This is a genomic window from Ottowia sp. (genome assembly GCF_047601385.1).
GTDB lineage: Bacteria > Pseudomonadota > Gammaproteobacteria > Burkholderiales > Burkholderiaceae_C > Ottowia.
The window spans coordinates 953654-1066995 of the sequence record NZ_JASGJP010000001.1; the positions used below are offsets into that span (position 1 = coordinate 953654).

At 68.5% G+C, this 113342-nt stretch carries 104 protein-coding genes and 3 pseudogenes (2 of these 107 running past the window's edge); 53 read left to right on the top strand and 54 right to left on the bottom strand.

The genetic code is table 11. The features are described from left to right. The 16 genes from QM772_RS04625 to QM772_RS04700 all read right to left on the bottom strand — a co-directional run. Nucleotides 1–522: the 5' portion of a hypothetical protein gene (locus tag QM772_RS04625; protein ID WP_415134280.1), read on the bottom strand. Its footprint begins 345 nt before the window's first position; 522 of the gene's 867 nt are visible here — the first part of the coding sequence; it begins with the start codon at nt 520–522; its stop codon lies off the left edge, out of view. A 232-nt stretch (nt 523–754) separates the two neighbouring features. After that, nucleotides 755–1264, bottom strand: a complete 510-nt coding sequence (locus tag QM772_RS04630; protein ID WP_415134281.1) for a hypothetical protein — start codon at nt 1262–1264, stop codon at nt 755–757. Nucleotides 1265–1316: 52 nt separating this feature from the next. Continuing rightward, nucleotides 1317–3968 (bottom strand): AHH domain-containing protein, encoded by a 2652-nt coding sequence (locus QM772_RS04635; RefSeq protein ID WP_415134282.1) that lies wholly within the window; start codon nt 3966–3968, stop codon nt 1317–1319. 371 nt (nt 3969–4339) lie between these two features. Further along, nucleotides 4340–5260, bottom strand: coding sequence for an esterase/lipase family protein (locus QM772_RS04640; protein ID WP_415134283.1), 921 nt, complete (start codon nt 5258–5260; stop codon nt 4340–4342). Nucleotides 5261–5272: 12 nt separating this feature from the next. Further along, nucleotides 5273–5470 carry a hypothetical protein gene (locus QM772_RS04645; protein WP_415134284.1) on the bottom strand — a complete coding sequence of 66 codons (198 nt, stop codon included), beginning with the start codon at nt 5468–5470 and terminating at the stop codon, nt 5273–5275. A gap of 12 nt (nt 5471–5482) precedes the next feature. Next, on the bottom strand, nt 5483–6232 hold the full coding sequence (locus QM772_RS04650; protein ID WP_415139463.1) for a DUF2189 domain-containing protein: 750 nt from the start codon (nt 6230–6232) through the stop codon (nt 5483–5485). A gap of 183 nt (nt 6233–6415) precedes the next feature. Further along, entirely contained in the window at nt 6416–7444 is a 1029-nt protein-coding gene (locus QM772_RS04655; RefSeq protein WP_415134285.1) for a metal-dependent hydrolase, read from the bottom strand. 100 nt (nt 7445–7544) lie between these two features. Continuing rightward, nucleotides 7545–8759: a PLP-dependent transferase gene (locus QM772_RS04660; protein WP_415134286.1), complete on the bottom strand. Its 1215-nt coding sequence runs from the start codon at nt 8757–8759 to the stop codon at nt 7545–7547. Between the two features lie 84 nt (nt 8760–8843). Continuing rightward, nucleotides 8844–9860, bottom strand: coding sequence for a tRNA dihydrouridine(20/20a) synthase DusA (gene dusA, locus QM772_RS04665; protein WP_415134287.1), 1017 nt, complete (start codon nt 9858–9860; stop codon nt 8844–8846). Between the two features lie 70 nt (nt 9861–9930). Next, nucleotides 9931–10668 carry an acetoacetyl-CoA reductase gene (phbB, locus tag QM772_RS04670; RefSeq protein ID WP_415134288.1) on the bottom strand — a complete coding sequence of 246 codons (738 nt, stop codon included), beginning with the start codon at nt 10666–10668 and terminating at the stop codon, nt 9931–9933. Nucleotides 10669–10759: 91 nt separating this feature from the next. After that, nucleotides 10760–11941, bottom strand: coding sequence for an acetyl-CoA C-acetyltransferase (locus QM772_RS04675; protein WP_415134289.1), 1182 nt, complete (start codon nt 11939–11941; stop codon nt 10760–10762). 71 nt (nt 11942–12012) lie between these two features. After that, a complete protein-coding gene (locus tag QM772_RS04680; protein ID WP_415139465.1) occupies nt 12013–13710 on the bottom strand; it encodes a PHA/PHB synthase family protein in 1698 nt (565 codons plus the stop codon). 142 nt (nt 13711–13852) lie between these two features. Then, the gene (gene pgeF, locus QM772_RS04685; protein ID WP_415134290.1) at nt 13853–14668 is read right to left on the bottom strand and encodes a peptidoglycan editing factor PgeF; all 816 of its coding nucleotides are present in this window, start codon (nt 14666–14668) and stop codon (nt 13853–13855) included. Further along, nucleotides 14665–15300, bottom strand: a complete 636-nt coding sequence (maiA, locus tag QM772_RS04690) for a maleylacetoacetate isomerase (protein WP_415134291.1) — start codon at nt 15298–15300, stop codon at nt 14665–14667. Before maiA ends, pgeF begins: the two co-directional genes overlap by 4 nt. A gap of 125 nt (nt 15301–15425) precedes the next feature. Further along, nucleotides 15426–16133 (bottom strand): OmpA family protein, encoded by a 708-nt coding sequence (locus tag QM772_RS04695; protein WP_415134292.1) that lies wholly within the window; start codon nt 16131–16133, stop codon nt 15426–15428. A gap of 72 nt (nt 16134–16205) precedes the next feature. Beyond that, on the bottom strand, nt 16206–16658 hold the full coding sequence (locus QM772_RS04700; protein ID WP_415134293.1) for a MarR family winged helix-turn-helix transcriptional regulator: 453 nt from the start codon (nt 16656–16658) through the stop codon (nt 16206–16208). Between the two features lie 46 nt (nt 16659–16704). On the opposite strand from QM772_RS04700, the gene QM772_RS04705 reads away from it, so the two are divergent. The 4 genes from QM772_RS04705 to QM772_RS04720 are packed head-to-tail and all read left to right on the top strand — an operon-like array spanning nt 16705 to nt 19547. Next, a complete protein-coding gene (locus tag QM772_RS04705; RefSeq protein WP_415134294.1) occupies nt 16705–17250 on the top strand; it encodes an NUDIX hydrolase in 546 nt (181 codons plus the stop codon). Nucleotides 17251–17263: 13 nt separating this feature from the next. Then, nucleotides 17264–18025: a leucyl/phenylalanyl-tRNA--protein transferase gene (gene aat / locus QM772_RS04710; protein ID WP_415134295.1), complete on the top strand. Its 762-nt coding sequence runs from the start codon at nt 17264–17266 to the stop codon at nt 18023–18025. Further along, on the top strand, nt 18022–18756 hold the full coding sequence (locus tag QM772_RS04715) for an arginyltransferase (protein ID WP_415134296.1): 735 nt from the start codon (nt 18022–18024) through the stop codon (nt 18754–18756). The genes aat and QM772_RS04715 overlap by 4 nt, the downstream gene beginning before the upstream one ends. A 5-nt stretch (nt 18757–18761) precedes the next feature. Continuing rightward, nucleotides 18762–19547 carry an IclR family transcriptional regulator gene (locus QM772_RS04720; RefSeq protein WP_415134297.1) on the top strand — a complete coding sequence of 262 codons (786 nt, stop codon included), beginning with the start codon at nt 18762–18764 and terminating at the stop codon, nt 19545–19547. A gap of 65 nt (nt 19548–19612) precedes the next feature. On the opposite strand, the gene QM772_RS04725 is transcribed toward QM772_RS04720, so the two are convergent. From QM772_RS04725 to QM772_RS04760, 8 genes are all read right to left on the bottom strand, one after another. Continuing rightward, nucleotides 19613–20788 (bottom strand): serine hydrolase, encoded by a 1176-nt coding sequence (locus QM772_RS04725; protein ID WP_415134298.1) that lies wholly within the window; start codon nt 20786–20788, stop codon nt 19613–19615. A 120-nt stretch (nt 20789–20908) separates the two neighbouring features. After that, the gene (locus QM772_RS04730; protein WP_415134299.1) at nt 20909–22450 is read right to left on the bottom strand and encodes a 2-isopropylmalate synthase; all 1542 of its coding nucleotides are present in this window, start codon (nt 22448–22450) and stop codon (nt 20909–20911) included. A 49-nt stretch (nt 22451–22499) separates the two neighbouring features. Beyond that, nucleotides 22500–24197, bottom strand: coding sequence for a 2-isopropylmalate synthase (gene leuA / locus QM772_RS04735; protein WP_415134300.1), 1698 nt, complete (start codon nt 24195–24197; stop codon nt 22500–22502). Nucleotides 24198–24433: 236 nt separating this feature from the next. Beyond that, entirely contained in the window at nt 24434–25327 is an 894-nt protein-coding gene (gene pssA, locus QM772_RS04740; RefSeq protein WP_415134301.1) for a CDP-diacylglycerol--serine O-phosphatidyltransferase, read from the bottom strand. Between the two features lie 174 nt (nt 25328–25501). After that, nucleotides 25502–26515 carry a ketol-acid reductoisomerase gene (gene ilvC / locus QM772_RS04745; RefSeq protein ID WP_415134302.1) on the bottom strand — a complete coding sequence of 338 codons (1014 nt, stop codon included), beginning with the start codon at nt 26513–26515 and terminating at the stop codon, nt 25502–25504. A 35-nt stretch (nt 26516–26550) separates the two neighbouring features. After that, nucleotides 26551–26745, bottom strand: coding sequence for a hypothetical protein (locus QM772_RS04750; protein WP_415134303.1), 195 nt, complete (start codon nt 26743–26745; stop codon nt 26551–26553). A 22-nt stretch (nt 26746–26767) separates the two neighbouring features. Further along, complete coding sequence (ilvN, locus tag QM772_RS04755; protein ID WP_415134304.1) at nt 26768–27259, bottom strand: acetolactate synthase small subunit; 492 nt, start codon at nt 27257–27259, stop codon at nt 26768–26770. A gap of 132 nt (nt 27260–27391) precedes the next feature. Next, complete coding sequence (locus QM772_RS04760) at nt 27392–29170, bottom strand: acetolactate synthase 3 catalytic subunit (RefSeq protein WP_415134305.1); 1779 nt, start codon at nt 29168–29170, stop codon at nt 27392–27394. A 261-nt stretch (nt 29171–29431) separates the two neighbouring features. Here QM772_RS04760 and QM772_RS04765 point away from each other — a divergent pair, with 261 nt between their 5' ends. From QM772_RS04765 to QM772_RS04790, 6 genes are read left to right on the top strand one after another with little or no spacing between them, the layout of a single operon-like run. Further along, the gene (locus tag QM772_RS04765; RefSeq protein ID WP_415134306.1) at nt 29432–29998 is read left to right on the top strand and encodes an RNA polymerase sigma factor; all 567 of its coding nucleotides are present in this window, start codon (nt 29432–29434) and stop codon (nt 29996–29998) included. Beyond that, nucleotides 29995–30468: a DUF3619 family protein gene (locus tag QM772_RS04770; protein ID WP_415134307.1), complete on the top strand. Its 474-nt coding sequence runs from the start codon at nt 29995–29997 to the stop codon at nt 30466–30468. Before QM772_RS04765 ends, QM772_RS04770 begins: the two co-directional genes overlap by 4 nt. 35 nt (nt 30469–30503) lie before the next feature. After that, nucleotides 30504–31115: a DUF3106 domain-containing protein gene (locus QM772_RS04775; RefSeq protein ID WP_415134308.1), complete on the top strand. Its 612-nt coding sequence runs from the start codon at nt 30504–30506 to the stop codon at nt 31113–31115. 47 nt (nt 31116–31162) lie between these two features. Continuing rightward, nucleotides 31163–31693 (top strand): RDD family protein, encoded by a 531-nt coding sequence (locus QM772_RS04780; protein ID WP_415134309.1) that lies wholly within the window; start codon nt 31163–31165, stop codon nt 31691–31693. A 12-nt stretch (nt 31694–31705) separates the two neighbouring features. Next, nucleotides 31706–32101, top strand: coding sequence for a diacylglycerol kinase (locus QM772_RS04785; protein WP_415134310.1), 396 nt, complete (start codon nt 31706–31708; stop codon nt 32099–32101). 2 nt (nt 32102–32103) lie between these two features. Beyond that, the gene (locus tag QM772_RS04790) at nt 32104–32703 is read left to right on the top strand and encodes a TIGR00730 family Rossman fold protein (RefSeq protein WP_415134311.1); all 600 of its coding nucleotides are present in this window, start codon (nt 32104–32106) and stop codon (nt 32701–32703) included. A gap of 57 nt (nt 32704–32760) precedes the next feature. Here the strand turns inward: QM772_RS04790 and QM772_RS04795 are convergent, their stop codons facing one another. The 7 genes from QM772_RS04795 to QM772_RS04825 all read right to left on the bottom strand — a co-directional run bounded on the left by QM772_RS04795 (nt 32761) and on the right by QM772_RS04825 (nt 37904). Next, nucleotides 32761–32970: a CsbD family protein gene (locus tag QM772_RS04795; protein ID WP_415134312.1), complete on the bottom strand. Its 210-nt coding sequence runs from the start codon at nt 32968–32970 to the stop codon at nt 32761–32763. A gap of 147 nt (nt 32971–33117) precedes the next feature. Further along, the gene (hemW, locus tag QM772_RS04800) at nt 33118–34326 is read right to left on the bottom strand and encodes a radical SAM family heme chaperone HemW (RefSeq protein WP_415134313.1); all 1209 of its coding nucleotides are present in this window, start codon (nt 34324–34326) and stop codon (nt 33118–33120) included. A gap of 58 nt (nt 34327–34384) precedes the next feature. After that, entirely contained in the window at nt 34385–34984 is a 600-nt protein-coding gene (gene rdgB, locus QM772_RS04805) for an RdgB/HAM1 family non-canonical purine NTP pyrophosphatase (protein ID WP_415134314.1), read from the bottom strand. A gap of 45 nt (nt 34985–35029) precedes the next feature. Then, nucleotides 35030–35767: a ribonuclease PH gene (gene rph, locus QM772_RS04810; protein ID WP_415134315.1), complete on the bottom strand. Its 738-nt coding sequence runs from the start codon at nt 35765–35767 to the stop codon at nt 35030–35032. Between the two features lie 53 nt (nt 35768–35820). Continuing rightward, complete coding sequence (locus QM772_RS04815) at nt 35821–36729, bottom strand: PP2C family protein-serine/threonine phosphatase (protein WP_415134316.1); 909 nt, start codon at nt 36727–36729, stop codon at nt 35821–35823. Next, entirely contained in the window at nt 36730–36900 is a 171-nt protein-coding gene (locus QM772_RS04820) for a hypothetical protein (protein WP_415134317.1), read from the bottom strand. Further along, nucleotides 36897–37904, bottom strand: coding sequence for a serine/threonine protein kinase (locus QM772_RS04825; protein WP_415134318.1), 1008 nt, complete (start codon nt 37902–37904; stop codon nt 36897–36899). Before QM772_RS04825 ends, QM772_RS04820 begins: the two co-directional genes overlap by 4 nt. A gap of 97 nt (nt 37905–38001) precedes the next feature. Here QM772_RS04825 and QM772_RS04830 point away from each other — a divergent pair, with 97 nt between their 5' ends. The 4 genes from QM772_RS04830 (at nt 38002) to QM772_RS04845 (ending at nt 42161) form a co-directional block, all read left to right on the top strand. Continuing rightward, on the top strand, nt 38002–38925 hold the full coding sequence (locus QM772_RS04830; RefSeq protein WP_415134319.1) for a YicC/YloC family endoribonuclease: 924 nt from the start codon (nt 38002–38004) through the stop codon (nt 38923–38925). 210 nt (nt 38926–39135) lie between these two features. Continuing rightward, complete coding sequence (locus tag QM772_RS04835; protein WP_415134320.1) at nt 39136–40500, top strand: tyrosine-type recombinase/integrase; 1365 nt, start codon at nt 39136–39138, stop codon at nt 40498–40500. A gap of 126 nt (nt 40501–40626) precedes the next feature. After that, nucleotides 40627–40938, top strand: coding sequence for a helix-turn-helix domain-containing protein (locus QM772_RS04840; RefSeq protein ID WP_415134321.1), 312 nt, complete (start codon nt 40627–40629; stop codon nt 40936–40938). Beyond that, on the top strand, nt 40935–42161 hold the full coding sequence (locus QM772_RS04845) for a type II toxin-antitoxin system HipA family toxin (protein ID WP_415134322.1): 1227 nt from the start codon (nt 40935–40937) through the stop codon (nt 42159–42161). Before QM772_RS04840 ends, QM772_RS04845 begins: the two co-directional genes overlap by 4 nt. A 33-nt stretch (nt 42162–42194) precedes the next feature. On the opposite strand, the gene QM772_RS04850 is transcribed toward QM772_RS04845, so the two are convergent. The 3 genes from QM772_RS04850 to QM772_RS04860 all read right to left on the bottom strand — a co-directional run bounded on the left by QM772_RS04850 (nt 42195) and on the right by QM772_RS04860 (nt 44510). Next, nucleotides 42195–43424: an integrase domain-containing protein gene (locus tag QM772_RS04850; RefSeq protein WP_415134323.1), complete on the bottom strand. Its 1230-nt coding sequence runs from the start codon at nt 43422–43424 to the stop codon at nt 42195–42197. Nucleotides 43425–43524: 100 nt separating this feature from the next. After that, nucleotides 43525–43704: a hypothetical protein gene (locus tag QM772_RS04855; RefSeq protein WP_415134324.1), complete on the bottom strand. Its 180-nt coding sequence runs from the start codon at nt 43702–43704 to the stop codon at nt 43525–43527. Nucleotides 43705–44237: 533 nt separating this feature from the next. After that, nucleotides 44238–44510, bottom strand: coding sequence for a hypothetical protein (locus tag QM772_RS04860; RefSeq protein ID WP_415134325.1), 273 nt, complete (start codon nt 44508–44510; stop codon nt 44238–44240). Between the two features lie 39 nt (nt 44511–44549). Between QM772_RS04860 and QM772_RS04865 the strand changes: the two genes are divergently transcribed. The 3 genes from QM772_RS04865 (at nt 44550) to QM772_RS04875 (ending at nt 45400) form a co-directional block, all read left to right on the top strand. Then, complete coding sequence (locus QM772_RS04865) at nt 44550–44765, top strand: hypothetical protein (protein WP_415134326.1); 216 nt, start codon at nt 44550–44552, stop codon at nt 44763–44765. A gap of 90 nt (nt 44766–44855) precedes the next feature. Next, entirely contained in the window at nt 44856–45068 is a 213-nt protein-coding gene (locus QM772_RS04870; protein ID WP_415134327.1) for a hypothetical protein, read from the top strand. Between the two features lie 23 nt (nt 45069–45091). Continuing rightward, nucleotides 45092–45400, top strand: coding sequence for a hypothetical protein (locus tag QM772_RS04875; protein ID WP_415134328.1), 309 nt, complete (start codon nt 45092–45094; stop codon nt 45398–45400). 182 nt (nt 45401–45582) lie between these two features. Here QM772_RS04875 and QM772_RS04880 read toward each other — a convergent pair whose 3' ends face one another. Continuing rightward, nucleotides 45583–45783 (bottom strand): hypothetical protein, encoded by a 201-nt coding sequence (locus QM772_RS04880; RefSeq protein ID WP_415134329.1) that lies wholly within the window; start codon nt 45781–45783, stop codon nt 45583–45585. Nucleotides 45784–46161: 378 nt separating this feature from the next. Between QM772_RS04880 and QM772_RS04885 the strand changes: the two genes are divergently transcribed. From QM772_RS04885 to QM772_RS04900, 4 genes are read left to right on the top strand one after another with little or no spacing between them, the layout of a single operon-like run. After that, nucleotides 46162–47568: a hypothetical protein gene (locus tag QM772_RS04885; protein WP_415134330.1), complete on the top strand. Its 1407-nt coding sequence runs from the start codon at nt 46162–46164 to the stop codon at nt 47566–47568. Beyond that, a complete protein-coding gene (locus tag QM772_RS04890) occupies nt 47561–51076 on the top strand; it encodes an ATP-binding protein (RefSeq protein ID WP_415134331.1) in 3516 nt (1171 codons plus the stop codon). The genes QM772_RS04885 and QM772_RS04890 overlap by 8 nt, the downstream gene beginning before the upstream one ends. Nucleotides 51077–51106: 30 nt before the next feature. Further along, nucleotides 51107–60901, top strand: a complete 9795-nt coding sequence (locus QM772_RS04895; protein WP_415134332.1) for an RNaseH domain-containing protein — start codon at nt 51107–51109, stop codon at nt 60899–60901. Continuing rightward, on the top strand, nt 60898–62055 hold the full coding sequence (locus QM772_RS04900; RefSeq protein ID WP_415134333.1) for a hypothetical protein: 1158 nt from the start codon (nt 60898–60900) through the stop codon (nt 62053–62055). The genes QM772_RS04895 and QM772_RS04900 overlap by 4 nt, the downstream gene beginning before the upstream one ends. A gap of 365 nt (nt 62056–62420) precedes the next feature. Here QM772_RS04900 and QM772_RS04905 read toward each other — a convergent pair. Beyond that, nucleotides 62421–63287 (bottom strand): annotated as a pseudogene (locus tag QM772_RS04905) (IS5 family transposase); the annotation flags it as partial. A gap of 258 nt (nt 63288–63545) precedes the next feature. On the opposite strand from QM772_RS04905, the gene QM772_RS04910 reads away from it, so the two are divergent. The 5 genes from QM772_RS04910 (at nt 63546) to QM772_RS04930 (ending at nt 70103) form a co-directional block, all read left to right on the top strand. Beyond that, nucleotides 63546–63824, top strand: coding sequence for a helix-turn-helix transcriptional regulator (locus tag QM772_RS04910; protein ID WP_415134334.1), 279 nt, complete (start codon nt 63546–63548; stop codon nt 63822–63824). Between the two features lie 10 nt (nt 63825–63834). Continuing rightward, nucleotides 63835–65097, top strand: coding sequence for a type II toxin-antitoxin system HipA family toxin (locus tag QM772_RS04915; protein WP_415134335.1), 1263 nt, complete (start codon nt 63835–63837; stop codon nt 65095–65097). A 56-nt stretch (nt 65098–65153) separates the two neighbouring features. Then, on the top strand, nt 65154–65669 hold the full coding sequence (locus tag QM772_RS04920) for a hypothetical protein (RefSeq protein WP_415134336.1): 516 nt from the start codon (nt 65154–65156) through the stop codon (nt 65667–65669). Between the two features lie 143 nt (nt 65670–65812). Then, entirely contained in the window at nt 65813–66943 is a 1131-nt protein-coding gene (locus tag QM772_RS04925) for a Fic family protein (protein WP_415134337.1), read from the top strand. Between the two features lie 49 nt (nt 66944–66992). Then, nucleotides 66993–70103: a DUF3427 domain-containing protein gene (locus QM772_RS04930; protein WP_415134338.1), complete on the top strand. Its 3111-nt coding sequence runs from the start codon at nt 66993–66995 to the stop codon at nt 70101–70103. 314 nt (nt 70104–70417) lie between these two features. On the opposite strand, the gene QM772_RS04935 is transcribed toward QM772_RS04930, so the two are convergent. The 3 genes from QM772_RS04935 to QM772_RS04945 are packed head-to-tail and all read right to left on the bottom strand — an operon-like array spanning nt 70418 to nt 73561. After that, entirely contained in the window at nt 70418–71023 is a 606-nt protein-coding gene (locus QM772_RS04935) for a GDSL-type esterase/lipase family protein (RefSeq protein WP_415134339.1), read from the bottom strand. A 32-nt stretch (nt 71024–71055) separates the two neighbouring features. Beyond that, nucleotides 71056–72597 carry a glutamate--cysteine ligase gene (gene gshA / locus QM772_RS04940; protein ID WP_415134340.1) on the bottom strand — a complete coding sequence of 514 codons (1542 nt, stop codon included), beginning with the start codon at nt 72595–72597 and terminating at the stop codon, nt 71056–71058. Between the two features lie 55 nt (nt 72598–72652). Next, nucleotides 72653–73561 carry an SDR family NAD(P)-dependent oxidoreductase gene (locus QM772_RS04945; protein ID WP_415134341.1) on the bottom strand — a complete coding sequence of 303 codons (909 nt, stop codon included), beginning with the start codon at nt 73559–73561 and terminating at the stop codon, nt 72653–72655. Between the two features lie 63 nt (nt 73562–73624). Here QM772_RS04945 and QM772_RS04950 point away from each other — a divergent pair, with 63 nt between their 5' ends. Further along, a complete protein-coding gene (locus QM772_RS04950) occupies nt 73625–74515 on the top strand; it encodes an NUDIX hydrolase (protein WP_415134342.1) in 891 nt (296 codons plus the stop codon). 116 nt (nt 74516–74631) lie between these two features. On the opposite strand, the gene QM772_RS04955 is transcribed toward QM772_RS04950, so the two are convergent. Further along, a complete protein-coding gene (locus QM772_RS04955; protein ID WP_415139467.1) occupies nt 74632–75630 on the bottom strand; it encodes a tRNA dihydrouridine synthase in 999 nt (332 codons plus the stop codon). A gap of 120 nt (nt 75631–75750) precedes the next feature. Here QM772_RS04955 and QM772_RS04960 point away from each other — a divergent pair, with 120 nt between their 5' ends. The 9 genes from QM772_RS04960 to QM772_RS05000 all read left to right on the top strand — a co-directional run bounded on the left by QM772_RS04960 (nt 75751) and on the right by QM772_RS05000 (nt 83121). Beyond that, complete coding sequence (locus QM772_RS04960; RefSeq protein ID WP_415134343.1) at nt 75751–76221, top strand: FecR domain-containing protein; 471 nt, start codon at nt 75751–75753, stop codon at nt 76219–76221. Beyond that, nucleotides 76218–76802 (top strand): OmpA family protein, encoded by a 585-nt coding sequence (locus QM772_RS04965; RefSeq protein WP_415134344.1) that lies wholly within the window; start codon nt 76218–76220, stop codon nt 76800–76802. Before QM772_RS04960 ends, QM772_RS04965 begins: the two co-directional genes overlap by 4 nt. Next, a complete protein-coding gene (locus tag QM772_RS04970) occupies nt 76802–77512 on the top strand; it encodes a c-type cytochrome (protein ID WP_415134345.1) in 711 nt (236 codons plus the stop codon). Before QM772_RS04965 ends, QM772_RS04970 begins: the two co-directional genes overlap by 1 nt. Continuing rightward, entirely contained in the window at nt 77509–78795 is a 1287-nt protein-coding gene (locus QM772_RS04975) for a c-type cytochrome (RefSeq protein ID WP_415134347.1), read from the top strand. Before QM772_RS04970 ends, QM772_RS04975 begins: the two co-directional genes overlap by 4 nt. Nucleotides 78796–78932: 137 nt before the next feature. Continuing rightward, on the top strand, nt 78933–80099 hold the full coding sequence (locus QM772_RS04980; RefSeq protein ID WP_415134348.1) for a hypothetical protein: 1167 nt from the start codon (nt 78933–78935) through the stop codon (nt 80097–80099). Nucleotides 80100–80329: 230 nt separating this feature from the next. Next, nucleotides 80330–80821, top strand: a complete 492-nt coding sequence (locus QM772_RS04985) for a pyridoxamine 5'-phosphate oxidase family protein (protein ID WP_415134349.1) — start codon at nt 80330–80332, stop codon at nt 80819–80821. An 82-nt stretch (nt 80822–80903) separates the two neighbouring features. Beyond that, nucleotides 80904–81521 carry an RluA family pseudouridine synthase gene (locus QM772_RS04990; RefSeq protein ID WP_415134350.1) on the top strand — a complete coding sequence of 206 codons (618 nt, stop codon included), beginning with the start codon at nt 80904–80906 and terminating at the stop codon, nt 81519–81521. 144 nt (nt 81522–81665) lie between these two features. Beyond that, on the top strand, nt 81666–82262 hold the full coding sequence (locus QM772_RS04995; protein ID WP_415134351.1) for a YSC84-related protein: 597 nt from the start codon (nt 81666–81668) through the stop codon (nt 82260–82262). A gap of 85 nt (nt 82263–82347) precedes the next feature. Continuing rightward, entirely contained in the window at nt 82348–83121 is a 774-nt protein-coding gene (locus tag QM772_RS05000; RefSeq protein WP_415134352.1) for an SDR family NAD(P)-dependent oxidoreductase, read from the top strand. A 60-nt stretch (nt 83122–83181) separates the two neighbouring features. On the opposite strand, the gene ppk2 is transcribed toward QM772_RS05000, so the two are convergent. Further along, nucleotides 83182–84087 carry a polyphosphate kinase 2 gene (gene ppk2 / locus QM772_RS05005; RefSeq protein WP_415134353.1) on the bottom strand — a complete coding sequence of 302 codons (906 nt, stop codon included), beginning with the start codon at nt 84085–84087 and terminating at the stop codon, nt 83182–83184. Between the two features lie 167 nt (nt 84088–84254). Between ppk2 and bktB the strand changes: the two genes are divergently transcribed. The 6 genes from bktB to QM772_RS05035 all read left to right on the top strand — a co-directional run bounded on the left by bktB (nt 84255) and on the right by QM772_RS05035 (nt 88458). Next, nucleotides 84255–85439: a beta-ketothiolase BktB gene (bktB, locus tag QM772_RS05010; RefSeq protein WP_415134354.1), complete on the top strand. Its 1185-nt coding sequence runs from the start codon at nt 84255–84257 to the stop codon at nt 85437–85439. A gap of 161 nt (nt 85440–85600) precedes the next feature. Next, nucleotides 85601–85930: a YqcC family protein gene (locus tag QM772_RS05015; protein ID WP_415134355.1), complete on the top strand. Its 330-nt coding sequence runs from the start codon at nt 85601–85603 to the stop codon at nt 85928–85930. 111 nt (nt 85931–86041) lie between these two features. Continuing rightward, a complete protein-coding gene (locus QM772_RS05020) occupies nt 86042–86560 on the top strand; it encodes an NADAR family protein (protein ID WP_415139469.1) in 519 nt (172 codons plus the stop codon). Between the two features lie 58 nt (nt 86561–86618). Continuing rightward, nucleotides 86619–86921, top strand: coding sequence for a hypothetical protein (locus tag QM772_RS05025; RefSeq protein WP_415134356.1), 303 nt, complete (start codon nt 86619–86621; stop codon nt 86919–86921). Nucleotides 86922–87130: 209 nt separating this feature from the next. After that, on the top strand, nt 87131–87307 hold the full coding sequence (locus QM772_RS05030; protein WP_415134357.1) for a DUF4372 domain-containing protein: 177 nt from the start codon (nt 87131–87133) through the stop codon (nt 87305–87307). A 188-nt stretch (nt 87308–87495) separates the two neighbouring features. After that, nucleotides 87496–88458 (top strand): Bug family tripartite tricarboxylate transporter substrate binding protein, encoded by a 963-nt coding sequence (locus tag QM772_RS05035; protein ID WP_415134358.1) that lies wholly within the window; start codon nt 87496–87498, stop codon nt 88456–88458. Between the two features lie 147 nt (nt 88459–88605). Here QM772_RS05035 and QM772_RS05040 read toward each other — a convergent pair whose 3' ends face one another. Next, entirely contained in the window at nt 88606–89043 is a 438-nt protein-coding gene (locus QM772_RS05040; RefSeq protein ID WP_415134359.1) for a universal stress protein, read from the bottom strand. A 71-nt stretch (nt 89044–89114) separates the two neighbouring features. After that, a complete protein-coding gene (locus tag QM772_RS05045) occupies nt 89115–89852 on the bottom strand; it encodes a 2OG-Fe dioxygenase family protein (RefSeq protein ID WP_415134360.1) in 738 nt (245 codons plus the stop codon). A 90-nt stretch (nt 89853–89942) separates the two neighbouring features. Between QM772_RS05045 and QM772_RS05050 the strand changes: the two genes are divergently transcribed. Next, a complete protein-coding gene (locus QM772_RS05050; protein WP_415134361.1) occupies nt 89943–90575 on the top strand; it encodes a hypothetical protein in 633 nt (210 codons plus the stop codon). A gap of 214 nt (nt 90576–90789) precedes the next feature. Here QM772_RS05050 and QM772_RS05055 read toward each other — a convergent pair whose 3' ends face one another. The 3 genes and pseudogenes from QM772_RS05055 to QM772_RS05065 form a co-directional block, all read right to left on the bottom strand. Then, nucleotides 90790–92478 (bottom strand): long-chain fatty acid--CoA ligase, encoded by a 1689-nt coding sequence (locus QM772_RS05055; RefSeq protein WP_415134362.1) that lies wholly within the window; start codon nt 92476–92478, stop codon nt 90790–90792. Nucleotides 92479–92648: 170 nt separating this feature from the next. Next, nucleotides 92649–92987, bottom strand: a complete 339-nt coding sequence (locus tag QM772_RS05060) for a P-II family nitrogen regulator (RefSeq protein WP_415134363.1) — start codon at nt 92985–92987, stop codon at nt 92649–92651. A 27-nt stretch (nt 92988–93014) separates the two neighbouring features. Then, nucleotides 93015–94692, bottom strand: a pseudogene (locus QM772_RS05065) (NAD+ synthase). 5 nt (nt 94693–94697) lie between these two features. On the opposite strand from QM772_RS05065, the gene QM772_RS05070 reads away from it, so the two are divergent. Then, complete coding sequence (locus tag QM772_RS05070) at nt 94698–95930, top strand: GNAT family N-acetyltransferase (RefSeq protein WP_415134364.1); 1233 nt, start codon at nt 94698–94700, stop codon at nt 95928–95930. Between the two features lie 69 nt (nt 95931–95999). Next, nucleotides 96000–96779 carry an IPTL-CTERM sorting domain-containing protein gene (locus QM772_RS05075; RefSeq protein WP_415134365.1) on the top strand — a complete coding sequence of 260 codons (780 nt, stop codon included), beginning with the start codon at nt 96000–96002 and terminating at the stop codon, nt 96777–96779. A gap of 150 nt (nt 96780–96929) precedes the next feature. Here the strand turns inward: QM772_RS05075 and QM772_RS05080 are convergent, their stop codons facing one another. The 3 genes from QM772_RS05080 to QM772_RS05090 form a co-directional block, all read right to left on the bottom strand. Then, nucleotides 96930–97241, bottom strand: coding sequence for a hypothetical protein (locus QM772_RS05080; protein ID WP_415134366.1), 312 nt, complete (start codon nt 97239–97241; stop codon nt 96930–96932). A gap of 65 nt (nt 97242–97306) precedes the next feature. After that, the gene (locus QM772_RS05085) at nt 97307–98710 is read right to left on the bottom strand and encodes a GTPase/DUF3482 domain-containing protein (protein ID WP_415134367.1); all 1404 of its coding nucleotides are present in this window, start codon (nt 98708–98710) and stop codon (nt 97307–97309) included. Beyond that, complete coding sequence (locus QM772_RS05090; protein WP_415134368.1) at nt 98703–100145, bottom strand: DUF2868 domain-containing protein; 1443 nt, start codon at nt 100143–100145, stop codon at nt 98703–98705. The genes QM772_RS05085 and QM772_RS05090 overlap by 8 nt, the downstream gene beginning before the upstream one ends. A gap of 234 nt (nt 100146–100379) precedes the next feature. On the opposite strand from QM772_RS05090, the gene QM772_RS05095 reads away from it, so the two are divergent. Beyond that, the gene (locus QM772_RS05095) at nt 100380–101330 is read left to right on the top strand and encodes a DMT family transporter (RefSeq protein WP_415134369.1); all 951 of its coding nucleotides are present in this window, start codon (nt 100380–100382) and stop codon (nt 101328–101330) included. 43 nt (nt 101331–101373) lie between these two features. Here the strand turns inward: QM772_RS05095 and ppa are convergent, their stop codons facing one another. Next, nucleotides 101374–101901, bottom strand: coding sequence for an inorganic diphosphatase (gene ppa, locus QM772_RS05100; RefSeq protein ID WP_415134370.1), 528 nt, complete (start codon nt 101899–101901; stop codon nt 101374–101376). A gap of 259 nt (nt 101902–102160) precedes the next feature. Between ppa and QM772_RS05105 the strand changes: the two genes are divergently transcribed. Further along, nucleotides 102161–104611, top strand: coding sequence for a sodium-translocating pyrophosphatase (locus QM772_RS05105; RefSeq protein WP_415134371.1), 2451 nt, complete (start codon nt 102161–102163; stop codon nt 104609–104611). 67 nt (nt 104612–104678) lie between these two features. Here QM772_RS05105 and QM772_RS05110 read toward each other — a convergent pair whose 3' ends face one another. Next, nucleotides 104679–105686 (bottom strand): GlxA family transcriptional regulator, encoded by a 1008-nt coding sequence (locus QM772_RS05110; protein ID WP_415134372.1) that lies wholly within the window; start codon nt 105684–105686, stop codon nt 104679–104681. A 74-nt stretch (nt 105687–105760) separates the two neighbouring features. Between QM772_RS05110 and QM772_RS05115 the strand changes: the two genes are divergently transcribed. From QM772_RS05115 to QM772_RS05135, 5 genes and pseudogenes are all read left to right on the top strand, one after another. After that, nucleotides 105761–106564 carry a thioesterase family protein gene (locus QM772_RS05115; protein WP_415134373.1) on the top strand — a complete coding sequence of 268 codons (804 nt, stop codon included), beginning with the start codon at nt 105761–105763 and terminating at the stop codon, nt 106562–106564. A gap of 28 nt (nt 106565–106592) precedes the next feature. After that, nucleotides 106593–107792: a multidrug effflux MFS transporter gene (locus QM772_RS05120; protein WP_415134374.1), complete on the top strand. Its 1200-nt coding sequence runs from the start codon at nt 106593–106595 to the stop codon at nt 107790–107792. 1 nt (nt 107793) lies between these two features. Beyond that, nucleotides 107794–108255, top strand: a pseudogene (locus QM772_RS05125) (beta-ketoacyl synthase N-terminal-like domain-containing protein); the annotation flags it as partial. Nucleotides 108256–108309: 54 nt separating this feature from the next. Then, nucleotides 108310–109080 carry a class I SAM-dependent methyltransferase gene (locus QM772_RS05130; protein ID WP_415134375.1) on the top strand — a complete coding sequence of 257 codons (771 nt, stop codon included), beginning with the start codon at nt 108310–108312 and terminating at the stop codon, nt 109078–109080. Continuing rightward, complete coding sequence (locus tag QM772_RS05135; protein WP_415134376.1) at nt 109077–109844, top strand: alpha/beta hydrolase-fold protein; 768 nt, start codon at nt 109077–109079, stop codon at nt 109842–109844. The genes QM772_RS05130 and QM772_RS05135 overlap by 4 nt, the downstream gene beginning before the upstream one ends. 81 nt (nt 109845–109925) lie before the next feature. Here the strand turns inward: QM772_RS05135 and QM772_RS05140 are convergent, their stop codons facing one another. Together QM772_RS05140 and QM772_RS05145 are read right to left on the bottom strand one after the other, a co-directional pair. Beyond that, nucleotides 109926–110825 carry a ZIP family metal transporter gene (locus QM772_RS05140; protein ID WP_415134377.1) on the bottom strand — a complete coding sequence of 300 codons (900 nt, stop codon included), beginning with the start codon at nt 110823–110825 and terminating at the stop codon, nt 109926–109928. A gap of 41 nt (nt 110826–110866) precedes the next feature. Then, a complete protein-coding gene (locus QM772_RS05145; protein WP_415134378.1) occupies nt 110867–111499 on the bottom strand; it encodes a superoxide dismutase in 633 nt (210 codons plus the stop codon). Nucleotides 111500–111609: 110 nt separating this feature from the next. On the opposite strand from QM772_RS05145, the gene QM772_RS05150 reads away from it, so the two are divergent. Then, nucleotides 111610–113043, top strand: coding sequence for an aldehyde dehydrogenase family protein (locus QM772_RS05150; protein WP_415134379.1), 1434 nt, complete (start codon nt 111610–111612; stop codon nt 113041–113043). Nucleotides 113044–113152: 109 nt separating this feature from the next. Here QM772_RS05150 and QM772_RS05155 read toward each other — a convergent pair whose 3' ends face one another. Further along, on the bottom strand, nt 113153–113342 hold the end of the coding sequence (locus QM772_RS05155; protein ID WP_415134380.1) for a DUF937 domain-containing protein. Its footprint extends 494 nt past the window's final position; the window shows 190 of its 684 coding nt (coding positions 495–684); its start codon lies beyond the right edge, outside the window — the gene reads right to left on this strand; the stop codon is at nt 113153–113155.

Consider the following 113342-nt stretch of genomic DNA (forward strand, 5'->3'; position numbering starts at 1 on the left):
GGCCACGCCGTCGATGTGCTGGCCCACGCCGGGCAGATTGGCTATGCCGGCGGTCAACCCGCTGGCCAGCGCGGAGGTGAGCACGCTCCTGAAGCTGACGTGGCCGGTGGAGACGTATTGGCCGAGGGCGCTGCCCACGGCCCCGGCGGCGGCGCCCTGGGCGACGACACCGGCGCCGGCGTTGGCCATCGCTCCGCTGACGGCCCCGGCGCCCACGGCGGCGAAGGCCGCGCCCATGATCTGGGGGAAGTAGCGGTCCAGCCAGTTGCCCTTGAGGTTCTTCTTGTCGGTGACGAAGCCGTGCTCGGGGTCGAACCAGACCAGCTCCTGGTCGATCAGCTTGGTGATGCGGGCGGGGTCGAGGTGGTGGTAGGGGCGTGTGATGTCCGAGGGAATCCAGCCGTCGTGGGTCGACAGGGCCTGGAGGCCGTCCTCGAAGTCCGCGCGGCGGCCTTCGCGCACGGTCAGGCCGCAGAGCTCCCAGTGGGCGGGGGCGCCGCTCTCGCTGTCGGGGGCGGGCACGAACCGCAAGGGCTCGCTGCCGTGCAGATGGGCGATGGCGCGCTGCGCGGGGCTGTCACCCTGGGCGTAGGCGCGGGCGAAGGCGCCGGGGTCGAACTGCCAGCTGGGGGCACTCCAGTTGTCGGCATGGCCGCCGCCGGGGTGGTAGGCCCAGCCGGGCTGAAATCATCGTGATCTGACCCTATTTCCCCCCGGGGAAATGTTATCTGACTCCGATTACTCTGGACCCAAGCTACCGCTCAAAAAGCAGATCGAATCGAAAGCCCGTCAGCCCTGTATCTCTTACCTTCGTCACGAACGCCTCGTTGACATAGGTAGTATTGCGTCGAGTCTGCGGAATCTTGAAGATCGGCGGCAGTTCAACCACCGAATCCAGCAGCACATATTTATCAACTGCCATCACGCGGCCGCTGCTGAAGCGCACGATTTCAGAACGCGATTCATCCAGGATGTCGACAATGGTGGTTGGATTGAATCCGAAGTAGAGAATCGGCTCATCCAGCTCGATAGGGGCAAATTCGCCATATTCACTCAGTAGAGGGCCGAGCGTCATGATGGCGCGCTCAGAAAATGTTGGGATTGGGGCCAATCCTATGTGAGTGAAGTCAGGCAAGATGTCGGGACGCAAAGAGTCACCCTCTTTATTTCTAATCCCTTTTGGGATTGGATATGCCTCTCCCAATGGATCTCCATCGAACATCGATCCGCCCCATTTATCATCCTCATCGAGGTCTTTGAACAAGAATGATACAAAGCCATCAAAATATACGTGGAGTTTATATAACTTCATGATCTTACTTCCGGGGTCTAGAGCCTGGATATGTACCATCTAAAAGCTGGCTGCGAATTCTTTGCAAAACCTCCACCGCATCCTGTCTAGAAGAAACATTCCTGAAATCTTCCCTCAGTTGATTGTAATAATCATCATTATTCAATCTAGGATGATATGAGCCGGGCGCTTCACTGCTCGGCTTGTTCGGTAAGAACACCCCGTTATCGGCTGAATTGATGTCAATATCGAAGCGCTCCAGCAATCTGCGTAGTTCAGTTGCCCGCGCGTCACCATATGGAACCATATGGTGTGCATCCGTGTCTGCGGGGCGGACAACACCAATTGCCTCCAAGTTATCAGACAGGATGCCCGAGGCCCGCCTGTCCATCAGGTAATCAGCAATGCTCGCCGTCCCAAGCGCCGGCAGTATGGTGAGCATACTGGCTGGCGGAACCACTACCTGAAACGGCGGGATCCTAATGCCCAACCCGGGATCGGCGGGCCTGTAGCCTGGCGCACCGGTGGGCAGGTCGTATAGAGGATCGTATCCAGGTGGCCCGCCCGCGCCATCCGGTCGCACCACCTGGTAGCCGCCCGCGCCAACGCCTAATCCACCTGTCACCGGATTAAGGGGAGGCGCCAGCCACGCCACAGGTGTATCAACCGCGTTGACTGGTTCCCGGGCTTCTGGGTCCCATACGCCTTCAGGATCGAAGTCGTAGATGGGACGTGGCGCTGGAGAGACCACTTCCACATCGTCATCAGCCCGCGAACCTCCCCAACGCATGCCTTGGCCACCACCAGGCCGCAAGCCCAGCCCATCGTCACCGGTGCCCAATCCATAGTCTGGCGCGGGACCGCCATCCGCCGGAGCGGGCAACGGATCATTCGGTTGGGCGGGCGCTGGCTCCGATGGCTGGATCGAGGCGTCCTCGCCGTTCACGAGCGGGTTGTCGGATCCGCCCCGGGAAAGATCTCCCATGACCCCATTGAGGAAGTCCGCCGCGAACCCCGCCGCCGGGTCGTCGCTGCCCACGATGCGCAGCGCGCTGCCCGTGGCGCGCGTGAGCAGGCGCAGGGCGCTGGCCTGGCCGGCATCGAGCCCTTGCCCTTGCAGCTCGCTGATGCTCATCTCCAGCTGCGCCGTGACCTCGCCGGCCACGCTGCCCATCAGGCTGTTGACGAAGCCGTCCTTGAACTGCCCGCCCATGACCGTCTGGATCGCGCCTTGCACCGTGGCGCGGCCGGTGTATTCCATCAGCCGCTGGCTGAATGTCTCGGCAAGGCCGTCGATGTGCTGGCCCACGCCGGGCAGGTGGCTCAGGCCGGCGGTCACGCCGCCGGCCAGGGCCGATTGCAGCAGTTGCCCGAAGTCGATCCTGCCGTTGGCGGCCAGTTGCAGCGCGGCGCTGCCGACGGCGCCGGTGGCCGCGCCCACGGCGATGGTGCCGGCGGTGCCTCCGCCGGCGGCGGCGGTGATGCCGGCGGCCACAGTGCTGCCGGCGCCGAAGGTCATGGCGGTGATGGCGCCGGCAAAGATGTAGGGGAACGCCCGGTCGATGCCGTCGGGCTTGAGGTTCTTCTTGTCGGTGACGAAGCCGTGCTCGGGGTCGAACCAGACCAGCTCCTGGTCGATCAGCTTGGTGATGCGGGCGGGGTCGAGGTGGTGGTAGGGGCGTGTGATGTCCGAGGGAATCCAGCCGTCGTGGGTCGACAGGGCCTGGAGGCCGTCCTCGAAGTCCGCGCGGCGGCCTTCGCGCACGGTCAGGCCGCAGAGCTCCCAGTGGGCGGGGGCGCCGCCCTCGCTGTCGGGGGCGGGCACGAACCGCAAGGGCTCGCTGCCGTGCAGATGGGCGATGGCGCGCTGCGCGGGGCTGTCACCCTGGGCGTAGGCGCGGGCGAAGGCGCCGGGGTCGAACTGCCAGCTGGGGGCACTCCAGTTGTCGGCATGGCCGCCGCCGGGGTGGTAGGCCCAGCCGGGCTGGTCGGTGGTGGGGGCGGCTTCGCCGCGGCGGGGCGCGAGGGGCGAAGGCGGCGCGGGCGGGTTCTGCCGCGCCTGGTCCAGGGCCTGGAGGAAGGCGCTGTCCACCGCGCGCTGGGCCTGCTGGTATTGGTACAGGCGCGCGGCCAGCTCGGGGCCGTAGCGTGCTTCGATGCCTTGGCCGACGGTGGTCCAGGTGGGCAGGGGCTGGAGGTCGCCGCCGAAGTGCTCAATGAGCTCTTGGGTGGCGGGCTCGGCCAGCAGGAGTTCCAGCGCGGCGATTTCCATCGGGTCGGCGCTGGGGGGGGCGGGGGCCGGGGTTTCGGCCGGGGTTTCGGCGGGGGTGGCGGCTTCGGTGGGGGCGGGGGGCTCGGTGGGCGTGTCGGCCTCGGGCTGGGCCTCGGGCTGGGCGTGTTCTTGCAGGAGGGGCTTGAGCTGGAGGGCGATGGCGGTGTCGGGCGGGTAGTCCAGCAGGGGGCTGGGCAGGGGTTTGTCCTGGCTGGTCTCGAAGCCTTGCCAGGGGCTGCCGTTGCCTGTGGGCAGGGGCTGGCCGGGGTGCATCAGCGCGCCGAGCGTGGTGTTGGCGGGGGCGGCGGGCTGGGGCTGGGGCTGGGCTTGCTCCTGCGGCTGCGGGTCGGCGGGGGGGACGGGGTTGTCCCAGCCCAGGCCGGCGGGGGTGGACGTGACTTGCATCAGATGGGGCCTTGTGTGTCGATCAAGGCGCCTTGCATGGCGCGCCCTGTGCGTGAAGCTTGGCAGGGCGGTGCCCTCGGGGCTAGCTGGGATGGTTACGGATGGGAAGGTTACTTATATGCTTTGGTATTAAATCGGCCGCAAGCGACCCTGCGGCAGGCGCGGGCAGCCATGAAGTCAGGGGCGGTATTTTGGCTGCGGGCTGGAAGGACGATGCGGGAATGGCCTGGCTCGTCAGCTCTCTCTTCGTCATCCCCGCCGGGGCGGGATGACGTTTTGGGGGCGCGCAGACGATGATGGGGTGCGCGGCGAAAAAAGGGCGCGGGGATAACGAGGGCGACCCTGCTCTTTATCGGCGCACCCCGGTTTTCCTATCCGAGGCCGCCCTGTAGACGCTGCCGCAGCGCCAGGCAGAAGCGCCAGACGCGCGCATCGAACGCCAGCTGCACGTGCGCCACGTCCCCCAGCGCCTGCTCGGCGCTGCCGGGCAGCGTGGCCGCGGGCCAGGGGAAGACGATGTTGTCGCAGGCCGTCCACCAGCAGGTGAAGGGCACCTCGGGTGGCGCCGCCGGCAACTGGCGCAGCCACTCGCTGTCCTGGCGCATCTGAAGCCCCGGCAGCCGGCCGGCGAAGCGCGCCAGCCAGGTGCCGCGGTGCGGCGTGCCCAACGTCACCACGTGGGCCACCAGCGCGGCGCGCTCCTCAGGCGGCAGTTGTCGCAGCCACGCGCGCGCCGCCAAGCCGCCCATGCTGTGCGCGACGATCAGCGGCGCGCGGCCGGTGGCCTGCGCCATGCGGCGCGCACAGGCGTCCAGGCTGGGCACCATGGCGTCGATGGACTGGCCCTGGCCGGGCTCCAGCGTGACGGCGGCGCAGGCGATGCCCTGGGCCTTGAGCGCGCGCAGCACCGGCGCCCAGAAGCCGCGGTTGCACAGGTAGCCGTGCACCAGCACCACGCCCACCTGGCCGCCGCCCTGCCCTGCTGCTGGCCAGCCGTCGGGCTCGGCCTGTTCGCCGAAGGGCACGCGCCAGCCGAACACGCGCTGCGCCTGCCCCCATTCGGCCCACCAGGCGGCCAGCGCCACGCGCGCCGGCGGCACGGGCGCGCCGGCCGCGCGGGCGACGCGGCGCATCAGCAGCATCTGCAAGCCCAGTTGCAGGCCCAGACCGCACAGGCCCAGCGCCATGCCCAGCACGGCCACCGTGGGCGAGCGCGGCCACCAGAACGCCAGCCACGCCAGCACCGAGGCCAGCGCGCCCAGCAGCACCCAGCGGAAGATGCGCGCGTTCACGGCAGGCGGTGTTCAATCACCCCCGCCGTCGCCGCCCGCATCGCCGCCGGACGCATCGCCGCCCGGCGCGTCGGCCGCATCGTCCTCGTGCTCGGCCCCGTCGCCCACGCCGGCCTTGCGGGCCGCCTTGGCCTTGGCCTTTTCTTCCTTCTTGCGCTTCTTCTCCAGCTCGCGCTGGCGCTTTTCGTATCCGTAGTTGGGGGTGGCCAAGTTCAGTGCTCCTTATGAATCCGTTTCGGTCGGCGCGGTCCAGCGCACGGCGCCGCGGTAGGCATGCCAGCTGGCGTGGCCCAGCAGCGGGCCGACGACGAGAAAGCCCGCGCCCCAGGTGGCCAGCGCCAGCGCGATCAGCAGCGTGATGAGCAGGCCCCACCACAGCAGGGTGACGGGGTTGGCGGCCACCACGCGGATGCTGGTGATGGCGGCCGAGATGGCGTCGGTGTCGCGGTCCAGGATCATCGGGATCGACACCACGGCGGTGGAATACACCAGCAGCGCGAAGATGCCGCCGACCATCAGGTAGACCAGCACGAACTCGATGTTCTCGGGGTTGAAGATGGCTTGCAGCACCCCGGTGGTGGACGGCATGCCGGTGTTGAAGAACACCGCGAACACCACCAGCGAGGCGCGGCCCCACAGCAGCTCCAGCACGATCAGCACGAGCACCAGCAGGGCCATGCTGCGCAGGTGCCTGTCCCAGCAGGTGAGCGAGGCGGCCAGTTCGGGCCGGTCGCCGCGCTCGCGCCGGCGGCTGACCTCGTACAGCCCCATCGCCAGGAACGGCCCCACCAGCAGGCAGCCGGAGGCGATCGACATCACGTACTCGGGCTTGCTGCGGAACACCAGCGCCAGCACCGCCGCCATGGCCCAGAAGCACAGCCCGTAGAAGAGGCCGATGCCGGGCGCGGCCATGAAGTCGCGCCAGCCCTGCGCCAGCCAGCGCAGCGGGTCACCCAGGCCCAGCGGCACCATCACGGCCTGCGGCGCGGTGGACGGCGGCGGCACGTAGGGCTGGTAGGCCCCGGCGGCGGGCGCAGGCGGTTCGGCGGCGGGCGTGACGGCGGCGGGTTCGGTCATTCTTGCGCTGGAAAAAATACGCGGGAGCCAGGTTGCAGGCCAGCATAGCCGCTGGCGGCAGGCGCGGCAACCGCGGTGCTATCCAGGTTCGCGCAGCACGCGCTGCCAGACCGCGCGCCACAGGGGGCCGAGGCCGCCGGGCGACAGTGTGATGCCCTGCGCGGTGGGCGGCACGAAAGGCGCGACCGGCTGCCAACGCCCCTGTACCTGCCGGGCGACGGCGAAGTTGAAGCTGTAGTGCGGCTCCAGCCCCATGCGCAGGTCGCTCAGCACCAGCACGTCGCCCCACGCCTGCGCGCGCATGAAGCCGTGGTTGAACCAGGCCAGGCGCCGCACGGCGGGCGCGCCGGCCACCTCGGCCAGCGCCGCGGTGTCGGAGGCGTGGCGCGTGAAGCGCATGGGCGCGCGGTCGGCCAGCAGGGAGCGGTCGCCGACGACGTAGCCGCCCGGCGTCATCGCCACCACGCGCCACAGCACGGTGTTGAACGGCATCGGCACCGAAAAGCGCGGTGCGTCGGCCAACCCCAGCGGCGCCAGCGCGGCATCGGCGGCGCGCTCGACCATCGCCTTGGCCGCCAGCGACCACGCCAGGTAGCCGCTGGACAGCAGCAGGCCCGCCAGCAGCGCCCCACGCGCCCACGCGCGCCGGTGCGCGCACCAGGCGGCGACGCAGGCCAGCAGCAGCCAGACGGTGTAGAGCGGGTCGATGATGAACATGCTGGACCACATCGCCGGCCGCGCCGGCAGCGGCCACCAGAGCTGCGTGCCGTACACGGTGAAGGCGTCCAGCAGCGGATGCGTGACCAGCGCCAGCAGCATGGCCCAGAACCACGCGCGCGGCGCCTCGGCCACCCGCCCGCCGCGCCGGCGGAAGAAAGCCCACACCGCCCAGGCCACCCACGGCAGCACCAGCAGCGAATGGCTGGGGCCGCGGTGCCAGGTCATGCGCAGCACCGGGTCGCTGGTGAGCAGCGCGACCGGCAGGCCGTCGAGGTCGGGCAGCGTGCCCAGCGCGGCGCCGGCCAGCAGCGCCGCGCGCCGGTGCGGCGCCGGCACGCAGGCCGCCGCCACGGCACCGCCCAGAACGATTTGCGAGAGTGAATCCATGCAGGCCGGCAGTGCCGCCGTTTATGAACAAAATAGGCCGCCAGCGCTTGTACAGCAAGCGCCAGCAGCTACCAAATAATGAGCAAGCGGCACGCCGCCGTCACGCCGGCAAGGCCCGCGCCACAGCCTGCGCCAGGTCGGCCTGCAAGTCGGCCTCCGCCTCCAGCCCGACCGAGAAGCGCACCAGCGTGCCGCGCGCCAGGTGCGTGGGCCAGCGGGTGCGCATGCCGGCCAGGTCGTAGGGCACCACCAGGCTGACCGGCCCGCCCCAGCTGTAGCCCAGCTTGAACAGTCGCAGCGCGTCGCAGAAGGCATCGACCTGCGCCGGCGTGTGGCGCGCATCGACCAGCACGCTGAACAGGCCGGCCGCCGCGCCCTCGCCGCGCGCGTCGGCCGCGCCGCACACCTGCCGCCAATGGTCGTGCCCCGGCGCGCCGGACAGCGCCGGGTGCAGCACCTGCGCGAACGCCGGCTGCGCCGCGCACCAGCGCGCCAGCGCGCGCGCCGCCTGGTCCTGCGCGCGGTAGCGCAGGGCGATGCCGGGCAGCGCGCGCAGCACGGCCTCGGCGTCGTTGGCGCCCACGCCCAGGCCCAGGCGCATGTGGGTCAGCTTGAGCTGGCGGTGCAGCGCCTCGCCCTGCGTGGTGACGGCGCCCATCAGCACGTCGCCGCCGCCGCTGGGGTACTTGGTGAGCGCGTGCGCCGACACGTCCACGGCCAGGCCCTGGCCGTCCAGATCGAAGGCGTTGAAGGCCAGGCCCGCGCCCCAGGTGTTGTCCAGCGCGCAGGCCACGCCGCGCGCGCGGCAGGCGCGCACCTGGGCGATGAGGTCGGGGAACTCCATGGTCACCGAGCCGGCCGCCTCCAGCCACACCAGCCGGGTGCGCTCGGTGGTGCGCGCGGTGAGGTCGGCCACATCCATCGGGTCGTAGAACTGGTGCGTGATGCCGAAGGCGGCCAGCTCGCCTTCGGCCAGCGCCTTGTTGGGGCCGTAGGCGTTGTCGGGGATCAGCACCTCGTCGCCGCTTTTCAGCAGCGCCAGCGCCACATTGGCGATGGCCGCCAGCCCGCTGGGCACCAGCAGGCTGTGCAAGCCGCCCTCCAGCGCGGCGATGCGCTCCTCCAGCACGAAGGTGGTGGGCGTGCCGTGCAGGCCGTAGGTGTAGCCGTTCTTGTGCTTCCAGTCGCGCGCGCGCATGGCGGCGACGTTGGGGAAGATGACGGTGGACGCCTTGAAGACGCCGGGCTGCGGCGCCGCGAAGCCGGCGGGCGGCTGGTAGGGGTGGTGGATGAGTCGGGTGCGTGCGTCGGGCATGGGGCAATGGTATTGCAGTGCATTAGCTATGCTATTGATAGCTTATGGCGCTTGTCCAGAAAGCGCTGGAGGCCGATTTCCATCTCAAACGCTGGCAGACTCCACCGCCTCCAGGTGCGCCCGGGCGCGCGCCCACACCTGCTCGGGCGGCAGGCTTTTCAGCTTGTGGTCGCTCCACACCTGGCGCCACAGCCGCGCGCCGCGCCGGCCGTGGTGCAGGCCCAGCATGTGGCGCGCGATGGCCGACCAGGGCGTGCCGTCCTCCACCGCCTCGCGCTGCATGTAGGCCACCATCTCGCACTCCACCTCGTCGGGTGTGCGCGCGCACGGCTCGCCGCCCAGGAAGCGCGCGTCCCAGCCGGTCAGCAGCCATGGGTGGTGGTAGGGCTCGCGGCCGAGCATCACGCCATCGACGTGCGCCAGGTGCGCGGCGATCTGCGCGTCGGTCGTCACGCCGCCGTTCAGCACGATGGTGAGGTGGGGAAAATCCTGCTTCAGCCGGTACACCAGCTCGTAGCGCAGCGGCGGGATCTCGCGGTTCTCCTTCGGGCTCAGGCCCTTGAGCCACGCGTTGCGCGCGTGCACGATGAACACCCGGCAGCCGGCGCCCGCCACGGTGCCGACGAAGTCGCGCACGAAGCCGTAGCTCTCCTCGCGGTCGATGCCGATGCGGTGCTTGACGGTGACGGGAACATGAACCACGTCCACCATCGCCTTCACGCAGTCGGCCACCAGCCGCGGCTCGGCCATCAGGCAGGCGCCGAAGGCGCCGCGCTGCACGCGCTCGCTCGGGCAGCCGCAGTTCAGGTTGATCTCGTCGTAGCCCCAGCGTTCGCCGATGGCCGCGCAGCGCGCCAGCTCGGCCGGCTCGCTGCCGCCCAGTTGCAGCGCCAGGGGGTGCTCCACCGGGTCGTGGCGCAGGTGCCGCCGCTCGCCGCCGTGCAGCAGGCCGCCAGTGGTCACCATCTCGGTGTACAGGCGCGTGCGCTTGGTCAGCAGGCGGTGCAGGAAGCGGCCATGCTTGTCCGACCAATCCAGCATCGGGGCCACGGACAGGCGCCAGGGGCCGATGGGCGGCATGTTCTCGCGGGCGGTTGGCATGCCGGGATTATCCCGTGAGGCAAAGAAAAACCCCGCCGAAGCGGGGTTTGCGATGTCCGGCGCGCGCCGATCACCCCATGTGCAGCCCGCCGTTGCACGAGAAGTCGGCCCCGGTGGTGAAGCCCGAGTCCTCGCCCGCCAGCCAGGCGACGATGGAGCCGATCTCCTCGGGCGTGCCCAGGCGCTTGACGGGGATGGTGGCGACGATCTTCTCCAGCACGTCGGGGCGGATGGCCTTGACCATGTCGGTGCCGATGTAGCCGGGGCTGACGGTGTTCACCGTCACGCCCTTGCTGGCCATCTCCTGCGCCAGCGCCATCGTGAAGCCGTGCATGCCGGCCTTGGCGGCGGAGTAGTTGGTCTGGCCGGCCTGGCCCTTCTCGCCGTTGACCGAGCTGATCTGGATCACGCGGCCGAAGCCCCGCTCCACCATGTCGGGGATGACCTGCTTGGTGACGTTGAACATGCTGTTCAGGTTGGTGTCGATCACCGCGTCCCAGTCCTCGCGCGTCATCTTCAGGAACATGCGGTCGCGCGTGATGCCGGCGTTGTTGACCAGCACGTCGATGGGCCCGTGCTCGGCCTTGGCCTTGGCGAAGGCGTCGGCGGTGGACTGCCAGTCGCCCACGTTGCCGACGCTGGCGTGGAAGGTGTAGCCCAGTGCCTTCTGCTCGTCCAGCCACTTCTGGAAGTCGCGCGTGGGGCCGCAGCCGGCGATGACGGTGAAGCCCTCCTTGTGCAGGCGCTGGCAGATGGCGGTGCCGATGCCGCCCATGCCGCCGGTGACGTACGCTACTTTCTTGCTCATGTGCTGTCTCCTCTTGGGAACTATGAAAACAATAGCTGCCGGCGCTGAAAGGGCGGCGGCAGCCGACTAATCTACTTCAAAACCAGGCGCCTCAGGCGCGCTCCACCGCCAGCGCCACGCCCATGCCGCCGCCGATACACAGGCCGGCCAGGCCCTTGCCGGCGCCGCTGCGCTGCATCTCGTGCAGCAGCGTCACCAGGATGCGGCAGCCCGAGGCGCCGATGGGGTGGCCGATGGCGATGGCGCCGCCGTTGACGTTGACCTTGGCCGGGTCGATGCCCAGCAGCTTGTTGACGGCGCAGGCCTGGGCGGCGAAGGCTTCGTTCAGCTCGTACAGGTCCACGTCGCCCGGCTTCCAGCCGGCGCGCTGCAGGGCCTTCTGCGTGGCGCCGACGGGGCCCAGGCCCATGGTGGCCGGGTCGAGCCCGACGGTGGCGTAGCTGGCGATGCGCGCCAGCGGCTTGAGGCCCAGGGCGGCGGCCTTCCTGGCCGTCATCACCACCACGGCGGCGGCGCCGTCGTTGATGCCGCTGGCATTGCCCGCCGTTACCGAGCCGGCCTTGTCGAAGGCGGGCTTGAGGCCGGCCAGGGCCTCGGCGGTGGTCTTCTTGTTGATGAACTCGTCAGAGTCGAACACCACCGGGTCGCCCTTGCGCTGCGGGATGCTGACCGGAACGATCTCGTCCTTGAACTTGCCGGCGGCCTGCGCGGCGGCGGCCTTCTGCTGGCTGCCCAGGGCCAGCGCGTCCTGCTGCTCGCGGGTGATGCCTTCCTGCCTGGCGACGTTCTCGGCGGTGATGCCCATGTGGTACTGGTTGTACACGTCCCACAGGCCGTCGACGATCATGGAGTCGATCATCTTCCAGTCGCCCATGCGCTGGCCGTCGCGGCTGCCCAGCAGCACGTGGGGGCTGGCGCTCATGTTCTCCTGGCCGCCGGCGACGACGATCTCGCTGTCGCCGGTGGCCACGGCCTGGTGGGCCAGCATGACGGCCTTCAGGCCGGAGCCGCACACGGCGTTGATGGTGAGCGCCGGCGTGCTCTTGGCGATGCCGGCCTTGATCAGCGCCTGACGCGCGGGGTTCTGCCCCGCGCCTGCGGCCAGCACCTGGCCCATGATGACCTCGCCCACCTGGTCGAGGCCGACCTTGGCGCGCTCCAGCGCGGCCTTGAGGGCGATGCTGCCCAGCTCAGTGGCGGGCACCTTGGCCAGCGAGCCGCCGAACTTGCCCACGGCGGTGCGGGCGGCTGAAACGATGACGATGTCTTCCATGTGCTTGCTCTCCTATTTATAGCTGCTTGCGCTTGATGGACGGGCGCTGAGGCCCGATTTCATTTGAATACTTAAGCCTTGGCCTTGACGTAGCGGCCCGGAGCGGGCTCGATGGCCTTGTACGTGCCGGCGCGGCCGTAGCCCTTGGGCGCGGGCACCAGTTTGCCGGCGTGGCCCTTGAGCCAGCCGGACCAGTCGTCCCACCAGCTGCCGGGGGTTTCGGTGGCGCCGGCGACCCAGTCGTCGACGCTCTTCGGGAACTTGCCGTCGTCGCGCACCCAGTGGCTGCGCTTCTTGGCGGCGGGCGGGTTGATGACGCCGGCGATGTGGCCCGAGGAGCCCATCGTGAAGCGCTTCTTGCCCGGCAGGTGCTGGGTGCTGGCGTAGGCGCCGCCGATGGGCACGATGTGGTCCTCGCGCGAGCCGTAGATGTAGAACGGCATGTCGAGCTGGCGCAGGTCGATCTTCTCGCCGCACACGGTGGCCTTGCCGGGCTTGACGAGGTTGTTCTCCAGGTAGGTGTTGCGCAGGTACCAGGCGTAATACGGGCCGGGCAGGTTGGTGGCGTCGCTGTTCCAGTACAGCAGGTCGAAGGGCGGCGGGGTCTCGCCCTTCAGGTAGTTGCCCACCACGTAGTTCCACACCAGGTCGTTGGGCCGCAGGAAGCTGAAGGTGCTGGCCATGTCCTGCCCCTTCATCAGGCCGCCCTGGCCCATCTGCGCCTCGCGGAAGCGCACCATGTTCTCGTCGATGAAGACGTCGAGGATGCCGGTGTCGGTGAAGTCCACCAGCGTGGTCAGCAGCGTGGCGGCCGCCACGGGCTTCTGCCCGCGCGCGGCCAGCACCGCCAGCGCGGTGGTCAGCATGGTGCCGCCGACGCAGAAGCCCAGCGCGTTGATCTGCGGGGTGCCGGCGATGTCCCGCACGGTGTGGATGGCCTGGATGACGGCTTTCTCGATGTAGTCGTCCCAGGTGGCCTTTTCCAGCGATTCGTCGGGGTTGCGCCAGCTCACCACGAAGGTGCGCATGCCCTGGCTGACGGCGTAGCGGATGACGGAGTTGGCGGGCTGCAGATCGAGGATGTAGAACTTGTTGATGCAGGGCGGCACCATCAGGAAGGGCTTCTCGTGCACCTTGTCGGTGAGCGGCTTGTATTCGATGAGCTGGAAGAACGCGTTCTCGAACACCACCGCGCCTTCGGTGGTGGCGACGTTCTTGCCGACCTCGAACACGCTCTCGTCGGTCATCGACACGTGGCCCTGACGGGCGTCGTGCAGCATGTTGGCCAGGCCCTTGGCCAGGCTCTCGCCCTGGGTGTCGATGGCCTTCTTCTGCGCGTCGGCGTTGAAGGCGAGGAAGTTGCTGGGCGCGGCGGCGGCGGCCCATTGCTCGACGGCGAAGCGCAGGCGGGCCTTGGTCTTGGCGTCGCCCTCGGCGGCCTCGGCCATGCCCATCAGCGTGCGCGTGTTCAGCAGGTAGACGGCGGCGGCGAACGAAGCCACCGGGTTGTGCGCCCAGGCCTCGGTGCTGAAGCGGCGGTCCTTCAGCGGGGGGGGCGCGTGCAGGCTCTGGTTCCACAGCTCGGCGGCGGACTTGAGGTAGTCCTGTTGCAGCGCGGCCAGCTTCTCGGGCGCGAAGCGCAGCTGCGGCGTCTCCGTGCCGGGGCCTTGCGCGACCAGGCTGCGCAGGTCCATGTTCTGGAACTGCTGGAACGCCTTCTGCCAGACGTCGGCAAAGCCCTGCATGGGCACGGGCAGGCCGCCGGGCATGGCCTGGGCTAAGTCCATCCACAGCGGGGAAGCCTGTTGGGGGGGCATGTTTTGTCTCCTGATTCGCTTGAGTTTTGGGGCCAGTATCGGTGAAGAAGGCAACGCCGGTCTGACACGCCGCAATATACGCGCAGTCTCCGGCTCAATCGAGCCAAATGCACGCGGCCATGCGGCCGCTGCCGCCCAGCGCCGCCTGGTCGCGCCGGTAGGAGAAGAAGCGCGCGCGCTGCGCCACCGTGCACCAGGCCGCGCCGCCGTCGTTGCCGTACACGCGCGTCACGCCGCGCGCGGCCAGGCGGCGCCGCGCCAGCGCCGGCAGGTCGGCCAGGAACTTGCCCGCCGGCAGCGGCTGGAAGCACGCGGCCGCGCCAGGATCGGTGACCGCGAACGCCTCGCGCACTTCGGCACCGACCTCGAACGCCCGCGGGCCGATGCAGGGGCCGAGCCAGGCGAGGATGTCGTCTGCTATTTTTTCAGTAGCTTCCAGCGCTTTACTGGCGGGCGCTGGAGGCCAAAAACACTCTAAAACCCGTTCCAGCACGCCGCCCGCCAGGCCGCGCCAGCCGGCGTGCGCGGCGGCCACCAGCGTGCCGGCCGCATCGGTGAACAGCACGGGCAGGCAGTCGGCCACCATGACGGTGCAGGCCAGCCCCGGCCGGGCGCTGACGGCGGCATCGGCGGGCGCGCCATCGGCCATGCCGGGCGCCAGGCGCGCCACCTGCACGCCGTGCACCTGGTTCATGAACACGGGCCGCGCGCCCATCGCGCCGTGCAGGCGCGCGCGGTTGGCGGCCACGGCGGCGGGCGCGTCGCCCACGTGGTCGCCCAGGTTGAAGAACTCGCGCGGCGCGGCGGAGGCGCCGTCGGCCGCGCTGCCGCCGCGCAGCGTGAACAGGGCGCGCACGCCGGGCGGCGCCGGCCAGTCGGGCACCAGCAGCGGCGGCGCGCCAGCCGTCATTCGGCGTCGGGGCAGGCGGAGGGCTGGGCGCGCTGGAAGGCATCCAGCGCCATGCAGGCGTCGAACGCGGCCAGGGTGCGCGGCAGGCCGCTCAGGTCGCAATCGAAGCGCCGGGCGTTGAAGATCTGCGGCACCAGGCAGCAGTCGGCCAGCGTGGGGGCGTCGCCGTGGCTGAAGGTGCCGGGCCGGGCGGCCAATTGCGCCTCGTAGGCTTGCAGCCCCAGCCGCACCCAGTGCCGATACCAGCCGTTCTTGGCGTCCTCGTCCACCTTCAGCTCATGCGCCAGGTACTTGAGCACGCGCAGGTTGTTGAGCGGGTGGATCTCGCAGGCGACGATCTGCGCCAGCGCGCGCACGCGGGCGCGGCCCGGCGCGTCGGCCGGCAGCAGCGCGGGCTGGGGATGGGTCTCGTCGAGGTACTCGATGATGGCCATCGACTGCGTGAGGCGGCGGCCGTCGTCCAGCTCCAGCACGGGCACCAGTCCCTCGGAGGTGACATTGGCGAACGCCGCCTGCTTCTGCTCGCCTTTGGCCAGGTGCACCGGCAGGTAGTCGTAGGCCAGACCCTTCAGGTTCAGGGCGATGCGGACGCGGAACGACGCCGACGAGCGGAAGTAGTTGTAGAGCTTCATGCGGCTGGAATATAGCGCCCCTATGGCGCTTCGCGCCTTCCCCCTGAGGGGGACGCACCCACGGGCCGGGAAGACCCCGGCCACGGCTGCGCTGGCATATGGCCTGCTCCGCGGCTGTCCGTTCCCTAACGCAACGGCTGGCCGACCGGCGTGCCGTAGGCCGGCGGTGGCGGCGGCGCGGCGGCCACGTCGGCGCGCTCGGCCAGGAAGATCTCCACCCGGCGGTTGGCCGCGCGCCCGGCCTCGCTGGCGTTGCTGGCGATCGGCTCGCGCGAACCCCGCCCTTCGGTGCGGATGCGGCGCGTGTCCACGCCGTGCGAGCCCAGGTAGTCGCGCACGCTGTTGGCGCGCGCCACCGACAGCGGGTTGTTGATGGCGTCGCTGCCGGTCGAGTCGGTGTGGCCGACGATGGCCACCTCCAGGTTGGGCTGCTGGCCCAGGCCCTGCGCGAACTGGTCGAGGATGGGCCGCAGGTTGCCCTTGATGTCGGCGCGGCCGGTGTCGAAGGAGATGTCGCTGGGGATGTTCAGCCGCAGCTGGTTGTCCGGCGTCTGCGTCACCTGCACGCCGGTGCCGGCGGTGGCCTGCTGCATCTGCGCGCGCTTGTTCTCCATGTAGCGCGACCACACGTAGCCGCCCAGCGCGCCCACGCCGGCGCCCACCGCGGCGCCGCGGCCGTCGCCGATGATGCCGCCGGCGGCGGCGCCCACGCCGGCGCCGATGGCGGTGTTGCGCTGCGTCTCGGTCATGTTGGCGCAGCCGGTGGCGGCAACGGCAGCCGCCATGGAGACGGCCAGCAGCCGGCCGCGCGCGGAGGATGAGATGGGATTCATGGCATGTACTCCTTCCTGTTTTGCGCGCCCATTACAGCGCCGCGCGCCCGCGCGCCCTGTAGGACAAGGCGCTCAATCCGCCGCCGCGTGCTCGTGGCTGGTAACCAGTTTCCGCAATAGATCGACAAATTGTTGCCGCTCGGCCGGTGCCAGGGGCTTGAGCAGGCGCCGCTGCACGCGCTCCACGCTGCCCTTCATCGCCAGCATGGCCTGCTCGCCCTCGGGCGTCGGCCACAGCAGCTTGCGGCGCCGGTCGGCGTCGGCGGCCTGGCGGCGCAGCCAGCCCTTCTTTTCGAGCCGGCCGATCACCGAGCCGATCGTCGCGGCGTCGAACGCCACCCGCCCGGCCAGCGTGACCTGGTCGATGCCGGACTGCGCCATCAGCGTATTCAGGATGGCGAACTGCACCGGCGTCATGCCGTGCGCCGCCGTCTCCTCGGCGAACACGGCGACGGAAATCTGGTGCGCGCGCCGGATCAGATGGCCCGGCGCGTGCTCGAACACGAAGCGGCTCTGGCTCTGCATGGGCGCCGAGTGTAGGCCAGGCCCTGCACTACACTGCCGCCGACATATGTACGACCGATCAGTCAAGCACTGCCGCGCCTGCGGCACCGCCGTGGCGCTGCGCGTGCCGGACGACGGTGACACGCGCGTGCGCGCCGTGTGCCCAGCTTGCGGCACCATCCACTACGTGAACCCGCTGATGGTGGTGGGCACCGTGCCCTACCTGGGCGAGCGGGTGCTGCTGTGCAAGCGCGCCATCGAGCCGCGCCGGGGCAAGTGGACGCTGCCGGCCGGCTTCATGGAACTGGACGAGACCATGGCGCAGGGCGCCGCCCGCGAGACCGCCGAGGAAGCCGGCGCCGAGGTGGAGATGGGCGCCTTCTTCAGCGCCATGAGCGTGCCGCGCGTGGGCCAGGTGCACGTGTTCTACCTGGCGCGCCTGCTGCACGACCGCTTCCACCCCGGCACCGAGAGCCTGGAGGCGCGCCTGTTCGGCGAATCGGAGGTGCCCTGGAGCGAAATCGCCTTCACCACCGTGCGCGAAACGCTGCGGCGCTACTTCGACGACCGCCGGCGCGGCGCCTTCGCGGTGCACGACGTGGACATCGCCTGAAAAACCGAGCACCGTGCGATCGCCGCCCACCCTTGCCATCCTGCAGCCGGGCGACCCGTTCCCTCCGGTGCACAAGGCATGGGCCGCGCACTCCCCCGCTCCGGGCCTGCTGGCGGCCGGCGGCGCGCTGGACGTGCCGACGCTGCTGGCGGCCTATTCCGCCACCGTCTTCCCCTGGTTCAGCGAGGGCGAGCCGATCCTGTGGTGGAGCCCCGACCCGCGCATGGTGCTCGACGTGCGGCGCCTGCGCCTGCACCGCTCGCTGCGCCAGGCGATCCGGCGCTTTCGCGCCGACCCGGCGTGCCAGGTGCGCATCGACAGCGCGTTCGGCCAGGTCATCGCCGCCTGCGCCAGCGCCGCGCGCCCGGGGCAGGACGGCACCTGGATCAGCCCCGAAATGCAGGCCGCCTACCGCGCGCTGCACGCCGCCGGCCACGCGCACAGCGTGGAGACGTGGATGGGCGGGCGCCTGGTCGCCGGCCTGTACGTGGTGGCCATCGGCGGCGCGGTGTTCGGCGAATCGATGTTCACCGAGGTCCGCGACGGCTCCAAGATCGCGCTGGCGGCGCTGGCGGCCTTCGCCCGCCGGCATGGCCTGCCGCTGATCGACTGCCAGCAGAACACGCGCCACCTGGCCTTCATGGGCGCGGCCGAGATGCCGCGCACGGAATTCGCCCGCCAGGTGGCCCGGCTGACGGCCCTGCCGGCGCCGCGCTGGCGGTTCGAACCTCTATACTGGAACGCACTCCTGCCCCCGAGCCCAGCCGACCGGTGACGCACCTCAAGGATCTTCCGCTCCAGGCCCTGCAGTTCTATGCCACGGCGCCCTACCCGTGCAGCTACCTGCCGGGGCGGCAGGCACGCTCCCAGGTCGCCACGCCCAGCCACCTGATCAACAGCGACACCTATTCCGGCCTGGTGCGCAATGGCTTCCGCCGCAGTGGCATGTTCACCTACCGGCCCTACTGCGACGGCTGCGGCGCCTGCGTGCCGGTGCGCGTGCTGGCGCAGGACTTCAAGCCCACGCGCAGCCAGCGGCGCGCCCGCGCGCGGCACGCCGGCTTGCAGGTGCGGGTGCTCAAGCTCGGCTACGTGCCCGAGCACTACCGGCTCTACCTGCGCTACCAGACCGGCCGCCACACCGGCGGCGGCATGGACCACGACAGCGTGGACCAGTACACCCAGTTCCTGCTGCAAAGCCACGTCAACTCGCGCCTGGTGGAGTTCCGCGACCCCGACACCGACGGCCGCCCCGGCACGCTGCGCATGGTGTCGGTGGTGGACGTGCTGAACGACGGCCTGTCGGCCGTCTACACCTTCTACGACCCCGACCCGCGCGCCAGCTACGGCACCTACGGCGTGCTGTGGCAGATCGAGCAGGCCGCCGCGCTGGGCCTGCCCTACATCTACCTCGGCTACTGGATCGAGGGCAGCGCCAAGATGGCCTACAAGGCGCGCTTCACGCCGTCCGAGCGCCTGATCGACGGCCGCTGGCAGCCGGCCTGACGTCCATGCGCAAGTCCTCGCCCGACGCCCACCAGACGCCGACGATCCAGGTCATCGAGCGCATGTTCTCGCTCGTCGACGTGCTGGCTTCGCGGGAGGAGGCGATGTCGCTGAAGGACATCAGCGAGCAGACCGGCCTGCACCCCTCCACCGCGCACCGCATCCTGAACGACCTGACGGTCGGCCGCTTCGTCGACCGCCCCGAGGCCGGAACCTACCGCCTGGGCATGCGCCTGCTGGAGCTGGGCAACCTGGTCAAGGGGCGGCTGAACGTGCGCGACGCCGCGCTGGAGCCCATGCGCGAGCTGCACAAGCTGATCCAGCAGCCGGTGAACCTGAGCGTGCGCCAGGGCGACGAGATCGTCTACGTCGAGCGCGCCTACAGCGAGCGCTCCGGCATGCAGGTGGTGCGCGCCATCGGCGGGCGCGCGCCGCTGCACCTGACCTCCACCGGCAAGCTGTTCCTGGCCGCCGACGAGCCGCAGCGCGTGCGTGCCTACGCCACCCGCACCGGCCTGGCCGGCCACACGCGCAACAGCATCACCCAGCTGCCGGCGCTGGAACGCGAACTGGCACGCGCCCGCCAGTCCGGCGTGGCGCGCGACGACGAGGAGCTGGAAACCGGCGTGCGCTGCATGGCTGCCGGCATCCACGACGACCAGGGCCACCTGGTCGCCGGCCTGTCGATCTCGGCCCCCGCCGACCGGCTGGACGAGAGCTGGCTGCCCAAGCTACAGCAGACCGCGCGGCAGATCTCGGCAGCGCTGGGGCATGAGCAGGCCGAGCGCTGACCAGGCACCAAATTGGCCTCCAGCGCCCGCCCAGCAAGCGCCGGCAGCTATCGAATCAGTAGTCTTCAGCCGGCAAGGGCGTTGCCCGCCACCGTGCTGGCGGGGCGCTGCAGCTCGACCCAGCGGCGCACGCGCTCGGCGTCGGCGATGCGGCTGTACTTGCCCGAGGAATCGAGGAACACCATGATCAGCTTGCGGCCCGCCACGCGCGCCTGCATCACCAGGCACTGGCCGGCCTCGGAGATGTAGCCGGTCTTCTGCAGGCCGATGTGCCACTCGGGGTCGTGCACCAGGCGGTTGGTGTTGTTGAACTGCAGAACACGCGGCCCCACCGCCACCTCGTAGCCGGTGGAGGTGGACAGCTGGCGCAGCAGTGCGTCCTGCGACGCGACGGCCACCAGCGCCGCCAGGTCGTGCGCGCTGGAGCGGTTGGCGCTGGACAGGCCGGTGGGCTCGACGTAGCGGGTGTCCTTCATGCCCAGCATCGCGGCGCGCGCGTTCATCGCGCCGACGAAGCGGCCGAGGCCGCCCGGAAAGGTGCGGCCCAGCGCGTGCGCGGCGCGGTTTTCGCTGGACATCAGCGCCAGGTGCATCAGTTCGCCGCGCGTGAGCTGCGTGCCCAGGGCCAGGCGCGAACGGCTGCCCTTCTCGGTGTCCACGTCCTCGGCGGTGATGGTGATGACCTCGTCCAGCGGCAGGCCGGCCTCGGACACCACCAGGCCGGTCATCAGCTTGGTCAGCGAGGCGATCGGCAGCACGGCGTGGTCGTTCTTGCTGAACAGCACTTCGTGCGTGTCCTGGTCCAGCACCAGCGCGACGCTGGACTTCAGGTCCAGCGGATCGTCGGTGGCGTGCAGGCCGGCCATCTGGCCGAAGGACAGGCGCGGCGGGCGCTCGGGCGCCACGTGCGCCACCTTCACCAGGCCGAGGCGCGTCTGGCGCGAGGCCACGCGCTCGGCCCGGCTCCTGGCGGTGACGGTCGCCTTGACGCGGCCGTCGCGCTGCGGCTTGGCAGCCGTCCTGGCGGTGGATGGGGTGGCCTTGGCCTGCTTGACGGGTGCCGCCTTCTTGGCACCGGCCTTGGCCGGAACCGCTTTCGCAGTGGTGGTCTTGGCGGCTTTCTTGGCCGGCGCGGCGCCCGCCTGCGACAGCGGGGCCACGGTCAGCAGGATACCGGCGGTTACAACCGCGGCACGACGCACCCATGTTGAAACATGCCTTGCCAGCACTCCAGACGCCATCGCTTTTCCCCAACTGCAGACCACGAACGAGGCGCCAGTGTACTCAAACCCAAAAACAGACGCAATATCAGTGACTTGCGACTAATTCCTCATTTAAACGAGTAGATCATAGGGATAACCCTAGCCTTGGGCTGCCACCCGTTCAGCTTTGCTATGTAACTTGTTGAGGGCACTCAGATAAGCCTTGGCGGAAGCGACCACGATGTCGGGGTCGGCGCCCACGCCGTTGACGACCCGCCCGGCGTTCTGCAGGCGCACCGTGACCTCGCCCTGGCTCTCGGTGGAGCCGCTGGTGATGGCGTTGACCGAGTACAGCAGCAGCTCGGCGCCGCTGTTGACGTGCGATTCGATGGCCTTCAGCGACGCGTCCACCGGGCCGTTGCCCTCGGACGCGCCCTTGAACTCCTTGCCGTCGATGGTGAACACCACCTCGGCGTGCGGGCGCTCGCCGGTTTCGCTGCGCTGCGCCAGCGAGATGAAGCCGTACTGCTCCTTCTCGGCCGTCACGCTCTCGTCGCTGACCAGGGCCAGGATGTCCTCGTCGAAGATCTCGCTCTTGCGGTCGGCCAGTTCCTTGAACTTGGCGAAGGCGGCCATGATCTCGCCCTCGGACTCCAGCACCACGCCCAGTTCCTGCAAGCGCTGCTTGAAGGCGTTGCGGCCCGAGAGCTTGCCCAGCACGATCTTGTTGGCGCTCCAGCCCACGTCCTCGGCGCGCATGATCTCGTAGGTGTCGCGCGCCTTCAGCACGCCGTCCTGGTGGATGCCGCTGGCGTGCGCGAAGGCATTGGCGCCCACCACCGCCTTGTTGGGCTGCACCACGAAGCCGGTGGTCTGGCTGACCATGCGGCTGGCGGGCACGATGTGCTCGGTGGCGATGCCGAGCTCCAGGCCGAAGTAGTCCTTGCGGGTCTTCATGGCCATCACCACTTCTTCCAGCGAGCAGTTGCCGGCGCGCTCGCCCAGGCCGTTGATGGTGCACTCGATCTGCCGCGCGCCGCCGATCTTCACGCCAGCCAGCGAGTTGGCCACGGCCATGCCCAGGTCGTTGTGGCAGTGCACGGACCAGACGGCCTTGTCGCTGTTGGGCACCTTCTCGCGCAGCGTGCGCAGGAACTCGCCGTACAGCTCGGGGATGGCGTAGCCCACCGTGTCGGGAATGTTGACGGTGGTGGCGCCCTCCCTGATGACCGCCTCGCACACGCGCGCCAGGAAGTCGATGTCGCTGCGGTAGCCGTCCTCGGCGCTGAACTCCACGTCGGCCGCCAGGTTGCGCGCGAAGCGCACCGCCAGCTTCGACTGCTCGAACACCTCGTCCGGCGTCATGCGCAGCTTCTTCTCCATGTGCAGCGGGCTGGTGGCGATGAAGGTGTGGATGCGCGCGCTGTTGGCGCCCTTGAGCGCCTCGGCGGCGCGCGCGATGTCACGGTCGTTGGCGCGCGAGAGCGAGCACACGGTGGAGTCCTTGATGGCGTGCGCGATGGCCTGCACGCACTCGAAGTCGCCGTTGGAGCTGGCGGCGAAGCCGGCCTCGATCACGTCCACTTTCAGGCGTTCGAGCTGGCGCGCGATGCGCAGCTTCTCGTCCTTGGTCATGCTGGCGCCGGGCGACTGCTCGCCGTCGCGCAGGGTGGTGTCGAAAATGATCAGCTTGTCGGTCATCGTGTTGCTCCTTGTCGTTCCGAACCACCCCGCACGGCCGGTGCCGGGCTCAGGCCGCCGCGGTTTCCTCGGCAACCTGTGATTGTGCCGCGCCGGCCTCGGCCCGCTGCACGCCCGAGACGATGGCCCGGAAGGCCGCCGCCGTGGTGTCGGCGTCGATGCCGACGCCGAACAGCGTTTGCGAGTCGCCCACGCGCATCTCCACGTAAGCCACCGAGCGCGCGTCCGCGCCGCCGCCGATGGCGTGCTGGTGGTAGTCGACCACGCGGATGGCCCGGCCGATGGCCTGGCCCAGCGCGCGGCTGAAGGCATCGATGGGGCCGTTGCCACGGCCCTCGATGGCGTGCACCTCGCCGTTCCACGCCAGGTCGCCGCGCAGCGAGACGATGCCGCCGTCGAACGCCTCCACCACGTGGTGGCGCAGCCCATGCCCCGTCTCCATGCGGTACTCGCCACGGAAAATCCGCCAGAGGTCGGCGGCGGTGAGCTCCTTGCCCTCGGTGTCCATCACGCGCTGCACCGCTTGGCTGAACTCGATCTGCAGGCGGCGCGGCAGGGCCAGGCCGTATTCGCTTTCGAGCAAGTAGGTGATGCCGCCCTTGCCCGACTGGCTGTTGACGCGGATCACCGCCTCGTAGCTGCGGCCCACGTCCTTGGGGTCGATGGGCAGGTAGGGCATGTCCCAGAAGTCGCCCTCCTTGCGCGCGGCGAAGGCCTTCTTGATCGCGTCCTGGTGCGACCCCGAGAAGGATGTGTAGACCAGGTCGCCCACGTAGGGATGGCGCGGATGCACGGGCAACTGATTGCAGTGCTCCACCGTGGCGCGGATCTCGTCGATGCTGGAAAAGTCCAGCCCCGGCGCGACGCCCTGCGTGTAGAGGTTGAGCGCGACGTTGACGACGTCGAGGTTGCCGGTGCGCTCGCCGTTGCCGAACAGGCAGCCCTCCAGCCGGTCGGCGCCGGCCATCAGCGCGAACTCGGCGGCGGCGGTGCCGGTGCCGCGGTCGTTGTGCGGGTGAACCGAGAGGACGATCGCATCGCGCCGCGCCAGGTGGCGATGCATCCACTCGATCATGTCGGCGAAGATGTTGGGCGTGGAGTGCTCGACCGTCGAGGGCAGGTTGACGATGCACTTGGCCTGCGGCGTCGGCGCCCACACCTCGGTCACCGCATCGACCACGCGCTTGGAGAAGGCCAGGTCGGTGCCGGAGAACATCTCGGGCGAGTACTGGAAGGTCCACTGCGTGCCCGGCTGCCGCGCGGCCTGGTCCTTGAACATGCGGGCGTGGCGCACGGCCAGTTCCACGATGCCGTCTTCATCGAGCCCCAGCACCACCTTGCGCATCACCGGCGCGACGGCGTTGTAGAGGTGGACGATGGCGCGCGGCGCGCCCCGCAGCGACTCGAAGGTGCGCTCGATGAGGTGGTCGCGTGCCTGCGTGAGCACCTGGATCGTCACGTCGTCGGGGATGCGGTCCTCCTCGATCAGCTTGCGCACGAAGTCGAACTCGGTCTGCGACGCGGAGGGGAAGCCGACCTCGATCTCCTTGAAGCCGATCGCCACCAGCGTCTCGAACATGCGCATCTTGCGCGCCACGTCCATCGGCTCGACCAGCGCCTGGTTGCCGTCGCGCAGGTCGGTGGACAGCCAAATCGGCGCCCGGGTCAGGACGGCGTCGGGCCAGGTGCGGTCTTTCAGGCCGACGGGCGGGAAGGCACGGTACTTGGTGCTGGGTTGCTGGAGCATGGTTCTCTTTCCTTTTGGGAGTTTTGGCGCACCAGCAACGCGAATGAAAACGGCCCGCTGCGGGTGCATGCGGGCCGTTGGGTGTTCGGTGAAGAGGATGAACGCGCCTAGCCCGCCTGCGATAGCAGTAGAGCCAGTAGCGCGCGCGCGGCCTCTGCCGATGCATCGGCTTGGGCATTGAAGGTGCGTGCGCGGTTCATGAGCGAGCGACTCTATCACAAGCCACCGGGCGCCTGTCAATCGTGCAGGCCGCGCTCCTCCGGCTCGTCGGTGGAGGTGCTGACGATGCTGGCGTGCTGCCCCTTGGCGCGGCGCCAGCCGTAGATGACGTAGCCCGACAGCGCGTAGCCGACGAACAGCACGAACAGCAGCGTGGCCGGCTCGATGCTGATCACGGCGATCAGCAGCGCCACCAGCACCAGCACGGCGAACGGCACGCTGCGCCGGCCGCCGAAGTCCTTGAAGCTGTAGTACGGCGCGTTGGTGACCATGGACAGGCCCGCGAACAGCGTGACGCCGAACATGATCCAGCCCAGATCCGCGCGGCCGCCGGGCAAGGCGCCGAACGGCGCCAGCAGCGCGCGGAACAGCGGCACCTCGCGGTGCGCCACCAGCATGGCGCTGGTCAGCCAGATGAAGCCGGCCACCAGCGCCGCGGCGGCGGGCGACGGCAGGCCCTGGAAGTAGCGCTTGTTCACCACGCCGGTGTTGACGTTGAAGCGCGCCAGCCGCAGCGCCGCGCAGGCGCAGTACACGAAGGCGGCGATCCAGCCCCAGCGGCCCAGCGGCTTGAGCGCCCATTCGTAGGCGATGAGCGCCGGCGCGGCGCCGAAGCTCACCATGTCGGACAGCGAATCCATCTGCTCGCCGAAGGCGCTCTGCGTGCCGGTCATGCGCGCCACGCGGCCGTCCAGGCTGTCGAGCACCATGGCGGCGAAGACGCCGGTGGTCGCCAGATCGAAGCGCCCGTTCATCGCCATGACGATGGCGTAGAAGCCGCCGAACAGCGCCGCCAGCGTGACCAGGTTGGGCAACACGTAGATGCCCTTGCGCCGCGCGCGCGCCGCGCGCGCTTCGGGCGGGCCGACGGGGCGTTGGCCGCGTGATGGATCAGGGTTGAAGTTCGACATCAAAAAGCCTTCTGGCGCTTGCTGGTTCTGCGCTAGCAGCTACGAACTCTATAGCGATTTCATGGCGGCGCCCAAACGCCGGCTGCTCTGTTGCCAAGTGTAAAGCTGTAAACGACACACGCCAAAAAACAAGGCCACCGCGCGGGTGGCCTTGCGTGGCATGGGCAGGCGCGATCAGTTGCGGCTCTGGTCCACCAGCTTGTTCTTGGCGATCCAGGGCATCATGGCGCGCAGCTTGGCGCCCACCACCTCGATGCTGCTCTCGGCCATGTTGCGGCGGCGCGCGGTCATGCTGGGGTAGCCGGTGCGGCCCTCCAGGATGAACTGCTTGGCGTAGTCACCGTTCTGGATGGCCTTCAGCGCCTCGCGCATGGCGGCGCGCGAGCTCTCGTTGACCACCTTCGGGCCGGTGACGTACTCGCCGTACTCGGCGTTGTTGGAGATCGAGTAGTTCATGTTGGCGATGCCGCCTTCGTAGATCAGGTCCACGATCAGCTTCAGCTCGTGCAGGCACTCGAAGTAGGCCATCTCGGGCGCGTAGCCGGCCTCGGTCAGCGTCTCGTAGCCCATCTTGATCAGCTCGACCGCGCCGCCGCACAGCACGGCCTGCTCGCCGAACAGGTCGGTCTCGGTCTCTTCCTTGAAGTTGGTCTCGATGATGCCGGCCTTGCCGCCCCCGTTGGCCATGGCGTAGCTCAGCGCCAGGTCGCGCGCCTTGCCGGTCTTGTCCTGATGCACCGCCACCAGGTGCGGCACGCCGCCGCCCTGGGCGTAGGTGCTGCGCACGGTGTGGCCGGGGGCCTTGGGCGCGACCATCCACACGTCCAGGTCGGCGCGCGGCACCACCTGGTTGTAGTGCACGTTGAAGCCGTGCGCGAAGGCGAGCGAGGCGCCATTCTTCAGGTGCGGCTCGATCTCGCGGTAAACGCCGGCGATGTTCTCGTCGGGCAGCAGGATCATCACCACGTCGGCGGCGGCGACGGCTTCGTTGACTTCGGCCACCTTCAGGCCGGCCTTGGCCACCTTGTCCCAGCTGGCGCCGCCCTTGCGCAGGCCGACCACGACCTTCACGCCGCTGTCGTTCAGGTTCTGCGCGTGCGCATGGCCCTGGCTGCCGTAGCCGATGATGGCGACGGTCTTGCCTTTGATCAGGCTCAGGTCGCAGTCTTTGTCGTAGAACACTTTCATGGTTTTCTCCTAGTTCGGTTCGTTGGAAAGGTCATTCAGAAAATCAATTCAAGCAAAAACATGGCGCCAACTGCGAGCAGCAGGAACAGCGGTACGACGATGACCGCGAACGCTGCAAGTTGAAGCATGAAGCGCTTGGCAGGCGAGAGCTGAAGGCCGAAGGATTCCGACACCTTGAATGCGATGGACTCAGCCACGGATTGCAAGAAGCCGAAGAAGCTTTCAAACACGCACCTGCCTCACGATTGCCGATCACACGCGCAGCAGCCGCTCGCCGCGACCGATCCCGCTGGCGCCGGTGCGCACCGTCTCCAGGATGGCGGTCTTGTCGATGGCGTTCAGGAAGGCGTCGTGCTTGCCCTGGTCGCCGGTCAGCTCGATGGTGTAGCTCTTGTCGGTGACGTCGATGACGCGGCCGCGGAAGATGTCGGTGGTGCGCTTGATCTCCTCGCGCTCCTTGCCGACGGCGCGCACCTTGACCATCATGTGCTCGCGCTCGATGTAGCTGCCCTCGGTCAGGTCCACCACCTTGACGACCTCGATCAGGCGGTTCAGGTGCTTGGTGATCTGCTCGATGGTCTCGTCGGAGCCGCGCGTCTGGATGGTCATGCGCGAGAGGCTTTCGTCCTCGGTCGGCGCGACGATGAGCGATTCGATGTTGTAGCCACGGGCCGAGAACAGGCCCACCACGCGGGAGAGCGCTCCCGCTTCGTTTTCGATCAGTACGGCGATGATGTGTTTCATGTTTCAGAGCCCTCTTCTCGCCGCCCTCCCCCGCAGCCGGTAAGCGGCGGGCTAGGCGGGCAATAGATTCGTCTTGCTATTTTAAGGATAGCTGCCGGCGCTTGCCTGGCAAGCGCCGGATGCCTATTTTGCTTATAAGTCTTCCGAGCCGAGCAGCATCTCGGTGATGCCCTTGCCGGCCTGCACCATGGGGAACACGTTCTCCGTCGGGTCGGTGCGGAAGTCCATGAACACGGTGCGGTCCTTGAGCTTGCGCGCCTCGCGCAGCGCAGGCTCCACGTCCTGCGGGCGTTCGATCAGCATGCCGACGTGGCCGTAGGCCTCGGCCAGCTTCACGAAGTTGGGCAGCGCGTCCATGTAGCTGTGGCTGTAGCGGCCGGAGTACTCGATCTCCTGCCACTGGCGCACCATGCCCAGGTAGCGGTTGTTGAGCGACAGCACCTTGATCGGTGTGTTGTATTGCAGGCAGGTGGAGAGTTCCTGGATGCACATCTGCACCGAGCCCTCGCCGGTGACGCAGTACACCTCGCTCTCGGGCCGGGCCAGCTTGATGCCCATGGCGTACGGGATGCCCACGCCCATGGTGCCCAGGCCGCCGGAGTTGATCCAGCGGCGCGGCTCGTCGAACTTGTAGTACTGCGCCGCCCACATCTGGTGCTGGCCGACGTCGGAGGTGACGTAGGCGTCGGCGTCCTTGGTCATGTGCCACAGCGTCTCTATGACGTACTGCGGCTTGATCACGTCCTGGTTGCCGCGGTCGTACTTCAGGCAGTCGCGCGAGCGCCAGCCCTCGATGGCCTTCCACCAGCCGGCCAGGGCCTGCTCGTCGGGCCGCGTGGCGGACTCGCGGACCATGCCGATCATCTCGGCCAACACGTCCTTCACGTCGCCGACGATGGGGATGTCCACCTTCACGCGCTTGGAAATGCTGGAAGGGTCGATGTCGATGTGGATGATCTTGCGCTCGTTCTGCGCGAAGTGCTTGGGGTTGCCGATCACGCGGTCGTCGAAGCGCGCGCCCACCGCCAGCAGCACGTCGCAGTTCTGCATGGCGTTGTTGGCCTCCCAGGTGCCGTGCATGCCGAGCATGCCCAGAAAGCGCCGGTCGGTGGACGGGAAGGCGCCCAGGCCCATCAGCGTGTTGGTCACCGGGTAGTTCAGCAGATCCACCAGGGTGCGCAGCTCGGCCGTGGCGTTGGACAGCAGCACGCCGCCGCCGGTGTAGATGTACGGCCGCTTGGCCGACAGCAGCAGTTGCAGCGCCTTGCGGATCTGCCCGCCGTGGCCCTTCTTCACCGGGTTGTAGGAGCGCATCTCCACCTTGTCCGGGTAGCCGGCGTAGGTGGCCTTGTTGAAAGACACGTCCTTGGGGATATCGACCACCACCGGCCCCGGGCGGCCCGTGCGCGCGATGTGGAAGGCCTTTTTCATCACCTCGGCCATGTCGCGCGCGTCCTTCACCAGGAAGTTGTGCTTGACGACGGGGCGCGTGATGCCCACCGTGTCGCACTCCTGGAAGGCGTCCAGCCCGATGGCGGCCGTCGGCACCTGGCCGGTGATGATGACCATCGGGATCGAGTCCATGTACGCGGTGGCGATGCCGGTGACCGCGTTGGTCACGCCAGGCCCGGAGGTGACCAGCGCCACGCCCACGTCGCCCGTGGCGCGCGCATAGCCGTCGGCCGCGTGCACGGCCGCCTGCTCATGGCGCACCAGCACGTGCTGGATGGTGTCCTGCTTGTAGAACGCGTCGTAGATGTGCAGCACCGCGCCGCCCGGGTAACCCCAGACGTACTTCACGCCCTCGGCCTGCAGGGCCTTGACGAGGATTTCGGCGCCACGGAGTTCTTGCGAATCGCTGCCGGCGGACGCGGCGGCGGCCGACTTGAGTTCGGCTTTGGAAATTTCCATTTTGAGATGAACCTTTCGAGAATTTCTCTGACGAAAAACCTTGGGTGCCCCTTGCCAGCCCTTGTGGGGCCGCTTCAGGACTTGAGACCACGCGCCATGGGGCAGTGCTGCTGACCGCCGGGCGGTGACCCGTTTGCCTTCTTGAATGCAGCGCGCATTATCGCACTGCAACATGGCGCCTGGCAAAGGCGGCCGAAAACGCCCGCCAGCCCGATGCCATAATTCCCGCCGCCACTCCCACGGCCCCTCCCTCAAGACGCCTTGGCCACCGAACAAGAACTCTCCGATTTCCTCAAGAGCGTCGAGAAGCGGGCGTTCAAGCGCACCATCTACCACGTGCGCAACGAGGACGCGGCCCTGGACATCGTGCAGGACAGCATGATGAAGCTGGCCGAGCACTACGGCGACAAGCCGCTGGGCGAGCTGCCCATGCTGTTCCAGCGCATCCTCTCCAACAGCACCCTCGACTGGTTTCGCCGCCAGAAGACGCGCAACGCCGTGTTCTCCAACATGAGCGACTTCGAACCGGCTGACGGCGACGGCGAGTTCGACCTGCTGGAGGCATTCGCCGGCGCCGACGACAGCCAGCAGATCGAAAGCGCCGAAGACTCCACCCGCCGGGCACAGATCCTGCGGGAGATCGAGTTACAAATTCAAGAGCTTCCAACCCGTCAACGCGAGGCTTTTTTGATGCGTTACTGGGAGGAAATGGATGTTGCCGAGACTGCGGCCGCCATGGGATGTTCGGAAGGCAGTGTGAAAACGCACTGTTCGCGTGCAGTCCAGGCGCTGGCCAAGGCTCTGCGCGCCAAGGGGATCACGCCATGAACACAAGCTACAACTCGCACCAGGTTGGTTCGCTCCAGGCCCGCTACGGCCTGCGCGTGGCCGCCCGGCTGTCGGCGGGCCTGGACGACGTGCCGCACGACGTGGCCGAGCGCCTGCGCGTGGCCCGGCAGCAGGCCGTGGTGCGCCGCAGGCAGCCGCAGGCCGCGGCCCGGCTGCGCGCGGCGCCGGCCGTGTCACGCAACGGCCACACGGCCATCCTGAGCCTCGGCGACGACGGCATGGGCGATCGCATGGGCCTGTGGGGCTGGCTGACGTCCGGTGCGCTGGTGCTCGCCCTCGCCGCCGGCCTGGTGGCCATCAATATCGTGCAGGACGACGACCGCGTCATGGAACTGGCCGACCTGGACGCCGCCCTGCTGACCGACGACCTCCCGCCCGAGGCCTACGCCGACCCCGGGTTCCTGCAGTACCTCAAGACGGGGGTGGGGTCCTCGGCGACCACCCGCTAAAGTCGGGGCCTTGCCGCCCCCACGCCCGCCCATCGATGCGCTCACTGCTGCCCGCCATGATCCTCGCCTGCGCCGCGTCGCTGACGTGGCCGGCTCATGCCCAGCCGGTGGGCGAGGCGGCGGGCGAGCCGGCGTCGCCGCTGGCCGGCGGCATCGGCTGGAAGGCACTGGATGCCGAGCAGCGCAACGCGCTGCAGCCGCTGGCCAAGCTGTGGCCCAAGCTGCACCCCGCGCACCAGCGCAAATGGATCGCGCTGGTGCACAACTTCAACCGCATGAGCCCCGACGAGCAGTCCATCCTGCAGGACCGCATGGCCGAATGGGCCCGGCTGACGCCCGCGCAGCGCACCCAGGCGCGGCTCAACTTCGGCGAGGTGCGCCGCGTGCCGGCGGATGAAAAGCGCGCCAAATGGGAGGAATACCAGGCCCTGCCCGCCGAGGAACGCGAGCGCCTGGCCAATGACCGGCCCAAGCCGCCGGTCAGCGCGGCGCCGGCGCTGCGCCCGACGCCCCCCAGTCGCATCGTGCGGCCGCCGGCCATCGCGGTCACCAGGCCAGCCCCCAACGACGCGAGCCCGGTGGTGCCGGTGAATCGCAATACACTGCTGCCTCAGCCAGCGGCGTCCGCGCCCCGGCCCAGCCGATAGGCATCCCGCAGCGCCCGCGCGGATCGCCGGCCCCGGCGCCCGCTCCCATGAGTTCCTTGCCCATCAGCCACTCTGCCGCGGTTCTGCTCGCGCCCGCCTTGCGGCGGCGCATGGCCGCCTGGCTGTACGAGGGCGTGCTGATGTTCGGCGTGGTGGTGCTGCCGGGCCTGCTGTTCGGCATCCTCACCAACACCCGCCACGCCCTGGACAACCGACATGCGCTGCAAGTGTTCCTGTTCGCGGTGCTGGGCCTGTACTTCACGTACTTCTGGGCCAAGGGCCAGACGCTGGCCATGAAGACCTGGCACATCCGCGTGGTCGATCGCCACGGCCGCCCACTCACGCGCTGGCGCGCGCTGGCGCGCTACCTGCTGTGCTGGATCTGGTTCCTGCCGCCGCTGGCGCTGATGGCACCGTTCCGCCTGTCGGGCGGCGAGGTGACGGTGCTGATGCTCGGCTGGGTGGCGGTGTGGGCCCTGCTCAGCCGGTTCCAGCCGCAGCGTCAGTTCTGGCACGACGTGTGGGCCGGCACGCGCCTGATCGACGTTCAACCCGACCTGGCCAAGCGCCGTACCTAGCAAACAATGAAAGTGAACGAACCCGCCGCGCCGGTCAATCCGCAGAAATCACGCACGGGCCTGGCCCGGCTCTGGCACGCCGCGGGCTATTCGCTGGCCGGCCTGCGGGCCGGCTGGGGCGAGCCGGCGTTCCGCCAGGAGGCCCTGGCCGCCATCGTGCTGCTGCCGGCATCGTTCTGGCTCGGCCGCCACTGGGCCGAGATGGCCCTGCTGGCCGGCACCGTGCTGCTGGTGATGGTGGTGGAACTGCTCAACACCGCGATCGAGTCCGTGGTCGATCGCGTCGGCCCCGAATGGCACCCGCTCTCCAAGCGCGCCAAGGACATGGGTTCGGCGGCGGTGCTGCTGAGCCTGCTGCTGGCAGCCGGCGTGTGGCTGGCCGCGCTGCATACCCGCTTTTTGACCTGAAGATGCCCATGACCCCGCCCTCGCCCGCCTTCTCGGTCTGCATCTACTGCGGCTCACGGCCTGGCAACAACGCCGCCTTTGCCGCCACCGCCGCGCAGGTCGGCAAATGGATCGGCCGCCACGGTGGGCAACTGGTGTACGGCGGCGGCCGCAGCGGGCTGATGGGCGTGGTGGCCGATGCCACGCTGGCCGCGGGCGGGCGCGTGGTGGGCGTGATTCCGCGCTCGCTGGTCGAGCGCGAGCATGCGCACACAGGCTGCACCGAATTGATCGTGGTCGAGACCATGCACGAGCGCAAACGCATCATGGCCGAGCGCGCCGACACCTTCGTCGCGCTGCCGGGTGGCATCGGCACCTTCGAGGAACTGTTCGAGACCTGGACCTGGCGCCAGCTCGGCTACCACGACAAGCCGCTGGGCCTGCTCAACCAGGACGGCTACTACGACGCGCTGCTGGCCCTCGTGCGGCACAGCGTGGCCAATGGTTTCATGGACGGCAGCCAGTTGCGGCTGATCGAGGTCGGCGCCGAATGGCAGCCCCTGCTCGAACGCCTGATCGGCGCCGCCGGATTCACCACGACGGTCCAGTTGGACACCCTCTGATTCCGGATATGGAAACGCCGCGTGAATGTCTCCACGCGGCGCTTGGAGGGTCAACACTTACCAGCGGTAGTTGTTGCGCGCTTCCCAGTCCTTGACCTGCTTCTCGGCCTCGTCCTTGGCGACGCCGTAGCGTTCCTGCATCTTGCCGACCATCTGCTCGCGGCGGCCGTTGATGACATCCAGATCGTCCTCGGTCAACTTGCCCCAGGCTTCCTTGACCTTGCCCTTGAACTGCTTCCAGTTGCCGCTGATGGTGTCCTGGTTCATGGTGATCTCCATTGAAGTTTTCGCAAGCGCCCTTCGCGGATATCGCGAAGTGGAAAGCGTTTGGCGATGAAGTCATCGTAGGCACCGAGGCGCGCGGGCGCAGTAGGCCGTGAGCACCATGCGCCGTCGGCGAAGGACTACGCGATGTCAGTCTTCGGGCAGGAACAGCGCTTGTAGGTCACTGAGGAAGTCGAAGCCGCGCGCCGTCGGCCGGATCCATGCGCCGTCCTGCTCCAGCCAGCCCGAATGCTCTGCTTTTTGCAGCGGTGCGTGAATGCTGCTGGGCGGCAGGCCAGTCTTCTCCAGGTAGTCCTGCAAGGTGAAGCCCTCCTTCAATCGCAGGACATTCAGCATGTACTCGAACGGCAGGTCGCGACGCGCCACCTCGTGCGCCTGCGCCACGGCATCGCCGGCCAGGGCCTTGTCCATGTACAGCTCGGGCTGGCGATGCCGCTGCTGGCGCACGATGCGGTGCGCGAAGCTGAGCTTGCCGTGCGCGCCGGCGCCGATGCCCAGATAGTCGCCGAACTGCCAGTAGTTGAGGTTGTGCTGGCAGCGGTGGCCGGCACGCGCGTAGGCGGAGACTTCGTAGCGCGCCAGGCCCGCGCCGGCGGTCAACGCGGTGACGCGGTCCAGCATGTCCCAGGCCACGTCCTCCTCCGGCACGCGCGGCGGGAACTTGGCGAACACGGTGTTCGGCTCGATCGTCAGGTGGTAGATCGACAGGTGCGGCGGCTCGAACGCCAGCGCGGTGCGCACGTCCTGCTCCAACTCGGCCAGCGTCTGGCCGGGCAGCGCGTACATCAGGTCGAGGTTGAAGGTGTCGAAGCTGCGCGCGGCCTCCTCCACCGCCGCGCGCGCCTGCGCGCCGTCGTGCACGCGGCCGATGGCCTTCAAGTGCGCGTCGTCGAAGCTCTGCACGCCGATGGACAGGCGCGTGACGCCGGCGGCGCGGAAGGCCGCGAAGCGCTCGCGCTCGAAGGTGCCGGGGTTGGCCTCCAGCGTGACCTCGCAGGCCGGCGCCAGCGGCAGGCGCGCGCGCACGCCGGCGATGAGCCGGTCGATCATCTCGGGCTCGAACAAGCTGGGCGTGCCGCCGCCGATGAACACGCTGTGCACCTGCCGGCCCCAGACCAGCGGCAGGCTGGCCTCCAGGTCGGCCAGCAGCGCCTCGACGTAGCGCGCCTGCTGCGCTGCCGCGTCGGTGCCGGCGCGCCGCTCGTGCGAGTTGAAGTCGCAGTACGGGCACTTCTTCAGGCACCAGGGCAGGTGCACGTAGAGCGCAAGCGGCGGCAGCGCCGGCAGTTGCAGCGTGCCGGGGCGCATGTAGTGCGCGAGGTCGTTGGCTGTGCTCATCGGACGCCCCTCCGCGCTGCGCGCTGCGGGGTGAGCGCTTGGGAGCGGCCCGGCGCGCTCACAGCCAGCGCGCGCGCATCAACTCAACCATCTGCGCGGCGGCGCGGCCGCGGTGGCTGTGCGCGTTCTTCACGGCGGTCGGCAGCTCGGCGAAGGTCTGGCCGAACTCGGGGATGAACATCACCGGGTCGAAGCCGAAGCCGCCGCCGCCGCGCGGCGCTTGAGCGATCTCGCCTGCCACGCGACCGGTGGCGATCAGCGGCTCGGGGTCGTCGGCACGGCGCAGCGCCACCAGCGTGCTGACCAGGGCGGCGCGGCGGTTCTGGATGCCAGCCATCTGCTCCAGCAGGGCGCGCACGTTGTTGGCGTCGCTTTTGGCGTAACCGAACCGGGTGGCGTAGAAGGCGGTGTCCACGCCGGGCAGGCCGCCGAAAGCATCGACGCACAGGCCGGCGTCGTCGGCCAGCGCCGGCAGGCCGCTTTCCCGCGCGGCATGGCGCGCCTTGGCCAGCGCGTTCTCGACGAAGGTGCGGAAGGGCTCCTCGGCCTCGCCGATGCCCAGGTCGGACTGCCGCACCAGCTCGAAGCCCAGCGGCGCCAGCATGGCCTGCAACTCGGCCAGCTTGCCGGCGTTGTGGGAGGCGAGCACGATTTTCATGGTGTTTTAGGGCTCCAGCGCTTGTCCAGAAAGCGCCAGCAGCTATCAATCAGATAGCGATTGGCGTTGCAGGCTGATCAGCTCGCCGATGCCTTTTTCGGCCAGGCGCAGCAGCTGGTCCATCTCGGCGCGCGAGAAGGCCGCGCCCTCGGCCGTGCCCTGCACCTCGACGTAGTGGCCGGCGCCGGTCATGACGACGTTCATGTCGGTGTCGCAGGCCGAGTCCTCGGCGTAGTCCAGGTCCAGCATCGGCACGCCGCCGACGATGCCGACGGAGATGGCGGCCACGGCGCCGGCGATGGGCGACTCGGCGATCTGCCCGCGCGCCAGCAGCCAGCCGACCGCGTCCTGCGCGGCCACGAAGGCGCCGGTGATGCTGGCGGTGCGCGTGCCGCCGTCGGCCTGCAGCACGTCGCAGTCGAGGTGGATGGTGCGCTCGCCCAGCTTGCGCAGGTCGAACACGGCGCGCAGGCTGCGGCCGATCAGGCGCTGGATCTCCTGCGTGCGGCCGCTCTGCTTGCCGCGCGCGGCCTCGCGGTCGCCGCGCGTGTGGGTGGCGCGCGGCAGCATGCCGTATTCGGCCGTCACCCAGCCTTCGCCGCTGCCGCGCTTGTGCGGCGGCACTTTCTCTTCCACCGAGGCGGTGCACAGCACCCTGGTCTGGCCGAACTCGATCAGCACCGAGCCTTCGGCGTGCACGGTGTAGCGGCGCGTGATGCGCACGGGCCGGAGCTGGTCGGGCGCGCGGCCGCTGCGCGCGGCGGGGGCGGAGGTCTGGGTCATGGTGTTCCTGCGAATCGGGGCGGCGCGTGCGGGCCGCGCTGCCGGGGGCGCCTTCAGCGCCGCCGGGTGGCGGTGCGGCGGATGGCTTCGTTGATCTCGGCGATGGAGCGCTCGATGGCCTCCTCGTCGAGGTCGTCCAGCATGGGGTCGACCACGCCGGTCTGGATGGTGGAGGCGAACACGCCCTCGCTCATCAACTGCGTCTCGGTGTAGCCGCTGGACTCGAAGGCGCTGTCGGCGGGCGTCTCCCACTCCATCGCCAGCACGGTCACGTTGTCGGAGTGCTCGCCGGCCACCTCCAGCGCGCGCTCGACCAGTGCGGGCACGGCGTCGGACACGGGCAGCGCGCACATCAGGCCAACGATCTCCTCGTCGTCCAGGCTGCCCCAGAGGCCGTCGGAGCACAGCAGCACCTTGTCGCCCTCGTTCAGCTTCAGCGGGCCGGCGACGTCGAACATCGGCCGCACGGTGGAGCCCAGGCAGGTGAACAGCACGTTGCGGTTCATGCCCTCCACCGCCACGCCGGCGTTGGCCTGCGCCTCGATGTAGGAGTGGTCGCGCGTGCGCGACAGCAGCGCGCCGTCGCGCACCACGTACAGGCGCGAGTCGCCGCAATGCACCCAGTGCAGTTCGCCCCCCTGCACCAAGCCGGCCACCAGCGTGGTGCGCGGGGTGTCGAGCAGGGCGCGCTCGCTGGCGTAGCGAATGATCTGGTGGTGCGCCGCCATCAGCCCCGCCGACAGGAAGGTGGGCGGCTGCGGCACGCGCGGCTTGGCGTCGCGCTGGAACACCGCCGACATGGTCTGCAGCGCGATCTGCGCCGCCACCTCGCCGTCCGGGTGGCCGCCCATGCCGTCGGCCAGCACGAACAGGCTGGCCTCGCGGGTGTAGCAGTAACCCATGCGGTCTTCGTTCTTCTCGCGGCCGCCCCGGCGGCTGAGCTGGAATACGGAGAACTTCATTCAGCGCGCTTCATTCCGGTTATCGATGACGCTCGCCACCCACGGCGCGCGAAACAGCAGGCACGCGATGGCTTTTTGCCCCGTCATTCCCGCGCAGGCGGGAACCCAGCGGCGCGGCGCGAGGTGCACTGGATCCCCGTCTTCGCGGGGATGACGAGGACGCAGGCTCATTTGAGGCGCGTGCCGAAGCGCGTGGCCCGCTTGAGGCTTTTCTTGGTGTCGCTCAGCATGTTGTCGAACTGCAGGCGCACCTTCTCGCCCACCGAGAGCTTGGTGTACTGGCGCTCGCCCTCGCGGCTGAGCTCCTTTTGCAGCGCGAACACCGACTGCGGGCGCGACAGCGGGTCGAGCGACATGCACCACTCGACCACCTCGATCAGGTTGTCGGAGTACACGCCGCGCATGCGCGTGAGCGACAGCGCCAGCCGATCCTTCTCCAGCCGCTGCGGCGCGTCGTTGGGCGGGTAGCCCTGCATGCACGAATAGATGCAGGCGCCGATGGCGTAGATGTCCGTCCACGGCCCCATGGTGGAATCGCGCCGGTACATCTCTGGCGCGGCGAAGCCGGGCGTGTACATCGGGCGGGTGAAGTTGCCCTCTTTGTTCAGCACTTCGCGCGCGGCGCCGAAGTCGAGCATCACGGCGCGGTTGTCGTCGGTGATGAAGATGTTGGCCGGCTTCAGGTCCAGGTGCAGCATCTTGTGCTGGTGCACGATGCGCAGGCCGCGCAGGATCTCGTCGAACAGCGAGCGAATGGTGGATTCGCGGAAAATCTTCTGCTTCTTGAGGTCCCGCGCGGTGACGATGAAGTCCTGCAGGGTGGCCCCCTCCAGGTAGTTCATCACCATGTACACCGTCTCGTTCTGGCGGAAGAAGTTGAGCACGCTCACCACCGAAGGGTGGGAAATCTGCGCCAGCGAGCGCCCTTCCTCGAAGAAGCTCTTCAGGCCCAGGCGGTAGAGGGAGAGCTTTTCAGGGGCAACCTGCGGCACCAGTTCGCCCGCGGCGCGCATGGTCAGCGCCGACGGCAGGTACTCCTTGATGGCGACCTGCTGGCCCTCATTGTCGACGGCCAGGTACACCACGCCGAAGCCCCCGGACGACAGCTTGCGCACGACGCGGTACCCACCGATCACCGTCTCGGGCGGCAGAGGCGCGGGCTTGAGCTTTGACATAATTTGCGGTGACCTGTCACCCGGAGACCATCCGCCCGGGCACGGCTCCAAGCAACCTCCCCAGGATCACGTCTTCGTCTTCGCTCCGGAATTTCACATGGCAGTTTACAGTATGACCGGCTACGCCAGCGGCCAGCGCGCGGCGTCCACGCCCCAGACCGAAGGCGGTGCGTGGAAGAATGCGCAGACCCGGCTGGCCGTCGAGTTGCGCTCGGTCAACAGCCGCTTTCTGGACCTGTCGTTCCGGCTGCCCGACGAACTGCGCCAGCACGAGCCCGCCCTGCGCACGCTGCTGGGCGCGCGCCTCAAGCGCGGCAAGGTCGAACTGCGGGCCTATATCGAAGGCCGCGACGCCGCCACGCTGACCGACCCGCCACCGCGCGTGCTGCAACGGCTCGCCGGGTTGCAGGATCAAGTGCGCGTGTGGCTGCCCGACGCCCCCGCGCTGTCCACGGCCGACGCGCTGCGCCTGGCCGCCGGCGCGGACGCGAGCCCCGACGCGGGCCTGACGGACGACCTGCTGCCCCTGGCCAGCGATGTCCTGGACGACTTCATCGCCGCGCGCGAACGCGAAGGCGCCCGGCTGGTGCAATTGCTGCGCGACCGATTGACCCAACTGCGCCAGCTCGCCGCCGAAGCCGAGCCGCTGGTGCCGCTGGCCGTCGAGGCGCAGAAGCAGCGCTTTCTGGCACGCTGGGCCGAGGCCCTGGGCAGCGGCGACGCCGGTGGCGCCACCCCCGAGGCGGCACAGGAGCGCGCCCTGGCCGAAGCCACCGCCTTCGCCATCCGCATCGACGTGGCCGAGGAGCTGGGCCGGCTGGCAGCCCACCTGGACGAAATCGACGCCGTGCTGAAGAAAGGCGGCGAAGCCGGCAAGCGCCTCGACTTCCTGATCCAGGAACTGCACCGCGAGGCCAACACGCTGGGCTCGAAATCCGCCGCGCTGGAGCTGACGCGCATCTCGGTGGACATGAAGGTGCTGATCGAGCAGATGCGCGAGCAGGTGCAGAACATAGAGTGAAGTTTCAGGATGGCGCATGCCACCCGAAAACTCCTTGAAAATCAGTTGGTTAGCGTGGCATTGAGTGTCGTGAGGTAGCAGGCGATTTCAGCGTAGCGCACGATTTCTGTGGGGTAAATCGTGGGGGAAATTTGCTTCCCCATGGTTTCGGGGACAGAGCCCGAATATTTACCCCACAGATTCCTCGTGAATCGCTGTGGAGATCGCGCTATGACTGAAACCGAACGCGTCACCGACAAGACGCTGAGAGCCTGGCTCAAAACCGGCCCTGTGGACCGCAGCATTGGCAACGGCCTGACCATCGTGGCCACCGCCGCCGGAGCACTCAAGGGCCAAGCGTCCTGGATTCTTCGCTACCGCTTCGGCGGCGTTGCCCGAGAGAAAGTGCTCGGCCGCTACCCCGACCTGTCGCTCAAGGACGCCCGCGAAGCGGCTCGACTGAACCGGGCACGCATCCAGCAGGGCATGGACGTGGCCGCCGAGAAGCGCGCCGAACGGCTCAAGGCCCAGGAGCAGACCACTGTGGCCGCCCTCGCCCAGGCCTGGTACGACCGCCACATTGCCAAGACCTACAAGCACCCCGAGGTCGTGCTGCGCGTCCTCCGCCGCCACATCGAGCCGGTGATCGGCAAGCTGGGCGTGGCGGAAGTCCGGCCGCTGCATATCGACAAAGTGCTCACCCGCATCCTCGACGCAGGCGCGCCGACCGTTGCCAACGACGCGCTGCGCTACCTCTTTCGCATGTTCCACTTCGCCGTGAAGCGCCGGTGGATCGATGCCAACCCGGTCTCCGGCTTCGAGATTTCAGACGCAGGCGGCTTCGAGGTCTCAAGACAGCGCTGGCTGAACCGCGATGAGCTCGCCGCGTTCGCCAAGGCCATGCAGGACACACCGAACTTCGGTCGCCAGAACGAATTGGCCGTGTGGCTGCTGCTCGCCCTGTGCGTGCGCAAGATGGAGTTGCTGTCGGCCCGGTGGACCGAGTTCGACCTGAAGCGTGGCGTCTGGTCGCTGCACCCGTCGCGCACGAAGATGAACCAGTCCATCGACATCCCGCTCGCGGCGCCGGTCCTGCGGTGGCTGGAGGAGGTCCAGGTGTTCTCCTGCAACAGCGAATACCTATTCCCGGCGCGCCGGCTGATCCACATGAAAGGCGGCGTGCCGAGGCGGAACCGCTTCGGCCACATCAGCCCGGACACGCTGAACGTCGCGCTGCGCCGCCTACCGCTGGACGACATCGAGCACTTCACCGTGCATGACATGCGCCGCACGGCCCGCACCCACATGGCCGCGCTGGGCGTGGACCGCTTCGTCGCCGAGCGGGCACTGAACCACAAGGTGCGCGATGTCGAGGGTGTCTACAACCAGTACGACTACTTCGAGGAGCGTAAGGTGGCGTTGGAAAGATGGGCGAAGTGGCTGGCTGCGATAGAAGAAGCGCGCAATGGCGGTGCGGCGAGCACGCAAGCCAGCGAAGACGCCATGGCGGCACTGGCGAAGCAGGCCCAGGAACTGGACATGGGCTACGAGCGAAGCGGTCGCCGCTCAAGCGCAGATGACACGAACTCCCCATGAGGTGCCGCTGCTTCAGCCCGCTGCCCTGTGGGCAATCACTGTGAAACATGCCACTTGGTGGCAGAACCATATAAAGACCACTAAAATGACTCTTACAAATGTTTTGTTGAGATAAAAGACATAATAATGTCATTAAATCTAGCACCGTCCAGCGAAATCCTCCAGGTACTGGGCCAACGCGTGCGTGCGCAGCGGTTGGCCCAGGGGTTGCCCCAGCGCGAGCTGGCGCAGATGGCTGGCCTCTCGTTGGGCGCACTGCGCAAGCTGGAAAGCAGCGGCCAGTCTTCGCTGGAAACCCTGGTCCGCGCGGTGCAGGCGCTCGGGCTGGTCAATGAGTTGGAGGATCTGTTCGTGCTCAAGCGCCAGTCCATCGCTCAGATGGAAGAAGCCGAAGCGGCTACCCAACGGCAGCGAGCCCGCCGCCGGAGCAGCACATGAAGCGCCTTGCCGTCCACTACTGCGGCTGGGGCGAGGACTGGCCACTGGGCTTGCTCGCCGACGATGGCACCACGCTGCTGTTCGAATACGCACCCGAAGCACTGGCGCAAGGACTGGAACTGTCGCCGCTGCACCTCAAGCTGCGTGCCACCGCCTATGGCAGCTTTCCACCGCACCTGCTCCGCCTGCCAGGCCTGATCGCCGACAGCCTGCCCGATGGCTGGGGCCTGCTGCTCATGGATCGGGTGTTCCGTCAGCAGGGTTTGCACCATCCCGGGCCACTGGATCGCCTGGCCTTCATCGGGGATCGGGCCATGGGCGCCCTGCGCTTCGTGCCGGCTGCAGAGCCTGATGCCGAGGAGCCGGACTGGAACCTGTTGGCCTTGGCCAAAGAAAGCGAGCGCGCCCTGGCCGGTGAGGCAGGAGCCGCCTTGCGCGAACTGGCGCTGACGGGAGGCTCCCCGCAAGGCGCACGGCCCAAGGCGCTGGTGCAGTACGACGCAGGGTCGGGCCACGTCAGCACGCGCGGCGACGCACCAGGCTCCCCCTGGCTGGTGAAATTCCCCGCCCAGGGCGAGCACAAGGAGGTCTGCGCCATCGAGCAGATGTATGCCGACCTGGCCCGCGATTGCGGACTGGAGGTGCCAGCCAGCGCATGGTTCGATCTGTCGTCCAAGCTGGCAGCCTTCGGCGTGGCGCGTTTCGATCGCGAACAGGGCTCGCGCGTGCCGGTGCACAGCCTGGCGGGCCTGCTGCAGGTGGACTTCCGCCTGCCCGGCAGCGCGGACTACACCGCCCTGCTGCGCGCCACACGCCTGCTGACCCGCGACGAGCGCGAGGTAGAGAAGGCTTTCGCGCGCGCTGTCTTCAACGTGCTGTTCCACAACCGCGACGACCACCCCAAGAACTTCGCCTGGCGCCTCAGGGGGGATCGACGCTGGCGGCTGGCCCCAGCCTTCGACTTGACCTTCAGCGAAGGCCCCATGGGCCATCACCACATGGACGTCTGCGGCGAAGGCAACGCCGTGAAACGCAGCCATCTGCTGCGCCTGGCCTCGGAGGGGGGTGTGGCGACGAAGGCGGCCGAGGCCACCATCGATCGGATGGTGGCGCAGGCGGCGACCTTCTCTCAACGTGCGGCAGATTTTCCGATCCGCCGAACGACGGTGCAGCGGATGAAATCATCGATCCACAACTGCCAAGAGAAACTCATGCGCGGTTGATGAAGGTCGACAGCAGCCCCGGACACAGAGTCGTCAAGCACCTGCAGGTAACGCATCCTGGTCCGGCAACTCTGCTTGCTCGTCATGCTGGCGGCGATGCAGGACGGCCCCAAGGTACGCCCCGGAGGCGCGAGTGCGATGGTGCCCTGCCAGGTGCGCTGTCGATTGCCTTGCCGCGGCATCCAGTTCCGCCCCAGCTTCACCCCCGCGAAGAGGTGGAGCCACCCCGCCGGTCTGCTCGATGTAGTGCTCGATCAAGGCTTGGTGACGCAGGCCATGTGCCGTCACTCCCAGTGCTTTGCTCGTGATGCCGAACCGCGCCATGACGTAGTTGAAGCGCCGCAGGTTCTCCACGAGACCTCGGTCGGGATTGCCCATGTGAGCACCAGGCCCCTGCGCTACGCTCTGCGCGAATTGCAGTGCCTCGATTCGCTGCAGCGAATCCAACGGCACGAAGCGCGGCCGACCACCCTTGGCACCCTGTTGAATCCAGACGTATTCATCGGCCTGCCGCTGCTCGACGGGCAGGCCCGTGGCCGCAAACGCCACGACGCAGTCGTGGGGCCTCAGCATCACAGCTTCTTTTCGCCGTAAGCCCATCGTTCGGATGAGCCGCAGTGATGCGCCAACATAAGGGTCATAGGCACACACGCGCCCTATCACTGCGTCGATGTCGACACCCGCGGCACTCCAGCTTTTGTCGTGCTGGGCATGTTCATGGCGCCGGTACTCGGCAACCGATAGGCCGTAGTAGTCCGGCTTTCTGACAAACCCAGGTTTGCCCAGCCATAACGCCAGCCCACGCAAGAAGCTCAGGTAAGTCTGGATGGTGGCGGGCGCCAGTCGTTCACGCTGCCAGACGGCGACCATGGCTTGGATATGCCGCTGCCCCAAATTGCGCGGATCTGGCAACGTCTTGAAGCCTGCCTTGAGACGCAGGTCTCGAAAGAAGCGCCGCAGGAAATCCGCACGCTCCTGGCGCGTCTTGTGCGAGACGGTCTTTCTCAGGGCGGTATGGTGGGCGTTGAACAGCTCGATCAACACGTCGAGCACCTGCATCGGGTCGGCCTTACCTGGACGGTAGCGATCAAGCACCTGTTGAGGTGGCTCATGTCGGGTGTGGCGCGCTGTGTCGATACCATTCTGGCAGCGGCGATTGGAGTTTGGAGCAGAAAAGTTGATCATGTCCATCTCTTGTGATGGGGCCACGCGCTGTCCCGGCAGGGCGTAGCGGTTGAGAAAGGTGGAATCCATCGAGTCCATGGGCAGCGCGGATCCCGGAGCGCTGTCCGTGCGTGGTCGGGTCGTTTCAGCAAGGCACCCGACGACGGCGGTGCCTTGCCTACCCAGGTATTCGCCGGCATCACGCCACTTGCGCGACGGCCGGCTCGGTCGGTCTTAAAAATGAAATGGAGTGATCCAACCCGGCGGCGCATTTCTGCGTCTGCCGGGTGTTGTGATGCCGTCCGGCCTCGCAGGGCATGGAAGACATCGGCGCGAAGGTCTGGCCTTCGGCGCCCTTGAATGGATCGGTTCTCGACACGCAGCGTCATCCACCTGCATGGGTCCGCCCCTTGACCGAAGGTCCAGGGCGGTGTCAGGTTCACGAGCGGGTGCACACGGGGAGCCCATGAGGGCAAGCACAACCGTGTGCTGCGCGAATGCGCATGCTCGAAAGGATGACGGGATCAGTGGCTCGGCATCGAGTGCCGGCCAGCGAACAGCCAGGCACATGACACGTCCTCAAGGGGACGTCCGGCGGCGAAGCGCCGGTGCAGGTCATGTGCCGCTCTATGATGGAAACAACGCCGGACACGGACTCGGAGGACCGTGCCAAGCCTGGCTCAAGGGCCAGGCAATGGGAAGGCGGGTAACGACCGCAACGCCTTTCGCTCCGCGATGGAGCGGGCCAGGAGGCCCAGGAGACTGCAGTTGACACCGGTGGTGAGCGGGAGTCAACGGCAGGACCGGGCACGCCACCACTTTGTGGCCAGATTGACGGGGATTTCGGGTGGCGCTTGAAACCGAAACGCCGGGGGTGAATATCTTTCGAACGCGCCTGCCATCGCGTCGGCGTCAGGGCTTGACTTCCATTGATGCTGCCTCTGGTTTCCACCGGGAGTGTTTCGCTGCCGAAATGAAGCGGAGACGCAACGAGGCGATGCGACTGCGCTCGCACAGTATTGGCACGACACCGAGACCGCAGCCGGCATCGCAAACGACGAGCACGTCGAAGTCGATGTCCACTGCAATTGCAGTACGACTGTACGCATATTGCGGTGAGACTTCTGTTGCCGCTGAACCCACTGCCGGGACAAACCCGGCTCGTTCGAACAGGAGGAATTTCATGACCAATCACCCCAACCTGAGCCATCACGGCTGATCGACATGCTCAGGACGACCGAAGGCTCATTGCGCTTCACGGCCCAGGAAATCAAAGCGTTCCGCGCACTCGGCATCGACGCGAGACAAGTGCGGACGGACGATGACTTTGCCCGTGTCTTCGGCGAGTGGCTCGACATCCTCGCCGATCGGCAGCCGGATCTGTTCGACAAGATCACCCGGGCCATGTTGGCGGATCGCGAGGCATCCCGAAGGCCATAAGGCGCGATGGCAAGGACTTCGGACAAACTGCCCCACCGCCCTCTGCCAGCATGCTTCCCGGCTGGTATGTTGAAGGCACATACTCTTGCCATGTTCCACGCCAGTCCCTTGTCGCGCGGTTTCTACGCCGAGATGCACCGCATCGAGCGCTGGGATGTGCGCGCGCTGCGTGCGAAAATCAGCGGCATGCTGTACCAGTGCACCGCGCTGTCGAAGAAGCCGGAATCGGTCATCACGGCCGAGACCGGCAAGCTGCGGGGCGGGCAAGCGATCGAGCACGCCAGGGAGCGGGCGGCGCGGTGACTTCCAAACGCGGAGGCCAGCGAATGACAGGCGACGACGCGGCGACCCAGTCGATCGCCGTCCTCGCCCGGGGCGTTCGCGATCTTCAAGACCGCGCTGCCCAGCAGTACCGTCCCGTGGTGGAGGAAATCCTGCGCACCAGCAGCCGCGACGCAGCACATATCGAGCGCACGCTCGATGGCCTGTTGGACTTTTGCGGCCACGAGCTCGTGCTTTCGATGTACAGGCAACTGTGTCGGCACTACTGGGCGATCAATCCAACCGCGACCGCCGACTACGTCCATGCCTATCGCGATCGTTGGGGAGGCGCCGACGATGGAAGCGAGGAGTGATCGGCGAGCCGAAGCCCTATCTGGTATGCACATTCCAGCGACGCTGTCCAGCAATGTGCCCACGCAAAGCGTTCATAGTCACGCCATCCGACGTTCGACTCCTGCGTGCCATCAACAGTCGTCCAGTCCAGGAGAGTCAGCTGTCAGGCTGATCACCACGATTGCAGCCGCCTTTCTACCGCTCAGCGGGACAGCGCCGACACCATTCGCTGGGTCAGCATCCGGCGATCGGCCAGCGTCCTCAGCAGGAAGTCGCCGAAGGCCGCGGCCAAATCGGTGCGCTCGCGGCGCAGCTGATCGAAGGCCTCGCGCGACAGCGTGCCCGGGCCTTTGGTGACGACGTTGGCCGAGCGCGGCACGCGACTGATGAAGCGAAGGGACACGGAAGGGGTGGCACTGCAGCGGCCGGGGGAACGGTGGAGAAGGCGAGCGCGCTTGCGCGGTATCGATCGGACCGGCTGGATAGTGGCGTGACCGTCATCGGGGACTTCGTTGTCGGAGACGCCTGTGGTATTTGGGTGTTCAACGACAGTGAGGATCACCGCTGGGACGAGGCACTGGCCGGCTGGAGGCCTATCAATGGTGCCCTGCTGTAGGCCCTGAGGTCGTAAGAGCCTGCGGGGTGCTGTGACAGGAATGCGGCACAAACAGCTCATCAACGCAGGCGACACTTGAACGCATTGCGTACCATATTGCGCTGAATTCTATATTGATGATACGCTTTGCGTATCTTTATAGTCGTGCCGATCTCGGAAATCTAGATGCCGTCCAAGTCCGCACCGCTGCCTGACGCCAAGTCAGACCAGAAGGCATTCCTGGCTGCAGCAAAGCGCATCCTCAGCGCCGGCAAGACGCGGCTGACCTGGGATGACCTGGCTGCACTTCTTGGCGTCGAGCCGCGGGCAATGAAGACCTACCGAATGCCCGCTGCTTCCAGCGACTACCGGACGATGCCCAAGCTGCTTGTCGAGAAGATCGAGGCCTTGGTAGCAGAGGCACACTCCCCTTCCCCGGCAGGCGCCGCTGCCCCTCCACGAGACCCACACGTGGATTGGAAGCCTCGCAGCGACCCGCTCAAGCTTCTTCCTGCCAGTCTCGCAGCACTCGTCATCCGCCAGGCACGGCAGGTCTTCATGGGCGGCGGCGCGACCATGGTTTCAGGTGTCGACCGGCTCTGGAGCGGCGTGTCGGGCCTCGGGGATGAAGACAGGAAGGCCATGGCCCTTGTCTCCAGGGCACGCCTGACGCTGGGCCTCTCCGACGTCGGGGCGGAGATTCACCAACTCCTTGCCCAGTGCACCAAGCCGTTAGGCGAGTGGCTTCCCCTTACCGCCGTCAAGGAAGCTGGTCTCAACGCGGTGTGCCTCATCGACGCCGAGGATCGCATGCCGACCCTGGAGGCAGAGGAGTTGTCGGCAGGCTTTGGCGGAATGACCGGCCTGCTCGAAGAGCAGGTGTTTGCAGCCTTCCAGGACAGCTTGTCCAAGCACTCAGCGAAGGATGCCAACGACTACTACACGGCGGTGCGCACATTCGTTGTTCGCAACCCTGTGGCCACACGCAAGCAGCTGCTGAAGTTCCTGGCTGCATTGCCGTCTGCCGTATGGGTCTGCATCGAGCAGCAGTTCTACGAGCCGCTTCCCGGCGCCCTAGTCGCTGGTGAGACGGCGACACTGTGCGGGCACTGCAACAACGTGATGACCGCGCAGCCAGGCGGGTTGCGATGTACGACGGCGGCCTGCGCGGCAGAGCACGCCGCCACGCCCGGACGAATGCTGCCGGCAGCGGATCTCCTGCGCCTGAACAGGTCCATGCGCAAGTACTGGCTGGAACCGGGCATCGACGAGGTCCGACTTGCCGATCGTCTCGCCGCACGCGGCCACACCGTGCGCATGTATCCGAACCGCGACATGGTGGACCTGGACCTCGGCGAGGGCAGCCCTGTAGGTATAGACCTCAAGGCCTACAGCAGCCCAGAGCTCCTCGGGGAGCGCCTACGGCGCCGGCCCGGAGGCCTCAAGAACTACAAGACCCAGCTGCTTGTCATCCCTGACTGGATGGCCCGCCGCGTGCCCCACTACGTCGAGCGCGTGAGCGCGTGCCTGGAGGGCTCGTCGATTCGAGCGTTAACGCTGTCGGACACCGTCGAGGTGCTTGGCCATGCGTGAACGCCTGGAGCCCTACCGCGGCGCCAACGCGCTGAACTACCTGTGCTTGCTCGCCACCGAACTGATGGGCCAACGGCACCTGCGGGACCTGCCGGCGCTTATGACCGGCTTCGATTCCGTGCTGGCCACGTTACCGGCCAATGTGGTTACGGCCATCCAGAACCTGCGCATCTCAGGCCACGCACCGTGGAGCCAGCGCGAACTGCGCCTGATGGTCGACCAGTACAACGAAACTCACCGCCGACTTGAGCAGCGCCGACGGGCCACCTCGCGCCCGAAATCTTGGGACGATGACGTCGAGCCGGGTGATGCGCCCGAGCGCGGCGCACCGCCGGCCCCGCTGGCGGAGGACGACGAAGAAGGGCCCAGTAAGCGCTTCGAGGTCGACCCCCAGCTCAACGTCCGGCCAGTCTGGACGTCCATCATGCCGGACGACATCAGTGAGGCGCTTGCGTCGCTGACAGCGCCACTGGCCCTGAGGCAGCGGCCGCCGCGCCGCCGCCACGACTCCACACTGCCTGCACGGATCGTCGACGAGAGGCGGCACTTCGAGACGGCGGTCGGGCCGCTCGGGTTCATGCCACCGGAGCCGCCGTTGATGGACATCACCCGGCACGGCCGCGCCCCTGGGCTGGTCAAATGGTCGGACCTCGTGGCCGTGGCAGATCGCTTCGACGTGTTGGACGAACAGGCCGGACGTCAGAACGCCGGCGAGCGCAGCTGGTATCGACGGCTGCACACGGCGACCGGCGAGCCGACCGCCGTGCTCACCGAGGCCACGGTTGAAGGCCTGGTAGAGCGAGATGCGATAGAGCTCGTCGGCGTTAAGCACCTCATCGGCTTGCCTGGCGCCGGAAAGACGACGCTGCTCTACCTGCTGGCTGCGTGGGCCAGCGAGCGCCACTACCAAGTGTGCCTCCTCTTCCCGTCCATCGAGGTGGCCACAGGCTTTGTCGAGCGGCTGTCGCTCTACGACGTGCCCGCCGGTCTGCTGTTCGGCCAGAGCGACCGTGCCCGATCCAAGCACGTCTCAAGCTTCGCCGCGGCACTGTCGCAGGACAACCGCGGCTACGCCGTGACGCGGGACGCCGCGCCCTACTTTGCCACCAACTGCAGTCTCGCCGCCTTCGCCGCCGACGAGGACGTGACCTTTCCGCATGCCCATCCGCCATGCCAACTGGTCCACCAGACCGTCAGCGGCGCAAAAGCCGGCAAGGGGCCGAAGCCGCACCAGTGCGCGCTCGCCTCGGTGTGCGGCCGGCAACACGGCGAGCGTTCGCTGGTCGATGCGACGGTCTGGGCCGGTCACATTCTGTCGACCGACCGTGAGGTCTCGCCGCTCTTCAGCGATGTCCAACTGCGCCACTTCGAGTACCTCGCGCGAACCTTCGACCTCATCGTCGTCGACGAATGTGATGGCGCGCAGGCCAACATGGACGGCCGCGGCACGCCGCTGATGAAGCTGTCGGGTGACGCCGATTCGGTCTGGAACAGGCTGCTCCTGGATCTGCACGCGCCCGCTGCTCAGGGCCGCAATGCGTTCGTCGGCGGTGCCTCGATCGCCGCCATCATGGCGATGTCCGGTCGGTTCGGGCTCGCTGCAGAACGGCTGACCGCGGCGATCGTGACCGCGCCGCGGGAGTTTCGCGACGAATACGCCCGCAAGCTCTTGACGGGCCTGTCCCTCATCGCCGACATGTTCCCGCTCGCGAAGGGCGGCCATGATGCAGAGGGAGTCGATGAGGAGGAGACAGAAGCTCATCTGCAGGCCCGCCAGGCTCTCGACCGCATCTGGGACTACGCCGCCAAGCGAGTGGCATTCCGTGAGGGTGGCGAGGCGCTGAGGCACCTCAATCATCTGCAGCAGGAGGAAGACCGCGCGCAGGGGGAGAGTGGTCACGCCGACGACGAGGTGGTGCAGACGTCCGCCTACGAGATCAGCGATGCCGAGCTTGCCAAGCTGGCCGAACTCGCGCGGTCGACCCCTGAGGAAATTCGCAAGTACGCCGCCGATGTCCTGCAGGCACTGGATGCCTGGGACCGCGAGGGCACCGACGAGTGGATGAGGGCACTGGCGCGGGTGCTGCTGCGACCACCTGGCCTGACCCTTGCCAAGGAGCCCAAGTTCTTCTTCGAGCACGTCAAGCTGCTTGCCAACGTGACGCTGCTGGTGCTGCAGCACTTCGGACTCGGCCCCCATCTGCGCCTGCTCAACGGCCAAGGCATCCTGGGCGACGAGATTTTCGAGTCACGCCCCTCCAAGGAGATGCTGGGCATCGTCCCCGAGTCACTTGCCGGCAGGCTGAGCGGCGTGCGCTACACCGTCGGCGACGAGGGTGATGTGGACATCACCCATGTCGGCTTTCTCGGCACGCCACGCACACTCGTGCACCGCATGGCACAGCTCGGCTTGGCCACCGGAGGCACAGGCCCCGCCGTTCTGCTCACCAGCGCGACGTCCTTGCTTGAAGCCAGCCCGAGCTACCACGTCGCCGTCGGTCCGCACTACGTGCTTCGCCGTCCCAACGCAGGCGATGGATGGGCATTGTCGCGTTACCAGTTCCTGCCACTGAAGGACCCTCACGACGACCGCAAGCGACTGTTCTTCAGCGGTTCGCGGCTGGCCCGGCGCGAGTTCGTGCTCAAGGCCATGGTGACCGACTTGCTCGAGGGCGGCCGGGTCAGCAAGGTCGAGACTGCGATCGCGCAGAACGACATCGTCGATGGTGTTGGCCGCAAAGCGGCATTCGTCGTCAACAGCTACGAGCAGTGCGAGATGCTCTACGAGCACATCCGACAGCAGTATCCGGCCTGGCGCTCGCGCGTGCGATACCTCGTTCGCGGCGGCGCGCTGGCGGCGGCCACTGCGCACGGCATCACCGCCTCCGAGGTCGAGCGCCTGGGTGAGGACCCGGACTGGGACCTGTTCATCTTCCCGATGAACGCCATCGGGCGCGGCGTCAACATCGTCTACAAGTTCGGTCCGCGCACCGACAAGGCAATGATCGGGTCGCTCTTCTTTCTGACGCGGCCGCACCCGCGCAGCGACAGCCTCGGCTTCCTGCAGGGGGTCGTGGGTGCGGCATCTGAGAGCTTCGACCAGGAGCGGTTTGCGTCCACCGAAGAGGCACTTGGCGCCATGCGCAATCGACGCGGGAAGGTCTCAGGCACGGTCGGGGCCTTGCTGCGGCTGCCCCAGGCGTCGCGGGCGCTCGGGGAGCACGCCAAGCCCTTCGTCGCCGACCAGATGATCATGATCCTGCAGACCATCGGACGGGCGATGCGCGGCGACTGCCCGGCGTTCGTCTACTTCGTCGATGCCGCCTGGGCGCCGGGCTCGGCGGTGGGGCTACCCGACAACTCGCGCACATCGATGTTGTTGATGATGCGCCGCATCCTGGATGACTGCCTGACGCACCCTGACGCCGGGCTGCGCGAGTGCTACGAGAACCTCTACCGCTCCTTCTACATGCCGCTGTCCCGTATCAGCGGACTGAAGGACGCGTAGGACAAGAACACGAACACAGCGAGGATCCACATGAGCGACACAACGACCTCCGAACAGAACCAAGGCGCGGGGGCGCCCGTATGGCGCAAGTCGCCCGAGACCAAGGGCAGTGACCGGCCCGTCCTGCTGGGTGCGCGAATTCGGCCGGACTGGCTCGGGCAGAGCGTGTCGCTGCTTGCGGTTCGATTCGTTGGGCCGCTCGGCACGTCGCTGCAGGCTTTGCTGGAGGCGGCCAAGAGCAACGAGGAGAAGAATCTCCCAATCCTGCGCCTGCGTTCGGCCCTGATGGCAAGGCTCGAAGGCGTTGTGCGTCTGGACAAGCACCTTGGCCTCAAGAACCCGGCCAAGCCGGCGCTGGAGCTGCGGTGGGCGTTCCTGGGTGACTCCAGCGACGAGGAGTGCGATGAGATCAAGCAGGAGGTTGTCGAAGTCCTGATGCGCTGGCATCTGGATGTCGTCGGGCCGTGGACCGCGCACAACGGACTGAGCGACGCCGCGGCGCAGGTGCGTGCGAGCATCGCTGCGGGCAATATCGACTTACAGCACCGCAGTCAGCCGCTTGTCGAGCGCAATTCGGCGGGACAGGTGTCCAAGCCCCAGTTTGACCTCATCGCCAAGCACCTGGCCGAACGACTTGTCGGCGAAGAACTCTTCCCCGGCCTCGGCCCGTGCGAACTGGTCGCAGACGCCACATCGCTGGATGGCTCGGTCGAGCTCATCACGTGGCCGAAACAAGTGCCTGGGCACAAGCCCTTGTTCTCAATGGCAGCACGGCTCTCTGTGGGAACCTGGCCGACGAGCAAGGAAATCCACCTGAAGGTCACGCCGGTCAAGCGGGTGTGGGCCGAGAAGGTCCCTGGCCGCAAGCCCAATGCGCCCAGCAGCGTCACTTGCTACATCTTCAGCCCTGAGATGCCCGTTATGCCGGCCTCGATTCGGCGCGGAAACGACGGCTGGGAGTTTGGCGACGAGTACATCCAGTATCGGCTCGAGAGTGACCGCGCGCTGCCTGAAGCGTTGGCCGACGCTGTGGCCAACCTCCTGCCCGACGAGAGCGGGTGGTGGGTCGGACTGCCTGAGCTCACCACGCTGTTCGACTACGTGCAGCAGCGCACCGTGTTCGAAAGCGACGAGGTCGACCTCTATGACGAGATCGTCGAGTTGCTGCCGGACGTGCTCGACCCCGCCCTGCCTTGCCGCGTCCTGAAGATGCCTCGCGTCATGAACCAGGCCAAGAGTGAGGTGGCGCGACTACTGGTCACCGACGTGATGCCCTCTGATGCCGCCGAGCTCGGATGGGCTGGCGCGGCGCTGTCCGATGAAGTGGCGGCGGCCGGAGCCGGTGACGAGCAGGAAGACGGCGAAGTGGCCGGCAACGATCCGGCCAAGGAGACCAAACGCCGCGAGAGGCTGGCCCGCCACCGCTCGGCCAACGAGGATGCATTGGCGCGCATCCATGGCAGCAAGACGCCTTCGCTCTGGGTGTTCGTCGACGGCACCGACGAGCGCAATCTCATTGAGCGCAGCGCGCGGGCGATCTTCGGCGATCGGCTGCGCCTGGAGTTTTCGCCGCTGCCGCAAGGCGTGCACGGCCTGCGTGCCGACCTGGATGAGTCCGGAGAAAAGGGCGTCCGGCGCTTCGAGGCGAGAGTGAACCGGTGGGCTGGGGTTGCCGACCGAGTGGCACAAGGTGCCAACGGCGCGCGACACGTGCTCATCTGTGCACCCAAGGACGTCAATCGACGGCCCGAAGACCCCGTGAACTACTTTGCCGGGCTGCATGCGATGTGCAGCCGCGCGAAGGCTAACGTGCACCACCTCCTGCCGCTCGAACTCGACAGGAAGTCGCAGCAGCCCGACGTCCAGCACTTCATTCACCGCGTGCAAAGCGCCTTGCTCGACGTCTTCATGGCGCATTCGGGCGTGGTCTTCGGCGTGCAGCAGTTTGTCACCGGCTGCCTGGGCGACGCAGCGCCGAAAGCGATCTACGGCATTCAGGTGGTGCGTTCTCAAGCGCGAGCATTCACCCAGGAGCAGCCTGTCTGCCTGATCCTGTTCACCCGGCTCGACGTGACCTCCGGGGTGACCAGTGTGCGCTTCGTGTGCCGCAACAAGAACCGCACTCAACCCACCGAATGGGAGCCGCTCAACCAAGGTCTTCAGTGGCTGGGCAGTCAGCGCCAGCTGTCGGGGGATGAGCGCTGGGCCCGAGAGAACTTTGCGGACGCTACCCGCAAGATGCTCGGTCACATCGGCGAGGAGGACCCGCGTGCCATCGTGCTGGTGGACTGGTCGACGGTGGCCGGTTTGTGGAAAGATCTCACCGACGAGTCGTTGACCTCGGGCAACGGCCGCGGAGTCGTGCTCGATGACGCCGAATTCGGGACACGCTTTGCGTCGATGACCTTCCTGCGCCTGCGCAGCGATCGCAACGCGACGATGGTGATGCGGTGGGTCAACACGACCGCGTTTGAGGAGTGGCGCACCGAGCCGCAGCTCGAGCCTACCCGACAGACCACTGAGGAGCAATACGCCACAACCTACAAGACGATCGTCGAGCTTGACGAGTCCGCCGGCTCGCGCCGCCACCCGCACTATCTGATGGTGATGGGCTACCGCAGCACGGTGCAGACCAAGCGCGGGATGTCCTGCTATCGCCCGATGTGGCGCATGAGCAGGAATGCCTCCGGCTGGTACGAGCGGCGCACGCTGCCCGTGGCCAAAGACAACGCCGCGCTGCCGAGTGGGCTGGAAGTCACGGTGCTCCAGGCGCCGTCCGACGTCCAGCCGGACAACCTCGCCCGACTCGTGATGGGCCTGCGGCTGGGCTACGCCCACTACGACGACTGGACTGCGTTGCCCGCGCCGCTGTTCTTCGTGTCGAAGGTCCGCGACTACATCATCCGATATCCGGAAGCGCCCGAGGCAGAAGCCGAGGAGCCCTTGCCCGCTGCTCCCGACACCCCGGACCGCGCGCGCGAGGACGCGCCGAGGACCGACGCGAACGCCAGCCGCTCGGCGGAGCTTCGAAGCGAACTGGTGGCCGAGGTACTGGAAGCCCTTCCGGACCTCGAGGCTGCGGCTCGGGGCACTCCTGACCGCCTCGCGCTTGAAATAGAGCAGGCCGAAGCCGCGGTCATCGCCGACGCCGCACTAACCGAAGCGATCAGCGATTCCGCTACACCGGCCATGGAACCGGCCGAGCCTCAACCCGAATCATTGGAAGATCCTGCGCTGGACCGCGCCCTCAAGGCTGCACTCGCCGCGCCGGAGCTGTACTCGCGCAAGTCTGGCGCTGTCGGCAAGAAGCTCTACGAGGACATGCTGCTGTGGAAGGTGCATGTGCGTGTGGAGCCGCCCTGGTTCGTAACGCGCGAGAGCATCCTTCCGTCTGGGGCCTGGCCGACAGACAAGCGTGCCATTGGGCGCTACTGGCGACAGCTCAGGGAGTTCCACATCAAACTGCGGCCGGAGCGGGGTGAAGCACCGAGTGTGGCTACGTTCCCCGAATGGGTGCTCAAGCGCCTGGGGATTCCGCAGTCGCACTACGCGCTGGACATCGCGGGGGTGTTTCCGTCGTCGGAGAAGATCTTCTTCCATCCCATCAACGAGGCCTACGACGAGTTCCTGGACGACACCGACTCGGAGCAAGGTGACCCGGCGCGTGGCAAGTTCTGGCAGGAGATGCCGGAGCTCGTTCGCTGGCTTTGCAAGAACGGCGACGACGAGGTGCTGGGCTGGGTGTTCTGCCTTCTGGCGCACTACCCGTACCGAGACGTCGTGCCCAACACGCTTGCGGCGACAGACCCCATCGCGTTGGGGCCCCATGCGCGAGCAGCGCTCCAGTACATGATCGACTGCTACGAGGTCTGTCGGAAGGCCTTCGACGAGAGGTCGAGCCCCGAACGCAAGGTCGGCGTCCACGTGGTCCATGCTGCATCCCGGCCCTACGCGCAACTGGCGCTGAGTCAGGAGTTCGCGCCGGCCATCGGGGTGAAGGAGACTTCGTCGCCGTTTGTTCTGGCGCCTGTACCCAGCTTTCCGGTCGGACGCTTCTCGGCACCCTCCGAGCTCGAGAAGGCACCGATCGCCCAAGCGGTCGCCGCGATGGCATTGGCCCCGGTTCCGCGCAGTGAGCGGGCGACCCCTGCACCTGCTCCCTCGATTCCACCTACCACCGGCGACCTCCCGTGGCCCGCGCCGGGCAATCCCAACTTCGACGCCCTGTACGACGCTCATACGCAACGACTGGCGCAGTTGAGGCAACTGCATGACGAAATCCTTGCTGTCCGTGCTGCCGATCTGCAGCTGAAGGAAGCTGAGGCGGCGCAACGGGCTGCTGAAGAAGCGGCGCTCGCTGCTCAGCAGGCCGCACTGGCCGCCCGGCTCGACGCACTCGACCAGGAGGCGCGGGCGCTGGCCCGGGCAGTCGTGACGGACCTGGAGGTGGGTGTATGGCACGCGGTCGATGTCCGGCAAGTGCTGGGCTCGCATCCGAGTGACGCGGACCTGGACGCCATCGGTGTGCAGTTGGCGACTTTGCGTCAGGCCCTGGATGAGGCGGCAGCGGCGGACGCCGAGCTCAGCAAGGTCGACTCGGGCCAGTTTGAAGGTGCGCAACTGCTCGCGGCCAAGGAACTGCGCATGCGCAAGGCCACGCTGCTGCAAGTTGCGGCGCAGCGCGCCTCCAACGCCGACGATGCACTCGAGCAAGCACTGGTAGCTTGCCGGCTTTTCACTTCAGGCGAGATGAACGAGACGGCTGGCCTCGCCAGCGAATCGCCTGTAGCCGAGCACGAACCGGCCGTTCATCCGACACCAGTCCCCCTGCCGACGCCTGCCGACCTGACGTCAGCGGATGATGTCGTGCCGGCCCTTCAAGCGCAGCCGTCTCAGCCCGCCGTAACGGCTCCGGCCACGCCAGAACCGCAGGTGGCCACCCCCGTGCCGGCCCCGGCACTTGCGGCTATACCTATCTTGGCGCCCGCGGTGGCGCCTTTGGAGAGTTCCGGCGCCGACGAAGCGCCACCGCGCGCTCCTCCCGGCGACGAGCGGGTACCGCAGGCCGTAGCAGCCGTAACGGCCGAGGTGTTCGAAGAGGTTGAGGAAGAGGACGAACCGCCGGGTCCACCGGCCGTGGGTCCTGTCACACTTCTCGAGCCCGCACAGAGCACGTTGCTGGCGTGTCTGCAGGCAAACCGCCTGGCGCTGGCCCAGGTCGCCGCCAATGCGCTGACCGAGATGATGGCGGGCCCGGCGCCGCGTTTGTGGCATGCCGCCGTGGGCGGTATCCGAGCCACCTACCAGAGGCAGCCCGTCGATCCAGCCACTCTTGCAGCCCTTGACGGGTGGCTGGTCGAGCAGACGGCAGACCACGCGGCAGCAAACACGTTCGCTGACCACCTGGGGGTACTCGGCGCGAGCCTGCTGCCGATGCTGCTGGAAGGCCACGATCGCGGCATCCGATGGGCGGTCATCCAATACCTGCGACCGCGTCTGCAGCAGCATCCGGACCTGCACGACATCGTCGAGCGGATTGCGTCACTCGAGTCCATCCACCTGGTCGTCACACCGGAGATGATGTCGGCAGCACGCGTCGGACTGCACCAGGCGCTCGAGGACGGTGTTCGCCGCATGCGACAGCGCGCTGCCAACTGGGCCAACGATTCGTCCCTGGTCACCAACTGGACGCTCGGGGACTATATCGAGTTGCACTCCGCGATGTGCTCCGAAAAGCGCGGCTTTGCGATGGGTGAGTGCGTCGCCCGCATTGCGCGAGGCCAGGATGCTCGTGCCCGCGAACTCCTGCCTGAGGTCCTGAAGCTGGCAGACAAGGGGTTGGCCACGATATCGGACCTGCGCAAGCGCATTGGCCGCAGGAAGCCCATCGAGGGCGTCGGTCGGGACTACCTCGTCAACAACCTCAGGGCGACGGCGCAGTTCGTGCAGCAGTACTTCGACCAGCTCGATCGACTCGAAAGCAGCAAGCAGGATAGCCTGCCGCCCAAGCACAAGGACTTCCTGCAAGGGCTGTTCCGGGAGCTCCAGGCTGCCCAGGCCTACGTGAAAGCGCTCGAACTGGACGAAGGGGCGCCGGCGGTTCACCGAGCCGTCCTGCTCTGCGCGCTTGACCGGGCACTGGCGTTGATGAGCCAGGCCGAGGACACCGAGGCGGTGTCGGAAGAGGACCAGCTCCTGCTGCTTGAGCATCCGCTGGGCCGGGACCTGCAGCCCACGTTGTCCTGGCGCCCGACCGACGACCCGGCAACCCGTGTATCGGTCGGTGACCTCGCGGCGCTCGTGGCTGCAACGGCTCGCGCTGAGCGCGACCTGCGCCCGCGCATGGGCACGACGAGTACCGGCGAACTTCCTATATTGCTGTTGGGCGCGGCGAAGGCTCACCGCGCCGCCGAGAGGCTCCTGCCTGCGCGTCTCATCGAGGACCGCCTGAGCAAGCTCGCGAAGTCCTTGCTCCCGGGACTGGTTGCGGACAACGAGACCGCCCAGCGCGACGCGCGGTCAAAGCTCAGCGCAGACCTGCAGGAGGCCAAGCAGCGGGTCACCAATGCGATGTCGCTGAACGCATTGCCTCAGGCCGAGGCCAGCCGCATGCTCAAGGTCATCGAGTCGCTCGTGAGGTCGAACTCGACCCAGGAGATCGGGTCACCGGCGAAGACGTCGGCCGTGTATGCTGACTACCCGCAAGCACGGGCGGTCCTCCAGCACCTGGTGCTTACACCGCTTGACACCAAGATCCAGCAAAGCAGGGCCCAGCTCGAGCGCGAAATCGACGAGATCGTGCAAGAGCGCAAGGAGCGCAATCTGGAGCCCCTCGAGATACGGCAGTTCGAGCAGAAGGCCCAGCTGATCCGCGCAAGGCTCTCAACGGGGACGGCCCTCAGCGTGCGCGTGGCTCGAAACGAGTTCCTGCTGCTGCGCGAGGACAAGCTGCCGCTGCTGAAGTTCGAGGAACGGACAGCCAGTCACCGCTTCGACGAGTTCAGGGCTCAGGTCCGCAAGGTCACCCAGGGCCACCGTCCGCTCGAAGGGTTGCACGACATCCTCCGTAAGGGCGCGCCAGTGCCCGCGGGCGCGCCGGAGTGGCTGACGTCGATGGGCGATCCCGAGCGTGCCGAGGCGGCCGAATTCATCGCGAGCTGGGTCAGCGTCTTCAAGGGTCGGCCGCGCGGCGAGTTTGCCGACGCACTGCAAAGTTTCTTCAGTGCCGCAGGCGTGACCCAGGAGCCGACGGTCGTGCAGCGCAACGAGGGCAAGTTCTTCTTCGAGGGCAAACCCTTCGCGGGTCTGGCTGCATCCGGGTTTGGGGTGTTCATCCCGCCTGCGCTGGGGTCCGACGCAACGCACATCGAAGGCGTCGTGGTTCCTCAGCCGGCCAGTATCGGGCAGCTCAGCCAGTCCTTGGCTCAGTTGCCGCCACTGACGCCAAGCTTCATGCTTAGCCGTCAAAGCCTAACGCTGCAGCAGCGCGCGCAACTCGGTCACGATCAGTCAGTGCTGCTGGTCGATGACGACCTGGTGGCCTACATGGCGGTTCATGCCGCCACACGGCTGGCCAAGCTGATGGAGGTGTGCCTGCTGTCGTTCTACACGAACCCTTATGCGGACTATGGCGCCAGGCCCGTGCCGCCCGAGATGTTCTTCGGCCGCAAGGGCGAGCTGCGCATGCTGCGTGAGGTGCCATCGGCGGCGGTCCTGTACGGGGGCCGCCGGCTCGGCAAATCGTCACTGCTCAACCAGATCCTGGAAGAGTCCAAGAGCCATGTCCGCCTAGTGTCGGGCGCGGTGGGCAGCGGCGAGATGGCGATCTACGTACCACTGGACAGCGGCAAGGACCCCGCCGGCTTCAGCCAGAACTACAGGCTGTTCAGCTGGAAGGCCATTCACAAGGCAATGGTGACCGCGGGGTTCCTGAGCCAGTCGCCCGACGAACTGACAACGGACCAGGCGGTGCGCGACCGCATTCACGACGAGATCATGGCCGGTCGCGCGGCGACGAACGCCTGCTACCTGCTCATCGACGAAGCGGACGATGTAATGCGCGAGGACCTGCAGGGCAACGCACCGTTTCTCGCCAATCTGCAGAACTTGAGCGAGACCGTGCTGAGCCGCTGCAGACTGCGCTATGTGATTGCCGGGCTGCACAACCTCACCCGCATGACCACCGGCGGCAACACGGCCCTGGGCAAGGCCACGTCGATTGCCCTACAGCCGTTCTCGTCGGATACCGACATCCTCAACGGCATCGACCTCATCACTAAGCCACTGGCATCCCTCGGCTTTCACTTCGGCAAGGGTGACGAGAACCTGCCGATGCGCATCATGGCCGTGTGCAACTTCTACCCAGCCTTCATCCAGCTGTACTGTCGCAACCTCGTGCGCCGCCTGTACAACAAGCGCGGTGGCAAGGAGCTGCCGACGATGATCGGCGGCGCCGATCTCGATGCAGTGGAGCGCGACCAGGACTTCCTTCGTGAGATTCAAGAGAAGTTCGGCCTGAACCTCAACCTCGACAAACGCTACAAGGCCATTGCGCTCATCCTGGCCGAGTATTCATACGCGGAGGCTGCGGGCGGCGTTTTCACCGGCCTCACGGCCACCGAGATTCGTGACCACTGTGTCGCCTACGCTCCCGAGCATTTCAAGACCACGGCGCCAGGTGCGTACGAGGCGCTGCTCGACGAGATGGAGAAACTCACCGTTCTGGAGCGCAATGGGTCACGTTACCAGCTCCGCACGCCCGACATCGCGACGATGCTGGGCGACAAGGACCAGGTCGCCCACCTCCTCATCGAGCTGGCACGCGAGAAGCCGACCGATGAACGCTCGCGTGGCGAGGCCCGCCTTTTGGTTCGCAACAAGCGCGACACCAAGACCTTCCCCGCGCCGAGCGCGTGGGTGCGCAATTATTTGCAGGGTGATGCCAGCGAACTGGTGGTGTTCGTGGGTAACATCCTCAGCGGCATCGCCACGTTCGATCGGCTGCGCGAGACCTGGGATGTAGGCCAGGAGGAAGCCACCATCGAAGGGAGAACCTTCAACAGCCCTGACGAAGCGCGAACCTGGATCAACAAGGAGCGCAAGAAACCAAGCGCCGCCCGTTCCAGGCTGATTGCAGTGGTGCCCCGAGGCTGGCGCCTCGACCAGCTCGACACCTATGCCGGCGTCGCGCAAACCTTTGGCAAGCAATCCGGGCAGTCAGACCCATCCTTGCGAGTGCGGCAGACCACCATGCGCCAGTTGCTGGTGGCGGGCCCTGAACAGGCTCTTGCGCTCGCCGAGAGAGTGGCAGACGCGAGCAAGCCACTACCGCGCAATGTCGTGGTCGAGCCGATTCCGGCTTGGAGTGACGACGCAGTCTACTTCCGGCTCGACCGGTTGGAGAACCAGGCCGTTCGCGACAACGCCGAGGCACGCCTGGCTCTTCTGCGCGCGAGTTGCGGCTTCGGGGATGAGCTCGAGAGGATTCGTGTTGCCCCGATGACGGTCGAGGAAGCTCTTCGGCAGCCCGAGGAATCGCGCAAGCGACTGGCGTCGGACCTCGACTCGTTCTACGCCAAGGTTGGGCTGCCCTCGAGGATTTCCGAGCCGACCCGTGCCCGGCTGGAAGACCTCTTGCTCCTCATGCACGGCGAGATGCGCGGTGAGTCCAAAGAACTCGGGCAGTTGGAGGGACTAGGCCTGAGTTCTGCACACTTTCTCTTTGCGCAGTGGATGGGGCTGATCCAGCCCGCCGCGGACGGGACGTGGGAAGTTCCCGCGCTGTACCTGGACCTCATCGATGCACGGCCAGGCACCGCTGCATGAGCACTCCCAACCCAACTGCGCTCTCCGTTGCGTTGTACTGGTCGCTGCCCGGCCCGAGCCGCTTCACCTCGGAACTCGCGCACAGCCTGGATTCGACCGCTGTCCTCGTCATCCGCATCGACTCGTCGCACATCACGGGCATTCGCCATGCCTTGCGTGAGGCGCTGACGAGCGCATGCCCTGCGCCCGAACGGGTCGAGTTCGTCGAACTGGATGAAGGCTCGCACCTGGAGTCAGATGTTGGACACCACTTCGGCCGCGCAACGGTGTCCGCACTCGAGCTGGCCACCTGGTCGGCGCCACCTCGGACCACCATCGTCCTTACGCCAAGGACCGCCCGTGCACGCGAGAGCTGCCGAGCGTATCTGGAGGAGTACGCCCGCGAGCTCATTCCCGGCCAGAAGTGCACCACCCGGCTTGTGCTTGTCTGGCACTCCAGCGACGACGCATTGACGCCAAAGGTCGGACAAGGGGTGAGCTTCGACGGGGCGCTGTCGCCCGACGAAATGCATGCCTACGTCTCTCTGCGCATGGTCGGGCAACGCGGGCCAGGCACCACGTCGCTGTCGCGCCACCTGGTGACGGAGTTTGCCGGCACTGATGCATTGCTCGCAGAGGAGCTGATGAGGCTGCGGCACGAAGAGCTGCTTCGGCTTCCCAACAGTCTTTCGCACGTCAGCTCCCGGGTGGGCCCCGATGCAGCCACCGGTGCTCTGCGGGACTGGCAGGTGTCTCGTTCTCCGGGCCCCGAAGCAGCGGCGGCCGGCAATCGAATTAACAGCATGTACTGGCGAGCGTGCGTCCGATCGCTCCTGCCGTGGCTGGAAGAGCGCCGACGGCCGGTCATCGAACGGCTACGGCTGACGCTCGAGGACTACCTCTACCCGACCGGCGGGGTGTGGAAGAAACCCAACCCCTGGCAACAGCACAAGTCAGTCGACATCAGGATCGACGACCTTGAATTCAACGACGTCGTGGCGATGTCTCACCATCAGGCTGACCCCTTGGCGCCCGTTGACGCCGAGGCGCAGCGCCTGGTGACAGCGTGCAAGTTTGCCAAGCGAGTCCGCGACGCGCTGGCGCACTTGCGACCACCAACGGTTGAAGACATCGAGGGGATGGTGCGCACGTTCGACGAGGTCCTGGCCGATTGAAGCGCAAATGGATGCCGGGGGCGATTGTGGCGTTGGTTGCACAGGTGGTTTGGCGGCAGCATCGGGCCCTGCGGCGTGAGCTCGAACGCGCCGGCCACGGCCGGCGCGCTTGCTTCCCCTCTGGCCATTGAGTTGGTTGCAGCGTTCCGATTCACCGATTTCTTCGTTGGCGGCGAGCGCCCTATTGTGTTGCGGGTTGACCATCCCGTGCCTGGCCTGCCGAGGTGGCTGCCTGCGGGCCCAACATCAACCTTCACGTCTCACATTGAATGAGTTTGCCGAGCCGGAGAAACCCACGCTGAGTCGGTCGCCAGTAGCCCACCCGAACGACTGCTTCACTGCGGCCAATATCGCAAGTCGGATGTCTTGTCCTTGGGACGCTGGGTACGGATGCGCTCGGCGCGCTCAAGCCAGTTGTTCAGCGCCGTCACCGTCAGGGCGTTGGGTGCTTGCTGGTCCGAGGGCTGCAGCCGCAAGGCCAGCTTGCGCTGCACCTCGCGCAACACGATGCCTAGGATCGTGCGCTGGCGCTTGAGCACCTTCTTCAGCCGCCTGAACTGCTTGGCGTGGGCGTAGCCCGCTGCGCGGCGGCGCAGGTCCTTGCCCTCCTTGACGAAGGTCTGCTTGAGCACCAGGCCCAGCCGCCTGGCCGCGCTCGCGACCTTGTGCCGGGCGATCTCCAGCAGCCCGCTGTCGGTGGGGTGGGCGATGGCCTTCTCCTGCACCGTGGTGTCCACGATCACCCGCTCTAGCTCTTGCCGCTTGACGGCCCCGCTGTGCACCGCCATCTCGATGGTGGCCTTCAGCAGCAGTTCCATGCCGTCTTCGCCGATGGCGCGACGGAAGCGTCCGATCTGCGTAGCGTCGCAAGGCAGCCGCGGCTCGAAGTACGCCATGCCGCAGAAGTGCTGCCAATACACGTTCTCGGCCCAGCGCAGAACCAGTTCCTCGTCGCTGAGGTTGAAGGTGTTCTTCAGATACAGCAAGCCGGCCATCAGCCGGATCGGCAGCCGCGGGCGGCCGGCGTTGCTCAGCCCGCCGCCGAACTCCACCGTCTCGGTATCGAACAGGCCGGCGACCGCCCCCGTCTTGGGTGGCCTGTCCTGGTGCGCGAACTTCACCGCCAGCGCCGCTTCGATCGCCGGCCACGGCAGCCGCGCGGCCAACGCCGCCAGCGGATGCCGCAGGTCGATCATCGAGTCCAGCCGGGCGCGGAAGAAGTCTTCGGTCATGGCAAGGGCCCAAGAACTCTCAGGAAATGCGCTCCATTGCAATGCTTCCTGGGAGATCGGGGTAGTCCGATTTACACCGTAAGTGGTTGTCGCACAAAGGGTTTTTGAGTTTTGCAGGGCCGACTCAATAGTCCTTCGGCCAATGGCTTACTGCTGCGTTGGCGCCCGTAGTTACCGGGAAGTAACTTTTTCTTGACCTCCCATGGATTACAGCTCAAAATTACCGAAAGGTAACTTCATTGACTGCCCACGTCTTCCATGGTTTCAAGATTCCCCCCCGGTAATTTGAACGGCACAGAAACCCCGATCCGCTCGTCAGTCGAACTGGGCGCCGTCGTCCGCGAACAGCGCAAGCACCTGGCCTTGACGCAGCTCGACCTGGCGGGCCTGGGCAACACGGGCAATCGCTTCATCGTCGACCTAGAGAGCGGCAAGCCCACGGTGCAGTTGCAGAAAGTGCTGGATCTGATCGACTTGCTGGGCCTGGAGTTGGTGTTGCGCACCAAGGCTTCATGGTTGGCGAATCCGTCATCGTGAGGGCCAAGTGATGCAGCCACGGTCGGATCGGCTGAACGTCTACTACGGCAACGATCTCGTCGGTACCGTCCACGACAGCGCGCCCTTGTCGTTCGAGTACGCGCCCGGCTGGCTAGCCGGTTCACAGCGATTCGCGTTGGCCGCCATCCCGTTGCAAGCCGGCTCACAGGCCACGCCTGAAGTCCAGGCCTTCTTCGAGAACCTGCTTCCCGAAGGCGAATTGCGGGACTACTTGGTAGTGCAGCGCAAGGCGTCCACGTTGTTCTCGCTGCTGCTCGAAGTAGCGGGGGACACCGCGGGTGCCTTCGTGCTGCTCAAGCCTGGACAGATGCCTGAGCCGCCGCGCTACGAGGCCACGACCTGGGAGGCTATCGCCAACCTCCTGACCAAGCGGTCGGCCTCGGCGATCGACATTAACGACCAGGGTGCGCGAATCTCCCTGGCCGGCGCCCAGGACAAGACCAGCATTGCCCTGTTTGACGACGGCGTGCCACGGCTGCCCAAAGGCACGTCGCCATCGACCCACATCCTCAAGCCCGACATCCGGCGCCTGGCCAAGGTATGGCATTCGGCCGCGAACGAAGCCATCGTGATGCGCGCCGCCGCGCTCGCCGGCCTGCCGACCGCGGAAGTCTTCTACGAACCGCATAGCCAAGCCTGCATCGTGCGCCGCTTCGACCGCCAGTTGCGCCCCGACGGCACACTGGCGCGGCTGGTGCAGTACGACCTGTGCCAACTGGCCGGCACGCAATCGGACCGCAAGTACGAGAAGGAAGGCGGCCCCGGCCTGGCCGCCTGCGCAGCACTGATTCGCCGCTACAGCGCGCAGCCGGCCGTCGACCTGCGCCACCTGGTGCGCTGGGTGTTCTTCAACCTCTACGTCGGCAACAACGACGGCCACGCCAAGAACCTCTCGATCTACAGCGTGCCTGGTCAGGGCGTGACGCTGACGCCCTTCTACGACCTGATGTGCACCCGGATGTACCCGGGGCTGTCGCCCGAGTTCGCTTTTGCCATCGGCGGAGAAGTGAGGCCCGGCGAGATGGCTGCCGAGAACCTCGCACGGATGGCGGAGGAGCTGAGCATGCAGCGTAGGTTCCTGGCGCAACAGGCGCGAGAGATGGCAGACCGCCTAGCGCCTGCGATGGCGCAGGCGGTGAACGAGATCGCTACGGCCTTGTCGCCATCGGCGCGCACGCTGGCTGAGCGGCTGGAACGATTCATCTCCTCGTCGACGAAGAAGCTCGCATCCCGCTTCACCGCGGCGCGTTGACACCGGAAGCTTCCGCGAGACCCTGTGGGCACCCCTCACTTCCTGGAGATTTGCCCATGCCGGATCTGCATGCCGTCCACGGCCGGATCGTCGATCTGCGCCGCCACGTCAACGTCCACCTCTCGCGTCGGCTGCCCTTCGTGCCGAGCGAGCGCTATGAACTCTGGCTGCACCTGAAGAGTGGCGGCGAGCGGCAGTTCACCATCCAGACCCGGACCATGCCGGCGCGTCGCGGGCACGAGGTCAGCCTGATCGTCACGGGCACGCAGCCGCCGCATGTCCTGGGGCTGGCCAACTGGTCGATCCTCGACGGCGCAAACTACATCCGCACCGATCCGCCGCCGCTGGTCAGGCCGAGGGATGCGTTGATCGTGCCAGGGCTGCTCATGGCGCTGACGGCCGAATGGCACGAGGCCGGGGCCCTGCTGTCGATTCCGGTCATCGTCGCCTACCTACTGGGTGCCATGCTTCTGCGCGCACGAGCCCGAGATCGCCGGGCCGCTCAGGTAGACATCGAAATCGATCGGGAGGCGAGCCGTACTGGCGGGCCACCGCAACAGTGCCTGCACTGACCCGCTTCGCACGGCATGCCGGACGAGGCGGCCCGGGCGTCGAGCAGGCTACCCCTGCCGGGCGAGGCGATTCCATGCATCATTCGACGCACAAACTGCGGCGATAGCTTGTCTGTGCGGCGAATTGCCCGTCTAATGTCCGCATGAATGGCGGAGAAAATCTCTACATCTGGCAGTCCAATGACTGGCCGCATTGGCGCTACGACCTGCCCGCCCTGGCCCAGGCTCTGGCCGACGTCAGCCGGGCCCAGGGCATGCTGCTCGGCCGCCTGGCCGGCGTTGGACTGGCGCTGCGTGACCAGACCAGCCTCACGGCGCTGACCGACGACGTACTCAAGACCAGCGAAATCGAGGGCGAGGTGCTGGACGCAGCCTCGGTCCGCTCGTCCATCGCCCGCCGGCTGGGCCTGGACATCGGCGCGCTGGCGCCGGTGGATCGGCACGTCGAAGGCGTGGTCGAGATGGTGCTGGATGCCACGTCGCGCCACAGCGAGCCCTTGACGGTCGAGCGACTGTTCGGCTGGCACGCGGCGCTGTTTCCGACCGGCTATTCCGGTCTGTCCCGGATCGCCGTCGGCCAATGGCGCAGCGATGCTGCTGGCCCGATGCAGGTCGTTTCCGGCCCGGTGGGCCGACGCAAGGTCCACTTCCAGGCACCGCCCGCCGATGCGCTGCCCGCCGAGATGGCGCGGTTCCTGGCCTGGGCCAACCGGAGTACGGCCGGGCATAGGGCCGAGCCCGCGCTCATCAAGGCGGGCTTGGCCCACCTGTGGTTCGTCACCCTGCACCCGTTCAACGATGGCAACGGCCGCATCGCGCGCGCCGTGAGTGACCTGTTCCTGGCACGCGCCGATGGCAGCGGGCAGCGCTTCTACAGCCTATCGGCGCAGATCCAGCGCGAACGCAAGGACTACTACGACATCCTCGAACGCACGCAGAAGGGCACACTCGACGTCACCGCCTGGCTGGCCTGGTTCCTCGGCACGCTGGGCCGGGCCCTCGCCAGCGCGCAGGCCACGCTCGACGGCGTGCTGGCTAAGGCGCGCTTCTGGCAGCGCTGGGCCGGCACGCCGATGAACGAGCGCCAGATCAAGTTGCTGAACCGATTGCTCGATGGCTTCGAGGGCAAGCTCACCAGCAGCAAGTGGGCGGCCATCGCCAAGTGTTCGGCGGATACGGCGTTGCGGGACATCACGCAGTTGCTGGCGGTGGGGGTACTGCGAAAGACGCCTGGAGGTGGGCGCAGTACGGGCTACGAACTGACAGATTATTGAATCGGTTGAAAGGGCACGAACCGTGGCGCTAACTGAAGGCTTGTATGACTTGCTGCTGACTGATCGCTTGCTGGCCGATTTGGACAGCGGCCGCGCCAACCTGACTGATTTCAGCAGCGATCGCCAGGAGCTTTTGATCGATGCACTGACGCGGCAACTGTCCAACGCGCTGGCGGACAGCGATGAGGCGGACGCGGCCTTGCGTCAGGTCGAGATCATCAATTCGCTGCTCGCCCTGCTGCGCCAAAGGCTTCAGTCCTCCAGGCCTGGCTCGACGGGTACCGTTGACCTCATTGCGATGCCGCCGCAGGTTCTGCAATCCATTCGGCGCGATCGCCAGTTTTTCGATGCGCCGGAGTTGGGCCTGGCTGCACCCTGGTTGTTCACCGCGGGAAAAGGATCGCCATCGCTGTTGCAGGAGATCCGCAAGGAACTGGCATCGGCAGACCAGGTGGACATCCTCGTCAGCTTCATCACGGTGTCTGGAGTTCGCAAGTTGCAGGACGTGCTGCAGCAGATCACCGCACGCGGCGGCGACGGTGGGGCGACCACCCGGCTACGCATCCTGACGACCACCTACACCGGAGCGACCGAGGCACGCGCTCTGGACGAACTGGCCCGGCTGCCCGGATGCGAAGTACGCGTGTCGCTCGATGGTCGGCGCACGCGCCTGCACGCCAAAGCCTGGCTTTTCCATCGGCGCACCGGCTTCGGCTCAGCCTATGTCGGCAGTGCCAACCTGTCTGGCGCTGCACTTACTGGTGGTCTCGAATGGACGGTAAAGCTGACCCAGCGTGCGCAGCAGGCTCTGTTCGATCGAGCAGCCGCTCACTTCGAGACGCTTTGGGCAGACAGCGAGTTCCAGCACTACGACCCCGACGACGCGGACCATCGCCGGGCACTGGCCGAGGCCCTGGGTAGGGAATCGTTTGGTGGCGAAGGGCCGATGGCGTTGTCTTTCTTCGATCTACAGCCGAAGACTTACCAGCAGGACATGCTGGAGCAGTTGGCGGTGGAGCGGACTCATGGACGACGGCGTAATCTGGTCGTTGCCGCCACCGGCACCGGCAAGACCGTTGTCGCGGCTTTCGACTACCGCCGAACCTGCGCTGAAGAAGGCGGACGACCGAGGTTGCTGTTCGTGGCTCACCGCGAGGAAATCCTGCGCCAGGCCCTGCGGACCTACCGCGAAGTCTTGCGCGACCCCGATTTCGGCGAGTTGCTGACGGGGGGCTCGGAGCCGGAACGGCATAACCATCTGTTCGCCACGATCGACAGCATCGCCAGCCGCAATCTACTGGGCCGGTTCGGTTCCAATCACTGGCACACCGTGGTCATCGACGAGTGCCACCGGATGGCTGCGAATCGCTTCGATGCCTTCGCTACTCAGGTGCAGCCGAGCGTCTTGCTGGGCCTGACTGCGACGCCCGAGCGCAGCGATGGCCAACCGATCGCGTCGTATTTCGACATGCGGCCCGATGGCACACCTGCTGTGGAACTGCGGCTGTGGCATGCTCTGGACCTGCAGTTGCTGGCACCGTTCGAGTACTACGCGTGCGACGACGCAACCGATTTCTCCGCCGTCCCGTGGGATCGACCGGGCGAACGCGATGCCATCGATCAACTGGTCACCGGAAACCACATCCGAGCACGGCTGGTGGTCAACGAGTGGCGGCGGCTCGCATCGGATGCTCGCCGCAGCCATGCCTTGGTGTTCTGTGTATCCGTGGCCCATGCCCAGTTCATGGCAGATTGGCTGAATCGCGCGGGGCTGCCGGCCGCTTGCGTCGTTGGCGACACGCCGACAGAAGAGCGACGGCGCGCACCCCAACGACTGGCCAGCGGCGAGCTATGCGCCCTGGTCACGGTCGACCTCTACAACGAAGGCGTTGACCTGCCTGCCGTGGACACCTTGCTGCTGCTTCGGCCCACCCAAAGCCCGGTGCTGTTCCAGCAGCAGATCGGTCGTGGGTTGCGACTGGCGCCGGGCAAGGAGAGCTGCCTTGTGCTGGATTTCGTGGGTCAGCACCGCGCTGACTTCCGCTTCGACCGGCTGCTGTCCAACCTGACCGGTCTTTCACGCCCCGACTTGTTGTCAGGTGTCGAGCACGGTTTCGGGAGCCTCCCGGCGGGTTGCCACATCCACTTGCAGCGCCAAACCCGCGAACAGGTGCTGCAGGGACTGCGGGCACTCACGACCCAAAACTGGAGACGGATGAAGACCGAATTGCAGGCCTACGCGGCCCTGCGAGGTCGCACGGCGGTCAGCCTGGCCGGCTTTCTCCATGACCAGACTCTGGAACTCGATGACGTTTATCGCGCGTCGACCGGATCTGCCAAAAGCGGTTGGACCAACCTGAAACGCGAGGCGGGTTTGCTGGTCGCCGACCTAGGCCCCGAGCAAGAGTATTTCAGCCGGCGCTTTGCCAATCTGCTGCACGTGAATGACGCGGCACGCCTGGATGCCATGGAAGCTGTTGCGCTGAGCCTACCCGCTGCACGGCAGATAGCCACCGAAGCAGGGATCACGGTGCAGATGCTGGCCTACCAAATCGATGGAAGGCATGAGCAGAAAGGCAGTGCCAGTACATTTGTCGAGCGCCTGCATGCCCAGCCCGGCATTGCCGACGAATTGCGGGAACTGACGGCTTTGCTGCAGCTTCGGTTGACCCTGCCCGCGACGCCTTTGCCTGGTCTTGAGGACACGCCGCTCATCCTACACGCAGGGTATGGCATTCGCGAGGTTTTGACAGCGGTGGGTTGGCTGACGGCCGAGCGCCGCACGCCTTTCCAGGCCGGTGTGCTGGCATTGCCTGCTCGAAGAACCGAACTGCTCTTCGTCACGCTGGACAAGAGCGAGGGCTACCACGACCGCATCGCGTACCACGACTACGCGATCAGTGCCGAGCGCTTTCACTGGGAAACCCAAAACAGCGCTGGGCCAGATACCGCTGCAGGCCGGCGTTATCTTCATGGGGCCCAAGAGGGCTGGCAATTTCAACTCTTTGTTCGTGCTCGCAAGGGCGACGTCTACCGAGCGTGCGGGCCCGTCGTGCTAGAGACGGCAGAAGGCGATCGCCCAATGACCATCACTTGGCAACTTGACCGGCCATTGTCCGCTGCACTGTTTCGTGAGTTCAGTGTGCTGCGCGGCGTGTAGTCGCTCAGCGTCGCTGCCTCGACCGTGCCGCGCAGCAAGCGCCCGTTTGATCGAGCAAACCGACTGATAGACTTCCCCCGATCATGCGCACGCCACCTGCCCACCGTGTCATGCCATCCCCCACCAGCCCACGCATCCTGTGGGGTAAATCGTGGGGGAAATTCGGGGCGAGACCTCAAAATCCCATGTAGATCAATCCCTTGCAGCGTATCTCACGCTTCAGGTGCAGAACATCGAGTAGCACCAAAGGCTACATTATCGATAGCTTCCAGCGCTTGCTGCATAAGCGCTGGCGGCCTATTTAACCAATAACTTCAGCGCCCGAGCAGGCCCGCCGCCACGGCCGTGCCTTGCAGGCTGCGGGCGAACTGGGCGTAGCCCCTGGCGTTGGCATGCACGGTATCGGAGCGCAGATCTTCCCGCGCCAGCACCTCGCCCCAGCCTTCGCGTTGCAGCGGAATCTTCAGCTGGCGGGCCACGTCGGCGTACAGCGTGTGGTCGGTCATCTGGCCCAGGGCGGCCAGCACGGTGGCGCGCGGCACTGCGACCAGCAGCACCTGCGCGCCGGCCTGCAACGCCTGCCGGCAGATCGCCTCGACGTTGGCGCGCGTCTCGGCCTCGGGCAACTGGCGCAGGAAGTCGTTGCCGCCGATGCTGGCGATGACGAGCTGCGGCCGGTGCTCGGCCAGCAGCGCGGGCAGCCGGGCCAGCGCCTGGGCGGAGGTGTCGCCGGGCACGCCGGCATTGACGACGTTCCAGCCCGTCAGCTCCGCCAGCACGACGGGGTAGGCCGCCTGCGGCGGAGCGCCGGTGCCGTGGGTGAGCGAGTCGCCCAGCGCCAGCACGGTGGCGCCTGCGGGCACGGGCTGCGCGGCGGTCTTGCGCCGCTCGCAGCCGGCCAATGCCAACGCGACGAGCAAGCCGGCCGCGAATTGGCGGCGCGTCGGCAAATTCACGCAGCGACGGCGCGGCGACCGAGGCGCGCCGGCGAGGTGTATTCGCGCCGGTAGATCTCGAACGGCATGCTGTCGGCCGCCTCGATGCGCTTCTGCTCGGCCACGGACTCGACCGCCATGCGGTCGAAGCGCGCCTTCAGGTCAGCGCCGTAGGGCAGGGCCAGCAGCGCCGCGCGGGTGCTGCGCGAGCGCTCGCGCGCGAAGCCGATGAAGCTGTCGCCATGCTCGCGCTGGAGGGTCTGCAGCACGCGGGCGGAGGGCAGCGTGTCGGGCGCATTCAGCGCGGCCTGGGCGCGGGCCAGCGCCTCGGCGTAGCCGCTGCCGCCGTGCACAGCGTCCAGCGCGGCGGCGATGGGGGCCAGCTCGGCGACCAGCCCGGCGGCCCAGTCGGCCAGCGGCACGCCACGGCCGGCGCGTTGCAGCAGCAGTCCGGGCTCGCGGCCGCGCGCAGCGGTCAGGTGCTGGTTGGCCTTGAGCGCGGCGATCTCGGCCGGCGTGTCGGGCGGGCTGTCGCTCAGCAGGCAGTGCAGCAGGAACAGGTCGAGAAAGCGGGCCGTGTGGGCGTCGATGCCGATGGTCTCGAACGGGTCCAGGTCCATCAGGCGCACTTCGACGTATTCGACGCCGCGCTCGCGCAGCGCGTGCAGCGGGCGCTCGCCGGGGAAGATCACGCGCTTGGGGCGGATGGTGCCGTAGAACTCGTTCTCGATCTGCAGCAGCGTGGTGGCGAGCTGGTTGTAGTCGCCGCCAGGGTTCTGGATGCCGATGGCCTCGTAGGCGGGGTAGGGCCGGGTCAACGCCTCCTCCAGCGAGGCGGCGTAGCCCTCCAGGCCGTTGTAGCTGACGGCGAGCGACGCCTGCGCGTCGCTCTGGTAGCCCAGCCGCCCCATGCGCAGCGAGGTGGCGTGGGGGAGGTACATGGTGCGCTCGCCCAGCGGCTGCAATTCATGGTCGCGCCCGGCGACGAAGCTGGAGCACACGGCCGGCGAGGCGCCGAACAGGTACAGCAGCACCACCGCGTTGCGGCGGAAGTTGCGGATCAGGCCGAAGTACGCGTCGCTGCCCACACCCGGCAGCGACCAGTTGTAGTGGATGCCCGAGATGGTCTGCATGCGCCGCCCATAGCGGTGCCCCAGGCCCATGCGGTAGACGCTCTTGGCGCGGCCGACGTTGCTGCCGCCGTAGCGGCCGAGCGGAATGGTTTCGTCGGTGGGCAGGCCGCAGGGCATGCTGGAGGCCCACAGCATCTCCTCGCCCAGCGCGGCCAGTTCGTGGCAGACGACCTGGTGGACCTCGGTCAGCTCGGCCAGCGCGGCCTCCACGCTGGCGTGCACGCCGGTCACCAGCTCCACCTGCGACTCGCTGAAGTCGGTGGTGATGTGCGGGTGCGTCAGCGGCGAGCCCAGCGCGGCCGGATGCGGCGTCAGGGCGAGCTGGCCGTCGGGCCCGGCGCGCAGGCTTTCCTTCTCGATGCCGCGGCGGATGCCTTGCAGGCGCTCCGGCGTCAGCGCGGCCAGCCGGTCCTTCAGCGTGTGCATGGGTGTCTTCTCAGGTCGGGTGCGCGACCCTATCACAGCCGCGAATTCCCCGCGCTCAGCGGGCCGCCAGCGCCTGCGTTACCTCGTTGTCGGCCTGCGCGGCACCGCTCTGCGGCACGCTCTGGCCGGCGCCGTCGGTCACCTGGGCCAGCGCCGCCAGCAGGCGCTCGGGCGTATCGGGCGCCAGGCCCAGGTGCAGGCCGCGCGTGAGGGTGATGTGGGCGGCCTCGTAGGTGCCGGCGCCGGCGCAGAGGATGGCGCGGGTGGGCGCCTGCTCGCTGGCCAGCACCAGCATGGCGGGCACCACGGCCTCGGGCTTCAGCGCGGCCAGCACCTCGGGCGGCATCACGCCCTCGGTCATGCGCGTGGCGGCGGTGGGCGCCAGCGCGTTGACGTGGATGCCATGCCTGGCGCCTTCGATGGCCAGCGTCTGCATCAGCCCCACCAGGGCCAGCTTGGCGGCGCCGTAGTTGGCCTGGCCGAAGTTGCCGTAGAGGCCGGTGGACGAGGTGGTCACCACCACGCGCCCGTATTTCTGCGCCACCATGTGCGGCCAGGCGGCCTTGGCGAGGTGCACGGCGCCCATCAGGTGCACGTCCAGCACCAGGCGGAAGTCGGCCAGCTCCATCTTGGCGAAGCTCTTGTCGCGCAGGATGCCGGCGTTGTTGACCACCACGTCCACCCGGCCCCATTGGTCCACCGCCTGCTGCACCATGGCCTGCACGGCGGCGAAGTCGGTCACCGAGGCGCCGTTGGCGACGGCCTCGCCGCCCTTCGCCTTGATCTCGTCCACCACCTGCTGCGCCGCGCTGGCCGAGCCGCCGCTGCCGTCCACCGCGCCGCCCAGGTCGTTGACGACCACCTTGGCACCGCGCTCGGCCAGCGCCAGCGCGTGCAGGCGGCCCAGGCCGCCGCCAGCGCCGGTGACGATGGCCACGCGGCCGGTGAAATCGATCCTGTCCATGTGATCCTCTCTCATCTCTGTGGCGATCTTGAAAGCCCTGCACTGTAAGCCACAATGCTCGCCATGGAACTGAACCATCAGGTCGTCGACACCCCGCCGCGCGACGCCGCCAGCGTGGTCATGCTGCGCGACGGCGCGCAGGGGCTGGAGGTGCTGCTGATGCGCCGCCACGCCGATTCGGCCGTGCTGGGCGGCGCCTACGTGTTCCCCGGCGGCAAGGTCGATGCGGCCGACGGCGCGCCCGATCTGCTGGCGCGGCTCGACCGCCCGCCCGCCGAGCTGCACGCGCGCCTGGGCGAGCCGGCGCTGTCGCCCGCGCAGGCGGCGGCGCTGTACGTGGCCGCCGCGCGCGAGGCGGCGGAGGAATCCGGCCTGCTGTTTCTGCAACGCGGCGCGCAGGAAGTCGCCAGCCACAGCGCCGCCACCTGCACCCGTCTGCGCGCCGGCGAGTCGCTGCACGCGCTGCTGGCCGAGCACGGCGCGCTGTTCGACACCGACGCGCTGGCGCCCTGGTCGCGCTGGATCACGCCGCGCCGGCCGGCGGTGATGAACAAGCGCTTCGACACCCGCTTCTTCCTGGCCGCCGCGCCGCCGGCGCAGGAGGCGCGGGTGGACGACTTCGAGGTGACCGACGCCCGCTGGCTCACGCCGCGCGAGGCGCTGCGCCAGTACCGCGCGCACGCCATCGACATGGCGCCGCCGCAGATCGTCAGCCTGCTGCACCTGATGCAGTACGCCGGCGTGGCGCAGGCCATGGCCGACGCGCGCTCGCGCCGCCCGCCGCTGATCCAGCCCGAGCCGGTGGAAACCGCGGAGACGCGCGTGCTGTGCTACCCCGGCGACCCCGCGCACCCGGTGCCGGCGCGCGCCCTGCCCGAGCCCGTGCCCACGCGCGTGGTCTGGCGCGGCAAGCGCTTCGAGCCGCCCCAGGGCTTTGGCGCCTTCCTCGACTGAACATTCAAATTTGATAGCTGCCAGCGCTTGCTGGACGGGCGCTGGCGATCGATTTGGCTTAAAAACCTCAAGCCGCGAGCCGTTTCGGCAGCGCAACGACGGCCGGTCGCGGCGGGCTATGAAGCCGAATCGGCCTCCAGCGCCCGCCCACCGGGCGCTGGCAGCTCCTGAATCCGTAGCACCCAGGCGCCGATGGCGTCGGCGTCGTTCACCGCGCGCAGGGCGTCGAAGGCCCGCTGCGCCTCGGGGTAGGCCAGGCGCAGGTAGTTCAGCCACTGCTTCAGCCGGCCGGCGCGGTGACGGCGCTCGACGCGCGAACACACGTCGGCCCAGAAGTCGGCCAGCAGCGGCACCAGGCGAGCCCAGGGCGCGGCAAGCAGCGCATGGTCCGCGGCGGGATCGCCATCACCAGCGTCCCCGCCTCGCCTGATCGCCAGCGCCAGCCCTGGCCGGCGCACCATGCCCCGGCCCAGCATCAGCGCGTCGCAGCCGGTGACGGCGCGGCAGCGCGCCGCGTCCTCGGCGGTCCAGATGTCGCCGTTGGCGATCACCGGCAGACGCACGTGCCCGCGCACCTCGGCGACGTGCTCCCAGTACGCCGGCGGCCGGTAGCCGTGCGCCTTGGTGCGCGCGTGCACCGCCAGCTCGGCGGCGCCGCCGGCCTCGATGGCCTGCGCGCAGTCCAGCATGCGCGCGTGGTCGTCGTAGCCCAGGCGCATCTTGGCCGACACCGGCACCGCGCGCGGCACGGCGCGGCGCACGGCGGCGACGATGCGGTGAATCAGCTCGGGCTCGTCCAGCAGCACGGCGCCGCCGCGGTGGCGGTTCACCGTCTTGGCCGGGCAGCCGAAGTTCAGGTCGATGCCGGCCGGCGCCAGCTCGGCCAGGCGGGCGGCGTTTTCGGCCAGGCACGCCGGGTCGGAGCCCAGCAATTGCGGGCGCACCGGCACGCCGGCGCGCGTGCGGCTGCCGTGCAGCAGCTCGGGCACCACGCGCGTGAAGCTGCGCGGCGGCAGCAGCTGGTCGGTGACGCGGATGAACTCCGACACGCAGCGGTCCACGCCGCCCACGCGGGTGAGGATGTCGCGCAGGCCGTGGTCGAGCAGCCCCTCCATCGGCGCCAGGATGAGATCAGCGCGCAAGTCGGTCACTTCTCATGATCAAAAAAACAACACTGATGTACCATGCCGCGTTGCGCCTTTCGGGGCAGGCGACAGGCCCCACGGAGTTCAGCGATGACCTTTTCCATTTCCCGCGCCGCGCTGGCGCTGCTGTGCGCTTGGCAACTCGGCGCCACCGCCGCGCTCGCGCAAGGCGCCGATGCCGGCGACCAGCGCGACGGCACCATCAAGACCGTGCAGGGCGACGTGACGGTGGTGCGCGGCGACGCGCGCGCGGCCGCCATTGTCGGTGGTCCGCTGCGCGCCACCGACCGCATCCAGACCGGCGCCGACAGCGCCGTCGCCATCGTGCTGAAGGACGGCAGCGTGCTGTCGGTCGGCCCGGGGAGCGTGGTGGACCTGAGCGACTTCAGCTTCGACACCACCACGCAGGAGGGCGGCATGCTGGTCAACGTGCTGCGCGGCACCGTGCGCCTGGCCACGGGGCTGATCGCCAAGCTCAAGCCCGAGCAGGTCAAGGTCACCACGCCCACCACCGTGATCGGCGTGCGCGGCACCGATTTCATCGTCGAGGAAAACCCGTGAAAGCCGCTGTCCTGCTGGCCGTGGCCGCCGCGCTGGCCGCCGGCTGCGCGCCCGCCACGCGGGTGGTGCTGCTGCCGCAGGAGGGCGGCGGCACCGGCGCGGTCGAGGTCGCGGCCGGGCCCGGCAAGGCCGTGCTGTCCAGGCCCTACGAGTCGGCCGGGGTGTACAACCGCTCGCTGGACGTGGAGCAGCTCGACCCCGAGGCCGTGCGCCAGCGCTACGCCCAGCTGCTGTCCGTGCAGCCGCGCCCGCCCGAGCGCTTCACGCTGTACTTCCTGCCCGGCACCTCCAGCCTGACGCCGGAATCCAGCGCCGAGCTGGCCGACGTGCTCTCGCGCGCCACCCAGCGGCCGGGCGGAGAGATCGTCGTCACCGGCCACACCGACCGCGTCGGCACCCTGGAGTCGAACGACGCGCTGTCGCTGCAACGCGCGCAGGCGGTGCGCGCGCTGATCGTCGGCCAGGGCTTCAATCCGCTGCGCGTCTACGCCGCCGGCCGGGGCGAGCGCGAGCCCGTCGCCCCCACGGCCGACGAAGTGGACGAGCCCAGGAACCGCCGCGTCGAGATCCTGGTGCGCTAGTGTTCCGCCCAGGGACGCTGGCCGGCTTCGTCCTCGCGGCCCTGCTTCCTGCCGCCCCGGCACTCGCGCAGCCGGCCGACGGCATGGCGCGGCGCACCCAGGCCTGCACGTTCTGCCACGGCGAGCAGGGCCGCGCCGGCCCCGACGGCTACTACCCCCGCCTGGCCGGCAAGCCCGCCGGCTACCTCTACAACCAGCTGCGCAACTTCCGCGACGGCCGGCGCCACTACGGCCTGATGACCCGCATGGTGGACCCGCTCTCCGACGCCTACCTGATGGAGATCGCGCAGTACTTCGCCGCGCTCCAGGTGCCCTACCCGCCGCCCGCGCCCCAAGCCAGCCCGCCGCCCGCGGCCGTGCAGGCGCGCGGGCGCGAACTGGCGCTGCACGGCGACGCCGCCGCGCGCCTGCCCGCCTGCGCCCAGTGCCACGGCCCCCGGCTGACCGGCGCCCTGCCCGACGTGCCCGGCCTGCTCGGCCTGCCGCGCGACTACCTGACGGCGCAGCTCGGCGGCTGGCGCACCGGCCAGCGCCGCGCCCACGCGCCCGACTGCATGGCCGGCGTGGCGCGGCGCCTGAACGACCGCGACGCCTATGCCGTGGTCGCCTGGCTGGCCCTGCAGCCCGTGCCGGCCGACCCGCACCCCGCGCCGCAACGCACCGAGCTGCCCGAGCTGCCCTGCGGCGCCGCGCCCGGAGCCCGCCAGTGAGCCGCGCGCGCCGGGTGCTGCGCGGACTGCTGGCCACCGCCGTGCTGGCCGGCCTCGCCGCCGCCGGCCTGGTCTGGCACCTGAACTACAACGACGGCATCGACACCGAACGCGACCACACCGTGGCCGGCGACCCCGCCATGCTGCTGGCGCGCGGCGCCTACCTGGCGCGCGCCGGCAACTGCCTGGGCTGCCACACCGCGCGCGGCGGCGCGCCCGGCGCGGGCGGGCTGCCCATCGCCACGCCCTTCGGCACGCTCTACACCAGCAATCTCACGCCCGACGACGAGACCGGCCTGGGCCGCTGGAGCGCCGGCGCCTTCTGGCGCGCGCTGCACCGCGGCCGCGCCGCCGACGGGCGGCTGCTGATCCCAGCCTTCCCCTACACCCACACCACGCTGATGACGCGCGCCGACGCCGACGCGCTGTTCACCTACTTCCACGGCCTGCCGCCCGTGCGCGCCCGCCCGCCGGCGCACGCGCTGCGCTGGCCCTACGGCACGCAGGCCGCGCTGGCCGTGTGGCGCGCGCTGTACTTCCGCCCCGGCGAATTCCGGCCCGACCCGGCCCGGCCGCCCGAATGGAACCAGGGCGCCTACCTGGTGCGCGCCGTGGCGCACTGCTCGGCCTGCCACGCCCCGCGCGACCGCCTGGGCGGCGCCGACTGGGCCAGCCTGGCCGGCGGCGCAATGGACGCGCAGGGCTGGTACGCGCCCTCGCTGCTGAACCCGCGCGAGGCCGGCGTGGCCGACTGGCCGGCGGCCGAGATCGCCCGCCTGCTGCGCACCGGCCAGGCCGACGCCGGCAGCGCCTCCGGCCCGATGGCCGAGGTGGTGCTGCACGGCACCCAGCACCTGGACGACGCCGACCTGCACGCCATCGCCGCCCACCTGAAGGCGCTGCCCGGCGCCACGGCCGGCGCGGCGCCGGCGCCGGCCGCCACGCCAGCCCGGCGGACGGCCGTCGGCGAGCGGATCTACGACCAGCACTGCGCCGACTGCCACGGCGCCCAGGGCGAGGGCCTGGCCGGCGCCTTCCCGCCGCTGGCGGGCAACCGCGCCGTCACCCTGCCGCGCGCCGAGAACCTGCTGCAAACCGTGCTGTTCGGCGGCTACGGCGCCGCCACCGCCGGCCACCCCCTGCCCCACGGCATGCCGCCGTTCGCGCTGACGCTGACCGACGCCGAGGTCGCCGCCGTGCTCAGCCACATCCGCACCAGCTGGGGCAACCGGGCGCCCGAGGTGTCGCCACTGGACGTGCTCGGCATGCGCACGATGAAATGACCCTCAGGCGCTGGCCCGGAAGATGTAACCAGAGTCGTTACTTCCAGGCACGGCCGACCTATACTTTCCGGTCTCAGCGAAAAAAATCGCGGTGCAGCCCACGGTCCCGCGCGCATTTGACAGGGAAGGAACCCACCATGGCACTGAACTGGTTCTCGCCGCGCCCAGGCACGCGGCGAAACCCCACCTTCCCGGCCGCCGAGCCGGGCAAGCCCAACGGCCACGCCCTGGCCGACCATGGCCTGGCGGCCGATACCTCCAACGTGGCCTGGCCCGACATGGTGCGCCAGCTCGGGCAGGAAGTGGCCATGTCGCTCAACGCCGCCGCCGAGCAGCTGGAGCGCCTGAACCGGCTGGAGCCCAGCCTGGTGCGCAGCCTGATCCCCGTCAGCGAATCGGTCGAGCGCGCGCGCCAGGCCGGCATGGCCGCGCAGCACGTGCTGCGCCTGTGCGAAGACCCGCCGCCGCAGCAGCGCGAGCTGCTGAACCTGGCCGACGTGGCGCGCGCCGCGCTCACCGCGCGCGGCGACTGGTTCACGCGCCGCCAGGTCAGCGTGCGCCGGGGGCTGGCGCAGACCCGCGTGTACGCCGACCCCAGCATGCTCTACATGCTGGTGGACGAGCTGCTGATGTGGGCCGGCGCGCTGTCCTCCGACATCGCCGTCAGCGTGGACAAGTCGGCCCGCACCGGCCGCCCGCGCCTGCGCGTGGCCGCGTGGTGCGTGCCCACCGCCGTGCCCGACACCGTGTGGCGCAGCATGCGCTGGGTGCTGTGGCACCAGCTCGCGCGCACCGTGGGCGCGGTGGCGCAACTGGCCATGCGCGAGGACCACGTGCGCGTCACCCTCAGCCTGCCGCCGGTGACCGAGGAGCAGCTCGCCACCGGCATCGAGGAAAGCGTCGGCCCCTCCAGCGTGTCGGCCGTCATCCAGGGCTGCCGCGTGCTGATCGTCTCGGACAGCGCGCAGCGGCGCGCGCAGTGCCTGCAGGCGCTGGCCGGCTACGGCCTGATCCTGGACAGCGCCGAGGACATGGCCCAGGCCGAGCGCCTGGCCGCGCAGCACCTGCCCGACGCCGTGGTGTACGACCAGGGCGCCAACGCCAGCCAGATCGAACGCCTGCGCGACAGCCTGCTGCAAAAGGCCGGCACCCCGGCGGCCTTCATCGAGATCCACGACGACGCCGGCGCCTCCGAGTTCCAGGCCTCCACCGTCGGCACCATCTCCACCGGCTACGTGGCCGCCAAGTCGCTCAACCAGGCGCTCGGCCCGGCGCTGGTGTTCGAGCTGTGCAAAGTGATGTGACCGCCCCCAGGCTCCACGCGCCGCGCGCTGTTGCGCCACCCCCCTCGAGGGGGCGCAGCCACTGGCCGGGGAAACCCCGGCCACGGCTGCCGCTGGCATGGCTTGCTCCGCAGCCATCGGGCTCCTGGGGCTCGATACGCTGACAGAAAGGGCAATGTGGTGAAAACTATTGTTTTGATAGCTGCCAGCGCTTGCCCCGCCTGCGCCAACGGCACTTTTCGCTTGAAGCCGTGAGCCACTACCTGCCCCGTCTCGGCCTCGCCCTGCGGGCGCTGCTGCGCGCGCGCCGCACCGCCGCGCTGGCCACGCGCGACGCCGCCGGCGGCACGCCCTTCGCGTCGATGGTGCCGTTCGCCATCGACACCGCCGCGCGCCGCATCGTGCTGCACGTCAGCGGCCTGGCGGCGCACACCGGCAACATGGCGGCCGACCCGCACGTGGCGCTGCTGGTGGCCGCGGCCGAGCAGGACGGCGCCCCGGTGCACGACCTGCCCCGCGTCACGCTGGAGGCGCTGGCCACCACGCCCGAGCCCGGCTCCGACGCCTGGACCAGCGCCCGCGCCGCCTACCTGGCGCGCTTTCCCGAGGCCGAGCCGATGACCGCGCTGGCCGACTTCCGCTTCGTCACCCTGGCGCTCACCGGCGCGCGCCAGGTGGCCGGCTTCGGCAGCGCCCGCAGCGTGAGCGCCGACGAGCTGGCGGTGCTGATCGAAGCAGACTGACAATGTGCCTGCCGCTACGCCATCGATAGCTGCCAGCGCTTGCCAGACGGGCGCTGGAAGCCTATTTCATTCAGATTTCCAGGTGGCGTACGAAGACGCCCACCTGCTGGCCCTCGTCAAGCCCGCCGGCCTGCTGGCCGTGCCCGGGCGCGGCGAGGACAAGGCCGACTGCCTCAGCCGCCGCGCCCAGGCGCGCTGGCCCGACGCGCGGGTGGTGCACCGGCTCGACCAGGCCACCAGCGGCCTGATGCTGCTGGCGCGCGGCGCCGAGATGCAGCGCCGCCTGTCCGCCGCCTTCGCCGAGCGCCGCGTGCGCAAGCGCTACGAGGCGCTGGTGCACGGCCGGCCCGATGCGCCCGCCGATGGAGACGGCTGGGCCGAGATCGACCTGCCGCTGCTCATCGACTGGCCCAACCGCCCGCGCAGCAAGGTGGATCTGGCCCTGGGCAAGCCCAGCCGCACGCGCTGGCGGCCGCTGGAGCGTGACGAAGGCACCACGCGCCTGGCGCTGGAGCCCGTCACCGGCCGCTCGCACCAGTTGCGCGTGCACCTGCACGCCATCGGCCACCCCATCGTCGGCGACGCGCTGTACGGCACGCCCGACGGCGCGCCGCGCCTGATGCTGCACGCCACCGCGCTGCGGCTGGCGCACCCGGCCACCGGCGAGGCGCTGGCGCTGCAAAGCGCGGCGCCGTTCTGAACAGCGCGCGCCGGCGGTGCCGGCCCGCGAGGCCGCGAACGTATCCGCCACGCCCACGAGCCCCCGTCCTACGCGGCCGGCCCGGCGGCGCGCCTAAATTGGCGTCAACGTCGATACGACGTATTTCAGACAGAGGATCCCCTTATGAACAAGCTCCAACTCCGCACGCAACTCCGCACCATCGGCCTGGCCGTCGCCGTCGGCCTGGGCGGCATCGCCCTGGTGGGCTGCACCACCACGCCGGCCGGCTCCGAGGCCTCCGGCCCCTCGGCCCGCGCCGCCATGGACCGCAGCGTCGATTCGACGCTGGCGCGCCTGTACACCACGGTGCCCGGCTCGCGCGAGCTGGTGCAGCGCTCGGCCGGCGTGCTGGTGTTCCCGTCGGTGGTGGGCGGCTCCTTCGTGGTCGGCGCCGACTACGGCCGCGGCGCGCTGCGCGAAGGCGGGCGCACCACCGGCTACTACAGCACCACGGCCGGCTCCATCGGCTTCCAGGCCGGCGGGCAGTCGAAGGCGGTGGTCTACGTCTTCAACACCCGCGAGGCGCTGGACAAGTTCAAGGCCAGCAAGGGCTGGACGGCCGGCGCCGACGCGACCGTGGCGGTGGGCACGGTGGGCGCCAACGGCGCCATCGACACCCAGACCGCGCAGCAGCCGGTGGCCAGCTTCATCCTGACCAACGTGGGCCTGGAGGCCGGCGCGGCGGTGGGCGCGGCCAAGGTGTCGCCCATCTCCCTCTGATCCGCCGCGCCCGGGCGGCACAGCGGCGCCGCGCCCGCAGGGGCGCGGCGTTTTCCCGCCCCGAGGCATGCGGTAGATTGCGGGGATGAACACCGCCGCCCCCCGCCACCTCTTCATCCTCACCGGTGCCTCGCGCGGCATGGGCCACGCGATGGCCGAGCAGCTGCTGGCGCCCGGCCACACGCTGATCACCCTCTCGCGCCGCATCCAGGGCGACCTGGCGCCGCGCGCGCTGGCCGCCGGGGCCGAGCTGATCCAGTGGTCGGCCGACCTGGCCGACGCCGAGGCCGCCAGCGCCCACCTGCGCGGCTGGCTGGCCGAAACGCCGGCCGAGCGCTACGCCAGCGCCACGCTGATCAACAACGCCGGGGTGATCCCGCCCATCGTGCCGCTGCGCGACGCCCAGGCGCCCGAGCTGGCCCAGGCGCTGGACGTGGGCCTGGCGGCGCCGATGCTGCTGACCGCCGCCTTCCTGGGCGCCACGCGCGGCTGGGCGGGCGCGCGCAAGGTGCTGAACATCTCCTCGGGCCTGGGCCGGCGCGCCATGGCCTCGCAGGCCGCGTACTGCGCCGCCAAGGCCGGCATGGACCACTTCACGCGCTGCGTGGCGCTGGAAGAAGCGCAGGCGCCCAACGGTGCCCGGGTGTGCTCGCTGGCGCCGGGCGTGATCGACACCGACATGCAGGTGCAATTGCGCGGCGCCGACGCGGCGGCCTTCCCCGACCGGGCGAACTTCGAGGCGCTCAAGGCCAAGGGCCAGCTCACCTCGCCCGACGAGGCCGCGCGCCGCGTGCTGGCCTGGCTGGCGCGGCCCGGCTTCGGCGCCGAGCCGGTGGCGGACGTGCGCGACGCCGGCTGATACTACGCTTTTAATAGCTGCCAGCGCTTGCCAGTCAAGCGCTGGAGGCCGATTTGGCTCTCAATAAACCTTGGGCACGATCATGCTGTCGGGCACCGGGTGGCGCTCGTAGTCCTCGTGCCGCTCACGCGCCGGCAGCATGATGCCGGGGCGGCCGGTCTCCACGTAGGGCAGCTGCGACAGCAGGTGCGCGATGCAGTTCAGCCGCGCGGTCTTCTTGTCGTCGGCCGGCACCACCCACCAGGGCGCCTCGGGGATGTGGGTGCGCTCCAGCATCTCCTCCTTGGCGCGCGTGTAGCCCTCCCAGCGGCGGCGGCTCTCCAGGTCCATGGGGCTGAGCTTCCACTGCTTGAGCGGGTCATGGATGCGGCCCAGGAAGCGCACCTCCTGCTCCTCGTCGGAGATCGAGAACCAGTACTTGATGATCTGGATGCCCGAGCGCACCAGCATCTTCTCGAACTCGGGCACGCTGCGGTAGAACTCCTCCAGCTCGGCCGGCGTGCAGAAGCCCATCACGCGCTCGACGCCGGCGCGGTTGTACCAGCTGCGGTCGAACAGCACCACCTCGCCGCCGGCCGGCAGGTGCGGCACGTAGCGCTGGAAGTACCACTGCGTGCGCTCGCGGTCGTTGGGCGCCGGCAGCGCCACCACGCGGCACACGCGCGGGTTCAGCCGCTGGGTGATGCGCTTGATGACGCCGCCCTTGCCCGCCGCGTCGCGCCCCTCGAAGATGATCACCACCTTGCGCTTGGTCGCCGCCACCCAGTCCTGAAGCTTGACCAGCTCGCCCTGCAGGCGGAACAGCTCGCGGAAGTAGCGCCGGCGCGCGTCGCGGTAGGCGGCGGCCTCGGTCGGCAGGCCGGCCAGCTCGTCCACGCTGCGGTCTTCCAGCTCCATCTCCAGCTCTTCGTCGTAGCCGTCCAGCAGGTCGCCGTGCAGGCGGCGCTTGAGTTCGTCGTCGGTCACGGGGGTTCTCCGCGTTTGCATCGCAGCCGCCAGCCTAGCGGCAGCGCATGACGGTTTCATGACATCGGCATGACGCGGCGGGCCGTCCGGCGCCAGCCAGCCGCCAAACGCGGGGATGCATACTCCATCCTTTCCCCCCACCCCCATCCAAGCAGGAGATCGGAATCATGGCCCGTGAAGTCGTCGTCGTCAGCGGAGTGCGCACCGCCATCGGAACCTTTGGCGGCAGCCTGAAAGACATCCCGCCCGTCGACCTGGGCGCCCTGGTCGTCAAGGAGGCGCTGGCGCGCGGCCAAGTGGAGGGCCGGGACGTCGGCCACGTGGTGTTCGGCCACGTCGTCAACACCGAGCCGCGCGACATGTACCTGTCGCGCGTGGCGGCCATCAACGGCGGCTGCCCCAAGGAGACGCCGGCCATGAACGTCAACCGCCTGTGCGGCTCGGGCCTGCAGGCCATCGTCAGCGCCAGCCAGGGCATCCTGCTGGGCGACTACGACGTGGCCGTCGGCGCCGGCGCCGAGGTGATGAGCCGCGCGCCCTACGCCAGCCTGGCCACCCGCTTCGGCGCCCGCATGGGCGACACCAAGCTGATCGACATGATGGTCGGCGCGCTGCACGACCCCTTCCACACCATCCACATGGGCGTGACGGCCGAGAACGTGGCCCAGGAATTCGGCATCAGCCGCGACGACCAGGACGCGCTGGCGCTGGAAAGCCACCAGCGCGCCGAACGCGCCTGGGCGGAGGACCGCTTCAAGGGCCAGATCGTCCCCGTGGTCAGCAAGGGCCGCAAGGGCGACGTCGTGTTCGACAAGGACGAGCACTTCCGCGCCGGCGCCAGGCTGGAGGACTTCCAGAAGATGAAGCCGGTGTTCGTGAAGGAGAACGGCACCGTCACCGCCGCCAACGCCTCGGGCATCAACGACGCCGCCGCCGCCGTGCTGCTGATGGAAGCCGCCGCCGCCAAGGCGCGCGGGGCCAGGCCGCTGGCGCGCCTGGTGGGCTACGCGCACGCCGGCGTGGAGCCCAAGATCATGGGCATCGGCCCGGTGCCCGCCACCAAGGCGGTGCTGGCCAGGACGGGGCTGAAGCTGGAGCAGATGGACGTGATCGAGGCCAACGAAGCCTTCGCCGCGCAAGCCTGCGCCGTCACCAAGGGCCTGGGCGCCGACCCGGCCAAGGTCAACCCCAACGGCTCGGGCATCTCGCTGGGGCACCCCATCGGCGCCACGGGCGCGGTCATCACCGTCAAGGCGATCCACGAACTGCACCGCACCGGCGGCAGGTACGCGCTGGTGACGATGTGCATCGGCGGCGGGCAGGGGATCGCGGCGATTTTTGAGCGGATGTGAGAAAGCACTCTCGCCTCGCCGAGCCCGCGGACGGCGTCCGCTGATACGTCGGTTGGCCTGAATGGTGAGGCGGAGTGCTTGAAGAGGGGGTGGTGATGGCACCCCTTGTCTATGCGACTGGCGGCGCAAGGCGCGAAGTCGTCCAATTCTTGTTAGGTCCCATGCAAGATTCCTCGCTCACAACACTACTAGATGCCATCGAAGCTGAGTTGCACCGGCTCGGCCATCTCCACGAAGCGAGCGCCCCGTCAATCCGCGTCACTTCAGCTTTCGGATATGGCCAGACCCCATTTGAGCAATGGCTTGGGCAGGTGTTTTTGCCGAATGCTCGGGCCGCCGTGGCTTCCAACGACTTGCCCGCATCGAGCCAAGTGGCTGTAGCGGCGTTTCGCAATTTTGACGGCATGGACGAGGCCAATGCGCTGATCAGCTTACTCGGCTCATTCGACGCCAAGATCAACAAGGCAGGCCGCGTTCGGGGTGGGGCCTAACAATTCATTCAAGCCGACGCCGCTTTGCGGCGCGGCTTAATTCAGGCGTTAGGCCGCAGATCGAGCATGGCTATTCCGACATCAATCCAAGACCTTCGCGCTCGCAAGCTCATGGGCGAGGAGTTTTCATACCTGTACTTCTGGGGGCACCGCCCACGGCCTGATGGGGCACCATCCAGTAGCTGCTTTAGCCAGTGGTACGAAGCTCCATTCCAGCTGGATGGCGTTAGTTACTCAACGGCCGAGCACTACATGATGGCCGAGAAAGCCAGACTGTTTGGCGACTCCGCCGCACTCGGGCGCATTCTCGCAGCCACAAGCCCAGGCGCTGCCAAGACTTCTGGCCGACAGGTCATTGGGTTCAATGATCCAACATGGAATAGCCACAGGTTCGAGATTGTCGTCCAAGGCAACTTCGCAAAATTCAACCAAAATCCTCGCTTGGCTGAGTTCCTACGCAGAACCGGAGACAAGGTGTTGGTCGAGGCCAGCCCCGTAGACTCCATCTGGGGTATCGGCCTGGCCGCTGACGACCCTCAGGCCAGCGACCCAGGCAGTTGGCAAGGACTCAACCTGCTTGGATTTGCCCTGATGATCGTGCGTGAGCGCCTTGCCTCGCGTGCGGCCTAACAATTCATTCAGGCTGACCTTGCTTCGCAAGGCAGCTTGATGCATCAGGATAAATATCGTGGAAACTCGTTTCAAGCTCTACCGAGGCGCTGAGCTTCTGGGACTGATCCAGCTGGTTCCCGAGCTGTGCGACTTCCCTTGGTATGGAGGTCTTCTTGAGCCCGAACCGGCTTTTGCGCCTTATGCCCCGCTCTTCCAGCAGGAACTGCAACTTCTTGCAGACGAAAGAATGGACGAGTGGGGGCAAGTGCTCGGGGAAATTGAAGGTCCTGGCCTGAGCCTGGTTCCTCTGAAGAGTGGTGTTCCCATTTCTGACTTCCTCATCCACATCAATGGCATGGAAGTCACGTGGCGCACCTGATGCCCGCCACGCCAGCCGGCGCCGCTTCGCAACGCGGCTCACTTCAGGCTGCGAGCGGAAATGAGGGTCAGATGCACCACGGTCCGGCAATTCACTTTCGGTCTTTCGACGAGTGACTGACTGCAAAGGGAGTTCCTCGATATTTGCTGCGAAACGATCTGACCGCAGCGCGACGGTGGGCGGCAAACTTGCCCCTTTGAGGGGCAGAGATGCGCGAAGGCAGATTGGTGCTGGCACGGCTTTCGGATCACCTGCCGTGGAGCGAATTTACGCGTTGCGTGCAGCGCTACCGGCCCCGCTATCCGAGCAAGAGCCTCTCGCACTGGCTGCAACTGCTGCCCGATCCACGCTGGCTGAGGCCAATGAAATTCGTGGCTGAGCCATGACCTGCCCTGGATGCGCGCCGGCGACGGCCTGCCCACGTTCCAGGGTTGTTCCCGTCACGGAGCCACCGGCTGACGGCGCGCCTGGCGCTGGCGCAGGTAGCCGGATGCGGCAAAGGCGCAGCGCGCCGGGGCGCTAACATCGGCGCTCGTCTTGACCTGTTTCACAACACTCACGGAGACTCGCCACCATGCCGCGCCCACTCGCCTGCCTGCTCGCCGTCGGCCTGATCGCCACGGCGGCCCAGGCCCAGACCTATCCCGACAAGCCGATCCGCATGATCATCCCGTTCCCGCCCGGGGGCGGCACCGACATCCTGGGCCGGCTGGTGTCGCAGAAGCTCACCGAGGCCAACAAGTGGACGGTGGTGCCCGACAACAGGGCCGGCGCCGGCGGCACGCTGGGCATCACCGAGGCGGCCAAGGGCAAGCCCGACGGCTACGACATGGTGATGGGCCAGAAGGACAACCTGGTCGTCGGCCCCTGGCTGTACAAGGGCCTGCCGTGGAACCCGGTCAAGGACTTCGTGGCCGTGGCGCACGTGGCCTGGTCGCCGGTGATCATCGCCACCAGCGCGGGCAGCAAGTACAAGACGCTGGCCGACGTGGTGGCTGCCGCCAAGGCCGCGCCGGACACCATCACCTACGGTTCGCCGGGCAACGGCACCACCATCCACCTGGCGGGCGACCAGTTCGAGAAGGCCGCGGGCGTGAAGCTGCGCCACGTGCCCTACAAGGGCTCCAACCCGGCCATGCTGGACGCGCTGGCCGGCAACGTCGATCTGCTGGTGTCTTCCGTGCCATCGGCGATGGGCCAGGTCAAGGCCGGCAAGCTGCGCCCGCTGGCGGTGACTTCGGCCAAGCGCAGCAGTTCGCTGCCCGACGTGCCGACGGTGGCCGAAAGCGGCTTCCCGGGCTTCGACATCAGCACCTGGTACGGCGTGTTCATGCCCGCCGGCACGCCCCGGCCGGTGGTGGAGCAGATGAACGCCGCCGTCAACAAGCTGCTGGCCACGCCGGAGATGCAGAAGGCCATCCACGACCAGGGCGCCGAGCCGCAGGCGATGAGCGCGGACGCCTTCGGCAAGCAGCTGGCGGCCGACTACCACCTGTGGGAGAAGATCGTGCGCGACGCTGGCGTCAAGCTGGAGTGACCGGCGCGCCGCGCACCGCGAAGCACGCCCGCGCCCCGCGGGCGTTTTTGCAAGAATATGGCTCCCAGCGCCCGCCGATCAAGCGCCGGCAGCTATTTATTCAGGAGCAATCCACTGCCGCCGAGGCGCACAGGCGCGCCGCGCGGGTCACTCCCGCACGACCAGCGTGGTGATCTTGCTGTGCGCCAGCACGCTGCGCGTGACGCTGCCCATCACCAGCATCTCCAGCCCGCGCCGGCCGTGCGAGCCGATGACGAGCAGGTCCGCGCCGTCCTGCTCGGCCGCGTCCAGGATGCCGCGCCAGATGGCGTGCGACTCGACGACGCGGGTCTCGCCGGCCACGCCGGCCTGGCGCATGCGCTCGCCGGCGGCGCCCAAGGCCGCGCCGGCCTCGGCCTTGGCGGCGCTGAGATACTGGCTCTGCCCCAGCGCGAACTCGGCGCCGACGCCGGTGAACGGATAGGGGTCGATCACGTACAGCGCCGTCAGCTTGCTGCCGAAGGTCTTGGCCAGGCCCGCCGCCTTGTCGACGGCCAGCAGCGACGTGTGCGAACCGTCGATGGGAACCAGAATGTGCTTGAACATGGTGCGCTCCTTGGCTGGGTTGTGGTCAGCCCACAGTGTGACCACCTCGCCGCCGCGCGCATTGACGAGCGTCAAGACGCCGGCGTGGGGAAGCCGCCGGCGCGCAGGGTGACGACCAGCGTGTCGCGGTGGCCCACGCGCCCGGCGTCCCGAGGCTGGAGCGGCGTCGATTCGTGGATCACCCGCGCATCGTCCATCACCAGCGCCGACCATGGCTGCAGCAGGGTGAAGCGCTGGCCGCGCGGGCCGTCCAGCTCGAACACCCGCGTCTCGCCGCCGGTGATGGCGCGGCGGCCGACCAGGAACACCGCCACCAGGTCCACGCCGTCGCGGTGCGCGCCCTCGGGCGTGGGGCGGCCGATGCCATCGGTGGTGTCGATGCGGAACTGGTGCGCCTCGCCCCACCACGCCTGCGTGCCGCGCAGCGCATCGGCCACCCGCGCCAGCCACAGCGGCAGCGCGCGCCACGCGGGCCGCGCCACCGTGGCGGGCAGGACCGGCTCGAACCAGCGCTCGATGCCGCCGTGCAGCGCGTTGTAGTCGCGCGGCTGCCAGTGGGCGCGGTGCGGCACGTCGCGCAGCGCGCCGTGCTCGGCCACGAAGCAGGCGTGGCGCCGCCGGCGGTAGCGGCCGCCGTCCTTCAGGTGGTGGTCGGGCGGCAGGTCGTCCCAGTCGCGCGCGAGGGCGTCCAGCGCGTCGGCCCGCACCCCGGCCAGGGCGCGCACCGTGTCGGCGTCCAGCACGGCGTAGCCTTGGGATCGCAGGTGCGGCAGCAGTTGATCGGCGGAGGTCAGGGGCGGCGGAAACATGGGCGGAGCATAGCCCCGCGCCGCCCGGCGGCCCGCCCCAGGCCGCCAAGGCCCTGCGCCTGATACGCTTGCCGGCCATTCCCGGCACCCATGGACTGGCTTCCCCCCACCCTCGTCGCGCTGGCGCTGGCCGTGGCGCTGGCCTTCAGGCCGTGGCGGCTGCTGGCCAACCCGGGGCTGGTCTCGCCGCTGCTGGCGGCGCTGGTGATCACGCCCTGGCTGTGGGCGCTGCCCTGGCTGCACCGCATGCCGGTGCAGCTTCAGCTCTCGGGCGCCTGCCTGGTCGGGCTGGCGCTGGGCTGGCCGCTGGCGGTGCCGGTGCTGTGCGGGGTGGCGCTGGCGGTGGGCTTCATCGCGTCCGTGAGCTGGGCGCAGCAGGTGGACATGGCGCTGTGGCTGGGCATCGCGCCGGCCACGCTGTCGTTCGGGCTGGGCATGGCGCTGCGGCGCTGGGGCTGGCGCCACCTGTTCGTCTACATCCTGGGGCGCGCCTTCCTGGGCACGGCGCTGTGCATGTTCGCGGCCGGCGTGCTGGCGCAGTGGACGGGCCACACGCTGACCACCGCCGTGGACCTGGAGCCGGCCCTGGCGGCGCGCTGGCTCATGGCCTGGGGCGATGCCTTCCTGACGGGCATGATGGCGGCGATCTGCGTGGCCTTCCGCCCGCACTGGCTGGCGACCTGGTCGGACCAGCTCTACATCCAGCGGCCGCCGCCAAGATAAATGCCAAATAGGCCGCCAGCGCCCGCCAGGCAAGCGCCAGCAGCTATCAAATCAGTTGCACGCGGCGCCCGCGCGACACCCGCAGCGCATGAAACCGCAAGCGCGCGGCGGCCTCTACGCCGTCATTCCCGCGCAGACGGGAATCCAGGGGTGCTGTGCGGAATGCACTGGATCGCCGCCTTCGCGGGGATGGCGAGGGGAAGCGCGGGGTGGGTCATTTCTCCAGTTCGGCTTCCTGCAACACGCGCCACATCACCTTGCCGCTGCCGCTCTTGGGCAGCGCATCGACGAACTGGATCGCGCGCGGCACCTTGTAGACCGCCATGTTCTCGCGGCACCAGGCGATGATTTCCTCGGCCGTGGTGGCCTTGTGCGAGGGCCGCAGCACCACCACCGCCTTGACCGACTCGCCCCGGTAGGCGTCCTTGGTGGCGATGATGCAGGCTTCCTGGATGGCCGGGTGCTTGTACATCAGCAGCTCGACCTCGGCCGGCCACACCTTGAAGCCGCTGGCGTTGATCATGCGCTTGAGGCGGTCGGTCATGAAGAAGTAGCCGTCCTCGTCCATGCGGCCCATGTCGCCGGTGCGCAGGAAGCGCTTGCCCTCGATCTCGACGAAGGTGTCGGCCGTGGCGTCGGGCCGCTTCCAGTAGCCCTGGAACACCTGCGGACCGTGCACGACGATCTCGCCCGGCTCGCCCACGGGCATCTCCTGCAGGGTCTCGGGATCGACCACGCGCGCCTCTGTGGTGATGAAGGGAATGCCCAGGCACTGCTGCTTGGGGTGGTCCATGGGGTTGCTGTGCGAGGGCGCCGCCGTCTCGGTCATGCCGTAGCCCTCGACGTAGCGCAGCCCGTACTGCTCCAGCAGGCGCTGGGCGATGGCCTGCGGCATGGCCGCGCCGCCGCCGCCGATGTAAGACAGGCTGCTCATGTCGAAGCTGGCGAAGTTGGGGCTGGCCAGCAGATCGACCACCATGGTGGGGATGTTGGTCCACGAGGTGACCTTGCGGCGCGAGATCAGGTGGCCCGCCATCTCGCGGTCCCAGCGCGGCATGACGACCATGGTGCCGCCGGCGGCGACCATGCAGTGCAGCACGCTGACGATGCCGGTGATGTGGAACAGCGGCACCACCACCAGCCCCACCACCTCCGAGGTGGCCAGCCCCCAGTACATGCCGCTCAGGGCGTTGTGCATCAGGCTGGAGTGCGGGTGGATGCAGCCCTTGGGCAGGCCGGTGGTGCCGCTGGTGTAGGGCAGCAGGGCCATGTCGGCGGCGCCCACGGTGTGCTCGGGCGCGGGGTGGCCGGCGGCCAGCGCGTCGGTCCAGGGGGTGACCTTGCCGCCCGCCAGCGCGGGCAGTGGATGCTGCGTCAGCAGCCAGTCGCGCCAGCCGGGCACCGGCGCCTCGGGGCCGCTCGCATCGGCATCGAAGGCGTCGGTGTACTGGGTGACGATCAGGTGCGCCAGCCGCTGCTCGGACGGCAGGGCGTCGCTGGCGGCGGCGATCTCGGCCGCCAGGTCGCCGGTGGTGATGGCGACCTTGGCGTCGGAGTCGCTGATGTAGTGCTTGATCTCCTCGGCCCGGTTCATCGGGTTGACCGGCACCACCACCGCGTTGGCGCGCAGGATGGCGTAGTGCGCCACGATCAGCTGCGGCGTGTTCTGCATGTCCAGGATCACGCGGTCGCCGCGCTGCACGCCCATGGCGTGCAGCGTGCCGGCCAGGGCATCGACCTGCGCGGCCAGCGCACGGTAGCTGGTCTCGCGCCCCAGGAAGGCCAGGGCCACCTTGTCCGGGTAGCGCTCGGCGCTGACCTTCAGGTTGTGCCACACCGAGGTGGCGGGCACGGTAAGGGCGTGGGGCAGCCCTTTGGGCCAGAACTTGTAGTGCGGTCGCATGGGTTTGTCTCCTTGTGTGAATGGTTTTGAGCGCGATCGTAAACCGGCTGATTGGACGGACTGCGCAAGCTGTCACTTGGGCGACGACGCCCCTGCCGTCGGGCAGAAAAAAGCCCGCGATGCAGCGCATCGCGGGCCTTGGACCGGGTCGGCGGCCGGTGCGGCGCGAATCAGACCGCCGCGTCGTCCTCCTCGCCGGTGCGGATGCGCACCACGCGGTCGATGGGCGAGACGAAGATCTTGCCGTCGCCGATCTTGCCGGTGCGCGCGGCCTTGATGATGGCCTCCACGCAGCGCTCGACCTCGCCGTCGGGCACCACCACCTCGACCTTGACCTTGGGCAGGAAGTCCACCACGTACTCGGCGCCGCGGTACAGCTCGGTGTGGCCCTTCTGGCGGCCGAAGCCCTTGACCTCGGTCACCGTCAGGCCGGTCACGCCCACTTCAGCCAGGCTCTCGCGCACTTCCTCCAGCTTGAAGGGTTTGATGACGGCGGTGATCTGTTTCATGCGGTGCTCTCCGGAAAAAAAGGGGCGTCAGGCCCTGAACTTGTTGGTAATAGGATAACGCCAGTCCTTGCCGAAGCTGCGGTGCGTCACCCGCGTGCCCACGGCCGACTGGCGGCGCTTGTACTCGTTGAACTTGATCAGGCGCGTGACCTTCTCCACGTCGTCCTGCCTGAAGCCCTCGGCCACCAGCTCGGCCAGCCCCAAGTCGTTCTCCATGTAGCGCTCGATGATGGCGTCCAGCACCTCGTAGGGCGGCAGGCTGTCCTGGTCGGTCTGATCGGGGCGCAGCTCGGCGCTGGGCGGGCGGGTGATGATGCGCTCGGGGATCGGGTCGGCGCCGGTGCCGTACGGGTCGTGCGCGTTGCGCCAGCGCGCCAGCGCGAAGACCTTGGTCTTCACCACGTCCTTGATGGGCGCGAAGCCGCCGCACATGTCGCCGTACAGCGTGCAGTAGCCCACGGCGTATTCGCTCTTGTTGCCGGTGGTCAGGATCAGGTGGCCGTGCTTGTTGGACAGCGCCATCAGCATCACGCCGCGGATGCGCGCCTGGATGTTCTCCTCCGTCGTGTCCTCGGGCTTGCCGGCGAACAGCGGGGCCAGCGACTGCTTGAAGCTCTCGAACTCGGGCAGGATGGAAATCTCGTCGTGGCGCACGCCCAGGCGCCGCGCCATCTCGCGCGCGTCCTCCAGGCTGATGCCTGCCGTGTAGGGGCTGGGCATCATCACGGTGTGCACGTGGTCCTTGCCCAGCGCATCCACCGCCAGCGCCAGCACCAGCGCCGAGTCGATGCCGCCCGACAGGCCCAGCGCCACCGACTTGAAGCCGTTCTTGCCCACGTAGTCGCGCAGGCCCATGACCAGCGCGTCCCACAGGTCGGCGTCGTTGTCGCGCGCGGGCGCGGTGTCGGCGGCCAGGTGCAGGGCGTCGTCGCCACCGCCGCTTTCACGCGCCACGTCCACGTAATAAAGCTGCTCGACGAAGCTGTAGGCGCGCCCGGCCAGCCGCGCGTCGGCCTGCACGGCGAAGGACTGGCCCTCGAACACCACCTCGTCCTGCCCGCCCACCAGGTGGGCGTAGACCAGCGGCAGGCCGCAGTCCTTCACGCGCTCGATCATCATCGCCTCGCGCTCGTAGCCCTTGCCGACGTGGAAGGGCGAGGCGTTGATGACGGCCAGCAGCTCGGCGCCGGCCTCCTTGGCGAGCTGCGCGGGCTCCTCGAACCAGGCGTCCTCGCAGATCAGCAGGCCCACGCTCACGCCGCCGGCCTGGAACACGCAGGTGCCCTGCCCCGGCACGAAGTAGCGCCGCTCGTCGAACACCTGGTAGTTGGGCAGCAGGCGCTTGGCGTAGGTCTCGATCACGCGGCCCTCGCGGATCACGCTGGCGGCGTTGGTGCGCTGCGCCACGCTGATGCTGCGCGAGCGCTGGTCGCGCCCCACCGGGTGGCCGACCACGATCACCATGTCCTGCAACCCCGCCGTCTCGCGGGCGATGGTTTTCACGGCATCATCGCAGGCGGCGATGAACGACGGACGCAGAAACAGAATCCTCCGCGATGTACGCGCACACCGACAGCTCGGGCGTGAGCAGCAGGCGCGCGCCGGCGGCATGCGCGGCGCGGGCGGCGTCGATGATCTTCCGGGCGTTGCCGGTGGTGTCGCCCACCGTGAAGTTCAGTTGCGCGACGGCGATCTTGAGGGTCATGAGCGGTGTCTGAAGGCAGTCCTGGCAACCATGGTAACCCGCTGCGGCTGCAGATCGCCGGCGCGCCGGCCGAGGTTCATGCTGAGGCCTGGAACGCCCTGCTGGCGCGCCAGGCCGCGCCCACGCCCTTCATGCGCCACGAGTACCTGGCCGCGCTGCACGCCAGCGGCAGCGCCGTGCCGGATGCGGGCTGGACGCCGCTGTACATGCTGCTGCGCCAGGGCGACGAACTGGCCGCCGCCTGCCCGCTGTACCTGAAGAGCCATTCCTACGGCGAATACGTGTTCGACTGGGCCTGGGCCAACGCCTACCAGGAGCACGGCCTGGCCTACTACCCCAAGGCGCTGATCGCCGTGCCCTTCACCCCCGTGCCCGGCTCGCGCCTGCTGGCGCGCGATGCGGCGGCGCGGCAGGCGCTGATCGAGGCTGTGCGCGACTGGTGCCGGGACGAAGGACTGTCGTCGCTGCACCTGCTGTTCGGCGATGCTGCCGATCTGGATGCGTGCGATGCGGCGGGCCTGATGCGCCGCGACCAAGTCCAATTCCACTGGCAGAACAAACCTTTCACCAGCTTCGACGACTTCCTCGCCTCCCTCACGCAGGACAAGCGCAAGAAGATCCGCCAGGAGCGCCGCCGCGTGGCCGAGGCCGGCGTGACGTTCCGCGTGCTGCGCGGCGCGGAGATCACGCCCGCCGACTGGCGGTTCTTCTACCGCTGCTACGAGCGCACCTACCTGGAGCACGGCAACCCGCCCTACCTGACGCCCGCCTTCTTCGACGCCATGGCGCGCACCCTGCCCGAGACCTGGGTGCTGTTCATCGCCGAACGCGGCGGTGCGCCGATTGCTTCGAGTCTGATAGCTGCCAGCGCTTTCCAGACGGGCGCTGGAGGCCGATTCGACGCCGAATCCGCCGCCTGGGGCCGCTACTGGGGCGCACTGGAGCGGGTGGACAGCCTGCACTTCGAGGCCTGCTACCACCAGCCCATCGAGTGGTGCATCCGGCACGGGGTGGCGCGCTTCGAGGGCGGCGCGCAGGGCGAACACAAGATGGCGCGCGCGCTGATGCCCGTGGTCACGCACAGCGCCCACTGGCTGGCGCACCCGGCCTTCAGCGATGCGGTGCAGGACTTTTTGCGGCGCGAAGGCGCCGGCATGGCCCGCTACCTCGACCACCTGCGCGAGCGCTCGCCGCTGCGCAAATCAGGCACACCCTCCACCCCCAGAGGAGAAATATAGATATTTGTGAGAAATGGCGATTTCATACAGAATCACACATTTGTCACTACCAATACGTGGAGGGTTTTCATGGTCAAGCAACTCGTTGGCGTCTTCGCGCGCCGGCTCCTTCTGTGCCTGGCCCTCGGCCTGGGCCTGGCCCAGGGCGCTCAGGCCGCCCTGTTCACCACCAGCTACGGCACGGCGCTGACCGGCCCCAGCAATTGCGACGACTGCTTTGAAGGCCCCTTTGCATTTGGCACCGGCCATAGCATGGCTTTCTTCGGCACCACCTACACGGGGCTTTACGTCAGCAGCAATGGCTACGTCACCTTCGGGTCGGGAGCGTCCAATTTCTCGTCGCAGCCCCTCGATACCCAGACCATCGCCCCCATGATCGCGGGGCTGTTCACCGACCTGGATTCACGCTCCGACGCCACGTCGGAGGTGTACGTCAACAACTCGACGCCGGGGCAGATCATCGTCACCTGGGTCGGGATGGGACATTTCGCCCAGATTTACACGGTGCGCAGCACCTTCCAGCTGGTGATCCGCTCCGACCAGTTCACGGTCCCGGCCGGCGAGGGCCAGATCGGCTTCTTCTACGACAGCGTGACCGACACCTCCACCGCCAGCGCCGGCTTCGGCGACGGCCTCGCGGCCGTCAACACCGGCGAAGTGGCCTTCCACAGCGGCACCGCCAGCGCCCTGAGCAACGCTTCGGGGCGCTGGTACAACCTGAACGGCGGTGTACCCCAGACGCCCACCGCGACGCCCCAGAACGTGCCCACGCTGGGCGAATGGACGCTGATCGCCCTGGGTCTGCTGCTGGGCGCCCTGGGCATGCGCCAGGCGCGCCGCCAAGGCTGATCGGCCGCCCCTGAAAAAACCACCGGCGCTTGCCAGGCAAGCGCCGGTGGTTTTTATACTCATGGAGAGTAACCTGCATCCTACGCCCGCCCAATAAGCGCTGGCGGGCAGCATAGACGGGGAGTATCCAAGACTCCCCGTGGAGACCACTCACCCGCGATCGCGCCGCGCCTTGCGCAGGGGCCGCCGGCGCCCGTCGCCATGCACCACCGGGGTGAGCGCGTTGATGTCGTAGTACGCATCCGCCGGCTCGCCGCAGTTGCCGTCGGCGATGCCGAACACCATCGTCGCGCCCGGGCCGTACTTGTAGGGCACGGTCTGGTGCAACTGGTAGGACATGTCCACCGGCGGCGTGGGACTCTCCGACAGCACCTGGCCCTTGGGCCCCAGCACGGTGTAGCAGGCGGCCTGCGCGCCGGCGGCGGCCAGCAGGGCGATGACGAAGGTGGCGGTTTGCTTCATGGCGTGATTGTCTTGCATTTGCTTACGCTTCGGAGTCTGCCGCACAGGGTTAGTTTGTCAAGGGTTCAGGGCGCAGGCTCGAATCGCTCATCCAGCCGCCGCGCCAAAGCCGACTCCAACTCCTGCCGATCAGCGTCCGATGCGCCGGCACCTTTACCCCGTTCCCACTCGGGATGCCCGCGCGCCGGCCCCAGACCGCGCACCAGATCGCGCAGGCCGTCGTCCAGGCCACCCTCGCCCGCCGCCGCGCCGCGCACCTGCAAGCGCTCCTGTGCCGCGTGGCCGCGCTGCGCCAGGGCGCGGGCCAGGGCCAGCAGGTGGTCGGCCAGCAGCAGCAGCACGGGGGCTTCGACGGTGAGCTCCTGCACGCCGTTCAGGCGGTTCTCCAGCTTGCGCCATAACGGACGCCAGCCGCCGGAGGCTGCGCCGCCGATGGTGGCGCCCAGGGTGGTGGCCGCGCCGAGCGAGAGGCCGGCCAGCGCCACGTCGGCCACCACGCCGATGCCGGCGCCGATCACGGCGCCCAAGCCCAGGCGCTTGCCGGCGTCCTTCAGCAGCTCGGGGTTGAAGAGGTCGTCTTCCCAGCGGCCGGCCAGTTGCGGGATGTCGGCCAGCTCGGCGTCGCCGGGGCGGAAGGCGAACACGGCCAGCAGGTCGTCCACGGCGCGGCGCGCGTGGCGCCGCACGTCGTCCTGGAAGTCGCGCACGAACTTCTTCTGCTTCGGCTCGTCGGCGAAGTCTTCGGCGGGCAGCGCGCGGCGCATGGCGGCGACGTCGATCAGGCCGGCCGCGACGGCGCGGCAGGCGGCCAGGCGCCGCTCGCGCGCCTCCAGCGCCAGCGCTTGGGCGATGCCGGCCAGCTCGGCGCGGCGCGCGGGCAGCAGCGTGGCCATGTCGGCGTAGAGCTGGCGCTCGGCGCCGTTGAAGGGTGCCACCACGTCGAACTCCACGCGCGCGTGCAGGCCGGCTTCCAGCAGCATCTGGTGCCAGTCGCCCTGGCGGCTGGCGGCGCCCTGCACGAAGTTCAGCACCGGCATGATGGGCTTGGCGCACCAGGTGAGGATCTCGACCTCGGCGCGGAACTTGGGCAGCACGGGCTCGCGCGTGTCGATGACCAGCATGGCGGCGTCGGCCTCGCCGGTCAGCGCGCGCAGCACCTTGGCCTCCTGCTCGAAGCTGGCGCGCGCCTCGGGGCCGCGCAGGAAGGCGCGCACGCGCTCTATGCGGGTGCCTTCGGGCAGTGTGTTCAGGTATTCCAGCAGGGCGATGGAATCCTCCAGCCCCGGCGTGTCGATGAAGCGCACGGCCACGCGGCCGTCCAGCCGCAGGTCGATGGCCTCGGCGTGGCGCGTGGTGCCGGGGCGGTCGGACACCTCGCCGAAATCGACCTGGCGCGTGAGCGTGCGCAGCAGCGAGGTCTTGCCGGCGTTGGTGTGGCCGACGATGGCGAAGCGCAGGGGGTCAGTCATTTGCTATCCAATTAATAGCTTCCGGCGCTTGCCCCATAAGCGCCAGAGCCCCAAAACCCCCTGAATCCAGCCACGCGCGCCAGCGCTGCTCGGCGGCCTCGGGCACCGGCCCGGCGGCGACCAGCAGCAGCGCCGTGCGGCCGGCCAGCGCCGCCGCCTCGCGCAGGAAGCGCGCGGTGCCGCGGTCGGGGCTGGCGGTGGCGTGGCAGGCCAGCAGCAGCGCTGCGGGGCGCGCGGCGGCCAGGCGGGCGAGCGCGTCCTGCCGCTCGCGCGCGCTGCCGGCGATGGCGAGCGCGGGCACGCTGGGCGCGGGCAGGCCGGCGGGCGGCCAGGGCAGCTCGGGCGGCAGCTCGAAGCCGATCAGCGCCCAGGTGCCGGGCGCGCCGGGCGCGGCCGATGGCGCCCAGGTGGGCAAGGCGCCGGGGCGCTGCTCGGCGTCGATCACCTGGGGTGGCGGCTCCAGCGCGTCCAGCCGCTGGACGATGCGGCGCACGTCAGGGTCGGCCATGTCGGGCTGCGCCAGGCGGGCCTGCCCGGCGCGCCAGCGCCAGGCGCTGAAGGCGGCCAGCAGCGCGCGCGGCAGCAGGCCGTAGACGGCGACGCAGCCCATCAGCCACCAGGCCCAGTCGCGCTGGCCGGCGCCCGATGCGGCGGCGCCGGCGTTGCCCACCTGCTGCACGGTGGCCGCATCGGGCACCGGAAAGCCCAGCAGCGCCGGCAGCGCGCCGGTGACGGCGACGAAGCGCTGGAAGAAGCCGGTGCCGAGGATGGTGGTCTCCCACGTCAGCCGGTAGGCGTGGAAGGCGAAGCCGAACGCCAGCACCGCCAGCATCAGCACGAAGGCCAGCGCCCAGATGCCGTGGCTGAGCAGCCCGGTGAGCCACGGCCACAGGCGCGCGCGCTGCAACACGGCGGCGGCCGAGCGCAGCAGCAGCAGGGCGTGCGGCCCGCGGTCGATGGGCACGCGCGCGGCCAGCCCCAGCGCGGCGCGGCCCAATAACGCACTGCCCTTCCCCGCGCTGCCCCGCCCGGCCCACAGCAGCCCGGCCAGCCACACCACCAGCATCAGCGCGTGCACGCCCAGCAGGCTGACGAACGCGGCCACGGCGTTGATGCTGCGGTCGGGCGCGAGCACGGCGCGCGCCGTGGCCAGCGCGCCCAGCGCCATCAGCAGCGCCAGCGCCAGCACGGCCCAGCCGGCCAGGTGGCGCCAGCGCGCCAGCTCGCGCGGCAGGCCCAGGCGCTCGCCCAGCAGCCAGGCGCGCTCGGCCACCTGCGCGGCGCGCGTGGGGCGGGCGTGGAAGGCCTGGCGCAGCGCGGCCGCGTCGTCCAGCGGGCCTTCGGACTCCAGGCGCCGCACGGCCTCCAGCACCAGCGCGCCGCCCAGGGGGCTGCGCTGCGTGGGCGTGGGCGTGGCGGTGGTCGGGGTGGTCATGGCGGGTTGCGCGGGATTATCCGGTGCGTGCGCGGCGCTGCTACGCTCGAGAAATGAACCCACCCCCGTTGCTCCACTCGCTGCGCGATGTTGCGGCATCCCCCCTCCAGGGGGCGCACCCACTGGCCGGGGGAACCCCGGCCACGGGTGCACTGGCATGGCAGGCGAAGCGGCCGTTGGACTCTTTGGATTTGATGCACTGCGGGTGGCGCGCAAGTGCCATGAACACCTGATATGTCGTCTCCTGGCATCGACGCCCACGCGCCCACGTCACTGTGGGCGCGCTTCAGCCAGCGCCCCGCCCTGCTGCTGATCCTCACCACCCTGATCTGGGGCACCAACGCCGTGGCGGCGCGGCTGGCGGTGGGCCAGGTCTCGCCCATGATGCTGACCGCGGCGCGCTGGAGCATCGCCTGCATCGCGCTCTGGTTCATGGCGCGGCGCCAGGTGGCCGCCTGCTGGCCGGCGCTGCGCCCGCGCTGGCGCTATCTGCTGCTGATGGGCACGGCCGGCTTCACCGGCTTCAACGCGCTCTTCTACACCGCCGCGCACCACACCACGGCCGTCAACCTGGCGCTGATCCAGGGCGTGATCCCGGTGCTGGTGCTGCTGGGCGGCGCGCTGGTCCTGCGCCTCCACGTGAAGCCGCTGCAAATGCTGGGCGTGGCGGCCACGCTGGCGGGCGTGGCGGTGGTGGCCGCGCGCGGGCAGTGGGCGGCGCTGGCGGCGCTGGACTTCAACGTGGGCGATGTCGCCATCCTGCTGGCCTCGCTGCTGTACGCCGGCTACACGCTGGGGCTGCGCGGGCGCCCCGCCGTGCCGCCGCTGGTGTTCTTCGCCGCCGTGGCGGCGGTGGCGGCGCTGGTGTCGCTGCCGCTGCTGGCGGCCGAGGTGCTGGCGGGGCGCTTCTTCTGGCCCACGCCGCTGGGCTGGCTGCTGGTGCTGTACGTGGGGCTGATGCCCTCGTTCGTGTCGCAGATCACCTTCATCCGCGGGGTGGAACTGATCGGGCCGGCGCGCGCCAGCGTGTTCCTCAACCTCACCCCGGTGTTCGGCCCGGCGCTGGCCGTGCTGCTGCTGGGCGAGCCGCTGCACCTCTACCACGTGGCGGCGCTGGCGATGGTGCTGGGCGGCATCTGGATCGCCGAGCGCATGGGCGCCCGGCGTGCGCTACAGAATCAATAGCTTTCGGCGCCCGTCCCATGGGCGCCAGAGCCTGTTTTGATGCTTATTTCTTGGCGGCGGCGATGCCGTCCATGATTTCCTTGCGGGCGGCGTCCGGGCCTTCCCAGCCCAGCACCTTGACCCACTTGCCCTCTTCCAGGTCCTTGTAGTGCTCGAAGAAGTGGCTGATGGCCTTCAGGCGCATCGCGTTCACGTCGTCGACCGTCTTCCAGTGGCTGTAGATCGGCAGGATCTTGTCGGTGGGCACGGCCAGCACCTTGCCGTCGATGCCGGCCTCGTCCTGCATCTTCAGGATGCCCAGCGGGCGGCAGGTGACCACCACGCCCGGCTGCAGCGGGTAGGGGGTGATGACCAGCACGTCGACCGGGTCGCCGTCGCCCGACAGCGTCTGCGGCACATAGCCGTAGTTGGTCGGATAGTGCATGGCGGTGGTCATGAAGCGGTCGACGAAGATGGCGCCGGATGCCTTGTCCACCTCGTACTTGATCGGGTCGGCGTTCATCGGAATCTCGATCACGACGTTGAACTCGTCGGGTGCCTTGCTGCCGGGGGGGACGTTGCCGAGGGCCATGGGTTGTCTTCCTGTGTTGTGTGCGGGGCGTCAAAAAAAGGGCGTGAAACCCCTTGCGACAGGGGGCGATTTTACTTGCGACCCCGCCAGGGGAATTTGTCACGTTTTGGGGTTACATTGCGGCGGTTGGCCAATCGCGGCAGTCCGATACAGGACGCGAGGAAGCAACGCAGGGCGAGCGGCGCCGCGTTGTCACCCCCAACCAGCAGCCGGCGGCGCTCCCACGCGAATCAAAGCTTTTTTGATAGAGGAGATACGCATGACTGGCAATTCCGCGCTGATACTGGCGCTCGTGTGCGGCCTGGTGGCCGTGGCCTACGGGTTCTGGGCCCGGGGCTGGATCCTGGCGCAGGACGCGGGCAACCCCCGCATGCAGGAGATCGCGGCCGCCATCCAGACCGGCGCGGCCGCCTACCTGGCGCGGCAGTACAAGACCATCGCCATCGTCGGCGTGGTGCTGGCGATCCTGATCGGGCTGTTCCTCGACGTGACCACGGCCATCGGTTTCGTGGTGGGCGCGGTGCTTTCGGGCGCGTGCGGCTTCATCGGCATGAACGTCTCGGTGCGCGCCAACGTGCGCACCGCGCAGGCGGCCACCAAGGGCATCGGCCCGGCGCTGGACGTCGCCTTCCGCGGCGGCGCCATCACCGGCATGCTGGTGGTGGGCCTGGGCCTGCTGGGCGTGGCGGCGTTCACCTGGTTCCTGCTGGGCCGGGGCGCGGGCGGCGGCGTGCCGCTGGCCACGCTGCTCAACCCGCTGATCGGCTTCGCCTTCGGCTCCTCGCTGATCTCCATCTTCGCGCGGCTGGGCGGCGGCATCTTCACCAAGGGCGCCGACGTGGGCGCCGACCTGGTGGGCAAGGTGGAGGCCGGCATCCCCGAGGACGACCCGCGCAACCCCGCCGTGATCGCCGACAACGTGGGCGACAACGTGGGCGACTGCGCCGGCATGGCGGCCGACCTGTTCGAGACCTACGCCGTCACGCTGATCGCCACCATGGTGCTGGGCGCGCTGATGGTCAGCGGCGGCCAGATGCAGGCCGCGATGTACCCGCTGGCGCTGGGCGGCGTGTCGATCATCGCCTCCATCGTCGGCACCTTCTTCGTCAAGGCCAGCCCGGGCATGAAGAACGTGATGCCGGCGCTGTACAAGGGCCTGGCGATCGCCGGCGTGCTGTCGCTCGTCGCCTTCTACTTCGTCACCGCTTGGATCATCCCGGACAACGCGCTGGGCGGCGGCGGCTCGGTGATGCGCCTGTTCGGCGCCTGCGTCGTCGGCCTGGTGCTGACGGCCGCGCTGGTGTGGGTCACCGAGTACTACACCGGCACGCAGTTCAAGCCGGTGCAGCACGTGGCGCAGGCCAGCACCACCGGGCACGCCACCAACATCATCGCGGGCATCGGCATCAGCATGAAGTCCACCGCCTGGCCGGTGATCTTCGTCTGCGTCGCCATCCTGGTGTCCTACTGGCTGGGCGGCCTGTACGGCGTGGCGGTGGCCGCCACGTCGATGCTCAGCATGGCCGGCATCGTGGTCGCGCTGGACGCCTACGGCCCCATCACCGACAACGCCGGCGGCATCGCCGAGATGAGCGAGCTGCCCCCCAGCGTGCGCGACATCACCGACCCGCTGGACGCCGTGGGCAACACCACCAAGGCCGTGACCAAGGGCTACGCCATCGGCTCGGCCGGGCTGGCGGCGCTGGTGCTGTTCGCCGACTACACGCACAAGCTGGAATCGTTCGGCCAGCACGTCAGCTTCGACCTGAGCGACCCGATGGTCATCATCGGCCTGTTCATCGGCGGCCTGATCCCCTACCTGTTCGGCGCCATGGCGATGGAGGCCGTCGGCCGCGCCGCCGGCAGCGTGGTGGAGGAAGTGCGCCGCCAGTTCCGCGAGATCAAGGGCATCATGACCGGCGAGGCCAAGCCCGAGTACGGCAAGGCGGTGGACATGCTCACGGGCGCCGCCATCAAGGAGATGATGATCCCCAGCCTGCTGCCGGTGGCGGTGCCGATCCTGGTCGGCCTGGTGCTGGGGCCGAAGGCGCTGGGCGGGCTGCTGATGGGCACCATCGTCACGGGCCTGTTCGTCGCCATCAGCATGTGCACCGGCGGCGGCGCCTGGGACAACGCCAAGAAGTACATCGAGGACGGCCACCACGGCGGCAAGGGCAGCGACGCCCACAAGGCCGCCGTCACCGGCGACACCGTGGGCGACCCCTACAAGGACACCGCCGGCCCGGCCGTCAACCCGCTGATCAAGATCATCAACATCGTGGCGCTCTTGATCGTGCCGCTGGTGGTGGGCTTCCACCCCGGCAGCGGCACGGCCACGGCGAGCGCACACGGCGGTGCGGCTGCGCCGGCGGTGGCCGAGGCGGAGACCTTCTCCGTCGTCACCGAGGGCGAGAAGGTGGTGTTCCTGTTCCCCACCGGCAAGACCGAGGTCGGCCCCGGCGCCGAGCCGCTGCTGGCGGCCGTGGTCGATGGCGTGAAGGCCGGCAAGACGGCCGTCGTCAGCGGCTACGTCGACGCCACCGGCAACGCCGCCCAGAACGCCGAGATCGCCAAGCAGCGCGCCGTCGCGGTGAGCGCCCAGCTCAAGGCGCTGGGCGTGCCCGACGACAGGATCACGCTGCAGAAGCCCGCCGACATCCAGGCCGGCAGCGGGCCGATGGCGCGGCGCGTGGAGGTGACGCTGCAATAAGCGGCGCATCGTCCTGCCCCTGAAAACCCGCCGCTGGCGGGTTTTTTCTTCTCTGCGCCTTCAGGTATCAGATGCCGTGCTGGGCCTCCGTGCTCCGAGTGCGCATCCCTCGCGGCGAGTCACCCGCCAGACGGCGAAATACGCGCCGGAACGCCGCCGGATCAGCGTAGCCCACACGAGCCGCGACTTCGTCAACCGAGGCGCTGGTGGTTTCCAGGAGGTGCGTTGCATGCGAGACGCGCAACCGCTGGACAAGTTCATGGGGTGTCATGCCCAGCCCGGCATGCATGCGCCTGGCCAGGGTTCTGGACGAAACAGCGGCAACGCGGGCCAGCTCATCCAGCGTGATCTGCCGATCGAGGTTGTCGATGATGAAGCGCTCGACCTTCTGAAGGGCCGGATCGGACACGCGCAGGTGCTCCATCACCATGTAGCGAGACTGCGAGGGCCGGCTGTCGAGCACGAGGTAGCGGGCCACCCCCTGCGCCAGCGATGGGCCGGCGATGCGTGCGATGACCGCCAGCATCAGATCGGCATGGGCGAAGGCCGACCCTGCGGTCAGCACACGAGGCGCCTCGACCACCATCCGGTCCACTGCCAGAGAAACGGCGGGGAACCGGCGGGCGAATGCGGCGGCGAGCCACCAGGCCGTGGTCGCCCGCTGCCCGTCCAGCACACCCGTTGCAGCCAGCAGAAACGTCGCCGAGCAGGATGCGGCAAGCATCGCCCCCTTGGCCGCTGCGCGCTTCAGAGCCACGGCCCCACGCTGGGTTTCGTCCCGGGACAACAGCCCTTCGATCGACGCTCCGGTGGCGGCGAACCAGCCTGGCACGACCAGGACATCCGATGTTCCGATGCCTCGCAGGCTGAGTGCGCCATCGACGGCGACGGTGCGGCCCGCGCCGGACCGGACAGGATGACCGTCGAGCGACACAACGCGCTGTCGCAGCAGCTTGGCCGAGCGTGGAGCATCGGCCACACGATCGGAAGCCAATCGTGCGGCCGAGCCAACGATATCGATCCCTACGCACAGAGAGCTTTCGGCAACGCCGTCAAGCGCCAGATGGATGATCATGATGTCATTTATAGACCGAATATAGTCATTATTGACACTCAAAAAAAGAAGGCCGACTGCCTACGATGTCAGGCATGAACACCTTCAGCGCACACGCACGCCTTGCGCAAATTCATGAGGCATCAAGGCCCGGAGCGTTTATCGGGATGGACCCGTCGTGGTGGGGGTTCGGCGGCCTTCATGGCGGATTGGCATTGAGCCTGTTGACAGCCGCCATGCGCGACAGATCACAGGGGCGTGTCTTGCAGCAGGTCTCGGGCCGATTCCGTCGGGCGCTGCGGGCTCCCTTCTGCTTGGAGGTGCACGAGCCCTCCGCAGGAAAAACCGTGTCCTGGCTCGACGCGGACGCGGTCGAGGAAGGGCGCGTTGCCATCTCGGCAAGTGCTGTGTTCGCCGTACCAGGCCAGGAGGGCGCGCAGGCCATCGCGCCTCCGATGCCCGCCGCGCCACCATCGTTGCAGTGCCCGATCTTCACGGTGCCCCCTGAGTTCGTGCCTTTCGCGCGCCACACCGAAATCCGACCTGTGGGCAGTGCCCGGCCGTTTGGCGGCGCCGCGGAACCGGAACTCATCGCTTGGTTGCGCCTGGTCGATGACGACCTCCCGCCCGATGAAGCCAGGCTGATCGTGCTGATGGACGCGCTCGCGCCGTCCTACGCGGCGATATTGCGCACCCCGGTGCCCATACCCACTGTCACATTCACGGTGACACCCAGCAGCGACCTCGCTCAAGCGACCTCGCCCTGGGTACTGCTGCGCGCGCGCACCGACACCAGCCGGCGTGACGGCTGGCTCCTGGAACGCCTCGATGCATGGACACCTGATGGCGCGCATATCGGCTCGGCCGAGCAGTTGCGCGCCGTGATGGATCGGGCCTGAAACGGCCCAAAGCCACTTCAACAAGCGTATGACACCACAAGCCCATCCATCGAACCGCGCCGGCCTGGGCGTTCTGGCCTGCCTGGCCGCCCTGGCGATGCTCGCGACCAACATCATCCTGCCGACATTTCCCGACATCGGGCGCTCACTGTCCGTCGCCACCCAGAGCCTGGCCATCACGCTCAGTGCCTTCTTCATCCCCTTTGCGCTGGGACAGTTGGTGGTCGGCCCGCTCTCGGACCGTCTGGGCCGCAGAGGGCTGATGCTGGGCGGCTTGGCCGTTCTCGCCGTTGGCAGCGTCGTCTGTGCACTCGCCACGCGGCTGGACTGGCTGATCGCAGGTCGTGTCATTCAGGGACTGGGCGCCTGCGTTCCGTCGGTGCTGGCTCGCTCGATTGCCCGTGATCGCTTCGAAGGTCCGGCGCTGTCTCGGGCATTGGCGTTCATCATGGTGGCCATGGCGGCGGCCCCGGGGTTTTCGCCGCTGGCTGGTGGACTACTGAGCAGCGTCGCCGGCTGGAGCAGCGTGTTCTGGCTGGTCGCCGTGCTGACCGTGCTCATCGGATTCCTCTACACGATGCGGATAGGCGAAACACATCCTCCCGCCGCGCGGCGGCAGGTGTCCATTGCAGCCACCTTCACCAGCTACTTCCAACTGCTGCGCAACCGCCGCTTCATCGCGCCCGCGATGGCGGTGGGGCTGGCATCCGGTGGCTTGATGGCCTTTTTCGCTGCCACCCCCGCGATCCTGATGGATGGGTTGGCGCTGACCTCGATCGAGCTGGGCAACTTCTTCGCCGCCACGGTGTTCGTCGTCTTCGGCGCTGGAATCGCAGCACCTAAATTAGCCAGCCGTTGGAACGCGCCCTCCATCACGGCAGCAGGTTGCGCCATCGCGTTGGCTGGCGGAATCGCCTTGCTGGGTGCTCCAGAAGGATTGTTCAGCTTCAGCGTATCCATCAGCGTCTTCCTGTTCGGCGCGGGCTTGATCAATCCGCTCGGTACGGCGATGGCGTTGCAGCCGTTCGCGGCTCAAGCCGGCGCCGCATCCGCCCTACTGGGATTCCTGCAAATGGGCATGGCGACGCTGGCTATCACCGCGATGACAGCCCTGAACGGGTCGGCCTATCGATCCCTTGGCGGAGTGCTCGTGATGGGCATGGGTCTGGCGCTGATGTGCCTGCTGCTGTTCGGGAGAAGCGCACCATCGGCTGACGCTCGAACCTGAACCCCGATGCGCTTCCCCTTTCACGATTCCCAACTTTCTCGCCAACATGGCGGCAGGCGCCGTTTCGATCCGGCATATGGATTCAGGGGGCACTTGGCGCCCCGTCACCGCTTGTGCTGCCGGTGTGCAGGCCATCGGGGATGCCGCGCGCCTCATTCGCTGCGGCGAAGCCGACATGGCGCTGTGTGGTGGCGCCGAAGCCTGCATAGATCGCGTCAGCGCAGGGGCGTTTGCCGCGGCACGAGCACTGTCAACGGACTTCACTGAAACCCCGAGCCAGGCGTCGCGCCCCTTCGATCAGGCGCGTGACGGATTCGTCATTGCGGAAGGGGCTGGATTGCTCGTCATCGAAAGCCTCGAACACGCAGGGGATCGCGGAGCCCGTCCCATCGTCGAACTGGCGGGCTATGGCACCAGCGCCGATGCCCATCACATGACTTCGACGCCCGATGATGGACTCGGCTGCGGCTCCCGCACATGGTTCACAATGCCCGCTCCCCCCGGACGCCTGCATACCATGAACCCATCGGACAAACCCGCGCCCGCCGACCCTCTGCACGCGCCCCACCCGCCCCTCGCGCCCTACTACGGCAGCGAGGCCGAGCGCGCCGCGTTCCTGCGGCAGATCTTCGACGGCACCGCCGCCGACTACGACCGCGTGGAGCGCACGCTGGCGCTGGGCAGCGGCCCCTGGTACCGCCGCCGCGCGCTGGAGCGCGCGGGCCTGGCGCGCGGCATGCATGTGGTGGACGTGGGCTTCGGCACCGGCCTGGTGGCGGCGCAGGCGATCCGCATCATCGGCGACGCCGCGCTGCTGACCGGCGTGGACCCGAGCCCGGCCATGATGGGCGCGAGCCCCTTGGCAGGCCGGGTGAAGCTGGTGGAGGGCAAGGCCGAATCCATTCCCCTGCCCGACGGCTGCGCCGATTTCGTCAGCATGGGCTACGCGCTGCGCCACGTGGGCGACCTGGCCGCCGCGTTCGCCGAGTTCCGCCGCGTGCTCAAGCCGGGCGGCCGCGTGTGCGTGCTGGAGATCACCAAGCCCGAAGGGCGCGTGTCCAGCGCCTTGCTCAAAGGCTACATGCGCGGCTGGGTGCCGCTGGCGGCGCGCCTGTCGGGCGCCGCAGCGCAGACGCCGCGCATCTGGCGCTACTACTGGGACAGCATCGAAGCCTGCGCGCCGCCCGCGCGCATCCTGGAGACGATGCGCGCGGCGGGCCTGGTCGATACCGACCGCTACGTGGAACTGGGCGTTTTCTCCGAGTACCGCGCCCGGGCGCCGGGGTGACGCGCGGCGCCGCCGTGCTCGGCCGCCGCCAGGCCCTGGGCCTGCTGGCCGGCACGTTGACGCTGCCCGGCTGCGCGCAGCGCCCCCTGAAAGACCCCATGGACAGCCTGTTCGACCCCGCCGATCCCGCGCGCCGCGCCGACACCCTGCTGGTGCTGCTGCCCGGTGCCTACGACACGCCGCAGGACTTCGTGCGCCAGGGCTTCGTGCAGGCGGTGCGCGCGCGGCGCCTGGCCGTGGACCTGCGCCTGCCCGACGCCCACACCGGCTACTACACCGGCCGCCAGATCCGCGAGCGCCTGCTGAACGAGGTGGTGCGCCCGGCGCGCGAGCAGGGCTATGCGCGCGTGTGGCTGGCGGGCATCTCGCTGGGCGGCTACGGCGCGCTGCTGTTCGCGCGCGCGCACGGCGAACTGGTGGACGGCGTGTTCGCCATGGCGGCCTTCCTGGGCCGGCGCGACCTGCCCGCCGCCATCGCCCGCGCCGGCGGCCTCGCGGCCTGGGACGGCGAGCTGGCCGACGCCGACCCCGAGGACCTGGCCCTGTGGCGCTGGCTGCGCGGCTGCGCCGGGCCGCCGGCGCCCACGCACCCGCCGCTGTGGCTGGGCTACGGCGAGCAGGACCGCTTCGTCATGAGCAACCGCCTGGTCGCCGCCGTGCTGCCGCCGGCGCGTGTGCTCACCACCGAGGGCGGCCACGACTGGGTGCCATGGCAGCGCCTGTGGGGGCGCTTTCTCGATGCGCAGCCCTGGACCGTGGCGTAATCACGCGCCGCCGAAAACTACAGAAAACATAGCTGCCGGCGCTTGTCTGGCGGGCGCTGGAGGCACTTTAGGCACTGAATTTCAGCCTAACGCGGTATCCAGGAGCATCATCAGCACGAAACCCACCATCAGCCCGCCGGTCGCAAAAGCCTCGTGCCCCTTGCGGTGCGACTCGGGGATGATCTCGTGGCTGATGACGAACAGCATCGCGCCCGCCGCGAAGCCCAGCCCCCAGGGCAGCAGCGCGGCCGACCAGCCGATGACGGCCGCGCCCAGCACCGCGCCCAACGGCTCCACCAGGCCCGAGGCCATGCCCAGCGCCACCGCCACCGCGCGGCGGTAGCCGGCGGCCAGCAGCGCCACGGCCACCACCAGCCCCTCCGGCACGTCCTGGATGGCGATGCCGGTGGCCAGGGCGTTGGCGCGCAGGCCGTCGTTGCCGGCGTAGCCGACGCCGATGGCCAGCCCCTCCGGCAGGTTGTGCAGCGCGATGGCGATCACGAACAGCCAGGTGCGGCGCAGCTTGCGCGCGTCCAGGCCCTCGCGGCCCTTGATGAAGTGCTCGTGCGGCAGCAGCCGGTCCATCAGCATCAGCGCGGCGCCGCCCAGCAGGATAGAGGCGCCGACCACGCCGCCCGCGGCCCACGGCCCGCCGCCGCCCAGGCCCTGCGCGCGCGCCGCCTCCAGGCCGGGGATGATCAGCGAGAACGCGCAGGCGGCCAGCATCACCCCGGCGCCGAAGCCGAACAGCGTGTCCTGCACGCGCTCGGACAGGCGCTGCGAAAGCATCACCGGCACGGTGCCCAGCGCCGTCGCCAGCGCCGCCACCGAGCCGCCCAGCAGCGCGTTCCACACCACCGGCCGGGCGGCGGCGAACGCCCAGAACTCGGCGGCCAGCACCAGCGCGCCGGCGGCGGCGATGGCCAGGCCCAGCCATTCGCGCGGGCCCAGCGGCCGGGGGGCGGTGCGGATCTCGTTCATCGCGTCGGACTCCTGTGGCGGCATGAGGTGGCCGGTGACGCTCATCCGCGTGCAGCGGCGAAACGGCGGGCCACCTCGGGCCAGTTCACCACGTTGTAGAACGCGGCGATGTAGTCCGGGCGCCTGTTCTGGTACTTCAGGTAATAGGCGTGCTCCCACACGTCCAGGCCCAGGATGGGCGTGCCGCCGGAACCGATGCCGGCCATCAGCGGGCTGTCCTGGTTGCCGCTGCTCTCGACCAGCAGCCGGCCGTCCTTGCCCACGGTCAGCCAGGCCCAGCCGCTGCCGAAGCGCGTCAGCGCGGCCTTGGTGAAGGCGTCCTTGAAGGCGTCCAGGCCGCCCAGGCCGGCGTCGATGGCCTGGGCCAGTTCGCCGGACGGCGCGCCGCCGCCGCCCTGCCCGGCGGGCGCCATCACGGTCCAGAACAGGCTGTGGTTGGCGTGGCCGCCGCCGTTGTTGCGCACCGCGGTACGGATGCCCTCGGGCAGGCGGTTCAGGTCGGCGATGAGCCGCTCCACCGGCTCGCCCTCGTGCGGCGTGCCGGTGACGGCCGCGTTCAGGTTGTTGACGTAGATCTGGTGGTGCCTGGTGTGGTGGATCTCCATCGTCTGCGCGTCGATGTGCGGCTCCAGCGCGTCGAAGGCATAGGGCAGCGGGGGCAGCGTGTAGGGCATGGTTTTCCTCGGGTGGCGGATGGATGGCGGCAGGGCCGTATTTGCAAATGATAGTCATTCTTGATAAAACCCGCCAGACCCGGGGCCATGCGCCGGCGCACAATCGGCGCATGCAGCTCAACTTCATCGACAACGACCACCACGCCTCGTTCTCGGGCCGCATCCTGCCGGTGATCGACCCGTCCGACGGCCAGCCCTTCGACGACATCCAGCGCAGCGACGCGCGCGACATCGACGCCGCCGTGCACGCCGCCCGCGCCGCTTTCGACGGCCCCTGGGGGCGCCTGGCCGCCGCCGAGCGCGGCCGCCTGCTGATGGCCCTCTCGCGCCTGGTGGCCGAGCACGCCGACGAGCTGGCCGCGCTGGAGCAGCGCGACTGCGGCAAGCCCACCGCCCAGGCGCGCGCCGACGCCGCCGCGCTGGCGCGCTACTTCGAGTTCTACGCCGGCGCCTGCGACAAGCTGCACGGCGAGACGATTCCCTACCAGAGCGGCTACAGCGTCTTCACCTGGCGCGAGCCGCACGGCGTGACGGGCCACATCGTCCCCTGGAACTACCCGATGCAGATCTTCGGCCGCAGCGTGGGCGGCGCGCTGGCGGCGGGCAATGCCTGCGTGGTCAAGCCGGCGGAGGACGCCTGCCTCAGCCTCATCCGCGTGGCGCAGCTGGCGGCCGAGGCGGGCTTTCCGCCCGGCGCCGTCAACGTCGTCACCGGCTACGGCCACGAGGTGGGCGACGCGCTGGCGCGCCACCCGGGCATCGACCACATCAGCTTCACCGGCAGCCCGAAGGTGGGCACGCTGATCCAGCAGGTGGCCGCCGAGCGCCACTGCCCGGTGACGCTGGAGCTGGGCGGCAAGAGCCCGCAGATCATCTTCGCCGACGCCGACCTGGACGCCGCGCTGCCCGTGGTCATCAACGCCATCGTGCAGAACGCCGGGCAGACCTGCTCGGCCGGCTCGCGGGTGCTGATCGAGCGGAGCATCTACGACGCGGTGCTGGAGCGCCTGGGCCACGCCTTCACCCACCTGCGCGTGGGCCCGGCGGCGATGGACCTGAACCTGGGCCCGCTGATCCGCCAGAGCCAGCAGCAGCGCGTATGGGATTTTCTGAGCGACGCGCAGGCCGCCCACATCCCCGTGGTGGCCCAGGGTGTGGTGGTGGACGAGGCGCCCGAAAGCGGCTTCTACCAGGCCCCGGTGCTGCTGGCCGACGTGCCGGTGGACCACCGCCTGGCGCAGGAGGAGGTGTTCGGCCCCGTGCTGGCCGCCATGCCCTTCGAGAGCGAGGACCACGCCGTGCAACTGGCCAACGCCACGCGCTTCGGCCTGGTGGCCGGCGTGTGGACGCAGGACGGCGCGCGCCAGTTCCGCATGGCCCGGCGCGTGAAAGCCGGCCAGGTCTTCATCAACAACTACGGCGCCGGCGGCGGCGTGGAACTGCCCTTCGGCGGCTACAAGTCATCCGGCTACGGGCGCGAGAAGGGCTTCGAGGCGCTGCACGGCTTCACCGTGCTGAAGACAGTGGCCGTGCACCACGGCTGAATACTACGGTTTTCATAGCTGCCAGCGCTTTCCTGGCGGGCGCTAGAGGCCAATTTGATTCATAAAAAAGCCACGCGACCGCGTGGCTTTCTGATTACTGCCAGCCCGGTCAGCGGCGTCCGCCCAGCAGGCTGCCGCCGATCTTCATCAGGTCGCTCAGGTCCACCTTGCCGTCGCCGTTCTGGTCGAGCACGGCGTCCAGCAGCCCGCCGCTCTGCTGCTGCACCTGGGCATGCTCCTGGCCCAGCACTTGCCCCAAGCCGCCAGCGTCCATGTTGCGAGCGCTGACCTGCTTGGCG

Bases quoted from the DNA above. Each gene is read 5' to 3' on its own strand.
- rdgB (WP_415134314.1), bottom strand. From the start codon at position 34,984: ATGAAAATCGTGCTCGCCTCCCACAACGCCGGCAAGCTGGCCGAGTTG.
- QM772_RS04815 (WP_415134316.1), bottom strand. From the start codon at position 36,729: ATGAAGTTCTCCGTATTCCAGCTCAGCCGCCGGGGCGGCCGCGAGAAG.
- QM772_RS05040 (WP_415134359.1), bottom strand. From the start codon at position 89,043: ATGTTCAAGCACATTCTGGTTCCCATCGACGGTTCGCACACGTCGCTG.
- QM772_RS05020 (WP_415139469.1), top strand. From the start codon at position 86,042: ATGGGCGAGGAGTTTTCATACCTGTACTTCTGGGGGCACCGCCCACGG.
- pgeF (WP_415134290.1), bottom strand. From the start codon at position 14,668: ATGACGGCTGGCGCGCCGCCGCTGCTGGTGCCCGACTGGCCGGCGCCG.
- QM772_RS04925 (WP_415134337.1), top strand. From the start codon at position 65,813: ATGAATGGCGGAGAAAATCTCTACATCTGGCAGTCCAATGACTGGCCG.
- QM772_RS04675 (WP_415134289.1), bottom strand. From the start codon at position 11,941: ATGGAAGACATCGTCATCGTTTCAGCCGCCCGCACCGCCGTGGGCAAG.
- QM772_RS04770 (WP_415134307.1), top strand. From the start codon at position 29,995: ATGAACACAAGCTACAACTCGCACCAGGTTGGTTCGCTCCAGGCCCGC.
- QM772_RS05145 (WP_415134378.1), bottom strand. From the start codon at position 111,499: ATGCCCTACACGCTGCCCCCGCTGCCCTATGCCTTCGACGCGCTGGAG.
- QM772_RS04870 (WP_415134327.1), top strand. From the start codon at position 44,856: ATGTTCCACGCCAGTCCCTTGTCGCGCGGTTTCTACGCCGAGATGCAC.
- rph (WP_415134315.1), bottom strand. From the start codon at position 35,767: ATGACCCAGACCTCCGCCCCCGCCGCGCGCAGCGGCCGCGCGCCCGAC.
- QM772_RS04995 (WP_415134351.1), top strand. From the start codon at position 81,666: ATGAACAAGCTCCAACTCCGCACGCAACTCCGCACCATCGGCCTGGCC.
- QM772_RS05130 (WP_415134375.1), top strand. From the start codon at position 108,310: ATGAACCCATCGGACAAACCCGCGCCCGCCGACCCTCTGCACGCGCCC.
- QM772_RS04845 (WP_415134322.1), top strand. From the start codon at position 40,935: ATGAAGCGCCTTGCCGTCCACTACTGCGGCTGGGGCGAGGACTGGCCA.
- QM772_RS04830 (WP_415134319.1), top strand. From the start codon at position 38,002: ATGGCAGTTTACAGTATGACCGGCTACGCCAGCGGCCAGCGCGCGGCG.
- QM772_RS04790 (WP_415134311.1), top strand. From the start codon at position 32,104: ATGCCCATGACCCCGCCCTCGCCCGCCTTCTCGGTCTGCATCTACTGC.
- gshA (WP_415134340.1), bottom strand. From the start codon at position 72,597: ATGCACACGCTGAAGGACCGGCTGGCCGCGCTGACGCCGGAGCGCCTG.
- QM772_RS04955 (WP_415139467.1), bottom strand. From the start codon at position 75,630: ATGGAGGGGCTGCTCGACCACGGCCTGCGCGACATCCTCACCCGCGTG.
- QM772_RS04835 (WP_415134320.1), top strand. From the start codon at position 39,136: ATGACTGAAACCGAACGCGTCACCGACAAGACGCTGAGAGCCTGGCTC.
- QM772_RS05000 (WP_415134352.1), top strand. From the start codon at position 82,348: ATGAACACCGCCGCCCCCCGCCACCTCTTCATCCTCACCGGTGCCTCG.
- QM772_RS04950 (WP_415134342.1), top strand. From the start codon at position 73,625: ATGGAACTGAACCATCAGGTCGTCGACACCCCGCCGCGCGACGCCGCC.
- QM772_RS04920 (WP_415134336.1), top strand. From the start codon at position 65,154: ATGCCGGATCTGCATGCCGTCCACGGCCGGATCGTCGATCTGCGCCGC.
- QM772_RS05150 (WP_415134379.1), top strand. From the start codon at position 111,610: ATGCAGCTCAACTTCATCGACAACGACCACCACGCCTCGTTCTCGGGC.
- QM772_RS04795 (WP_415134312.1), bottom strand. From the start codon at position 32,970: ATGAACCAGGACACCATCAGCGGCAACTGGAAGCAGTTCAAGGGCAAG.
- hemW (WP_415134313.1), bottom strand. From the start codon at position 34,326: ATGAGCACAGCCAACGACCTCGCGCACTACATGCGCCCCGGCACGCTG.
- QM772_RS04910 (WP_415134334.1), top strand. From the start codon at position 63,546: ATGGTTTCAAGATTCCCCCCCGGTAATTTGAACGGCACAGAAACCCCG.
- QM772_RS04865 (WP_415134326.1), top strand. From the start codon at position 44,550: ATGCTCAGGACGACCGAAGGCTCATTGCGCTTCACGGCCCAGGAAATC.
- ilvC (WP_415134302.1), bottom strand. From the start codon at position 26,515: ATGAAAGTGTTCTACGACAAAGACTGCGACCTGAGCCTGATCAAAGGC.
- QM772_RS04655 (WP_415134285.1), bottom strand. From the start codon at position 7,444: ATGGATTCACTCTCGCAAATCGTTCTGGGCGGTGCCGTGGCGGCGGCC.
- QM772_RS04825 (WP_415134318.1), bottom strand. From the start codon at position 37,904: ATGTCAAAGCTCAAGCCCGCGCCTCTGCCGCCCGAGACGGTGATCGGT.
- QM772_RS05050 (WP_415134361.1), top strand. From the start codon at position 89,943: ATGGACTGGCTTCCCCCCACCCTCGTCGCGCTGGCGCTGGCCGTGGCG.
- QM772_RS05115 (WP_415134373.1), top strand. From the start codon at position 105,761: ATGAACACCTTCAGCGCACACGCACGCCTTGCGCAAATTCATGAGGCA.
- QM772_RS04705 (WP_415134294.1), top strand. From the start codon at position 16,705: ATGTACGACCGATCAGTCAAGCACTGCCGCGCCTGCGGCACCGCCGTG.
- QM772_RS05045 (WP_415134360.1), bottom strand. From the start codon at position 89,852: ATGTTTCCGCCGCCCCTGACCTCCGCCGATCAACTGCTGCCGCACCTG.
- maiA (WP_415134291.1), bottom strand. From the start codon at position 15,300: ATGAAGCTCTACAACTACTTCCGCTCGTCGGCGTCGTTCCGCGTCCGC.
- QM772_RS05140 (WP_415134377.1), bottom strand. From the start codon at position 110,825: ATGAACGAGATCCGCACCGCCCCCCGGCCGCTGGGCCCGCGCGAATGG.
- QM772_RS04885 (WP_415134330.1), top strand. From the start codon at position 46,162: ATGCCGTCCAAGTCCGCACCGCTGCCTGACGCCAAGTCAGACCAGAAG.
- QM772_RS04890 (WP_415134331.1), top strand. From the start codon at position 47,561: ATGCGTGAACGCCTGGAGCCCTACCGCGGCGCCAACGCGCTGAACTAC.
- leuA (WP_415134300.1), bottom strand. From the start codon at position 24,197: ATGCTCCAGCAACCCAGCACCAAGTACCGTGCCTTCCCGCCCGTCGGC.
- QM772_RS04945 (WP_415134341.1), bottom strand. From the start codon at position 73,561: ATGGACAGGATCGATTTCACCGGCCGCGTGGCCATCGTCACCGGCGCT.
- QM772_RS05095 (WP_415134369.1), top strand. From the start codon at position 100,380: ATGTCGTCTCCTGGCATCGACGCCCACGCGCCCACGTCACTGTGGGCG.
- QM772_RS04840 (WP_415134321.1), top strand. From the start codon at position 40,627: ATGTCATTAAATCTAGCACCGTCCAGCGAAATCCTCCAGGTACTGGGC.
- QM772_RS04650 (WP_415139463.1), bottom strand. From the start codon at position 6,232: ATGGTGCCGCTGGGCCTGGGTGACCCGCTGCGCTGGCTGGCGCAGGGC.
- QM772_RS05060 (WP_415134363.1), bottom strand. From the start codon at position 92,987: ATGAAACAGATCACCGCCGTCATCAAACCCTTCAAGCTGGAGGAAGTG.
- QM772_RS04700 (WP_415134293.1), bottom strand. From the start codon at position 16,658: ATGCAGAGCCAGAGCCGCTTCGTGTTCGAGCACGCGCCGGGCCATCTG.
- QM772_RS04660 (WP_415134286.1), bottom strand. From the start codon at position 8,759: ATGCCCGACGCACGCACCCGACTCATCCACCACCCCTACCAGCCGCCC.
- pssA (WP_415134301.1), bottom strand. From the start codon at position 25,327: ATGTCGAACTTCAACCCTGATCCATCACGCGGCCAACGCCCCGTCGGC.
- QM772_RS04725 (WP_415134298.1), bottom strand. From the start codon at position 20,788: ATGGCGTCTGGAGTGCTGGCAAGGCATGTTTCAACATGGGTGCGTCGT.
- bktB (WP_415134354.1), top strand. From the start codon at position 84,255: ATGGCCCGTGAAGTCGTCGTCGTCAGCGGAGTGCGCACCGCCATCGGA.
- QM772_RS04635 (WP_415134282.1), bottom strand. From the start codon at position 3,968: ATGCAAGTCACGTCCACCCCCGCCGGCCTGGGCTGGGACAACCCCGTC.
- QM772_RS04900 (WP_415134333.1), top strand. From the start codon at position 60,898: ATGAGCACTCCCAACCCAACTGCGCTCTCCGTTGCGTTGTACTGGTCG.
- QM772_RS04850 (WP_415134323.1), bottom strand. From the start codon at position 43,424: ATGGACTCGATGGATTCCACCTTTCTCAACCGCTACGCCCTGCCGGGA.
- QM772_RS05080 (WP_415134366.1), bottom strand. From the start codon at position 97,241: ATGAAGCAAACCGCCACCTTCGTCATCGCCCTGCTGGCCGCCGCCGGC.
- QM772_RS04720 (WP_415134297.1), top strand. From the start codon at position 18,762: ATGCGCAAGTCCTCGCCCGACGCCCACCAGACGCCGACGATCCAGGTC.
- ppa (WP_415134370.1), bottom strand. From the start codon at position 101,901: ATGGCCCTCGGCAACGTCCCCCCCGGCAGCAAGGCACCCGACGAGTTC.
- QM772_RS04730 (WP_415134299.1), bottom strand. From the start codon at position 22,450: ATGACCGACAAGCTGATCATTTTCGACACCACCCTGCGCGACGGCGAG.
- QM772_RS05105 (WP_415134371.1), top strand. From the start codon at position 102,161: ATGACTGGCAATTCCGCGCTGATACTGGCGCTCGTGTGCGGCCTGGTG.
- QM772_RS05015 (WP_415134355.1), top strand. From the start codon at position 85,601: ATGCAAGATTCCTCGCTCACAACACTACTAGATGCCATCGAAGCTGAG.
- QM772_RS05085 (WP_415134367.1), bottom strand. From the start codon at position 98,710: ATGACTGACCCCCTGCGCTTCGCCATCGTCGGCCACACCAACGCCGGC.
- QM772_RS04775 (WP_415134308.1), top strand. From the start codon at position 30,504: ATGCGCTCACTGCTGCCCGCCATGATCCTCGCCTGCGCCGCGTCGCTG.
- QM772_RS04680 (WP_415139465.1), bottom strand. From the start codon at position 13,710: ATGCCCGGCGGCCTGCCCGTGCCCATGCAGGGCTTTGCCGACGTCTGG.
- QM772_RS05120 (WP_415134374.1), top strand. From the start codon at position 106,593: ATGACACCACAAGCCCATCCATCGAACCGCGCCGGCCTGGGCGTTCTG.
- QM772_RS04760 (WP_415134305.1), bottom strand. From the start codon at position 29,170: ATGGAAATTTCCAAAGCCGAACTCAAGTCGGCCGCCGCCGCGTCCGCC.
- QM772_RS05110 (WP_415134372.1), bottom strand. From the start codon at position 105,686: ATGATCATCCATCTGGCGCTTGACGGCGTTGCCGAAAGCTCTCTGTGC.
- ilvN (WP_415134304.1), bottom strand. From the start codon at position 27,259: ATGAAACACATCATCGCCGTACTGATCGAAAACGAAGCGGGAGCGCTC.
- QM772_RS05055 (WP_415134362.1), bottom strand. From the start codon at position 92,478: ATGCGACCGCACTACAAGTTCTGGCCCAAAGGGCTGCCCCACGCCCTT.
- QM772_RS05035 (WP_415134358.1), top strand. From the start codon at position 87,496: ATGCCGCGCCCACTCGCCTGCCTGCTCGCCGTCGGCCTGATCGCCACG.
- QM772_RS04780 (WP_415134309.1), top strand. From the start codon at position 31,163: ATGAGTTCCTTGCCCATCAGCCACTCTGCCGCGGTTCTGCTCGCGCCC.
- QM772_RS04860 (WP_415134325.1), bottom strand. From the start codon at position 44,510: ATGAAATTCCTCCTGTTCGAACGAGCCGGGTTTGTCCCGGCAGTGGGT.
- QM772_RS04895 (WP_415134332.1), top strand. From the start codon at position 51,107: ATGAGCGACACAACGACCTCCGAACAGAACCAAGGCGCGGGGGCGCCC.
- QM772_RS04875 (WP_415134328.1), top strand. From the start codon at position 45,092: ATGACAGGCGACGACGCGGCGACCCAGTCGATCGCCGTCCTCGCCCGG.
- QM772_RS04695 (WP_415134292.1), bottom strand. From the start codon at position 16,133: ATGAATCCCATCTCATCCTCCGCGCGCGGCCGGCTGCTGGCCGTCTCC.
- QM772_RS04960 (WP_415134343.1), top strand. From the start codon at position 75,751: ATGACCTTTTCCATTTCCCGCGCCGCGCTGGCGCTGCTGTGCGCTTGG.
- phbB (WP_415134288.1), bottom strand. From the start codon at position 10,668: ATGAGCAAGAAAGTAGCGTACGTCACCGGCGGCATGGGCGGCATCGGC.
- QM772_RS04820 (WP_415134317.1), bottom strand. From the start codon at position 36,900: ATGAGCCTGCGTCCTCGTCATCCCCGCGAAGACGGGGATCCAGTGCAC.
- QM772_RS05090 (WP_415134368.1), bottom strand. From the start codon at position 100,145: ATGACCACCCCGACCACCGCCACGCCCACGCCCACGCAGCGCAGCCCC.
- QM772_RS05075 (WP_415134365.1), top strand. From the start codon at position 96,000: ATGGTCAAGCAACTCGTTGGCGTCTTCGCGCGCCGGCTCCTTCTGTGC.
- dusA (WP_415134287.1), bottom strand. From the start codon at position 9,860: ATGCCAACCGCCCGCGAGAACATGCCGCCCATCGGCCCCTGGCGCCTG.
- QM772_RS05030 (WP_415134357.1), top strand. From the start codon at position 87,131: ATGCGCGAAGGCAGATTGGTGCTGGCACGGCTTTCGGATCACCTGCCG.
- QM772_RS04915 (WP_415134335.1), top strand. From the start codon at position 63,835: ATGCAGCCACGGTCGGATCGGCTGAACGTCTACTACGGCAACGATCTC.
- QM772_RS04980 (WP_415134348.1), top strand. From the start codon at position 78,933: ATGGCACTGAACTGGTTCTCGCCGCGCCCAGGCACGCGGCGAAACCCC.